Source organism: Streptomyces sp. 7R007 (genome assembly GCF_054850255.1).
On record NZ_JBTWMV010000012.1, the window covers coordinates 113,353 to 227,384 of the forward strand.

General features: G+C 72.2%; 100 protein-coding genes, 2 tRNA genes and 1 riboswitch (1 of these 103 running past the window's edge). Of the genes, 39 read left to right on the plus strand and 63 right to left on the minus strand.

What is annotated here, in order from left to right; genetic code table 11:
- The 12 genes from eno to ACYF6T_RS18170 form a co-directional block, all read right to left on the minus strand.
- Positions 1-589 carry the beginning of a phosphopyruvate hydratase gene (gene eno / locus ACYF6T_RS18115; RefSeq protein ID WP_461697635.1) on the minus strand. 698 nt of this gene lie to the left of the window's left edge, so the window shows 589 of its 1,287 coding nt (coding positions 1-589); the start codon lies at positions 587-589; its stop codon lies off the left edge, out of view.
- A 315-nt stretch (positions 590-904) separates the two neighbouring features.
- On the minus strand, positions 905-1,597 hold the full coding sequence (locus tag ACYF6T_RS18120) for a transglycosylase family protein (RefSeq protein WP_461697636.1): 693 nt from the start codon (positions 1,595-1,597) through the stop codon (positions 905-907).
- A 4-nt stretch (positions 1,598-1,601) separates the two neighbouring features.
- A riboswitch (cyclic di-AMP (ydaO/yuaA leader) is annotated at positions 1,602-1,772 on the minus strand.
- Between the two features lie 220 nt (positions 1,773-1,992).
- A complete protein-coding gene (locus ACYF6T_RS18125) occupies positions 1,993-2,988 on the minus strand; it encodes a transglycosylase family protein (protein ID WP_461697637.1) in 996 nt (331 codons plus the stop codon).
- Between the two features lie 125 nt (positions 2,989-3,113).
- On the minus strand, positions 3,114-4,424 hold the full coding sequence (locus ACYF6T_RS18130; protein WP_461697638.1) for a cytochrome P450 family protein: 1,311 nt from the start codon (positions 4,422-4,424) through the stop codon (positions 3,114-3,116).
- Entirely contained in the window at positions 4,421-6,106 is a 1,686-nt protein-coding gene (locus tag ACYF6T_RS18135; protein ID WP_461697640.1) for a hypothetical protein, read from the minus strand. Before ACYF6T_RS18135 ends, ACYF6T_RS18130 begins: the two co-directional genes overlap by 4 nt.
- Positions 6,107-6,186: 80 nt before the next feature.
- Positions 6,187-7,176 carry a nucleoside triphosphate pyrophosphohydrolase gene (locus ACYF6T_RS18140; protein ID WP_461697641.1) on the minus strand — a complete coding sequence of 330 codons (990 nt, stop codon included), beginning with the start codon at positions 7,174-7,176 and terminating at the stop codon, positions 6,187-6,189.
- Between the two features lie 282 nt (positions 7,177-7,458).
- Complete coding sequence (locus tag ACYF6T_RS18145; protein WP_461697642.1) at positions 7,459-8,097, minus strand: SurA N-terminal domain-containing protein; 639 nt, start codon at positions 8,095-8,097, stop codon at positions 7,459-7,461.
- Between the two features lie 153 nt (positions 8,098-8,250).
- The gene (locus ACYF6T_RS18150) at positions 8,251-9,078 is read right to left on the minus strand and encodes a glycoside hydrolase domain-containing protein (RefSeq protein WP_461697644.1); all 828 of its coding nucleotides are present in this window, start codon (positions 9,076-9,078) and stop codon (positions 8,251-8,253) included.
- A 179-nt stretch (positions 9,079-9,257) separates the two neighbouring features.
- A complete protein-coding gene (locus tag ACYF6T_RS18155; RefSeq protein WP_461697813.1) occupies positions 9,258-10,754 on the minus strand; it encodes a protein kinase domain-containing protein in 1,497 nt (498 codons plus the stop codon).
- A 38-nt stretch (positions 10,755-10,792) separates the two neighbouring features.
- Complete coding sequence (locus ACYF6T_RS18160) at positions 10,793-11,401, minus strand: hypothetical protein (RefSeq protein ID WP_461697646.1); 609 nt, start codon at positions 11,399-11,401, stop codon at positions 10,793-10,795.
- A gap of 240 nt (positions 11,402-11,641) precedes the next feature.
- On the minus strand, positions 11,642-12,385 hold the full coding sequence (locus ACYF6T_RS18165; RefSeq protein WP_461697647.1) for an N-acetyltransferase: 744 nt from the start codon (positions 12,383-12,385) through the stop codon (positions 11,642-11,644).
- A 67-nt stretch (positions 12,386-12,452) separates the two neighbouring features.
- Positions 12,453-13,169 (minus strand): HNH endonuclease family protein, encoded by a 717-nt coding sequence (locus ACYF6T_RS18170; protein ID WP_461697649.1) that lies wholly within the window; start codon positions 13,167-13,169, stop codon positions 12,453-12,455.
- A gap of 189 nt (positions 13,170-13,358) precedes the next feature.
- On the opposite strand from ACYF6T_RS18170, the gene ACYF6T_RS18175 reads away from it, so the two are divergent.
- The gene (locus tag ACYF6T_RS18175) at positions 13,359-13,544 is read left to right on the plus strand and encodes an antitoxin (protein WP_461697650.1); all 186 of its coding nucleotides are present in this window, start codon (positions 13,359-13,361) and stop codon (positions 13,542-13,544) included.
- A 135-nt stretch (positions 13,545-13,679) separates the two neighbouring features.
- On the opposite strand, the gene ACYF6T_RS18180 is transcribed toward ACYF6T_RS18175, so the two are convergent.
- Entirely contained in the window at positions 13,680-14,585 is a 906-nt protein-coding gene (locus ACYF6T_RS18180) for an SCO6745 family protein (RefSeq protein WP_461697652.1), read from the minus strand.
- 108 nt (positions 14,586-14,693) lie between these two features.
- On the opposite strand from ACYF6T_RS18180, the gene ACYF6T_RS18185 reads away from it, so the two are divergent.
- Positions 14,694-15,296, plus strand: coding sequence for a TetR/AcrR family transcriptional regulator (locus tag ACYF6T_RS18185; RefSeq protein ID WP_461697653.1), 603 nt, complete (start codon positions 14,694-14,696; stop codon positions 15,294-15,296).
- A gap of 33 nt (positions 15,297-15,329) precedes the next feature.
- Here the strand turns inward: ACYF6T_RS18185 and mfd are convergent, their stop codons facing one another.
- From mfd to ACYF6T_RS18200, 3 genes are all read right to left on the minus strand, one after another.
- A complete protein-coding gene (gene mfd, locus ACYF6T_RS18190) occupies positions 15,330-18,860 on the minus strand; it encodes a transcription-repair coupling factor (protein WP_461697655.1) in 3,531 nt (1,176 codons plus the stop codon).
- Positions 18,861-19,107: 247 nt separating this feature from the next.
- Complete coding sequence (locus tag ACYF6T_RS18195) at positions 19,108-21,687, minus strand: ABC transporter permease (RefSeq protein WP_461697657.1); 2,580 nt, start codon at positions 21,685-21,687, stop codon at positions 19,108-19,110.
- A complete protein-coding gene (locus ACYF6T_RS18200) occupies positions 21,684-22,472 on the minus strand; it encodes an ABC transporter ATP-binding protein (RefSeq protein WP_461697659.1) in 789 nt (262 codons plus the stop codon). Before ACYF6T_RS18200 ends, ACYF6T_RS18195 begins: the two co-directional genes overlap by 4 nt.
- A gap of 411 nt (positions 22,473-22,883) precedes the next feature.
- Here ACYF6T_RS18200 and ACYF6T_RS18205 point away from each other — a divergent pair, with 411 nt between their 5' ends.
- The 3 genes from ACYF6T_RS18205 to ACYF6T_RS18215 are packed head-to-tail and all read left to right on the plus strand — an operon-like array spanning position 22,884 to position 26,514.
- Positions 22,884-24,392, plus strand: coding sequence for an MFS transporter (locus tag ACYF6T_RS18205; protein WP_461697661.1), 1,509 nt, complete (start codon positions 22,884-22,886; stop codon positions 24,390-24,392).
- Entirely contained in the window at positions 24,389-24,904 is a 516-nt protein-coding gene (locus ACYF6T_RS18210) for a DUF485 domain-containing protein (protein WP_461697662.1), read from the plus strand. The genes ACYF6T_RS18205 and ACYF6T_RS18210 overlap by 4 nt, the downstream gene beginning before the upstream one ends.
- On the plus strand, positions 24,901-26,514 hold the full coding sequence (locus tag ACYF6T_RS18215) for a sodium/solute symporter (protein WP_461697664.1): 1,614 nt from the start codon (positions 24,901-24,903) through the stop codon (positions 26,512-26,514). The genes ACYF6T_RS18210 and ACYF6T_RS18215 overlap by 4 nt, the downstream gene beginning before the upstream one ends.
- Before the next feature lie 31 nt (positions 26,515-26,545).
- On the opposite strand, the gene ACYF6T_RS18220 is transcribed toward ACYF6T_RS18215, so the two are convergent.
- The 3 genes from ACYF6T_RS18220 to ACYF6T_RS18230 all read right to left on the minus strand — a co-directional run bounded on the left by ACYF6T_RS18220 (position 26,546) and on the right by ACYF6T_RS18230 (position 31,883).
- Positions 26,546-27,433, minus strand: coding sequence for a cellulose-binding protein (locus ACYF6T_RS18220; protein WP_461697665.1), 888 nt, complete (start codon positions 27,431-27,433; stop codon positions 26,546-26,548).
- 227 nt (positions 27,434-27,660) lie between these two features.
- The gene (locus tag ACYF6T_RS18225) at positions 27,661-30,849 is read right to left on the minus strand and encodes an SUKH-4 family immunity protein (protein WP_461697667.1); all 3,189 of its coding nucleotides are present in this window, start codon (positions 30,847-30,849) and stop codon (positions 27,661-27,663) included.
- 8 nt (positions 30,850-30,857) lie between these two features.
- The gene (locus ACYF6T_RS18230; RefSeq protein ID WP_461697668.1) at positions 30,858-31,883 is read right to left on the minus strand and encodes an SMI1/KNR4 family protein; all 1,026 of its coding nucleotides are present in this window, start codon (positions 31,881-31,883) and stop codon (positions 30,858-30,860) included.
- Positions 31,884-32,179: 296 nt separating this feature from the next.
- Here ACYF6T_RS18230 and ACYF6T_RS18235 point away from each other — a divergent pair, with 296 nt between their 5' ends.
- Together ACYF6T_RS18235 and ACYF6T_RS18240 are read left to right on the plus strand one after the other, a co-directional pair.
- Positions 32,180-32,713, plus strand: coding sequence for a YwqJ-related putative deaminase (locus ACYF6T_RS18235; RefSeq protein WP_461697670.1), 534 nt, complete (start codon positions 32,180-32,182; stop codon positions 32,711-32,713).
- Between the two features lie 47 nt (positions 32,714-32,760).
- Positions 32,761-33,255, plus strand: a complete 495-nt coding sequence (locus ACYF6T_RS18240) for an SUKH-3 domain-containing protein (RefSeq protein WP_461697672.1) — start codon at positions 32,761-32,763, stop codon at positions 33,253-33,255.
- A 607-nt stretch (positions 33,256-33,862) separates the two neighbouring features.
- Here the strand turns inward: ACYF6T_RS18240 and ACYF6T_RS18245 are convergent.
- Positions 33,863-35,164: a sensor histidine kinase gene (locus tag ACYF6T_RS18245; RefSeq protein WP_461697674.1), complete on the minus strand. Its 1,302-nt coding sequence runs from the start codon at positions 35,162-35,164 to the stop codon at positions 33,863-33,865.
- 225 nt (positions 35,165-35,389) lie between these two features.
- Here ACYF6T_RS18245 and ACYF6T_RS18250 point away from each other — a divergent pair.
- From ACYF6T_RS18250 to ACYF6T_RS18280, 7 genes are all read left to right on the plus strand, one after another.
- Positions 35,390-35,460: transfer RNA gene (locus ACYF6T_RS18250), tRNA-Gln, on the plus strand.
- A 113-nt stretch (positions 35,461-35,573) separates the two neighbouring features.
- Positions 35,574-37,019 carry a bifunctional UDP-N-acetylglucosamine diphosphorylase/glucosamine-1-phosphate N-acetyltransferase GlmU gene (gene glmU, locus ACYF6T_RS18255; protein ID WP_461697676.1) on the plus strand — a complete coding sequence of 482 codons (1,446 nt, stop codon included), beginning with the start codon at positions 35,574-35,576 and terminating at the stop codon, positions 37,017-37,019.
- Positions 37,020-37,106: 87 nt separating this feature from the next.
- On the plus strand, positions 37,107-38,087 hold the full coding sequence (locus tag ACYF6T_RS18260; protein ID WP_461697678.1) for a ribose-phosphate diphosphokinase: 981 nt from the start codon (positions 37,107-37,109) through the stop codon (positions 38,085-38,087).
- A 168-nt stretch (positions 38,088-38,255) separates the two neighbouring features.
- On the plus strand, positions 38,256-38,852 hold the full coding sequence (locus tag ACYF6T_RS18265; protein ID WP_461697680.1) for a 50S ribosomal protein L25/general stress protein Ctc: 597 nt from the start codon (positions 38,256-38,258) through the stop codon (positions 38,850-38,852).
- A gap of 77 nt (positions 38,853-38,929) precedes the next feature.
- A complete protein-coding gene (gene pth, locus ACYF6T_RS18270; RefSeq protein ID WP_461697682.1) occupies positions 38,930-39,526 on the plus strand; it encodes an aminoacyl-tRNA hydrolase in 597 nt (198 codons plus the stop codon).
- A 52-nt stretch (positions 39,527-39,578) separates the two neighbouring features.
- Positions 39,579-40,082 (plus strand): hypothetical protein, encoded by a 504-nt coding sequence (locus ACYF6T_RS18275; protein WP_461697815.1) that lies wholly within the window; start codon positions 39,579-39,581, stop codon positions 40,080-40,082.
- A 135-nt stretch (positions 40,083-40,217) separates the two neighbouring features.
- Entirely contained in the window at positions 40,218-40,910 is a 693-nt protein-coding gene (locus ACYF6T_RS18280) for an LPXTG cell wall anchor domain-containing protein (RefSeq protein ID WP_461697683.1), read from the plus strand.
- A 76-nt stretch (positions 40,911-40,986) separates the two neighbouring features.
- Here ACYF6T_RS18280 and ppc read toward each other — a convergent pair whose 3' ends face one another.
- Positions 40,987-43,719 (minus strand): phosphoenolpyruvate carboxylase, encoded by a 2,733-nt coding sequence (gene ppc / locus ACYF6T_RS18285; protein ID WP_461697685.1) that lies wholly within the window; start codon positions 43,717-43,719, stop codon positions 40,987-40,989.
- A gap of 285 nt (positions 43,720-44,004) precedes the next feature.
- On the opposite strand from ppc, the gene ACYF6T_RS18290 reads away from it, so the two are divergent.
- Both ACYF6T_RS18290 and ACYF6T_RS18295 read left to right on the plus strand, forming a co-directional pair.
- Entirely contained in the window at positions 44,005-45,015 is a 1,011-nt protein-coding gene (locus ACYF6T_RS18290) for an acyl-CoA desaturase (protein WP_461697686.1), read from the plus strand.
- Positions 45,012-45,689, plus strand: coding sequence for a TetR family transcriptional regulator (locus tag ACYF6T_RS18295; RefSeq protein ID WP_461697687.1), 678 nt, complete (start codon positions 45,012-45,014; stop codon positions 45,687-45,689). Before ACYF6T_RS18290 ends, ACYF6T_RS18295 begins: the two co-directional genes overlap by 4 nt.
- Before the next feature lie 36 nt (positions 45,690-45,725).
- Here ACYF6T_RS18295 and ACYF6T_RS18300 read toward each other — a convergent pair whose 3' ends face one another.
- Genes ACYF6T_RS18300 through ACYF6T_RS18310 form a run of 3 tightly spaced genes read right to left on the minus strand, consistent with a single transcriptional unit; the run spans position 45,726 to position 47,169 of the window.
- Positions 45,726-45,899, minus strand: a complete 174-nt coding sequence (locus ACYF6T_RS18300) for a CsbD family protein (RefSeq protein WP_461697689.1) — start codon at positions 45,897-45,899, stop codon at positions 45,726-45,728.
- A gap of 53 nt (positions 45,900-45,952) precedes the next feature.
- Positions 45,953-46,333 (minus strand): VOC family protein, encoded by a 381-nt coding sequence (locus ACYF6T_RS18305; RefSeq protein WP_461697690.1) that lies wholly within the window; start codon positions 46,331-46,333, stop codon positions 45,953-45,955.
- Complete coding sequence (locus ACYF6T_RS18310) at positions 46,333-47,169, minus strand: trans-aconitate 2-methyltransferase (RefSeq protein ID WP_461697692.1); 837 nt, start codon at positions 47,167-47,169, stop codon at positions 46,333-46,335. Before ACYF6T_RS18310 ends, ACYF6T_RS18305 begins: the two co-directional genes overlap by 1 nt.
- Positions 47,170-47,234: 65 nt before the next feature.
- Between ACYF6T_RS18310 and tamR the strand changes: the two genes are divergently transcribed.
- A complete protein-coding gene (gene tamR / locus ACYF6T_RS18315; RefSeq protein WP_461697694.1) occupies positions 47,235-47,732 on the plus strand; it encodes a MarR family transcriptional regulator TamR in 498 nt (165 codons plus the stop codon).
- On the opposite strand, the gene ACYF6T_RS18320 is transcribed toward tamR, so the two are convergent.
- On the minus strand, positions 47,691-48,458 hold the full coding sequence (locus ACYF6T_RS18320) for a LuxR C-terminal-related transcriptional regulator (RefSeq protein WP_461697696.1): 768 nt from the start codon (positions 48,456-48,458) through the stop codon (positions 47,691-47,693). The genes tamR and ACYF6T_RS18320 overlap by 42 nt on opposite strands.
- Before the next feature lie 259 nt (positions 48,459-48,717).
- Between ACYF6T_RS18320 and ACYF6T_RS18325 the strand changes: the two genes are divergently transcribed.
- Positions 48,718-49,173, plus strand: a complete 456-nt coding sequence (locus ACYF6T_RS18325) for a GNAT family N-acetyltransferase (RefSeq protein WP_461697817.1) — start codon at positions 48,718-48,720, stop codon at positions 49,171-49,173.
- Here the strand turns inward: ACYF6T_RS18325 and galK are convergent.
- Genes galK through galT form a run of 3 tightly spaced genes read right to left on the minus strand, consistent with a single transcriptional unit; the run spans position 49,166 to position 52,340 of the window.
- Positions 49,166-50,320, minus strand: a complete 1,155-nt coding sequence (gene galK / locus ACYF6T_RS18330; RefSeq protein ID WP_461697697.1) for a galactokinase — start codon at positions 50,318-50,320, stop codon at positions 49,166-49,168. The two genes, ACYF6T_RS18325 and galK, sit on opposite strands and share 8 nt — an antisense overlap.
- A complete protein-coding gene (gene galE, locus ACYF6T_RS18335; RefSeq protein ID WP_461697698.1) occupies positions 50,320-51,282 on the minus strand; it encodes a UDP-glucose 4-epimerase GalE in 963 nt (320 codons plus the stop codon). Before galE ends, galK begins: the two co-directional genes overlap by 1 nt.
- Complete coding sequence (gene galT / locus ACYF6T_RS18340; RefSeq protein WP_461697699.1) at positions 51,279-52,340, minus strand: galactose-1-phosphate uridylyltransferase; 1,062 nt, start codon at positions 52,338-52,340, stop codon at positions 51,279-51,281. The genes galE and galT overlap by 4 nt, the downstream gene beginning before the upstream one ends.
- Before the next feature lie 178 nt (positions 52,341-52,518).
- Between galT and ACYF6T_RS18345 the strand changes: the two genes are divergently transcribed.
- Together ACYF6T_RS18345 and ACYF6T_RS18350 are read left to right on the plus strand one after the other, a co-directional pair.
- Positions 52,519-54,210 (plus strand): sodium:solute symporter family protein, encoded by a 1,692-nt coding sequence (locus ACYF6T_RS18345; RefSeq protein WP_461697700.1) that lies wholly within the window; start codon positions 52,519-52,521, stop codon positions 54,208-54,210.
- Between the two features lie 29 nt (positions 54,211-54,239).
- The gene (locus ACYF6T_RS18350) at positions 54,240-54,584 is read left to right on the plus strand and encodes a hypothetical protein (RefSeq protein ID WP_461697701.1); all 345 of its coding nucleotides are present in this window, start codon (positions 54,240-54,242) and stop codon (positions 54,582-54,584) included.
- 74 nt (positions 54,585-54,658) lie between these two features.
- On the opposite strand, the gene ACYF6T_RS18355 is transcribed toward ACYF6T_RS18350, so the two are convergent.
- The 11 genes from ACYF6T_RS18355 to rsmI all read right to left on the minus strand — a co-directional run bounded on the left by ACYF6T_RS18355 (position 54,659) and on the right by rsmI (position 68,623).
- The gene (locus tag ACYF6T_RS18355; protein WP_461697703.1) at positions 54,659-55,369 is read right to left on the minus strand and encodes a helix-turn-helix transcriptional regulator; all 711 of its coding nucleotides are present in this window, start codon (positions 55,367-55,369) and stop codon (positions 54,659-54,661) included.
- Positions 55,370-55,585: 216 nt separating this feature from the next.
- Positions 55,586-57,412, minus strand: a complete 1,827-nt coding sequence (locus ACYF6T_RS18360) for an outer membrane protein assembly factor BamB family protein (RefSeq protein WP_461697705.1) — start codon at positions 57,410-57,412, stop codon at positions 55,586-55,588.
- Between the two features lie 55 nt (positions 57,413-57,467).
- On the minus strand, positions 57,468-59,294 hold the full coding sequence (locus tag ACYF6T_RS18365; RefSeq protein WP_461697707.1) for an outer membrane protein assembly factor BamB family protein: 1,827 nt from the start codon (positions 59,292-59,294) through the stop codon (positions 57,468-57,470).
- 194 nt (positions 59,295-59,488) lie between these two features.
- Positions 59,489-61,306, minus strand: a complete 1,818-nt coding sequence (locus tag ACYF6T_RS18370; RefSeq protein WP_461697708.1) for an ABC-F family ATP-binding cassette domain-containing protein — start codon at positions 61,304-61,306, stop codon at positions 59,489-59,491.
- Positions 61,307-61,380: 74 nt separating this feature from the next.
- Positions 61,381-62,475: a peptidoglycan recognition protein family protein gene (locus ACYF6T_RS18375; protein WP_461697710.1), complete on the minus strand. Its 1,095-nt coding sequence runs from the start codon at positions 62,473-62,475 to the stop codon at positions 61,381-61,383.
- A 210-nt stretch (positions 62,476-62,685) separates the two neighbouring features.
- Positions 62,686-63,585, minus strand: coding sequence for a 4-(cytidine 5'-diphospho)-2-C-methyl-D-erythritol kinase (locus ACYF6T_RS18380; RefSeq protein WP_461697711.1), 900 nt, complete (start codon positions 63,583-63,585; stop codon positions 62,686-62,688).
- Positions 63,582-64,532: a 16S rRNA (adenine(1518)-N(6)/adenine(1519)-N(6))-dimethyltransferase RsmA gene (gene rsmA, locus ACYF6T_RS18385; RefSeq protein WP_461697713.1), complete on the minus strand. Its 951-nt coding sequence runs from the start codon at positions 64,530-64,532 to the stop codon at positions 63,582-63,584. The genes ACYF6T_RS18380 and rsmA overlap by 4 nt, the downstream gene beginning before the upstream one ends.
- A 39-nt stretch (positions 64,533-64,571) precedes the next feature.
- Positions 64,572-66,032 carry a ubiquitin-like domain-containing protein gene (locus ACYF6T_RS18390; RefSeq protein WP_461697714.1) on the minus strand — a complete coding sequence of 487 codons (1,461 nt, stop codon included), beginning with the start codon at positions 66,030-66,032 and terminating at the stop codon, positions 64,572-64,574.
- A gap of 110 nt (positions 66,033-66,142) precedes the next feature.
- Positions 66,143-67,030: a TatD family hydrolase gene (locus tag ACYF6T_RS18395; RefSeq protein WP_461697716.1), complete on the minus strand. Its 888-nt coding sequence runs from the start codon at positions 67,028-67,030 to the stop codon at positions 66,143-66,145.
- A gap of 73 nt (positions 67,031-67,103) precedes the next feature.
- Positions 67,104-67,517: a hypothetical protein gene (locus ACYF6T_RS18400; RefSeq protein WP_461697717.1), complete on the minus strand. Its 414-nt coding sequence runs from the start codon at positions 67,515-67,517 to the stop codon at positions 67,104-67,106.
- A gap of 245 nt (positions 67,518-67,762) precedes the next feature.
- A complete protein-coding gene (rsmI, locus tag ACYF6T_RS18405) occupies positions 67,763-68,623 on the minus strand; it encodes a 16S rRNA (cytidine(1402)-2'-O)-methyltransferase (RefSeq protein WP_461697718.1) in 861 nt (286 codons plus the stop codon).
- Positions 68,624-68,709: 86 nt separating this feature from the next.
- Here rsmI and ACYF6T_RS18410 point away from each other — a divergent pair, with 86 nt between their 5' ends.
- From ACYF6T_RS18410 to ACYF6T_RS18420, 3 genes are all read left to right on the plus strand, one after another.
- Positions 68,710-70,455, plus strand: coding sequence for a dolichyl-phosphate-mannose--protein mannosyltransferase (locus ACYF6T_RS18410; protein WP_461697720.1), 1,746 nt, complete (start codon positions 68,710-68,712; stop codon positions 70,453-70,455).
- Positions 70,456-70,559: 104 nt separating this feature from the next.
- Entirely contained in the window at positions 70,560-72,185 is a 1,626-nt protein-coding gene (locus tag ACYF6T_RS18415) for a penicillin-binding transpeptidase domain-containing protein (protein WP_461697722.1), read from the plus strand.
- Positions 72,186-72,280: 95 nt separating this feature from the next.
- On the plus strand, positions 72,281-73,954 hold the full coding sequence (locus ACYF6T_RS18420; protein WP_461697724.1) for a penicillin-binding transpeptidase domain-containing protein: 1,674 nt from the start codon (positions 72,281-72,283) through the stop codon (positions 73,952-73,954).
- Here ACYF6T_RS18420 and ACYF6T_RS18425 read toward each other — a convergent pair whose 3' ends face one another.
- On the minus strand, positions 73,955-74,302 hold the full coding sequence (locus ACYF6T_RS18425) for an SsgA family sporulation/cell division regulator (protein WP_461697725.1): 348 nt from the start codon (positions 74,300-74,302) through the stop codon (positions 73,955-73,957).
- 178 nt (positions 74,303-74,480) lie between these two features.
- On the opposite strand from ACYF6T_RS18425, the gene ACYF6T_RS18430 reads away from it, so the two are divergent.
- From ACYF6T_RS18430 to ACYF6T_RS18455, 6 genes are all read left to right on the plus strand, one after another.
- Positions 74,481-75,536: an energy-coupling factor ABC transporter permease gene (locus tag ACYF6T_RS18430; protein ID WP_461697726.1), complete on the plus strand. Its 1,056-nt coding sequence runs from the start codon at positions 74,481-74,483 to the stop codon at positions 75,534-75,536.
- 1 nt (position 75,537) lies between these two features.
- Positions 75,538-76,299 (plus strand): cobalt ECF transporter T component CbiQ, encoded by a 762-nt coding sequence (cbiQ, locus tag ACYF6T_RS18435; RefSeq protein WP_461697728.1) that lies wholly within the window; start codon positions 75,538-75,540, stop codon positions 76,297-76,299.
- Positions 76,287-77,045, plus strand: coding sequence for an energy-coupling factor ABC transporter ATP-binding protein (locus tag ACYF6T_RS18440; protein WP_461697730.1), 759 nt, complete (start codon positions 76,287-76,289; stop codon positions 77,043-77,045). Before cbiQ ends, ACYF6T_RS18440 begins: the two co-directional genes overlap by 13 nt.
- The gene (locus tag ACYF6T_RS18445; RefSeq protein ID WP_461697731.1) at positions 77,042-77,506 is read left to right on the plus strand and encodes a MarR family winged helix-turn-helix transcriptional regulator; all 465 of its coding nucleotides are present in this window, start codon (positions 77,042-77,044) and stop codon (positions 77,504-77,506) included. The genes ACYF6T_RS18440 and ACYF6T_RS18445 overlap by 4 nt, the downstream gene beginning before the upstream one ends.
- Before the next feature lie 215 nt (positions 77,507-77,721).
- Positions 77,722-78,168 carry an organic hydroperoxide resistance protein gene (locus ACYF6T_RS18450; RefSeq protein WP_461697733.1) on the plus strand — a complete coding sequence of 149 codons (447 nt, stop codon included), beginning with the start codon at positions 77,722-77,724 and terminating at the stop codon, positions 78,166-78,168.
- Positions 78,169-78,199: 31 nt separating this feature from the next.
- Positions 78,200-79,363, plus strand: a complete 1,164-nt coding sequence (locus ACYF6T_RS18455) for a serine hydrolase domain-containing protein (protein ID WP_461697734.1) — start codon at positions 78,200-78,202, stop codon at positions 79,361-79,363.
- 46 nt (positions 79,364-79,409) lie between these two features.
- Here ACYF6T_RS18455 and ACYF6T_RS18460 read toward each other — a convergent pair whose 3' ends face one another.
- Positions 79,410-79,685 carry a DUF1876 domain-containing protein gene (locus tag ACYF6T_RS18460; RefSeq protein WP_461697736.1) on the minus strand — a complete coding sequence of 92 codons (276 nt, stop codon included), beginning with the start codon at positions 79,683-79,685 and terminating at the stop codon, positions 79,410-79,412.
- Between the two features lie 132 nt (positions 79,686-79,817).
- Between ACYF6T_RS18460 and ACYF6T_RS18465 the strand changes: the two genes are divergently transcribed.
- Entirely contained in the window at positions 79,818-81,284 is a 1,467-nt protein-coding gene (locus tag ACYF6T_RS18465; protein WP_461697737.1) for a purple acid phosphatase family protein, read from the plus strand.
- 68 nt (positions 81,285-81,352) lie between these two features.
- Here ACYF6T_RS18465 and ACYF6T_RS18470 read toward each other — a convergent pair whose 3' ends face one another.
- Genes ACYF6T_RS18470 through ACYF6T_RS18480 form a run of 3 tightly spaced genes read right to left on the minus strand, consistent with a single transcriptional unit; the run spans position 81,353 to position 86,416 of the window.
- Positions 81,353-84,109 carry an alkaline phosphatase family protein gene (locus tag ACYF6T_RS18470; RefSeq protein ID WP_461697738.1) on the minus strand — a complete coding sequence of 919 codons (2,757 nt, stop codon included), beginning with the start codon at positions 84,107-84,109 and terminating at the stop codon, positions 81,353-81,355.
- A 4-nt stretch (positions 84,110-84,113) separates the two neighbouring features.
- Complete coding sequence (locus ACYF6T_RS18475; protein WP_461697740.1) at positions 84,114-85,472, minus strand: ABC transporter permease; 1,359 nt, start codon at positions 85,470-85,472, stop codon at positions 84,114-84,116.
- The gene (locus ACYF6T_RS18480) at positions 85,469-86,416 is read right to left on the minus strand and encodes an ABC transporter ATP-binding protein (protein WP_461697741.1); all 948 of its coding nucleotides are present in this window, start codon (positions 86,414-86,416) and stop codon (positions 85,469-85,471) included. The genes ACYF6T_RS18475 and ACYF6T_RS18480 overlap by 4 nt, the downstream gene beginning before the upstream one ends.
- 331 nt (positions 86,417-86,747) lie before the next feature.
- Between ACYF6T_RS18480 and ACYF6T_RS18485 the strand changes: the two genes are divergently transcribed.
- Complete coding sequence (locus ACYF6T_RS18485; RefSeq protein ID WP_461697742.1) at positions 86,748-87,296, plus strand: DUF1062 domain-containing protein; 549 nt, start codon at positions 86,748-86,750, stop codon at positions 87,294-87,296.
- Between the two features lie 20 nt (positions 87,297-87,316).
- On the opposite strand, the gene ACYF6T_RS18490 is transcribed toward ACYF6T_RS18485, so the two are convergent.
- The 5 genes from ACYF6T_RS18490 to ACYF6T_RS18510 form a co-directional block, all read right to left on the minus strand.
- On the minus strand, positions 87,317-88,162 hold the full coding sequence (locus tag ACYF6T_RS18490; RefSeq protein WP_461697744.1) for an EamA family transporter: 846 nt from the start codon (positions 88,160-88,162) through the stop codon (positions 87,317-87,319).
- Positions 88,159-88,653 carry a YbaK/EbsC family protein gene (locus tag ACYF6T_RS18495; protein WP_461697745.1) on the minus strand — a complete coding sequence of 165 codons (495 nt, stop codon included), beginning with the start codon at positions 88,651-88,653 and terminating at the stop codon, positions 88,159-88,161. Before ACYF6T_RS18495 ends, ACYF6T_RS18490 begins: the two co-directional genes overlap by 4 nt.
- Entirely contained in the window at positions 88,650-89,102 is a 453-nt protein-coding gene (locus ACYF6T_RS18500; protein WP_461697746.1) for a hypothetical protein, read from the minus strand. Before ACYF6T_RS18500 ends, ACYF6T_RS18495 begins: the two co-directional genes overlap by 4 nt.
- Positions 89,103-89,216: 114 nt before the next feature.
- Positions 89,217-91,436: an MMPL family transporter gene (locus ACYF6T_RS18505; protein WP_461697747.1), complete on the minus strand. Its 2,220-nt coding sequence runs from the start codon at positions 91,434-91,436 to the stop codon at positions 89,217-89,219.
- 128 nt (positions 91,437-91,564) lie between these two features.
- Complete coding sequence (locus ACYF6T_RS18510) at positions 91,565-92,152, minus strand: TetR/AcrR family transcriptional regulator (RefSeq protein WP_461697749.1); 588 nt, start codon at positions 92,150-92,152, stop codon at positions 91,565-91,567.
- A 193-nt stretch (positions 92,153-92,345) separates the two neighbouring features.
- Between ACYF6T_RS18510 and ACYF6T_RS18515 the strand changes: the two genes are divergently transcribed.
- Positions 92,346-95,585, plus strand: coding sequence for a S41 family peptidase (locus ACYF6T_RS18515; protein ID WP_461697750.1), 3,240 nt, complete (start codon positions 92,346-92,348; stop codon positions 95,583-95,585).
- A 99-nt stretch (positions 95,586-95,684) separates the two neighbouring features.
- Here the strand turns inward: ACYF6T_RS18515 and ACYF6T_RS18520 are convergent, their stop codons facing one another.
- The 4 genes from ACYF6T_RS18520 to ACYF6T_RS18535 all read right to left on the minus strand — a co-directional run bounded on the left by ACYF6T_RS18520 (position 95,685) and on the right by ACYF6T_RS18535 (position 99,268).
- Positions 95,685-95,879 (minus strand): hypothetical protein, encoded by a 195-nt coding sequence (locus ACYF6T_RS18520; RefSeq protein ID WP_461697751.1) that lies wholly within the window; start codon positions 95,877-95,879, stop codon positions 95,685-95,687.
- Positions 95,880-95,967: 88 nt separating this feature from the next.
- Positions 95,968-96,852 (minus strand): SDR family oxidoreductase, encoded by an 885-nt coding sequence (locus ACYF6T_RS18525; RefSeq protein ID WP_461697752.1) that lies wholly within the window; start codon positions 96,850-96,852, stop codon positions 95,968-95,970.
- Positions 96,849-97,766: an alpha/beta fold hydrolase gene (locus ACYF6T_RS18530; protein WP_461697754.1), complete on the minus strand. Its 918-nt coding sequence runs from the start codon at positions 97,764-97,766 to the stop codon at positions 96,849-96,851. The genes ACYF6T_RS18525 and ACYF6T_RS18530 overlap by 4 nt, the downstream gene beginning before the upstream one ends.
- On the minus strand, positions 97,763-99,268 hold the full coding sequence (locus tag ACYF6T_RS18535; RefSeq protein WP_461697756.1) for a flavin-containing monooxygenase: 1,506 nt from the start codon (positions 99,266-99,268) through the stop codon (positions 97,763-97,765). The genes ACYF6T_RS18530 and ACYF6T_RS18535 overlap by 4 nt, the downstream gene beginning before the upstream one ends.
- 127 nt (positions 99,269-99,395) lie before the next feature.
- On the opposite strand from ACYF6T_RS18535, the gene ACYF6T_RS18540 reads away from it, so the two are divergent.
- Positions 99,396-100,061: a MerR family transcriptional regulator gene (locus ACYF6T_RS18540; RefSeq protein WP_461697757.1), complete on the plus strand. Its 666-nt coding sequence runs from the start codon at positions 99,396-99,398 to the stop codon at positions 100,059-100,061.
- On the opposite strand, the gene ACYF6T_RS18545 is transcribed toward ACYF6T_RS18540, so the two are convergent.
- On the minus strand, positions 100,043-100,843 hold the full coding sequence (locus ACYF6T_RS18545) for an exodeoxyribonuclease III (protein WP_461697819.1): 801 nt from the start codon (positions 100,841-100,843) through the stop codon (positions 100,043-100,045). The genes ACYF6T_RS18540 and ACYF6T_RS18545 overlap by 19 nt on opposite strands.
- Positions 100,844-100,930: 87 nt before the next feature.
- Between ACYF6T_RS18545 and ACYF6T_RS18550 the strand changes: the two genes are divergently transcribed.
- Positions 100,931-101,413, plus strand: coding sequence for a GNAT family N-acetyltransferase (locus ACYF6T_RS18550; RefSeq protein ID WP_461697759.1), 483 nt, complete (start codon positions 100,931-100,933; stop codon positions 101,411-101,413).
- Between the two features lie 33 nt (positions 101,414-101,446).
- On the opposite strand, the gene ACYF6T_RS18555 is transcribed toward ACYF6T_RS18550, so the two are convergent.
- Positions 101,447-102,112 carry a response regulator gene (locus tag ACYF6T_RS18555; RefSeq protein ID WP_461697760.1) on the minus strand — a complete coding sequence of 222 codons (666 nt, stop codon included), beginning with the start codon at positions 102,110-102,112 and terminating at the stop codon, positions 101,447-101,449.
- Positions 102,079-103,362 carry a sensor histidine kinase gene (locus tag ACYF6T_RS18560; protein ID WP_461697761.1) on the minus strand — a complete coding sequence of 428 codons (1,284 nt, stop codon included), beginning with the start codon at positions 103,360-103,362 and terminating at the stop codon, positions 102,079-102,081. Before ACYF6T_RS18560 ends, ACYF6T_RS18555 begins: the two co-directional genes overlap by 34 nt.
- Before the next feature lie 482 nt (positions 103,363-103,844).
- On the opposite strand from ACYF6T_RS18560, the gene ACYF6T_RS18565 reads away from it, so the two are divergent.
- The 5 genes from ACYF6T_RS18565 (at position 103,845) to ACYF6T_RS18585 (ending at position 108,220) form a co-directional block, all read left to right on the plus strand.
- Positions 103,845-104,579 carry an ABC transporter ATP-binding protein gene (locus tag ACYF6T_RS18565; protein ID WP_461697763.1) on the plus strand — a complete coding sequence of 245 codons (735 nt, stop codon included), beginning with the start codon at positions 103,845-103,847 and terminating at the stop codon, positions 104,577-104,579.
- A complete protein-coding gene (locus tag ACYF6T_RS18570) occupies positions 104,570-106,984 on the plus strand; it encodes an FtsX-like permease family protein (protein ID WP_461697765.1) in 2,415 nt (804 codons plus the stop codon). Before ACYF6T_RS18565 ends, ACYF6T_RS18570 begins: the two co-directional genes overlap by 10 nt.
- Before the next feature lie 176 nt (positions 106,985-107,160).
- Positions 107,161-107,412 carry an alpha-hydroxy-acid oxidizing protein gene (locus tag ACYF6T_RS18575; RefSeq protein ID WP_461697766.1) on the plus strand — a complete coding sequence of 84 codons (252 nt, stop codon included), beginning with the start codon at positions 107,161-107,163 and terminating at the stop codon, positions 107,410-107,412.
- A complete protein-coding gene (locus tag ACYF6T_RS18580) occupies positions 107,363-107,761 on the plus strand; it encodes an alpha-hydroxy-acid oxidizing protein (protein WP_461697768.1) in 399 nt (132 codons plus the stop codon). The genes ACYF6T_RS18575 and ACYF6T_RS18580 overlap by 50 nt, the downstream gene beginning before the upstream one ends.
- A 24-nt stretch (positions 107,762-107,785) precedes the next feature.
- Positions 107,786-108,220, plus strand: coding sequence for an alpha-hydroxy-acid oxidizing protein (locus ACYF6T_RS18585; protein ID WP_461697769.1), 435 nt, complete (start codon positions 107,786-107,788; stop codon positions 108,218-108,220).
- Positions 108,221-108,298: 78 nt separating this feature from the next.
- On the opposite strand, the gene ACYF6T_RS18590 is transcribed toward ACYF6T_RS18585, so the two are convergent.
- The 7 genes from ACYF6T_RS18590 to galU all read right to left on the minus strand — a co-directional run bounded on the left by ACYF6T_RS18590 (position 108,299) and on the right by galU (position 114,009).
- Positions 108,299-108,372, minus strand: a tRNA-Ala gene (locus ACYF6T_RS18590).
- Between the two features lie 123 nt (positions 108,373-108,495).
- Positions 108,496-109,764: a divisome protein SepX/GlpR gene (gene sepX, locus ACYF6T_RS18595; protein WP_461697771.1), complete on the minus strand. Its 1,269-nt coding sequence runs from the start codon at positions 109,762-109,764 to the stop codon at positions 108,496-108,498.
- A gap of 196 nt (positions 109,765-109,960) precedes the next feature.
- Positions 109,961-110,617, minus strand: a complete 657-nt coding sequence (locus ACYF6T_RS18600) for a GNAT family N-acetyltransferase (protein ID WP_461697773.1) — start codon at positions 110,615-110,617, stop codon at positions 109,961-109,963.
- 20 nt (positions 110,618-110,637) lie between these two features.
- Positions 110,638-111,174: a MogA/MoaB family molybdenum cofactor biosynthesis protein gene (locus tag ACYF6T_RS18605; RefSeq protein WP_461697774.1), complete on the minus strand. Its 537-nt coding sequence runs from the start codon at positions 111,172-111,174 to the stop codon at positions 110,638-110,640.
- Positions 111,171-111,650, minus strand: coding sequence for a cyclic pyranopterin monophosphate synthase MoaC (gene moaC, locus ACYF6T_RS18610; protein ID WP_461697776.1), 480 nt, complete (start codon positions 111,648-111,650; stop codon positions 111,171-111,173). Before moaC ends, ACYF6T_RS18605 begins: the two co-directional genes overlap by 4 nt.
- 129 nt (positions 111,651-111,779) lie before the next feature.
- Complete coding sequence (glp, locus tag ACYF6T_RS18615) at positions 111,780-113,102, minus strand: molybdotransferase-like divisome protein Glp (protein WP_461697778.1); 1,323 nt, start codon at positions 113,100-113,102, stop codon at positions 111,780-111,782.
- Positions 113,103-113,106: 4 nt separating this feature from the next.
- Positions 113,107-114,009: a UTP--glucose-1-phosphate uridylyltransferase GalU gene (gene galU / locus ACYF6T_RS18620; protein ID WP_461697780.1), complete on the minus strand. Its 903-nt coding sequence runs from the start codon at positions 114,007-114,009 to the stop codon at positions 113,107-113,109.
- Positions 114,010-114,032 lie beyond the last annotated feature (23 nt).

The following is a 114,032-nucleotide window of genomic DNA, read 5'->3' on the forward strand; positions in this document are numbered from 1 at the left end:
ACTTCAGGACGGACTTGAGGGTGTGGTAGACCTCGGCGCCCCAGCGCAGGGCCTCGGAGAAGGACTCCGCGCCGATCGGGGCGATCATGAACTCCTGGATGTCCACGTTGGAGTCGGCGTGCGAGCCGCCGTTCAGGATGTTCATCATCGGCACCGGCAGCAGGTGCGCGTTCGGGCCGCCCAGGTAGCGGAAGAGCGGCAGGTCGCTGGCCTCGGAGGCGGCGTGGGCGACGGCGAGGGAGACGCCGAGGATGGCGTTGGCGCCGAGGGAGCCCTTGTTGTCGGTGGCGTCCAGGTCGAACATGGCCTGGTCGATCAGGCGCTGCTCGGTGGCGTCGTAGCCGACCAGCTCGGGGCCGATCTGCTCGATGACGGCGAGGACGGCCTTCTCGACGCCCTTGCCCTGGTAGCGGTTCTGGTCCCCGTCGCGCAGCTCGATGGCCTCGAAGGCGCCGGTGGAGGCGCCGGACGGGACGGCGGCACGACCCGTGCTGCCGTCGTCGAGGCCGACCTCGACCTCGACCGTGGGATTGCCTCGGGAGTCCAGGATTTCCCGGGCTACGACGACGTCGATGGACGGCACGAGCATCTCCTTCTTCAATGTGACGCGGCTACGCAGTGCCGCAGTGGCTCTGCGAGACGAGCCTAACCGTCTTGCGCCGATCGGCCACGCCGCCGACCGCCTCTTGGGCAGAACCGAGAGTAAATTGTTTCTGAACGGAACAAAGAAGGGTGTGCAACGGCGGCCCGCGCCTGTGCGGTGGCGCGCCGCGCAGGAAAAAGCCCCGCCCCGGTGCGTACGGGGGAACACGCACCGGAGCGGGGAGCCCGTGAGGGCGGGGGGAGGCCCTCACGTGCCCCCCATACTGGGGGACACGGCTGTGAGGGCGCTGTGGTTCAGCTGTTACTTCAGGTGCAGCTGCTGACCCGGGTAGATCAGGTTGGCGTCCTCGACGATGTCCTTGTTCAGCTCGAACAGCTTCTTCCAGCCGCCCTTGACGCCGTGCTTCTCGGCGATCGAGCTGAGGGTGTCGCCCTTGACGACCTTGTACTCGCCGTCGCCCTTCTTGACCTTCTTGCCGGTCGGGGTGGTGACGGTCTTGGCCGACTTCTGCACCGTCGAGCGCTCGGAGGAGCGGGAGGCGCTCTGCTGCTCGGTCGAGCGGGTGGTGGTGCCGCTGCTGCTCGACGAGGAGCCGGTGGACGCGCTGGAGCCGTTGTAGGCGGCGCTGGACAGGCCCGTGCCGCACACCGGCCAGGCGCCCTTGCCCTGGGAGGCGAGGACCTTCTCGGCGACGGCTATCTGCTGCGCCTTGGTGGCCTGGTTGGCCTGCGGGGCGTAGGCGGTGCCGCCGTACGCGGCCCAGGTCGAGGCGGAGAACTGCAGGCCGCCGTAGTAGCCGTTGCCGGTGTTGATGGACCAGTTGCCGCCGGACTCGCACTGGGCGACGGCGTCCCACTCGGAGGCGGTGGCGGCGGAGGCGTTGCCGGCCGCCATCAGCGGGGCGGCGATGGCGACGCCGGTGACACCGGCGAGCGCGGCGGCGCGGGTGGCCTTGGACGGACGACGGTGCTTGCCCTTGCCGGAAAACAGCATGGATGGATCCCCTCACCGACGCCTGCGAGGTGAGCTGTCGGGTTCGGGCCGGTTGAGTTGCCCGGCCGCGTCCTCGCTTCCGCGAGACGCGGCTTCACCCCAAGCCGCCACCGTCGACTACCCGGTGGGGCGCTTACCTTGGGTCCCCCGCTCCTGCCTACGGCGCTTGACGCGACGACTGTTCCCGGACGGCCGCTGGCAGGATTCGGCGTTGCGGCAGCCGGGGCTCGGGTTGCCGAGCGGTCATGACCGTAGACACGGAATCGGCGAGATTTCAAAGACGATCAGGGCTTCTGAGACTCATCCCACACTTTCACCGAAACGGACATTCCGCAGCGAATGCGGAGCGAACGCGGGGTGGAACCGGGCGTCAACTCCCGTCGCCTTTCGCCCCTTTAGGACCCGACAAGCAGGGTCTGACCGGGAACGATGCGACTCGGGTCGGCGCCGATCGCCTTCTCGTTGAGGGCGTAGAGCGCGCGCCACCCGCCTTGGAGGTCAAGCGAGTCGGCGATGGAGGCGAGCGTGTCGCCGGCGCGGACGGTGTACGAGTCGCCGGTGCGTGAGGCGTGACGGCCGGAGGAGGAGGCGGAGTCGGCGTCCGTCGCGGACTCCTCGGCGCTGCCGCCGCGGTGCCGGCCGGAGCCGACGGAGCCGGTGTCGACGAGGTGCCAGGAGCCGACGCTCTGCTCCGGGTTGTCGGTGCCGGCCGGTTCCGTGGGCGAACCGTCCGCGCTCTGCGAGGGCGACGGGGAGGCGGAGGTGTCCGACTTGGCGGAGTTGTCCTGACTTGCGGAAGGGCTGGGCGAGGCGGAGGAGTCGGAGGAGCCGCCCGACGAAGAGGACGTATCGGACGAACCGTCGGAGGAGCCGGAGGTGCCGGAGAGTCCGAGGCCGTCGGAGAGACCGGACCCGCCGGACTCGCCCGAGCCGTCGGACGTATCCGATGAACCCGACGAACCGGCCGAATCCGACGAGTTGTTCCCCACACCGGTGTCGATGTCGTCGGAGACGTCGTCCTGGCTCAGCCCGGAGGTCAGCCCGCAGGTGTGGAAGGCGCCCACGCCTTCGGCGGCGAGCAGCTTCTCGGCGACGGCTATCTGCTGGTTGCGGCTGGCGAGGTCGGCGCTCGGGGCGTAGTCGAGACCGCCGTACTTCTCCCAGTCCTCCTGGGAGAGCCGGAGTCCGCCGTAGAAGCCGTTGCCGCTGTTCTCGCTCCAGGAGCCGCCCGTCTCGCAGTTCGCCACCTTGTCCCACGTGGAGCCGTCGGCGGCGTTCGCGCTCGCCGCGCCGAGGAGCGGGATCGCGATGGCGGAACCGGTCACGCCGGCCGCGACGAGGAGCGCCGGGGCCTGGCGGGGGCGACGGTGTCGACCGTTCCCGGAGAGCATGCGGGGACCTTTCCCGAGACGACAGGGACCGGCGGCGCGCGGAACCCGGGCGCCGTCGTTGACCCGTGAACGTATCGGCAGTCGATCACTTGTCACAAGTTAATGCCGCGTAGATCACGTGAAGATCACAGACTTGAGCGCGTGTCATGTTTGCTCGCGCGTGTGCCGTGTTCGGCGGTGAACTCGACGGGAAGGGTGCGCAGTCCGCGCATGATGAGTCCGCCGCGCCATCTCAACTCCGCCGGATCCACGGCCAGTCGCAGGTCCGGGAGGCGGGTGAGGAGGGTGGCGAGCGCGGTCTGGCCCTCCAGGCGGGCGAGGGGCGCGCCGAGGCAGTAGTGGATGCCGTGGCCGTATCCGAGGTGCTGGTTGTCACGCCGGGACAGGTCGAGGGTGTCCGGATCGGCGAACCGCTGCGGATCGCGGTCGGCGGCGGCGAGGACGACGAGGACGGGGTCGCCGGGGGCGATGCGCTGCCCGCCGATGGTGAGCGGCTCGGTGGCGAAGCGCCAGGTGGCGAGCTCTACGGGGCCGTCGTAGCGCAGGAGTTCCTCGACGCCGGTCTCCAGCAGGGCGCGGTCCTGTGCCGCCAGTGACGTCTGGAGCCGTGCCTTCTGCTCGGGGTGGGTGAGGAGGGCGTAGGTACCGTTGCCGATGAGGTTGACGGTGGTCTCGAAGCCGGCGAACAGGAGGATGAACGCCATGGCCGCGGCCTCGTTCTCGGTGAGGTGCTCGCCGTGGTCGGAGGCGCGGATGAGGCCGGAGATGAGGTCCTCGCCGGGCACGGGGGCGGCGGGGAGCGCGGCACGCTTCTTGTGGATGAGTTCGGCGAGGTAGCCGCGCATCTTCTTGACCGACCGCGCCACTCCGCCGCGCGGGCCCCCGCCGTGACGGATCATCATGCCGGCCCAGTCCCGGAAGTCGTCCTGGTCCTCGCGGGGGACGCCGAGCAGGTCGCAGATGGCGTAGATGGGGAGGGGGAAGGCGAACTCGTGGATGAGGTCCGCCTCGCCCTTCGCCGCGAACCGGTCGATGAGCTGGTCGGTGAGCTCCTGAACGCGGGGGGCGAACTCGGCCACGCGACGCGGGGTGAAGGCCTTGCTCACCAGGCGGCGCAGGCGGGTGTGGTCGGGCGGGTCGATGTTGAGCAGATGCGTCATCAGCTCCGCCTTCCGCTCCCCCGGAATCCCGGTCTTCCCCCTGGCGTGCGCGGGCTCGTCGTGGTGCGCCGGGTTCTTGGACAGACGGGGGTCGGCGAGCGTCTGCTTCGCGTCGGCGTACCGGGTGACCAACCATGCCTCGACGCCGCTGGGCAGCGTGGTCCGGTGCACGGGGGCGTGCTCGCGCAGCCAGGCGTAGGCGGGGTAGGGGTCGGTGGCGAACTCCCAGGTGAAGAGGTCGGGGAGGGGGCTGGGGGGCGGGGGCTGGTGGGTCACTCCTTGACGGTATCCGTGTTCGGCTTCGCGCGGTCGCGCCAGTACCGGGCCCGGGCTTCGTAGATCCCCGCCAAGGTGCCCGCCACGGCCGTCTCCCCGTGCTCGGCGGCCACCGTCAGGTACGGAATCGCCCTCTCCTGGTCACCGCGTCGCAGCAGCAGTTCGCCCAGTCTGCCGGCCGCCCATGTGTCGCCGAGGTCCGCGGCCCTCTGGAACCACGCCTCCCGCTCCGCTCCGTCGGTGCACAGGGCGAACTGGACGATGACCGCGGTGTCACCGGCCTCGATACGCGAGCGCATCGCCGCCCGGGCCGCGTCCAGCACGGCCGCACGGTCGACCCGCCGGTTGCGGAGCAGCACCCACCACACGTCGTCAGGTACGGGCGGCAGCTTCCCCGACCCCAGCGCCTCCGCGACCAGCGCCCCGTAGACCCGCCACGTACCGCCCTTGTCGCCCTCCACGAGAAGGCCCGAGATGCCGAAGGACGGTGCGGTGGCCCAGGCCATTCCCTGCTCGAAGCTCTCACGATCCGTCGGCGGTGCGCCGTACAGCGTCGAGATCCGCCGCAGGAAATCCACCGGGACGGGCTCGGTGACCCCGCACCGGGCGAGATCGACGACTGCTCGGACGAGTAACTGCCCCATGGGATGCTCCGCTTGGGTGCCCCCACGCTGCCACTCGTCGTACAGCACGTGCCCGATGGCGAAGTACGAGGCCGCGCCCTCCCGGCCGCTCCACATGTACGCGGGATACGCGCGCGGGTCGTCCGTGTGCCGGGCCAGCCGCGCCAGTTCCCGCTCGCTCCACTCACGCGGCAGCTCGACCCTGCGTGCCAGGGCCAGCACCGCCTCGCCCGGTCCGGTTCCGGCGCGCCGCCGGTAGTACTCCTCGGGTGTCATCGTCCCCAGTACGACCACACCGAGGCTGGTCAGGCGTCCCAGCAGCCGTCGGTCCAGTCCTCCGGGACCGAGGTGATCACCCAGCTCGTCGAGCCACAGCACGTACCGCCCACGACTGCCCTTCAGGCCACCGAGGAGGCCGAGCAGGTCCGCACCTGGATCAGGGGCGTGCAGCAGGTACCCCCGCTCCACCAACGACCGCACGGCGTTCCAGGCGGTGTACGACTTGCCCGCGTACGGTTCGCCAAGGATCAGGACCAGTCCGCCGCCCTGTTCCAGCAGGTCACGCAGCTCTCTGTCACAGTCCCGCAGGACGTACGGCGGTACGTCCGCAAGCCCGGGCACGTGCCGGGTCGGACGCACGCCGAACTCCAGCGGGTCGATGTCGTGTGCGGCGCTCCACTCGACGGGCGCGGCCGGCTCACGCCCGTAGTGGTGATGCTGTACGCCGACGACCTGGCCGTGAAAGGTGGCGTCACGGAAGTCAAGGTGATCGGCGACCGGCGTCGATGCGGGTGCGGGCGTTTCGCGGGCGGGAGATGGGGAGATGTCCCTGAACCCCTGGAACCAGTCGGGCCGGCGAGAGAAGAGCCGATGCGCGCCATCGTCAGCCGGCCCGCTCGACGTGCCCAGCTCGTCAACGAGCTGCTGGTAGGTCTCGGGGCTGTGGGACCGCAGGGCGATCAGATGGCTGCGCAGCGAGTCACGGCTGCGGTACCCGGGGAAACGGGAGAGCCGCTCCCCGTCCGGCAGTGCGAGGAGCACCTCCAAGAGCGATTCCAACTCCTGCTCCATGCAAGCCCCCACGCAGTACAGCCACCCGTGTGAGCAACGGTACTAGCGCCTGCTCCAGGGGGTGGCCCCTAAGCGTCGACCCCTTCGGCCTGCCGCACGGCGTCCCGATAAGCCCGCGCCGCCGCCCGCAGCGCCGCCTCCGGGTCCACGCCCTCCGCTTCCGCCCGTGCCGCCAGTGCCAGCAGGTCGTAGCCGATGCCCTCGCCCGTCGGCAGGGGGACCTGGAGGCCGGCTGTGCGGACCCGGGACGCCAGCTTGGACGCGAGGGCCAGGCCCGGCTGGCCCAGGGGTATGCCGTCGGTCACCGACTCCCGCCGCTTCTCGACGGCCTTGGTGCGCAGCCAGTGTTCCTTGACCTCCTCCGGGGTCGTGGCCGTCTCGTCGCCGAAGACGTGGGGGTGGCGGTGGATGAGCTTGGCGACGATGCCGCCGGCCACGTCGTCGATGGAGAAGGGCTCGTCCGGGTCCTCCTCGGCGATGCGGGCGTGGAAGACGACCTGGAGGAGGACGTCGCCCAGTTCCTCGCGCAGTTCGTCGCGGTCGCCCTCCTCGATCGCCTCGACGAGTTCGTACGCCTCCTCGATGCCGTACTTCGCCAGCCCCTTGTGGGTCTGCTGGGAGAACCAGGGGCATTCGGCGCGGATGCGGTCCATGACCTGGACGAGGTCGAGGAGGCGCGCGCCGGGGAGATCGTAGGAGGCGGGCAGGAGCTCCAGCTCGGGCATCGACACGCGGCCGGAGCCCGCCAAGCGGGCCAGTCCGTCGGTGAGGGCCGGCTCACCCTCACCGCCTGCGACGACGACCACCGTGCGGCCGCCCGCGCAGGCGGCGACCAGGTCCTCGGCGGTCGGGGACGCCTGCTCCACGGCTACCCCCGCCTCCCGCAGATACGGCAACTGCGGGTGCGCGCCGTCCGCGCACAGCACACGGTCGGCGGCGTGCAGCGTCTGCCAGGCGGGCCAGGACAGCAGGCCGGGCGCCACGCGGTGGCTGGTGGTGAGCAGGACGATGCGGCCGGGGGTGGCGGCCGGGGCGGGGGCGGGGCTGGTTGCGGTCACGATTCGAAGCTAACCCACGTCACCGACAGCCCCACGAGTTATCCACAGGCCGGGACCGGCGAGGAAGGCCCGCTTGTGCCACAGGACGGGACCGGCGAGCAAAGCACGCTCAGGCACAGGGCGGACCGGCGAGGAAAGCCCGCTTGTGCACAGGACGGACCCGGCGAGGGCAGCACGCTCAGGCACAGGGCGGACCCGGCGAGGAAGACCCGCTCAGGCACAGGGCGGACCCGGCGAAGAAAGCACGCTCAGGCACAAGGCGGACCGGCGAGGGAAGCGCGCTCAGGCCGTCTGCTGGGGCGCCGTGACCTCCCGGACCCACGGCGTCTTGGCGTCCACGCGGCTGCTCTTCTGGACGTCCCAGATGCCGTAGCGGGGGTTGAGGTCGACGTGCAGCTCCTTGGACGCCTTGGACAGGGCGTTCCAGAAGGGCTGCTTGCTGGTGTCGGTGCCGAGGGCCGTGGCGAGTTTCTGGGCCTCCAGCTGGAGGCGGAGGTTGTCGTCGAGGCGCTGCGGGGCGATGCCGTACTGCTGCAGCCAGGTCATCTGGAGCGCCTTGGCGCCGCCGACCTGTTGTTCGAGGCCGGCGCGCATCTGCTGGATCTCGCGGCGGCTCACGGTCACGCCCGCGTCCTCGGCGGCGCGGTGCAGCACCTTGTCGAGGATCATGCCGTGCAGGGTGTCGCGGGTGAGGCTGCCGCTCTGCGCGACGGCCTGCCGGTACTGCGCGTCGCTCGTGACGGCCGCACGCTGTGCCGCGCGCACCTCGTTCACCCGGTTCTCCAGCTGCGAGACGGTGATCCGCCGGCCGCCGACGACGGCTGCCGCGCCCGGATGCGCGTCGCTTCCGCAGGCGGTCAGCAGGGGAGCCGCGGCGATCGCGGCGGAGAGCAGGAGCGCGGTGCGACGGCGGCGGTGCAAGGAAGCCTCCCGAGGAGATTGTGCGACGGTGCACAAAGTCTTGCGGTGATCGATGGTAGGCAGTGGGACGGCTGGGGCCAACCCATTCGACCAACGATTCACCGGCGCTTCGGGCACCGCCGCGCCCCTCGGGGCCGCGGAACCAGCCCGGGATCAGCCCGTGATCGCCACCGGGGCGTCCCACGCGTCGCGGTCCACGGTGATCGTGTAGCCGTTGCGGGTCTCCTTGCTGTTGACCAGGTACTGGTGGCCACGGCTGTGGTTCGTGTACTGGGTCGACCCGAACGGCCAGTCCGTCGTCGTGGTGTTCTGCTTGTCCCACAGGGCGTACCAGAGGTTGCCCGGCAGGTCCGTCTTGTCGGTGGCGTTGGCGATCGCCTTGGCGCTGGAGCTGGTGAAGCCGTAGTAGCCCGCGCGGTACACCTTGGCGCGCAGCTCCTTGTCGAAGGCGCGCACATAGGTGAGCACGGCGTTGTTGCACGACGTGTTCGTGATGTCGTACGACTCCATGTCCAGGTAGATCGGGCTGCCGGCCTTCATGCCGAGGGCCGAGGCCTTGGCCACGGCGTCGTCCGCGTCCGTCTTGCCGAGGGAGGCGGCCGTGGTGGCGGTGAGCTTCTCGGGGTTGGAGCCGGACTGGCAGGGCGGCTGGGCGCCGACGTAGATCGGGATCAGCTTCCAGCCGACGCCGCTGACCGACTTCACCCAGGAGGCGGTGAGGTTGGGCTGGGAGCAGCCGCGGTTCCTGCCGCCCACGTAGACGGCGGCGGCGCCGTAGAAGCCGGTGTGCCAGGCCTTCATCGCGGCCAGGGAGGGCGCGGCGCAGGTGTCGAAGGCGCGGCCGGTGTACGTCTTCTGCGCGGGCCAGGTGGTGGCGGCCATGGAGGTCTGCGCGGCGATGCCGGCTCCGGCGACGACGGCGGCGCCCGCGACGGCCCACGTCGTGTATCTGCGCTTCTTGGACTGCCGATGGCCGGCCATGAATACCCCACCCCTGGTTGATGCGTTGCTGTGTGCCGTGTCGCCGTGTCGCCGTGTCGCTTGGCGAAAACGCACCGCAACCTATCCGGCGCCGTTCATGCGTTCGGAAAACCTAAGCCCCGTAGGTTTACAAGATTCCCTCAGGACACTGCAAAATCGTGCGCCCCCCTACGCTCGCGTCAGCCGCGTACCTGCCCGAGCCACTGCAGCGTGCGGCGGATCTCGGCTGCCAGGGGGTGCGCGGGGCCGCGCAGCCGCTCGACGTCCATGAGCAGGCGCGCGAGCGTGTCGTGCGCGCCGGGGCGGTCGCCGAGGGCGAGCAGGAGGAGGCCGATGCGGCGGCGGACGTCGTGGGAGAGTTCGGGGTCGCCCGCGGAGACGTACTGGTTCTCGTAGTGCGGCAGCAGCGCGCGGTACTCGGCGAGCGCCGCCGCCGGTTCGCCGAGCGCCTCCAGGCACTGGGCGATGTCGTAGCGGAAGCGCAGCGCCTGGGGGTCGGCCTGGCCGGCCTCGGCGGCGCGTTCGTCGGCGAGACGGCGCAGTTCGGGCAGCGCGCGCCGGTACTGGCCGTCGTCCATCAGCGTGGCGGCGTACTGCTTGCGCAGGGTGCGCACGACCGGGGAGTGCGCGCCGTGCTCTTCGGCGGCGACCGGGAGGATCGCGCCGAGGATGTCGACGGTCTGGGTGATGCGGCCCTCCCCCAGGAGGCGCTTGACCTCGTCTACGGCGCGGGCGACGTCCGGTTTCTCGGCCTTCTCGGGGGCCGGCGCGACGGGGGCGGGCTGGGGCGCGGGAGTGAGCGCGCGATCCGGCCAGGGGGCGTGCGGGCGCAGGAAGGGGCGCGTGGGATCGAGAGGCGCCCCGGTGGGCGTCCCGCGCGCCGGCAGAAGGGGCGCGAGGTGCTCGTACACCTCCTGCGCGGAGGCGGGGCGGTGCTGCGGGTCCTTGGCGAGCAGCCGCAGGACGAGCACTTCGAGCGCCTCGGGCACCTCGGGGCGCAGCCGGCGCACGGGCACCGGGGGCTCGTACAGGTGCCGGTGCAGCACGCCGAGGGCCGTGGAGCCGGCGAACGGCACGTCGCCGCTGAGCAGTTCGTGCAGGAGTACGCCGAGTGCGTACAGGTCGGTGTACGGGCCGACCGCGCCGCCCATCGCCTGCTCGGGGGCCATGTAGGCGGGCGAGCCGATGGGCGAACCGGTGTGGGTGAGGCGGGTGGTGTCCGTGTCCATGACCGACGCCACGCCGAGGTCGAGGACGGTGACCATGCCGTCCTGCTTCACCATCACGTTGCGCGGCTTGAGGTCGCGGTGGACGATCGGCACGGCGTGCACGGCGCTGAGCACGGCGCACAGTTGCGCGGCGACCGCGACGGCCCACGTCCAGGGGTACGGCGTGCGCTTGGCGAGGTGGTCGGAGAGGTCGGCGCCGTCGACGTACTGCATGACGAGGAACAGCTCCTCGCCCTCGCTGCCCGCGTCGTGCACCGTGACCAGGCCGGGGTGGTCGACCTGCGCGGTCACCCGGCATTCGCGCAGGAAGCGGCGGCGCAGCTCGTCCGCCTCGGCGCCCGCCACCTTGTCGGGGCGCAGCAGCTTCACCGCCACGCGCCGGTCGAGCCGTTGGTCGTACGCCGTCCAGACCTGTCCCATGCCGCCCTGCCCGATGAGCGCGGACAGTTCGTAGCGGCCGGCGATGAGACGTCCCGCCGCCGCGGTCACCTTCCGCCCTCGTGGTTGCCCTCGTGCCGGCGCAGGTAGTCGCTGAGCTCGTCCAGTTCGGCACGCACCTGGTCGATGCGGGCGGGGGCGGGGCGCTGCGGCGGGGGCGGCGGGACGGGGCCGTGGGACACGGGCGGGCCGGGTATCGGCGTCTGGGGCAGCGGCGGCTGCGGCGCGGGCTGCATGGGGGGCAGGGGCTGGACGGGACCGGGCTGCGGGTAGCCGTAGCCCACGGACGGGACGGTCGGGGCCTGGGGCGGGGCGTAACCCGGAGGCCGCCGCCGTTCGTTGGCCACACGGATGTCGGTGATCACGAAGTACGTGGCGGCGAGCGCGCCCAGGACCAGGACCACGGACATGGCGATGTCCCCCCGGACGTCGCTCTCCCGCACCGAGCCGACCACCGCGAAGCACACGATGGACACCGGCAGGCTCGCCCAGGCCGCCGCCCAGTCGAGCCGCCGGCCGCGCAGGAAGGCGACCCGGAACAGCGGCACGCACGCGAGGACGCCGCACGAGAGGAAACCGACGGCGGCGATCAGCACGCGCAGGCCGATGACGGTGCTCGCGCTGCGGGTGGGCGCCGGCGCGCCGTGGCCGTACATGACTGCTCCTGGACCGGGTGATGCCGATGGGGACGAGTGGAGACGATACGAAGGTGATACGAGGCTGACGTTACGGACGTGAGGGTACGGGTGTGCGAGTGACGGGTCGTTGTGGGGGTTCGAGCGTATAGGCCGACACCGGCAACCGGTCCCCGGTTGCGTCGAACCGTTGCCGTACCGATCACTGCCCTTGTCGTGCCGAGCCCCGCGCGCCGCAGCGGGCGGCCACACGCCTGCGCGTCAAAGGGCGTGCCGCATCCACACGTTGGGCTCGACGTACACCGCGTACCCCCGCTCCGGCTCGCACCGCACCGGCACGAGCGCGCCGGGCACCTCGACGTCGCCGCGGGTGTCGAAGGGCAGCCCGGTCCAGGCCCGCCACTCCTCCAGGGAGGCGGCGACGGTCATCGACGCCGGTGCGACGCGCTCGATGGTCGCCCCCGCGCGGGCGTGCACGCGCAGCCACGGGTCGTGCGGCAGCCCGTCCTCGCGCACCCGGCGCGCGTACTCCCCGATCGGCGTGTGCGGTTCGAGGTGCTTGGCGCTGGGCCGGACCGGCGCGACGACCTCGGTGAAACCGTGGGCGCGGGCGTTGTCGCGCATCGCCTCCAGCATCCGGGCGGACAGGCCGAGGCCCTGGGCGTGCGGGGCGACGACGATCGAGATCGCGCTGACCGTGTCGGGACGCACACCGCGGCGCAGGTCGGCGAAGGCCCACACCAGGACCTGGTCCCAGCCCCGGTCGGGCAGTTCGCCCCGCCCGGGCGCGTGCAGCCGGAAGGGCACGCTGTAGGCGTGGGCGAGGACCTCGCCGCGCTCGGTCTCGGCGAAGAGCACGTACTCGGGCAGTTCGGTGGGGATGCGCCCGTAGTGGGAGTTGCCCACGGGGTCCTCGGTCGTGAACACCGCCCAGCTGTCGGGCATGTCGAGCACCGGCCCCAGCATCTCGGGGCGGGCGGCGAGACTCGACACCTTCAGCTCCATGGGCCCACCGTAGGCGCGGCCCGCACGCCCGCACACCACGTTTTTCGAGCCGCCGACCGCCGAGACGTCAGTCCGCGTGGAAGCGTGCCGGAGCCTCCGTCGGGTTGCCCCCGGAGGGCAGCTTCTGGCCCGGGCACCCCTTGAGCACCTTCTCCATCGCGGCCTTCTCCGCGGCGGTCACCCACAGTTCGTACTTCTTCTTCACCGCGACCTGAGTGGCCACGTAACTGCACCGGTACCCCTTGTTGGGCGGCAGCCAGGTCGCCGCGTCGCCGTCTCCCTTGGATCGGTTGGTGCTGGCGTCGACCGCGATGAGGTTGAGCGGGTCGTTGGCGAGGGCTATCCGCTTGCTCGCGTCCCAGTACTTGGCGCCCTTCTGCCAGGCGTCGGAGAGCGGCACGACGTGGTCGATGTCGACGAGGCTGCGGCCACGCCGGTAGGTCACCTCCTTGCCGGAGTAGGGGTCGGACTGCAGTACGCCGTACGACACCTTGCAGGTGCCGTCGGTGAACTTCACGTCCTCCAGATCGCGTTTGAGGATGTCGTCACGGGTGTCGCAGTCGTTGGAGTCGGTGTCCGCCCACGCCGTGCCGAACCGGTCCCGGTCGTAACCGGTCTTCGGCGCCCGCCCCTTGACGGTCAGCGCCTCGGCGGCGGTGAGGGCGGCCCCGCCGCCCCCGGTCTCCTGCGGGCCACCGGACCCCGTGGTCGTCTCCGCCTTGCATCCGGCCACGGCGAACAACAGCACGACGGCGGCCGTGGCCCCGCCCCTCAGACGCACCACGATGCGTCCCTCCCCTGGTAACCCGGTCCGACCCCGCAGGGTGCGCCTTCCCGTGAACGGCGTCGCGCACACCGTAGCGAGCGGGCGCACGGGGTCAGTCAGGGGGTCGACCGGCCGGACACTCGGGTGGGCATCACGGGCAAAACGGTCGTATCGTCGTTCGTGAGTCACCTCCGGAAGGAGCTCTGGATGGGCATCTTCGACAGGTTCAAGAGCAACCGCCAGATGCAGGACAAGGCCAAGAACATGTCCGACATGGCGGAACGGAAGGCCAACGAGAGAACCGGCAACAAGTACGAGAGCCAGGTCGACGAGGCCCAGCAGCGGATCGAGGGCCAGCTCGGCATGGACCGCGACCGGCCCGACCAGCCGTGAGGCCACGGGCTGTCGAACGGCCGTGAGGCCACAGGCTGTCGAACGGCCGTAGGGCCGGAGACTCACGAGCCATCAGCCAACGCCGCCCGCGCAGCACCCCCTCCGCGGGCGGCTTGGTGCTGCCCGGCCCCCCGCTCAGACCTTTCCGATCCCCAGCGTGGTCTCCGACGGAAGCAGTCCCGAGGACAGCACCGCCACCCAGAACTCGCCGAGCAGGTCGGCCAGGCGGCCGGTGCCGGCCGCACCGAGGGACCGCCACGGCGCCGCGGCGAGCCGGTCGGTGTGCTCCTCGACGCGGCGGCGCAGGTCACGTCCCGCCTCCGTGGCCACGCCGGTGTCGTCGACCAGCCCGCGAGCCGTCAGTCGTTCGCGTGCGGACGCCCATTCCGAGGCGCTCCAGCCCCGGCTCTCGAAGCGCTCCACGGAGGCGGCGCCTATCGCGGCGAAGGAGACCAGTGACTCGACGGGGTCGAGGCCGGCCACGAGCAGGGCCGCTATGTGGCCGTCACCGCGGTGTTCGCGCAGGATCGTCGCCGCCTGCCACAGCTGTAGGTGAGGGGGTTCGGGCCAGGCGAGGGCGGCGTTGGCCGCGGCGAGGGGTCGGCCCGCCGTGTTCGCCGCCTCGGCGGCCCGCCGGGCGAGGGCGGCGGCCTCCGCCAGCTCCGGGCTGTCGACGCGGTCGCCGAATATCGCGCGGTACGCCCGGTCGATCCCGCGCAGTCTCGCCGCGAGCACCGCCTCGGGGGTCGCCTTCGTCCAGGCCGGGCCGACGTGCTCGGCGACCATGCGGGGACTGAAGCTGTAGAAGGCCGCGGCCACTTGTCCGGCGCCCACCGGGCCGAGGGGCGCGGCGCGGTAGGGGAAGTAGCTCGGCCAGCGCTCCTTGGTGTCGTAGCCGAGGGCCGCCGCCTCCTCGAAGACCTCCGGCGCGTAGTACAGCACCGCGTGCAGCGGCTCCAGCAGATGCCAGAGCTGCCGTACCCGGCTCCCCTCGACCTCGGCCTCGGCCGTGGCCCCGGCCTCGTCACCGTCCTGCGGCATGGCATGTCCCCCATCGCGTCCACGTACCCGACTTCGAACTTGACACTGGCTAGATTGCCCCACTCCGCCGAACTTGTCAATGGCTAGATTCGGCGTACGCTGCTGACCATGGCACCTGCGGAGACAGACGACGCGAAGACGACGAAGCCGTCGAACCGGCCCTACCACCACGGCGACCTGCGCCGCGCCGTTCTCAGCGCCGCGCTGGAGGTGATCGCCGCCGAGGGGCCGGGCGCGCTGAGCCTGCGGGATCTCGCCCGCCGGGCGGGGGTCTCGCACGCCGCTCCGGCCCACCACTTCAAGGACCGCACCGGGCTGCTCACCGCGATCGCCGCCGAGGGCTTCGGGCTGCTCGCGGCCACCCTCGCCGAGGCCGCGGACCTCAAGGACGCCGGCGTGCGTTACGTCCGCTTCGCCCGCGCGCACCCGGCCCACTTCCAGGTGATGTTCACCCCGGGGCTCCTGCGCGCCGACGACCTCGAACTCACCACGGCCCGCGCCCTCGCCGCCGACGCCCTGCGCCACGCGGTGTCCGCCGTGCGGGCCGAGGACTTCGGCATCGACTCCCGCCTCGCGGGCGTCGCCGCCTGGTCCCTGGCCCACGGCTTCGCCACGCTGCTGCTGGGCAGCAACCTGGAGGGCTCGGTGGGCGACAGGGACCCAGAGGAGGTGTTCCGCGCGCTGACGGCCACGCTGTTCCGGCCGGCGTAGACGCGCAGGCGACGGCGCTCGGACAGCTCCCGGCTACGACCCCAGGATCGACGCCAGGAACTCCCCGACCCACCCCAGCAACTCCCGCCCGACCAGCGGCTTCCCGCCCACCTTCGCCGTCTTCGGGCGGGGGACGAGGACCTGGTGGACGGCCGGCTTGATGACCGTTCCGGGGTAGAGGCGCTTGACCCGCAGCTCCTGCGACTCCCGCAACTCCACCGGTGCGAAGCGGATGTTGTTGCCCTGGAGCACGATCTCGCCGACGCCGCAGGAGCGGGCGAGCATGCGCAGTCCGGCCACCAGCAGCAGGTTCTCCACCGGTTCGGGCAACTTGCCGTAGCGGTCGACGAGTTCCTCCCGTACGGCCTTGATGTCCTCCTCGGAGTTGGCGGAGGCGATGGACCGGTAGGCCTGCAGGCGCAGCCGCTCGCCGGGGGCGTAGTCGTGCGGGACGTGCGCGTCGACCGGGAGCTCGATCTTGACCTCCAGCGGCGGCTCCTCCTCCACCCCGCCCTCCAGGGACGCGCGGTAGTCCGCGACCGCCTCGCCGACCATGCGGACGTACAGGTCGAAGCCGACGCCCGCGATGTGCCCGGACTGCTCGCCGCCGAGCAGGTTGCCCGCGCCGCGGATCTCCAGGTCCTTCATGGCGACGTACATGCCCGCGCCCATCTCGGTGTGCTGGGCGATGGTGGCGAGCCGCTCGTGCGCGGTCTCCGTCAGCGGCTTCTCCGGCGGGTACAGGAAGTACGCGTACCCCCGCTCGCGGCCCCGGCCGACCCGGCCGCGCAGCTGGTGCAGCTGCGAGAGGCCGAAGTTGTCGCCGCGCTCGACGATCAGCGTGTTGGCGTTGGAGATGTCGATGCCGGACTCGACGATCGTCGTCGAGACCAGCACGTCGAACTTCTTCTCCCAGAAGTCGACCACGACCTGTTCCAGGGCCGACTCCGACATCTGTCCGTGGGCGGTGGCGATCCGCGCCTCGGGGACGATCTCCCTGAGTCTCGCCGCGGCCCGGTCGATGGACTCGACGCGGTTGTGGATGTAGAAGACCTGGCCCTCGCGCAGCAGTTCACGGCGGATCGCGGCGCCGATCTGCTTCTCCTCGTAGGGGCCGACGAAGGTCAGGACGGGGTGGCGTTCCTCCGGGGGCGTGGTGATCGTCGACATCTCGCGGATGCCGGTGACCGCCATCTCCAGGGTGCGCGGGATCGGGGTCGCGGACATCGTCAGGACGTCGACGTTCGCGCGCAGCTTCTTCAGCTGCTCCTTGTGCTCGACGCCGAAGCGCTGCTCCTCGTCGACGATGACCAGGCCCAGGTCCTTGAACTTGGTCTCCGAGGAGAACAGGCGGTGCGTGCCGATGACGATGTCCACGGAGCCGTCGCGCAGGCCCTCCAGGACCGCCTTCGCCTCCGCGTCCGTCTGGAAGCGGGACAGCGCGCGCACGTTGACCGGGAACTGGGCGTAGCGCTCGGAGAACGTCCCGAAGTGCTGCTGCACCAGCAGCGTGGTGGGGACCAGGACGGCGACCTGCTTGCCGTCCTGCACCGCCTTGAAGGCCGCGCGGACCGCGATCTCCGTCTTGCCGTAGCCGACGTCGCCGCAGATCAGGCGGTCCATCGGGACCGACTTCTCCATGTCCTCCTTGACCTCGGCGATGGTGGTCAGCTGGTCGGGGGTCTCCGCGTACGGGAAGGCGTCCTCCAGTTCGCGCTGCCAGGGGGTGTCCGGGCCGAAGGCGTGGCCGGGCGCGGCCATGCGCGCGCTGTACAGCTTGATCAGGTCCGCCGCGATCTCCTTGACGGCCTTCTTCGCACGGGCCTTGGTCTTCGTCCAGTCGGCGCCGCCCAGGCGGTGCAGCGTGGGCGCCTCGCCGCCGACGTACTTGGTGATCTGCTCCAGCTGGTCGGTGGGGATGTACAGGCGGTCGCCGGGCTGGCCTCGCTTGGCGGGGGCGTACTCGACGACGAGGTACTCGCGCGTGGCGCCCTGGACGGTCCGCTGCACCATCTCGATGTAGCGGCCGACGCCGTGCTGTTCGTGGACGATGTAGTCGCCCGTCTCCAGGGTGAGCGGGTCGATGGTCTTCCTGCGGCGGGCCGGCATCCGCGCGCCGTCCCGGCCGGCCGTCTTCTGGCCGGAGAGGTCGGTCTCCGTGAGCACGGCGAGCTTCAGCTTCGGGTCGACGAAGCCGTACTCGATCGAGCCGCACGCCACGTGCACCACGGACGGGGAGATCTCGCCGAGGTCGGTGTCCAGGCGGGCGGCGACGCCCTCGCCGCCGAGGACCTCGACGGTACGGGCGGCCGGGCCGTGGCCCTCGGTGACGAACACCGTGCGCCAGCCGTCGGCGAGCCAGCCCTTGGTGTCGGCGAGGGCCTTCGCGGTGTCGCCGCGGTAGGACTCCGGGGCGTGCATCGCCAGCTTCAGGGTATCCGCGTCGAGTTCGTCGTCGGCGGCGAACGGCGACACCGACCACCACATCATGTCCAGCTCGCGCGCGTGGTCGCGGACGTCGGCGATGGACCACAGGGAGGCGGCGCCGACGTCGATGGGGGCCTCGCCGCCGCCGGCGGTCGCGGCCCAGGACGCCTGGAGGAACTCCTGGGAGGTCGCCACGAGGTCGGCGGCACGCGTGCGTACCCGTTCCGGGTCGCACACGACGGCCATCGCGCCCTTGGGCAGGACGTCGAGCAGGAGCTCCATGTCGTCGACGAGCACCGGGGCGAGGGACTCCATGCCCTCCACGGCGATCCCCTCGGCGATCTTGCCGAGCAGTTCGCCGAGCTCCGGGTGCTGTTCGGCGAGGGCACGCGCGCGTGCGCGCACGTCTTCGGTCAGCAGGAGTTCACGGCACGGGGGCGCCCACAGGCCGTGCTCGGCGACCTCCAGGGAGCGCTGGTCGGCGACCTTGAAGTAGCGGATCTCCTCGACGTCGTCGCCCCAGAACTCGATGCGCAGGGGGTGTTCCTCGGTCGGCGGGAACACGTCCAGGATGCCGCCTCGTACGGCGAACTCCCCGCGCTTCTCGACGAGCTCCACGCGCGCGTACGCGGCGGCGGCGAGGGCGTCGACGACCTGGTTCAGATCGGCGTTCTGGCCGGTCCTCAGGGCGACCGGTTCCAGGTCGCCGAGGCCCTTGACCTGGGGCTGGAGGACGGAGCGTACGGGCGCGACGACGACGGAGACCGGGCCGGTCTCGGGGTCGTCGGGGCTGGGGTGGGCCAGGCGGCGCAGGACGGCGAGGCGGCGGCCGACGGTGTCGCTGCGCGGGCTGAGACGCTCGTGCGGGAGCGTCTCCCAGGAGGGGTACTCCACGACGCCGTCGGGCGGGAGGAGGGACCTCAGGGCCGCGGCCAGGTCCTCGGCCTCGCGGCCCGTCGCGGTCACCGCGAGGACGGGGCGGCCGGTGTCCCGGGCCAGGGCGGCGACCGCGAAGGCGCGGGCGGCCGGGGGGCCGACGAGGTCGACGTGCGTGCGGTTGCCGTCCGCGGCGGCCTTGATCGCTTCGGCGAGGGCGGTGTCCTTGACGACGGCGTCGAGCAGACCGTGCAGACTCATGAAGGGGGCGCTTCCGTCCGGGGTGGGCAACACGAAGGGCCCGACGCTTGGGGCGGCCGGGGGGTCTCCAGCGTACGTCGGTGTTCGCGCCGGTGTCGGGGGCTGTGGACAACGGCGGAGCCCGGAGCCCGTCCCGCCCGGAGGGCCTCGTCCTCGAACGCCGGACGCGCCGAGGACGCGAACCGGCGCCGAGAAGTCCCCCGTGGCTTCTCGGCGCCGGTCTCCCCCGTGCTTCCCCCTGCCCTGGCTACTCCGTCGCGATCGCGTTCAGGACGTTCATCCGGCCTGCCCTGAACGCCGGGATCAGGGCCGCGATCAGGCCCACCAGGGCCGAGCCGAGGAAGACCGTGGTCAGGGTCGGCCAGGGGATTTCCAGGACCTTCAGGCCCTGGAGGGCGAGGAGCTTCTGGGCGGTCGCGCCCCAGCCCATGCCCAGGCCGAGGCCGAGGAGGGCGCCGAAGAGCGCGATGACGACCGACTCCATGCGGATCATGCGGCGCAGCTGGCGGCGGGAGAGGCCGATCGCGCGCATCAGGCCGATCTCGCGGGTCCGCTCGACCACGGAGAGGGCCAGCGTGTTGACCACGCCCAGGATCGCCACGATGATCGCCAGCGCCAGCAGGCCGTAGATCATGTTCAGGAGCTGGCCGATCTGGTCCTTCAGCGCCTGCTTGTAGTCGGTCTGGTCGCGCACCTTGTACTGCGGGTAGTCGTGCATCCTGGACTTCAGCGCCTTGTACGCCGTGTCCTGCTGCCCGTCCCCGGCCGTCGCGAAGACGAGCTGGTCGAGCGGCATCTTGTCGGCCGGCACGTACTTGGCCAGCGTGGCGATGGACGTGTACTTCGAACCCGCGTCGATGAGCTGGTCACTGCTGGTGATGGCGCGGACCGTGAGGTTCGCCGTGGCGCCGTTCTTGAACGCCACCTTGATCTTCGACCCGAGGTGGATGCCGTGGGCCTTGGCGAAGTTCTCGTGCACCGACATGGAGTCCGGCAGGTACGCGTCCTTGAGGTTCCCGGCGACCGTCTTGGTGCGCAGGTCGGTCGCGTACGTCGGGTCGGCCGCCGTGATGTCGGTGTCCTTGAGCGTCTTGCCGTCGGGCGTCGTGTAGTCACCCTCCGTGATCTTGTACTCGGTGACCCGCTCCAGTCCCGGCGTCGACTTCACCGCCTTCACCGCCTGCGGTGTGATCAGCTGACCGCTGTCGGACTGGATGATGAAGTCCGTGCCGACCGTCTTGTCGAGCTGGTCCGTCGCCGAGGCGACCATCGACGAGCCGACCACCGACAGGCACGCCACCAGGGCGAGCCCGATCATCAGCGCCGCCCCCGTGGCGCCGGTACGGCGCGGGTTGCGCAGGGCGTTGCGCTCGGCCATGCGGCCGACGGGACCGAAGACCCGCAGGACCACCGCGCCCAGGACGCGCACCACGCCGCCCGCGAGGAGCGGGCCGATCACCACGAAGCCGATGAGGGTGAGCACCACGCCCAGGCCCAGCCAGAGCGAGCCGGCCTTGGCCTTGTCCGCCTCGGCGGCCAGGTAGAGGGCGTAGGCGCCCGCGCCGGTCAGGACGGTGCCCAGCAGGGCCCGTACCCGACCCGCCCGCGCGTCGGCCGGAGCGCCCGCGTCGCGCAGCGCCGCCATCGGGGAGACCTTGCCCGCCCGGCGGGCCGGCAGATAGGCGGCGAGGACGGTCACGACCACGCCCAGCAGCAGGCCGACCACCGGGGTCGTCCAGGCCACCGTCAGGTCGTCCGTGGACAGGTGCATGCCCATCTTGCCCATGAGCTTCATCAGCCCGACCGCGAGCCCGACGCCCGCGCCGACGCCCAGGACGGACCCGAAGACGCCCAGCAGCAGCGCCTCGGCCAGCACCGACCGGTTGACCTGCTTGCGGCTGGACCCGATGGCCCGCATCAGGCCGATCTCCCGCGTCCGCTGCGCGACCAGCATGGAGAAGGTGTTGATGATCAGGAAGATGCCGACGAGGAAGGCGATCCCGGCGAAGCCGAGCATCGCGTACTTCATGACGTTCATGAAGCCCTCGACGTCCTTCTGGTTGGCGTCGGCGGTCTCCTTGGCGGTCTGCACCTTGTAGCCGGTGCCGAGCGCGGCGACCACGCTCTGCTTCAGCCGGGCGTCCGTCACGCCGGAGGCGGCGGTGACGTTAACGTTCGTGTAGACACCGGTCTTCCCGACGAGCGTCTGCTGGGCCGTCCGGGTGTCCAGGTAGAAGATCGCCGCCCCGGGGTTGGTCACCTGGAAGTCGGCGATGCCGGAGATGTGCGCCGTGTGCGTGCCGACCGCGCTGATCACGCCGAGCTCGTCGCCCAGCTTGAGGTGGTGCTTGTCGGCGGTGTCGGCGTCCACCATCACCTGGTCGGGGCCCTTGGGCGCCGTACCGGAGGTGATCTTCATGGTGCGGGCGTCGTTGCCGTTCCAGCTGCCGACGATGGTCGGCGCGCCGCTGGAGGGGGACAGGTTGTCCTTGTCGGCGTCCACGACGGTCACCGAGGTGGAGAAGACGGTCCCCTCCGCCGTCTGCACGCCCTGCGCGGCGCGCACCTTGGCGACCACCGAGGCGGGCATGACCGGCGGCCTGCCGTTGTCGGAGGTCGTCTCGCCGCTGTCGGAGGCGCCCTTGGCGCTCACCGTGACGTCCGAGGAGGTGGCCTGGAACAGCTTGTCGAAGGTGGTGTTCATGGTGTCGGTGAACACCAGCGTCCCGCAGACGAAGGCCACCGACAGCAGCACGGCGACGGCCGAGAGGGCCATGCGCCCCTTGTGCGCGAAGAAGTTGCGCATCGAGGTCTTCAGGACGGTCATGACGTACGCCCCCGCGCGTCGAAGTCCTTCATGCGGTCCAGGACGGCCTCGGCGGTCGGCTTGTACATCTCGTCGACGATCCGGCCGTCGGCGAGGTAGAGCACGCGGTCCGCGTACGAGGCGGCCACCGGGTCGTGGGTGACCATGACGATGGTCTGGCCGAGCTCGTCGACGGACCTGCGCAGGAAGCCCAGCACCTCGGCACCCGCGCGGGAGTCGAGGTTTCCGGTCGGCTCGTCCCCGAAGATGATCTCCGGGCGGGCCGCCAGCGCGCGGGCCACGGCGACGCGCTGCTGCTGGCCGCCGGAGAGCTGGGTCGGCCGGTGCTTGAGTCGGTCCGAAAGTCCAACCGTGTCCACCACGCGCGCGAGCCACTGCTTGTCGGGCTTGCGGCCGGCGATGTCCATCGGCAGCGTGATGTTCTCGATCGCGTTCAGCGTCGGCAGCAAGTTGAATGCCTGGAAGATGAAGCCGATCCGGTCCCGGCGCAGCTGGGTGAGCTTCTTGTCCTTCAGGCCGGTGATCTCGGTCTCGTCCAGGTAGATCTGCCCGGAGGTGACGGTGTCGAGCCCGGCCAGGCAGTGCATCAGGGTGGACTTGCCGGACCCCGAGGGGCCCATGATCGCGGTGAACTGGCCGCGGGCAATGTCCACGTCGACGTGGTCGAGGGCGACGACGCGGGTCTCCCCGGCCCCGTACGCCTTGACGACCTGTCGCGCTCGCGCGGCAACGGCCGTACGCCCTCCAGTGCCCCCGTGCCTGGGAATGGTCACGGCCGAAGTCATGGTTTGTCTCCTATGTCGGTCAACAGGTGCATCGCGTCAACTGGTACTGAGTCACGCCAACTGGTACGTGGATGAGTCTGGTTCCGCGGAGGGGTGCCGCACGATGGTGCTCGGCACCGTCTTCTACGGGGGAAAACCCCACCCCCGCCGGTTCGGTCCACCGCCCCTCCAGCACCCCCCGGGCGGCGTAAAGCCAGGTTAAGGACGCCCCCGGCCCCCTCTCGTCCTCCGGCGGGACGAACCCACCCCGAGCCCTGGTACGGAGGTCCCCCTAAGGGATCTCCACCGCCGGGTGGAGCCGGGTGTAGGGGGCGCGTCCACCCCCCGGCCCACTCACCCTCCACCCTCCCGCGACGTCAGGGTCAAGTGGGAAGCTGTGGGCGGCGGATAGATGCAAGGGGAAGGGATCTCGTGGACGAGGCGGGGGAGACCGGGACACGGCAGACCGCGGCGCAGGACCGGCCCGAGGACGCCACCCGGCGGCGGGGGGCCGTCGTCGCCGCGCTGATGCTCGCGATGGCGCTCGCGGCCCTCGACTCCACCGTCGTCTCCACGGCCGTCCCGCAGATCGTCGGCGACCTCGGCGGCTTCTCGGTCTTCTCCTGGCTGTTCTCCGGCTACCTGCTCGCGGTCACCGTCACCCTGCCCGTGTACGGCAAGCTCTCGGACACCTTCGGCCGCAAGCCGGTCCTGGTCGCCGGCGCCGCCGTCTTCCTGTTCGGCTCGCTGCTGTGCGCGGCGGCCTGGAACATGGCCGCGCTGATCGCCTTCCGCATCCTCCAGGGCCTCGGCGGCGGCGCCCTCCAGGGCACGGTGCAGACGCTCGCCGCCGACCTCTACCCGCTCCGGGACCGCCCCAAGATCCAGTCCAAGCTCTCCACGGTGTGGGCCGTGTCCGCGGTCGCGGGCCCGGGCGTGGGCGGCATCCTCGCCGCGTACGCGGACTGGCGCTGGATCTTCCTCGTCAACCTGCCCATCGGCGCGGTGGCGTTGTGGCTGATCGTCCGTCACCTCCACGAACCCGCCCGCAAACCGGCCGGGCGCCCGCGCGTCGACTGGGCGGGCGCGCTGGCGGTGTTCGCCTGCGGAGGCGTGCTGCTGACGGCGCTGGTACAGGGCGGGGTGGCCTGGCCGTGGCTGTCGGGTCCGTCACTGGGGCTGTTCGGCGCGGGGCTCGCCCTGGTCGCGGTCGTCGTGTGGACGGAGCGGCGGGCGGCCGAACCGATCATCCCGGGGTGGGTGTGGCGCCGCCGCACGATCGCCGCGGTGAACCTCGCCCTCGGCGCGCTGGGGCTGCTGATGGTGGCACCGAGCGTGTTCCTCCCGACGTACGCGCAGGCGGTGCTGGGCCTCGCGCCCGTGGCCGCCGGCTTCGTGCTCTCCGTGTGGACCCTGACCTGGCCGATCTCCGCGGCCCTCAGCCAGCACGTGTACCGGCGGATCGGCTTCCGCCACACGGCGATGCTGGGCATCGGGACGGCGGCGCTGCTCCTCTTCGCCTTCCCTCTCCTGCCCTACCCCGGGCGGGCCTGGCAGCCGACGCTGCTCATGCTGCTGCTCGGCGCCGCGCTCGGTCTCTTCCAGCTCCCCCTCATCGTCGGCGTCCAGTCGACCGTCGGCTGGTCGGAGCGCGGCACCACGACCGCGTCCGTGCTCTTCTGCCGCCAGACCGGCCAGACCGTCGGCGCGGCGGTCTTCGGCGCGGTCGCCAACAGCGTCCTCGCCGCCCGGCTCGGCGGGGCGAGCGACCTCGACTCCGTGACGCGGGGCCTGGATTCGGGCACGGTCCCGGAAGCGACGCGGCGGGCGATCGCCGACGCGGTGCACGCCGTGTACACGGGGGCGGGGTGCGCCGCCGTGGTGGCGTTCGCGGTCCTGCTGTTCCTGGCGCCGCGACGGTTTCCCGTACTGAAGGAATGACGGTCGCACGACGTCAAAAGTATGAGTTAACGCAGGTAACACCCGAGTTAACACCGCAGGTCAGCCCAGTAAGCGCATACCGACCGGCCAGTTTGCCGAAAAGCCCCCACACACCGGAACCGGCGAGTAACGTGCGTGCCTCCGCCCACCCCCCGGACCCGAGCCGCGCAAGGAGCACCGGGATGTCCTACGAGCACCACCACGCCCTCGGCCACCACAGCGACCTGCGCATCCTGCGCAGCGCCTACCGCTGGCAACGGCGTACCGCCACCCTCACCGCCCTCGGCTACTTCACCCTCTTCCTTCTGCTGTCCGCCTTCGCGCCGTCGTTCATGACGAGCACCGTGACGGACGGACTGCCGACGGGACTGCTGCTCGCGCTGGCCCAGATCCCCGTGACCTGGCTGGCGATCGTGCTGTACGAGCGCACCGCGCGCCGTTACGTCGACCCGATCGCCGACCGCATCCGCCGGGAGTCGGAGCTGGACGCGCGGCGGAGGGCGGCGCGATGACCACCGACTTCAGCGGAAACGCCCAGGCGATGTCCCTCGTCGCCTTCACCGCCGTCGCCACCATCACGCTGCTGCTGTGCGTGATGACCGGCCCCGACCGCGACGACCTCGACGAGTTCTACACCGGCTACGGCTCCCTGTCCCCGATCCGCAACGGCCTCGCGATCGCCGGCGACTACATCTCCGCGGCGAGCGTGCTGGGCACGGGCGGCGTGATCGCGCTGTGCGGGTACGACGGGATCGTCCTGGCCCTGAGTTCGGCGCTGTCGTTGATGCTGCTGATGTTCCTGCTGGCCGAACCCCTGCGCAACGCGGGCCGGTTCACCATGGGCGACGCGCTGGCGCGCCGGATGCCGGGCCGGGGCGTACGGATGGTCGCGTGCCTGGTGACCATCGCGGCGCTGCTGCCGCTGATGCTGGTGCAACTCGCCGGCACGGGACAGCTGCTGGCGTTCATCCTCGGCTTCTCCGGCGACGCGCTGAAGACGGGCTGCATCATCGGGCTGGGCGCGCTGATGATCAGCTACGCGGCCATCGGCGGGATGAAGGGCACGGCGCTCATCCAGATCCTGAAGATGGTGATGCTGCTCGGCTCGGGCGCCGTGATCGCCGTCCTGATGCTGAAACGGTTCGACTGGGACCCGGGGAACCTCTTCCACGCCGCCGCCGCGCAGAGCGGGGTCGGATCGGCCTTCCTGCACTCGGGCGTGGAGTTCGCCGGCAGCCCCAACCCCCGGCTTGACATGATCACTTCGCAGCTGACGGTCGTCCTGGGCGCCGCCTGCCTGCCGCACGTCACCATGCGCATGTACACCGCCGGCAGCGCCCGGCAGGTGCGGCGGTCGATGTCGTGGGCGGTGTCGTCGGTGGTGGTGTTCGTGCTCATCGTCACCGTCGTCGGGTTCGGCGCCACGGCCCTGCTCGGGCGGGAGCTGATCGCGCAGGCGGACCCGCAGGGCAACACGGCGTACCTGCTGGGCTCGCGGGCCGTCTTCGGCGCCGACGTCTCGGCCGCGGAGACGTTTCTGTTCACGACGGTCACCACGGCCCTCTTCCTCACCCTGCTCGCCTCCGTGGCCGGCATGATCCTCGCCTGCGCCAACTCCCTCGCCCACGACGTCTTCGCCGCGCGCGTACGGGAGATGACGGGCCGCCGGGAGATGGCGCTGGCCCGGCTGTCGGCACTGGCGGTGGGCGTCCCGACGATCCTGCTGGCCACCCTCGTCCAGCACCACAGCCTGCAGCCCCTGGTGACCCTCTCCTTCTGCCTGGGCGCCTCCGCCATCGCCCCGGCCCTGGTCTACAGCCTGTTCTGGCGCCGGTACACGAAGACCGGCCTGCTGTGCACCCTGATCGGCGGCACCCTCGCGGTGCTGGTCCTGATGCCGGGCACGAACCTCGTCTCCGGCTCACCCGTCTCCGCCTTCCCCCACGCCGACTTCAACTGGTTCCCGTTCACCACCACCGGCCTGGTCTCCATCCCCCTCGGCTTCGCCTTCGGCTGGCTGGGCACGGTGGTCTCCGGCCGCCGCGGCGCCCAGGAGCAGCGGCGGCAGTACGAGGCGGTGGAGGGCTGGATCCTGGCGGGGGCGGTACGACGGGGGGACTGACCGTACGGCGGTGCGGGCGCCGGCGGCGGTATCACTCCGCCGGCGCCGAACCCGTCAACGCGGTCAGGCTGTTGCGTACGTAGTCCATCTGCGCCTGTACGTCGTCCCAGCGCTCCCCGTGCTCGCGCAGCACCCGCTCCGTCTCGCGGGCGATCTGCTCCTCCCGCAGCCGCGCCTCGGCGAGGATCTCGGCGGCACGCGCGCGTGCGTCCTCCTGGTGTCTGCGCGCGGACTCCTCCGCCTCGGCGAACGCCAGCTTCGCCTCCGACAGCGCGGCCTCCGCGCGCGCCACCCGTTCGGCCTCCCGCGCGTCGAGGACGGCGGCCCGCTCGGCCGCCTCCCGCTCGGCCCGCTCCCAGCGTTCGGCGAGCTCCTTGGCCTGCTCGGCGAGCATCCCGGTCGTGCGCTGGCGCATCTCGCGCAGTGCGGCCAGCGCCTCGCTCCGGCTCTCCTTGACCTCGCGCCGGGCGGTGATCCGGATCTCGTCGGCCTCGGCGCGGGCCGCGAGGAGGCGCTGCCGGGCGCGTTCCTCGGCGTCGGCGCGTACGGCATCTGCGTGCGCCCGGGCCGCGTCGCGCACGCCGTGCGCGCGCGCCTGCGCCGCCTCCACCAGGCGCTGCGCCTCCTGCCGCGCGCCCTCCCGCACGCCGGCGGCCTCCTCCTGCGCGAGCTGGAACAGGCGCCGTGCGCGCTCCCCGAGCGCTTCGTAGTCCTGCGGCGCGAGCCCCGCGACCGTCTCCCTGAGCCGGGCGGCCTCCGCCTCCATGTCCCTGGCCAGCACGGTGAGCCGGGCCGCGCGCTCCCAGGCGGTGTCGCGGTCGCGGGAGAGGGCGGCGGCGTACGCGTCGACCTGTTCGGGACGGTAGCCGCGCCCCCGTACGCCCACGAAGCCGTGGAACGAGACCGTTGCGCTGCTCATCCTGGAACCCCTCTCCGCCGAACGGATGCGACATGATGATTTCGCGCACATCTTGATGTATCGGACGGAAGTGTTCATAACGCGACACTCCGCGCACAGGTCACGGTCATACGTGCGCAGGGCGCGGACGAAAAGGGGCCGGGCCCGGTCACTCCGACCGGGCCCGGCCCCTTTCAGGAACTCAGCAGGAACTGAGCAGAAAACAGCAGGAACTCAGGACGACGACGTCACAGCAGGCCGTCCCACATCTGCTCCAGCAGGACCGACCACCAGCTCTCCGGCGAACCGAGGGCCGCCGGGTCGAGGGAGGCCAACTGGGCCTGGAAGTCGACGGTCCAGCGGCCCGCCTGCTCCTGGTTGAGGCCGAACCTCAGCCGCCACATCCGGCCCAGCAGGGCCAGGCAGCGCTGGAACTCGGGCAGCCCCGTGTTCACGAACTGCGGCGGCACCGGCGCCCCTCCGGGGCCGGCCTCCACCGGGACGGCCACGATGTTCGCCGTGCCGTACTGCACGCAGAGCGCCTTGCCGAAGTCGCTGCCCATCACCAGGTACGAGCCCGCGTCCGCGGCCGGCTGCACGCCGCGCTCCTGCGCCAGTTCGGCGAGCGTCGGCACGGGGCGGCCCGGCTGGGCCTGTGCCCAGAAGAACGGCCCCATGTCCATCGGCAGGCCCGCCGCCACCAGGGAGTGCGCGACGATCGGCGGCACGCCCTGCCGGGACACGGCCGCCTGCTCGAACCGGAAGATCCCCGGCCCGAACGCCCCCGCCAGCTCCTGCGCGACGCCCTCCGGCGGAACCGGCGGCGCGGCGTGCACCGGCGGCAACGGCGCGCGCACCGGCGCCGGGCGCGCGGGTCCGTCCGCCACCTGGTGCAACTCGCCCTGGTGGGCCAGGAGTTGCTGCATGCCCTGCTGGCGGCTCGCATGGTCCGTGCCGTAGGGCGCGATGCTCGTGATGCGCGCCTGCGGCCACTGCTCACGGATCATCCGCGCACAGTACGCACCCGGCAGCTCGCACGACTCCAACTCCGTGTGCAGTTCCAGCACCTGGTCCGGCGGCACGTTCATCGCCCGCAGCTCGTGGAAGATCTGCCACTCCGGGTGCGGCGTGCCCGGCGCGGACCGCCGGATCACCTGCTGCTCGGAACCGTCCTGCGCGCGGTACCGCAACACGGCCTGGTAACCGGGCCCGACGGTGGGCTGACCGGGCGGCTGCTGCGGGTAGCCGTAGGCGGGAGCGGGGGGCTGCTGGCCGGGCATGGGCTGACCGGGCATCGCGTGACCGGGCATGGGCTGGCCGGGCATGGGCTGGCCCGGGGGTGGGACGGTGCCGGGGTGTGCCGCGCCAGGGGGTGCCTGCATCGCGCCGGGGGGCGGGGGCATCGCTCCGGGAGGCGGGGGCATCGCTCCGGGAGGGGGCGGTGTCGCTCCGGGGGCGTGCGGCATGGCGCCGGGCGCCGGGGGCGCCGGAGATTGGGGAGCGCCTGGAGCCTGCGGGGCGCCGGGCGCGCCAGGAGGCATGCCGGGGGCGCCCGGGGCTCCGGGTGCGCCGGGGGCTTGCGGTGGCGGGGGTGCGCCGGGGCCCGCGATCGGGGGCGCGGCCAGCACGGTCTCCGCGTGGTGAACGGCGCCTTGCGCGCCCCCTGCAGAGCCTTGCGCGCCGGGGGCACCGGGTACGCCGGGGGCGCCCGGGTGTTGCGGTGCGCCGGGCGGGTTCGGTGCGCTGGGGGCGCCTGGAGGCTGCGGGGCGCCGGGCGCGCCAGGTATGCCCGGGGCTCGCGGGGGCTGCGGTGCGCCCGGGGCGCCGAGTGCACCCGGGGCGCTCGGGGTGCTTTGCGCGCCCGGCGCGTTCGGTGTGCCCGGGGCGCCAGGAACAGGGTGCGCGCCGGGCGCGCCCGGCATGCCCGGGGCGCTCGGGGGTTGTGGCGCGCCCGGAGGTTGCGGCGCACCACTCCCCGTACCCATACGGCCGGGGTCGGCGAGCATCGTGGCGACCTGGTGGACGCCGCCGGGGGGCGTGCCGCCGGGCGGGTTCGGCGCACCCGGAGGATGAGGGGCGCCCGGAGCCTGCGGGGCGCCGGGGCCCTCAGGACCCTCGGGGCCGAGTGCCGACACCATCTGCGTCGGGACGTAGCCGCCCGCCGGGGCGCCCGGAGTGCCGGGCGTGCCAGGTGCGGGCGGCGGCGGAGGCGTACCTCCCGGTCGCGCACCAGGGGCACCCGGGGTGCCCGGGGCGCTCGGCGGAGGCGGCGGGTTCGCGCCACCCCGCGCACGACGCGACGGAGGCGCCGCCTTGCTCGTCGCGGCGTCGGCGATGTCCTCGGCGTTCGGCGCGCCCGGGACGGCGGGCCCCTGCGGAGAGCCGTAAGCCGGAGGGGGCGGCGGCGTGCCCTGCGGGCCACCCTGGGGGTAGCCGTACGAGGCGCCGGCCGGCGCAGGCGGAGGCGTGCTGCTCTGCGGCGCGCCCGGACCGGCGGCGCCCCCACCCTGTGGATAGCCGTACGTCTGCGCGGGCGGAGGCGCGGCACCCGGCGTGCTCTGCGCACCGCCCGCACTCTGCGCGCCGCCCGCGACCTGTGCGCCGGGCGCGTTCGGGTCGTCGAGCGCCGGTGCCACCGCCGTCGGCGGAAGCCGGCTCCCGCCCGACATCAGCGCGGTCTTCGCGTCGGCCGGCGTGTCCTCGTCGGACCGGCTGAGCGGCGGCGCGAACACGGTCGCCGGCAACGGCACGGAACGGTCCTCGCCGGCATCGGCGTTGGTGTCGGTCCCGGCCCACGGAGTCGCCCCCGCAGGCGCCTCGGGCGCACCGGCACCCGCAGCGGAAGCCGCCGCCCCAGCCCCGACTCCGACGCCCGCACCGGCACCGGCACCGGCACCGGCACCACTCTGCGGCCCGACCCCAGCCCCACTCCCGTCAGCAGCACCAGACCCGACCGCACCAGCCCCAGCCGAACCAGACCCGACCGAACCAGCCCCAGCGGCCCCAGCCCCAGCCGCACCGGCCCCGGCGCCGGCACCGGCCCCCCGCCGATCCGGAATCCCCAGCTTGTCCGCCGCCTCCTGCAACCACTCGGGCGGGCTCAGCAGGAACGACGTCTGGTTCAGGTCCACCCGGGCGGGAGCCGACGCCGCCGGCGGCGACGGTTCCGCGTCCTCCGGGCGGCCGTACTCCTCCTCGTAGCGGCGGATCACCTCGCCCACCGGCAACGCGGGCCACAGCGTCGCCTCGCCGCTGTCGCGGGCGATGACCAGCCGCTGGCCGCCGCCGTCGGACCGCGGTCCGTCCGCGCGGTCCTCGGCCCACACCACGAAGCCGAGCTCGAACTCCCGTACCCGCACCTCACGGTGCTGGTAGGACGGCACGTCGCCGTTGATCCACTCTTCCGCGCGCTCCTGCGCCTGTGCGAACGTCACCATCGCGAAACTCACTCCCCCGCAGCCGCAGCGGCAACCGGCACGGCCCGTGCGAAGCCGCCGTCCACCATCAGGTTCGCCACCGTCTCCAACTCCGGCGGAGAACCGGCCAGTCGGGACAGAAACGCGTCGAAGTCCTCACCGCACGGCAGCAACAGCCGCTCCACCCGTTCCGCGGGCGCCCACGCGGGGTCGACGTCCCGCGCGTCGTCGTAGGCGCAGAACCACACCGAACCGACCCGCTCGCCCTTCACCTTCACGGCGAGCAGACCGCCCTGGACGAAGCCGACGCCCAGGTAGTCCTTGGTCAGATGGTCGCGCAGGCACTTGTTGACGTACACGAGGTCGTTGACCGCGGCCTCGTCCCGGACCGTGAAGAAGGGCTGGTCGATCAGCAGGCCCAGCTCCGCGTCCAGGGCCGTGCCGACCGGCGCGCAGCCGCCCGCCGCCTTCAGGAAGGAGCGGTACGGGCCCGGCAGCCGGTAGCCGAGGTCCTCCTCGACGCCCTGCACCTGCGCCTCCGTCACCGCCACCCCCGACTTCGGCAGCCCGAAGTGCGCGGGCCGGGTCTCCTGGAGCGGACGCGTGCCCCGCTTGTCCTGGTCCACGGCCGCCGTCGCGATGCCGCCGTGGTGCCGCAGCAGCGCCTTCACCTCGACCGGCACCAGCTCCAGCCGCCGCGAGCCGACGACGTGGTGCCACGTCCAGCCGTGCGGGGTGGCCACCGAGGGCACCGTGTCCCACAGGTCGTGGCCGGAGGCGGCGAGCGCCGCGTTCGCCGACACGTAGTCCGTCAGGCGCAGTTCGTCGACCCCGAAGCCCTCCGGCGGCTCGGCGATCTCCGCGGCCGCACGGGCGTAGGGCGAGAAGTCGGGGTAGCCGCGCTCGTCCACCCGCACCCCTCTCGGGTGACGGGCCGCCCGGACGGGGTCCGGGAAGTGCACGATCTGCCCGGCGTAGGCCGCGTTCGGCGGCGCGGCGTGTCCCCCGGCCTGGCGGCTGGGCGGTGCCCCCAGCCCGAGCCGACCTGTCGTCATGGCGGTTGCCCCCTGCGGCGTTCGGTACGGGCCGTGCCGGCCGGTTTCGGCCGGTGCGCCCCGTATCTCCTGTACGGCCCTCTCCACACGTCGGCCGCGTGGATCGCGGTGCCGACAGCCTATGCGGTACGCCCGCACCGGTCACCGGGCGCCGGTCAGCCGCCCTCCGCTTCCGTGACCAGCCGTCACGGCACCGTGACTGCCCGCCCAAACCCGGGCGTGTCGCGCCGCCCCAGCTTCCGCACCAGCCACGCGATTTGGCACTCTGTGTCGTCCGGGGGGATGCTCGGGAGGGGATGATGATCATGAACGGGACGCAGACGGGACCACACGCGGCACCGCACGCCGCCGCCTCCGGCGACCCCCGCGTCGGCTGGAGCGCCGCCGAGACCGCGGCCGCGCCCGTCCTGCGCCACCGCCGCGACGGCATACTCCCCACCGTCGCCGCCGCCCTCTCCGTCCGCGGCGCCACCCTCACCGGCACCGCCGCGCGGGGTGACCAGGCGCCCGAACTGCACCCGCTGGTCCAGGACTTCCTGGACACCCTCACCAGCGCCCAGCGCGACCGCTACACCGGCCGCTGCGCCGAGACCATCCTCATCTCCCGGCACATCGCCGCGGCCGACGCCGCCCGTTCCAAGCGGGCCGCCCGCAAGCCGATGACCAACGGCGAGGCCCGCAGGGCCCTCAAGCAGGCCAAGCTCACCGCCCGTCGCATCCGCGAAGACGGCGATCCCCTGCACGGCAGCTTCGCCGCGCCGTGCCGTGCCTGCGCCGCCCTCAGCGCCCACTTCGGCGTCCGCGTCGTCGACCCGGCGGCGGAGGGCTGATCCCACCCCCCACGCACGACACCGGTTCCTCTACGAACGAAGGGCAGATGCACCCCGACCGCACCTCGACCACGCGCTTTCCCGTACCCGTCGACGCCGCGTTGCGCGCCGCCGGCTGGCAGCCCGGGCGCTGGGACATAAAGCAGGCCGAGTACTGGGCCGACACGCTGCGCGACCACGTGTCCCCGGCGGGCCACCGGCACGCCGTCTTCCCGGCCGCCGTGGAGGCCTGGGCGGAGTTCGGCGGACTGCACCTCACGCCGACCGGGCCGGGCCGGCAGGTCGCGCCCACCGCGGTGCACCTCGACCCGTTGCACGGCCTGCACATGGCCCGCACCCTCGGCGATCTCGGCCGCGCCCTGGGCACCGAGGTCTGCCCGCTCGGCGCCGAGACCGACAGCCAGGCGCTACTGGCCATCGACACCGAGGGCCGCGTCTACGTCCTCGACCACACCGGCGACTGGTACCTGGGCCCGGACATCGACCAGGCCCTGTCCGGCCTCGTCTCAGGCATCGAACCGGTCCGGCTCACGGCAGGCTGACCCCCCGAAACCCGCCACGAACCCCGGCGACTCAACCGCCACGATCCCCGGCGGCCGAACCCTCGCGCACCCCGGCGACTCAACCCGCCGCGGGCCCCAGCGGCCAAACCCTCGCGGACCGACCCCAGTCACCAAACCGCTGCAGACGCCAACCGCCAAAACCTCGCAAACCCCGGCAGCTCAACCGCCGCGCACCCAGCCGCCGAACGCACGACCGAGCCCGGCCGCCAAACCGCCGCAGATCCCGGCCACCAAGCCCTCGCGCACCCCGGCGACTCAACCGCCGCACACCCCAGCCACCAAGCCCTCGCGGACCGACCCCAGTCACCAAACCGCCGCAGATCCCAGCGCCCAAACCGCGCCGCACATCCCGCCGCCAAACCGCCGCACACCCCAGCCGCCAAACTCACGACCGAGCCCAGCCGCCAAACCGCGCCGCACACCCCAGCGACCAAACCGAGCCGCACACCCCAGCAACCACACCGCGCCGCAGACCCCAGCGCCCAAACCGCACCGCACACCCCAGCGACCAAACCGAGCCGCACACCCCAGCAACCGCACCGCGCCGCACACCCCAGCGGTCGCACCCCGTCGCAGACCCCCGGTGCTAAGCCGCCGGGATTACCGCCGACACCCGGAATCCCCCCGCGTCCGTCGGGCCCGAGACGAACACGCCGCCCAGGGCCACGACGCGCTCCTTCATGCCGAGCAGGCCGTTGCCGCCGGACGGGAGGCGGGCCGAGGACGCCGAGGACAGTTCCGGTGGCGGCTCGTTCTCGACCTGCATGGCGATCTCGGAGACCCGGTGGGCGAGGCGTACGTGCGTCTTCGCACCGGCCGCGTGCTTGTGGACGTTGGTCAGCGCCTCCTGCACGACGCGGTAGGCGGTCTGCTCGATCTCGGCGGCGTACCCCCGGGTCTCGCCCTCGACCGACAGGTCGACGACCATGCCCGCGGCGGCCGACTGGCCGATCAGCTCCTCCAGTTCGGACAGGCAGGGCCCGTCCCCCTCGTCGGCGGCCTTCTCGGCGGCGACGGCCGCGGCCACCCCCACCGAGACCAGCGGCAGCGCGTGCTCGCGCCGTGCCCCGCCCCCGCTGCGCAGGACGCCGAGCATCTCGCGCAGCTCGGTCAGCGCCTGCCGGCCCATGTCCCCCACGAGCGCCGCGTTCCTGACGGCCTTCTCGGGGTCCTTGCGGGCGACCGCCTGCAGCGCGGCGGCGTGCACGACCATCAGGCTCACCCGGTGGGCGACCACGTCGTGCATCTCGCGCGCGATCCGGGTCCGTTCCTCGTTCCTCGCCCACTCGGCGCGCTCCTCGGCGCGTTCGGCGAGCAGCTGCAACTCCCGTTCCAGGCTGTCCGCGCGCTCGCGCAGGCTCTCCATCAGGCGGCGCCGGGCGCCCACGTACAGGCCGAGCAGCAGCGGCGGCGCGGTCATCCCGATCGCGGTCGTGATCGCCGCGAACGGCACGAACCAGTCGCCGAGTTTCCAGTCGCCGTGCGCCATGTCCTGCCGGACCCGCACGAACATCACGATGAGCATGCCGACCAGCGACATCCCGGCCAGCGAGCCGATGATCCGGCGCGGCAGCTCGGAGGCGGCCAGCGTGTAGAGACCGACGATGCCCATCAGGTAGCCCATCTGGGCCGGGGTGATGGCGATGGAGACGAGGACGACGGCTATCGGCCATTTACGGCGGAACAGCAGCGCCGACCCGGCGAGGACGCCGAAAATGATGCCCGCGGCCACCGGGACCCCCGCGTCCCGCGCGAACCGGATCCCCTCGAACGCACACTCCAGCGCCGACGCCGTCGCCAGTGCGACGTCGAGCACGGCACTGCGCCACCTCGCCCACCACCACGGCCCGCCCAGGGCCGCGGCGTGGTCTTCCCCCGTCGTGGTCATGCCTCCAGCCTACGGGCGCCCGGGCCGACTTTTCCGGCGAGTTTCCGCGACTGGCCTACACCACACTCCGTAACCGAACAGAAGCGAAACCGCCCGATATGACCCAAGGGGCCACAACCCCGGACCGGTTGCCCACCGGCACCGTCGCATCGAGGGCGTCCGGTACGGCATAGTGGAGTCCGCGCGCGGGGCCGATCAACGACGCCGAGCGCGGTACAGGAGCCATCCCGGATCGTCTAAGGGCAGGACAAACGGTTTTGGTCCGTTGAATGAGGGTTCGAATCCTTCTCCGGGAGCGCGCACGGGGTGGGCCCTGACAGTTCTGTCAGGGCCCACTCCCATGTCCCTCACGAAACGCCCCGGTATCCTGCGGTTGTCCCCAACCCGTCCACAGCCGAAGGGCAACCCCGTGAGCGCCATTCGCCCGGCAGCCGTCGTCGTTCTCGCAGCGGGTGAGGGCACCCGTATGAAGTCGGCCACACCCAAGGTCCTGCACCGGATCTGCGGCCGCAGCCTGGTGGGCCATGTGCTCGCCGCCGCCCGTGAGTTGGAGCCCGAGAACCTCGTCGTGGTCGTCGGGCACGCGCGCGAGAAGGTCACCGCGCACCTGGGCGAGATCGACCCGGCCGTGCGCACGGCGGTGCAGGCCGAGCAGAACGGCACCGGGCACGCCGTACGCATCGCCCTGGACGAGCTCGGCGGTCTTGTCGACGGCACCGTGGTCGTCGTCTGCGGCGACACCCCCCTGCTGACCGGCGACACCCTGCGCGCCCTGGCCGCCACCCACGCCTCGGACGGCAACGCCGTCACCGTGCTGACCGCCGAGGTGCCGGACGCGACCGGCTACGGGCGGATCGTGCGGGACGACAGCGGCGCGGTCACGGAGATCGTCGAGCACAAGGACGCGAGCGAGACGCAGCGCGCGATCCGGGAGATCAACTCGGGTGTCTTCGCCTTCGACGGGCAGCTGCTCGCCGACGCGCTGAAGAAGGTGCGCACGGACAACAGCCAGGGCGAGGAGTACCTCACCGACGTGCTCGGCATCCTGCGCGAGGCCGGGCACCGGGTCGGCGCCTCGGTCGCCGGCGACCACCGCGAGATCGCCGGGATCAACAACCGCGTCCAGCTCTCCGAGGCCCGCCGGATCCTCAACGACCGCCTGCTGACCCGGGCCATGCTCGCCGGCGTGACCGTCGTGGACCCGGCCACCACCTGGGTCGACGTCACCGTCACCTTCGAGCAGGACGTCACCGTCCACCCCGGCACCGAGCTGCACGGCGCCACGCACCTCGCGGAGGGCGCCGAGGTCGGCCCCAACAGCCGGCTGACCGACACCCGGGTCGGCGCGGGCGCCCGGGTCGACAACACCGTCTCCGACAGCGCCGAGATCGGCCCGCAGGCCACCGTCGGCCCCTACGCCTACCTGCGCCCCGGCACCCGCCTGGGCGCCAAGGGCAAGATCGGCACGTACGTCGAGACCAAGAACGCCTCGATCGGCGAGGGCACCAAGGTGCCGCACCTGTCCTACGTCGGCGACGCGACCATCGGCGAGTACACCAACATCGGCGCCGCCAGCGTGTTCGTGAACTACGACGGGCAGGACAAGCACCACACCACCGTCGGGTCGCACTGCCGGACCGGGTCGGACAATATGTTTGTGGCGCCTGTCACGGTCGGGGACGGCGCGTACACCGCGGCGGGCTCGGTGATCACCAAGGACGTGCCGCCCGGTTCCCTCGCCGTGGCCCGTGGTCAGCAGCGGAATATCGAGGGTTGGGTGGCCCGCAAGCGTCCCGGCAGCGCCGCGGCGAAGGCGGCCGAGGCGGCCTCCCGCCAGGAGGAAGGCGAGGGCTGACCGGAAACGGGCGCGTCAAACAGGGCGTACCGTGATAAGCGCGCATGCGCAGCCCCACCAGCTGAGACACCTCTGAGGAGACAGTCTGTGACCGGGATCAAGACGACCGGCGAGAAGAAGCTGATGTTCTTCTCCGGCCGCGCCCACCCCGAGCTTGCCGAGGAGGTCGCCCAGCAGCTGGGTGTCGGGGTCGTCCCGACGAAGGCCTTCGACTTCGCCAACGGCGAGATCTACGTCCGCTACCAGGAGTCGGCGCGCGGCGCGGACTGCTTCGTGATCCAGAGCCACACGGCTCCGATCAACCAGTGGATCATGGAGCAGCTGATCATGATCGACGCCCTGAAGCGCGCGTCTGCCCGCTCCATCACGGTCATCGTGCCCTTCTACGGTTACGCGCGGCAGGACAAGAAGCACCGCGGCCGTGAACCGATCTCGGCGCGCCTGATCGCCGACCTGATGAAGACGGCGGGCGCGGACCGGCTGCTCACCGTCGACCTGCACACGGACCAGATCCAGGGCTTCTTCGACGGCCCGGTGGACCACCTCTTCGCCCTCCCCCTGCTCGCGGACTACGTCGGCGAGAAGATCGACCGCGACAAGCTGACCGTCGTCTCCCCGGACGCCGGCCGGGTGCGCGTGGCCGACCGCTGGTGCGACCGGCTGGGCGCGCCGCTGGCCATCGTGCACAAGCGGCGCGACAAGGACGTGGCGAACCAGGTGACCGTCCACGAGGTCGTGGGCGAGGTCAAGGGCCGGGTGTGCGTGCTGGTCGACGACATGATCGACACCGGCGGCACCATCTGCGCCGCCGCGGACGCGCTGTTCGCGCACGGCGCGGAGGACGTCATCGTCACCGCCACGCACGGTGTGCTCTCCGGCCCCGCCGCGGACCGGCTGAAGAACTCCCCCGTCAGCGAGTTCGTCTTCACCAACACGCTGCCGACGCCGGGCGAGCTCAGCCGCGACCTGGACAAGATCAAGGTCCTGTCGATCGCCCCGACGATCGCGAGCGCGGTGCGCGAGGTGTTCGAGGACGGCTCGGTGACGAGCCTGTTCGACGAGCAGTAGAGATCGTTTTGGGTACGGCCTCCCTCTCCGAGTAAACTGCCCGAGTTGCTCGGCGAGGGAGGCCGTACCCGTTTCGGGAGTACGGCGGTCCGTAATCGACGCGCTCTTCGTAGCAGGCCGTTCGTGGCCGGGTGACCACGTCCGTATCCACCTCTACGAGGAGTGATCATGTCCGAGGTGAAGCTCACCGCCGAGACGCGCACCGAGTTCGGCAAGGGTGCCGCCCGCCGTATCCGCCGTGACAACAAGGTCCCCGGTGTCCTGTACGGCCACGGTTCCGACCCGCTGCACCTGACCCTCCCGGGCCACGACCTGCTGCTCGCGCTGCGCACGCCGAACGTCCTGATCTCCCTGGACATCGACGGCAAGTCGACCGAGCTGGCGATCCCGAAGGCCGTTCAGCGCGACGCCATCAAGGGCTTCCTGGAGCACGTCGACCTGCTGCTGGTCAAGCGCGGCGAGAAGGTCACGGTCGAGATCCCGGTCCACACCGAGGGCGAGCTGGCCCCGGGCGGCAACCTGCTGGAGCACGTCCTGAACGCGCTGCCGGTCGAGGCCGAGGCCACCCACATCCCCGAGTCCGTCACCGTCTCCGTCGAGGGCCTGGAGGCCGGCGCCTCCGTCCTGGCGAAGGACATCACCCTGCCGTCCGGCACCACGCTGGCCGTCGAGGAGGACGCCGTCGTCCTGCAGGTCCTGGCCGCGCAGGCCGAGGAGGGCGCCGAGGGCGAGGAGTCCGAGGGCGAAGAGGCCGCCGAGGCCTGATCGCGCCTGGCGGTATAGCCTTCAGCCGCCGCTTCCCCCTGGGGAGCGGCGGCTGTTGCACGTGAGGAGAGACCGACGTGACCACCCCCGCGAACGCCCCCTGGCTGATCGTCGGCCTCGGCAATCCCGGACCCGAGTACGCCATGAACCGGCACAACGTCGGGTTCATGGTGGCCGACCTGCTGGCCGACCGGATCGGCGGCAGGTTCAAGCGGGCCGGCAAGGCGCAGGCGCAGGTCGTGGAGGGGCGGATCGGGCCGCCCGGGCCGCTGAACCGGCGGGTGATCCTGGCCAAGCCGATGTCGTACATGAACCTGTCCGGCGGGCCGGTGAACGCGCTCAAGGACTTCTACAAGGTGCCGGTGGCGCACATCGTCGCGGTCCACGACGAGCTGGACATCGACTACGGCACCCTGCGGCTGAAGCTCGGTGGCGGCGACAACGGCCACAACGGGCTGAAGTCGATGACGAAGGCGTTCGGCGCCGACTACCACCGGGTGCGCTTCGGCATCGGGCGGCCTCCGGGCCGTATGCAGGTCGCCGACTTCGTTCTGAAGGACTTCTCCTCCGCCGAGCGCAAGGAGCTGGACTACTTCGTCGACCGGGCCGCGGACGCGGTGGAGTGCCTGGTGATCGAGGGCCTGGAGCGGGCGCAAAGCACGTACAACTCCTGACTTGTCGCCCGCCGGACTCCGGCCGAGTTGACCCCGCGTGCAGGCATGGCCAATGATCCCGGCCATGCCTGCCTCCGCCCTCTCCTCCCGTCGCGCCCCGGCCGCCGTGCTGCGGTTCGGGCGGCTGGCGGCGATGGGGACGGTCGCCGCGCTGATCCTGATCGCGGGCGTGTGGGCGTCCTGGGGAACGGCCCCGTACGTGATGCTCACCAAGGGGCGCGAGCGCGGCACGGTCACGGTGACGCGCTGCGGCGACGACACCTGCACCGGCCCCTACACGCCGGTCTCGGCGGGGTCGCAGAGGCGTGCGCGGGTCGTCCTCGACGAGACGGTCGGCGTGCGCGAGGGCCACTCGTACGCGGTGATCGTGCGGCCGGGCACGGACGAGGTGGTGCGGTCGGGGCCGGCGGGGGTGCTGTACGCGTGGGCGCCGCTGGCCGGGGCGCTGCTGCTGGCCTCGGTGGTGGTGGCCGGCGGGCTGCGGCGGACGCGGCCGGCGTGGGCCATGGCGGGGCTGGGACTGGTGTTGCTGACGGCTGCGAGTGTGACGCTCTGAGCCTCCCGTGCGTTGTTCGTAGTGTGGAGGTTTCCGAGTGTTGCCTGTTCGTGATTGACCTTTGGTCAGTCCCGGCTGGATGCTGAGCCGCCCCCTCCACATCTTCCCGCCCGTAACTCGAAGATGGACTTGCCCATGCGTACCCTCTCCCGCGCCGGCGCCCTGTCCGCCGTCGCCGCGGCCGCGGTGCTCTGCGTCCCCGCCGCCGCCCACGCCACGGCCCCCGGTGACAACGGGACCGTGAAGATCCACGACGCCACGACCGGCCAGGAGCTGCGTCGCAACGAGCCGCACGTGTGCAGCTTCTACCTGGACGCCTTCGGCTTCGACGGCCTCCAGGAGGTCGACTGGCACATCGAGGCCTGGGCCCCCACGGCCGACACCAAGGGCGAGACGGTGAAGTCCGGCGCCATCACCCTCGACGGCTCCGGCGACGGCCGTACCGAGGCCATGACGCTGCCCGACGGCCACTACAAGCTGTTCTGGAACTTCGACGGCGAGAAGGGCGCGGCCAAGCACAAGGTGTTCTGGACCGACTGCGAGAGCTCGGCCGGGGGCGGCTCCACGCCGTCGTCGTCCGCGTCCGCCTCCGCGTCCGCCTCGGCGTCCTCCTCCGCCTCGCCGTCGGCCGGCTCCTCCGCCGCGCCGAGCGCGTCCTCCTCCGAGGGCGGCGCCGTCTCCGCGTCCTCCTCGCCGTCCGCCCAGGGCGGCAGCACGGGCGACCTCGCCGAGACGGGCAACAGCGCGCCGGTCGGTCTGCTCGGCGGCCTCGCGGCGGCGCTGGTCGCGGCCGGCGGCTACCTGGTGGCCCGGCGGCGCCGGGCCTGACGCGGCCCCGGAAGCACCCGGGAAACAGCGGTGCCCCCGAGCCTCGGGCTCGGGGGCACCGTCGTGTGCGGTGGCGTCAGCCGGTGTTGCGCAGGCCCGCGGCCACGCCGTTGACCGTCAGCAGCAGGGCGCGGGAGAGCAGCGGGTCGGGCTCCTCGCCGGCGGCCACGGCGTCGCGCTGGCGCTTGAGCAGGGCGACCTGGAGGTAGGAGATCGGGTCGAGGTAGGCGTCGCGGATGCTGAACGTCTGCTTCAGCACCGGCTGCGCGTCGAGCAGTTCCTTCTCGCCGGTCACCCGCAGCACCTCGCGCACCGTCAGCTCGTGCTCGGCGCGGATGGTGTCGAAGACGTGCTTGAGCTCGTCCGGCACGAGCGTGTCGACGTAGTGCGCGGCGATGCGCAGGTCGGTCTTGGCGAGCGTCATCTCGACGTTGGAGATGAAGTTGCGGAAGAAGTGCCACTGCTCGTGCATCTCGTCGAGCACGGTGTCCAGGCCCGCCTCGCGCAGCGCCTTCAGGCCGGAGCCGACGCCGAACCAGCCGGGGACGATCTGCCGGGACTGGGTCCAGCCGAAGACCCACGGGATGGCGCGCAGGCCGTCGAGCGAGACGCCGGAGCCGGGGCGGCGGGAGGGCCGGGAGCCCAGGTGCAGCTCGGCGAGCTGGTCCACCGGCGTCGACGCGAGGAAGTACGTCGGCAGGTCCGGGTCCTCGACGAGGGCGCGGTAGGCGGCGTGCGCGGCGTCGGAGACGACGTCCATGGCGGCGTCCCAGCGGGCGAGGGCCTCGTCGGACTGGCGGGGGGCGGTGTGCAGGGCGGATGCCTGCAGGGTGGCCGCGACCGTCAGCTCCAGGTTCTCCCTGGCCAGCGAGGGGATGAGGTACTTGTCGGAGATGACCTCGCCCTGCTCGGTGACCTTGATCTCGCCCTCCAGGGTGCCCCAGGGCTGGGCGAGGATCGCGTCGTGCGAGGGGCCGCCGCCCCGGCCGACGGTGCCGCCGCGGCCGTGAAAGAGGCGCAGGCGTACGCCGTAGCGGTGGGCGACGTCGCGCAGCCGGCGCTGCGCGCGGTGGATCTCCCACTGCGAGGTGGTGATGCCGCCGAACTTGGAGGAGTCGGAGTAGCCGAGCATGACCTCCTGGACGTCCCCGCGCAGCGCCACCAGGCGGCGGTAGGACGGGTCGGAGAGCATGTCCTCCAGGATGGTGTCGGCGGCCTTGAGCTCGTCGGTGGTCTCCAGCAGCGGCACGATGCCGATCTTCGCCCACCCGGCGTGCAGGTCGATGAGGCCGGCCTCGCGGGCGAGGACGGCGGCGGCGAAGACGTCGTCGGCGCCCTGGCACATGGAGATGATGTACGACTCGACGACCTCGGGCCCGAAGACCTCCAGGGCCCGCTTGACCGTCTCGAACACGCCGAGGGTCTTCGCGCCGGCCGCGTCCACCGGGGCCGGGGTCGGGGCGAGCGGGCGGCGGGACCTGAGCTCCTTGGCGAGCAGTCTGGCCCGGTACTCGCGGGGCATGTCGGCGTAGCGCCAGGACTCCTCGCCCAGGCGGTCGAAGAGCTGGCCGAGGGCGTGGTGGTGGGCGTCCGCGTGCTCGCGTACGTCCATGGTGGCCAGCTGCAGGCCGAAGGCGGCCAGCGTGCGGATGGTGCGGTTCATCCGGCCGTCGGCGAACAGCGCGCCGCGGTGCTCGCGCAGGGAGGTCTGGATGAGGGTGAGGTCCTTCAGCAGCTCGCTGGTGCCGAGGTAGTCGCGGCCGTCCTCGTGCGGGGTGCCCTTGGCCAGGCGCTGCTTGGTGTTCTCCAGCTTCTGCCGGATGCAGGTGGCCTTGAGCCGGTAGGGCTCCTCGGCGTTGAGGCGCTTGTAGCGGGGGCTGATCTCGGGCAGCCGGTCCAGGTCGGCCTGGAGCGAGTCGAGGAGCTCCTGGGTGGCACCCGTGTAGCGGATGGAGTTGGACAAGAAGCCTCTGAGCTCGTCGATCATCTCCAGCGCGTCGTTGATGCCGTGCTCGTGCTGGAGGATCAGGACGTCCCAGGTGACCTGCGGGGTGACGTTCGGGTTGCCGTCGCGGTCGCCGCCGATCCAGGTGCCGAAGGTGACCGGGCGGGTGTCGTCGGGGAGCCGGACGCCGACGCGCTCCAGCTCGGCCGTCAGGTCCTCCAGGACGTCGCCGACGGCGCCGGCGTGCAGTTCGTCCAGGTAGTAGATGGCGTTGCGGGCCTCGTCGGCGGGCTCGGGGCGGACCACGCGCAGCTCGTCGGTCTGCCAGACCAGGTCGATGTTCTCCGCCAGCCGGGTGTCGTGGCGGCGCCGGTCCGCCTCGATGACCGGGGTCTCCAGCAGCTCGGCGATCCGGCGCAGCTTGTTGAGCACCGAGCGGCGCGCGGCCTCGGTCGGGTGCGCGGTGAAGACCGGGCGGACGTTGAGGTTGGCGACCGTCTGGCGCAGGTGCTCGGGGTCGGCGTCCTTGAGCCGGTCGGCGGTGCGGGCCAGCAGACCGCCCTCGGCGGCGCGCCGGGCGCGCAGCTCGCGGCCGCGGTGCACCTGCTCGGTGACGTTGGCGAGGTGGAAGTAGGTGGAGAAGGCGCGCACCAGCTTGGCCGCCGTCTGCAGCTCGGTGCCGCGCAGCAGTTCGGCGGCGGCCTCTCCGTCCTCGCGGGTCAGCCGGCGGACCCTCTCGACGAGTTCGAGCAGCTCGGGTCCCTCCTGCCTCACGAGAGTCTCACCGAGCAGGTCACCGAGTCGCCGGATGTCGGCGCGCAGCTCGCTGCTGGTCGTCGTGGTCTGGTCGTCGGCACTGCTCACAGGTGCGGCTCCTTGCAGTGTTGAAGCTCATCTGGAGGGAACCCGGACGGCGGTCGGGCGGCTGGGCCGCATACGGGCCGGTCATCCGGGAAGAAAACAGAGCGGACCGCGCTGTCCGACCAAGACAAGGATAGGTGTCCGCCCGGACGCGCAGGCTGTGGGGCTCTTGCCGCCGAGCCGCGCACTGCCATACTTACGATGCCGTAGGTTACGGAACCGTAGGAAGCACGCCACGGCTTCCGTTCCGCGGCATCTCCTGAATCCAAGACCCCACAGGGGACACGCATGACCTCAAGCTCCGACGTGATCGAGGATCCTTCGAAAACGACCGTCGCCGCTCTCCCGCCCTCCGCGACCCTGGGCGGCGAGAAGAAGCGCTCCATCGAGCAGATCGCGCTCCTGCTCTTCATCGTCGTCCCGTTCCTGGCGCTCGTGGCCGCGGTTCCGCTGGCCTGGGGGTGGGGCGTGAGCTGGCTCGACCTCGGCCTGCTGGTGTTCTTCTACTACCTGGGCTGCCACGGCATCACGATCGGCTTCCACCGCTACTTCACCCACGGCTCCTTCAAGGCCAAACGGCCCCTCAGGATCGCCCTGGCGATCGCCGGCTCGATGGCCGTCGAGGGCCCGATCGTGCGGTGGGTCGCCGACCACCGCAAGCACCACAAGTTCTCGGACGCGGAGGGCGACCCGCACTCTCCGTGGCGTTTCGGCGAGACGCTCCCGGCCCTGATGAAGGGCCTGTGGTGGGCGCACATCGGCTGGATGTTCGACGAGGAGCAGACACCGCAGGACAAGTACGCGCCGGATTTGATCAAGGACCCGGCGATCCGCCGGATCTCCCGGCAGTTCGTCTACTGGACGATCCTGTCGCTGGCCCTGCCCGCCGTGATCGGCGGTCTGGTCACCATGTCCTGGTGGGGTGCGTTCACCGGGTTCTTCTGGGGGTCCCTCGTCCGGGTGGCTCTGCTGCACCACGTGACCTGGTCGATCAACTCGATCTGCCACGCGGTGGGCAAGCGTCCCTTCAAGTCGCGGGACCGCTCGGGCAACGTGTGGTGGCTGGCGGTGCTCTCCTGCGGTGAGTCCTGGCACAACCTGCACCACGCCGACCCGACCTCCGCGCGGCACGGTGTGGAGCGCTGGCAGGTCGACTCCAGCGCCCGCCTGATCCGCTGGTTCGAGGCGTTCGGCTGGGCGTACGACGTGCGCTGGCCGTCACGCTCGCGTATCGATTCGCGCCGGAACACCGGGGAAGACGGCTCTCGGCGCCGGAAGGAGACCGCCGAGGCGGCATGATTGACGCCGTGGCGACCGACTCCAGCAGCACCCCAGGCCCAGACAAGCAGCGGCGAGCGCGTCGCCCCCGGATGACCGGTGCCGAGCGCCGCCAGCAGCTGCTGGAGATCGGTCGCACCCTCTTCGCCGCGAAGGGCTTCGAGGGCACGTCGGTGGAGGAGATCGCGGCGAAGGCCGGGGTGTCCAAGCCGGTGGTCTACGAGCACTTCGGCGGCAAGGAGGGCCTGTACGCGGTGGTGGTGGACCGCGAGATGCGGCGGCTGCTGGACATGGTGACCGGCTCGCTGACCGCCGGTCACCCGCGCGAGCTGTGCGAGCAGGCCGCGTTCGCGCTGCTGGACTACATCGAGGAGTACACGGACGGCTTCCGCATCCTGGTCCGTGACTCGCCCATCCCGCAGTCGACGGGGTCCTTCGCCTCGCTGATCTCGGACATCGCCACCCAGGTGGAGGACATCCTGGGCCGCGAGTTCAAGAGCCGCGGCTTCGACCCCAAGCTCGCCCCGCTGTACGCGCAGGCGCTGGTCGGCATGGTGGCGCTGACCGGGCAGTGGTGGCTGGATGTGCGCCGCCCGAGGAAGGCGGAGGTCGCCGCCCACCTGGTGAACCTGGCCTGGCACGGGCTGGACGGGCTGGAGGCGAAGCCGCACCTGATAGGGCGCCGCAAGAGCTGACTCCCGCGGCGCCCCACAGACGTTCTTCCGGGCCGTTCAGTGCTTGAAGGCGTCCTTGGCCTTCTCCTTGGCCTGGCGGGCGTCGCCCTTGGACTGCTGGAGCCGGCCCTCGGCCTCCATGCTCTCGTTGCCGACAGCGCGGCCCACCGTCTCCTTGGCCTTGCCCTTGGCCTGTTCCTTCTTGCCCTTGGCCTTCTGTTCGCCTGCCATCAGAGATCACTCCCAGTAACACGGCACTTCGCTGTCGCCACGGCGGGTAACCCTCAGGGCCCGGGGCAAACGCCGTCCACCGGTTCCAGGAACTCCAGACGGTTGCCCACCGGGTCCTCGGAGTAGAAGCGCCGGTGGCCCGGGAGCTCCTCGTCCCAGACGACCTTCGCGCCCCGCGCCCGCAGCCGGTCGGCGTACGCCTCGATGCCGGTGACCCGCAGCCCCGGGTGCGCCTTCCGCGCGGGCCGGAAGTCCTGTTCGATGCCGAGGTGCAGCCGCACGGCCCCCGCCTGGAACCAGCACCCGCCGCGCGCCGCGAGCACCGGCGGCTTCGGCGTCTCGGTCATGCCGAGCACGTCGACGTAGTAGGCGCGCAGCACTTCCTCGGAGCCGGCCGGGGCGGCGAGCTGGACGTGGTCGACGGCGGCGAGCATCAGCCCTCCTTGCGGGCGACGGCGAAGATGCGGCGGAAGGGGAAGGGCGTGCCGTGGGCGGTGGCCGGATAGGCCGCGCGCAGGGCCGCCCGGTACGCGGCGACGAACTCCTCCCGCGCCTCGGGATCGTCGGCGAGGGCGGTCAGGACCGGCCGCAGCCCGGTGCCCTTGACCCAGTCCAGCACCGGGTCCTCACCGGTGAGGAGATGGATGTACGTGGTCTCCCAGACGTCCGCCGTGCAGCCGAGGCCGGCCAGCCGCTCCAGGTAGGCCTCCGGCGCGAGCACGGCGTCGTCGTGGCGGAGGGTGTCGGCGAGGCGGTCGCGCCAGCGGGGGGAGGCGGCGAGCTCGCGCATCAGGACGTGGCTGGGGGAGGAGAAGTTGCCGGGGACCTGGAAGGCGAGGACCCCGCCGGGCACGAGTCCCGCGATCCACTCCCCGAACCGGTCGGCGTGCCCCGGCACCCACTGGAGGGTGGCGTTGCTGACGATCAGGTCGTACGGCTGCGGGGGCGTCCAGGTGCCGACGTCGGCGTAGGAGAAGTCGATGCGTCCGCCGCCGGGCGTGGCGCCCTCGTACTCCGCGAGCGCCTTGTCGAGCATCTCGGGCGAGTTGTCGTAGCCGGTGATCCGGGCGGTGGGCCAGCGGTCGGCGAGCAGGGCGGTGACGTTGCCGGGACCGCAGCCGAGGTCGGCGACGGCCGGGGCGGCGGAGGGGAGGTCGGGGACGCGGGCGAGCAGGTCGGTGAAGGGCCGGGCGCGGTGGCCGGCGTGGCGGAGGTATTGGGCGGGGTCCCAGGCAGGAGTGCTCATGCCCGTTACTTTCCCGCGCCGCATCTCTCGACGTCAAGAGACTTGATATCAAGAGACTTCACGTCGACACAACCACTACACTGATCGCCATGGAGGACGAGGTCGATCGGCTGGTCGCAGCGTGGCGCCGGGAGCGCCCGGACCTCGACGTGGAGCCGCTGGAGGTGCTCAGCCGGGTGAGCAGGCTGGCCCGGCACCTGGACCGGGCCCGCCGGCTGGCCTTCGCCGAGCACAGCCTGGAGCCCTGGGAGTTCGACGTGCTGACCGCGCTGCGGCGCGCGGGGACGCCGTACCAGCTCTCCCCCGGTCAGCTCCTGACGCAGACCCTGGTCACCTCGGGCACGATGACCAACCGCATCGACCGCCTGGCGAAGAAGGGCCTGGTGGAGCGGCTGCCCGACCCGAGCGACCGGCGCGGGGTGCTGGTGCGGCTGACCGACGAGGGCCGGGACCGCGCGGACCAGGCCCTGGCGGGGCTGCTGGAGCAGGAGCGCGCGATCCTCGCGGAGCTCTCCCGCGCCCAGCGCGGTGAACTGGCGGGGTTGCTACGCCAGCTGACCGCCCCGTTCGACAACATCCCCGGCTAGGTCGACGGGACCGACGCCGGCCCGGCGGGCGAGCGCGACGGCGGCCAGGGTGCTGTGCACACCGAGCTTGCCGAGGACGTTCTGCATGTGCGTGCGCACGGTGTGCGGCGACAGGAACAGCCGCTCGGCGACGGCCTTGCGGCCGAGCCCGGCGACCATGCAGCGCAGCACCTCCCGCTCCCTCGGCGTGAGGGACTCCACCAGCCGCTCGCTCTCCGTGCGGTGCTTGCGCGCGGCCGTGAGCTCGCGCAGGACGCCGGTGAGCAGGGCGGGCGGAAGGTGGGTCTCGTCGCGCAGCACGCCCCGGATCACCGTGAGCAGCCGGGACAGCGAGCAGTCCTTGGCGACCCACCCGGAGGCGCCGGCCTGCAGGGCGAGCGCGGCCCGCCGGGGATCGTCCTTCTCGGCGAGGACGACGATGCGTACCCCGGGCTGCGCCGTGCGCACCCCGGCCACCAGCGAGATCCCGTCGACGAGGCCGTCCTCGCCGCTGTCGTGCAGCGGCACGGCGGGCCGTACGCCGGGCAGGTTGCCGCCCAGGTCGGCGTCGACGAGCAGCACGTCGAAGCGGCGCCCCTCGGCCGCCGCGCGCTCCAGGCTGCGCAGCGCGGCGGGACCGCTGCCCGCGGCGGAGACGTCGACGTCGGGCTCGGCGGCCAGGGCGGCGGCGAGCGACTCGGCGAAGATGCGATGGTCGTCGACGACCAGGACTCGGATGCGAACCACGAAACCCCCTTCCCCAAGCTCTCTCGAAGAGCAGGGGATTCATCGTCGGGAGACGACACGGGCGCAGGTACGGCGCCCGAAGCGCGACGGCCGCACGTCCGCCGCCGTGCGTGCCAGAACTGTTACCCCCACTTCGGGCGTCGTACCCGACTTGTCTCGCCCCCTGATCAGCACCGGCCCCCACCGGCGCTGTTCATCAGGGTACGGCCGGGCGCCGGGAGCGGAAGGTTATTTGCAGAACTGGCCGTCCGACGCGTTTATCGTGAGCCGCATGTTCCGTCTGGAGACAGAAGTCGACAAAGCCCGGCGCGATCTTCTCCGAACCCGGCTGCTGGAGACCAACACGGCGGCCTCGCCGGTGCTGCGCGCGCTGCGCGGCACCCCGGATGAACGCGAACTTCCGCTGCACGTGTGGGCGTTGGACGAGCGGGGCGAACTGGCCGGGGGGCTGGTGGGCCACACCTGGGCGACCTGGCTGCACGTCACCTATCTGTGGGTGGACGCCCGCCACCGGGGCACGGGCCTGGGCACGGGAATCCTCGCGGAGGCGGAACGCCTGGCGCGCGAGGAACGCGGCTGCGCGGCGGCACGTCTGGAGACCTGGGACTTCCAGGCGCCGGACTTCTACCGCAAGCAGGGCTACGAGGCGGTGTGCGTGATCCCCGGCTACCCGCCGGGGATCACGGAGTACACGATGATGAAGCGGTTCAGCTGAGCCGGCGCGCGCCCGCCGCCGGCACCGCCTCGAACACGCGCGGCGCGGTGAAGCCCGCGCTCGCGAAGGCCTCCTCGACCGCCTTGGTGAGGGTGTCCACGTCGGACGCCTCGGCCAGCACGATCGCCGAGCCGCCGAAGCCGCCGCCGGTCATCCGCGCGCCGAGGGCGCCGGCGGCCAGGGCCGTGTCGACGACCAGGTCCAGCTCGGGGCAGGAGATGCGGAAGTCGTCGCGCAGGGAGGCGTGGCCGGCCACCAGCACCGGGCCGATCGCCCGGGTGTCGCCCGCCTGAAGCAGGGAGACGACCCGCTCCACCCGCTCGTCCTCGGTGACGACGTGCCGCACCAGGCGTACGGCCTCCTCGTCGTCGCCGAGCCGGGCGAGGGCCTCCTCCAGCTCGCCGTACGGCACGTCCCGCAGCGCGTCGACGCCCAGCAGGGCGGCGCCCCGCTCGCAGCCCGCGCGGCGCTTGCCGTACTCGCCGTCGCTGTGGGCGTGCTTGACCCGGGTGTCGACCACCAGCAGGCGCATGCCCTCGGCGGCCAGGTCGAAGGGGATCTGCTGCTGGGAGAGGTCCCGGGTGTCCAGGAAGAGGGCGTGGCCCTCCTCGCAGCACGCGGAGGCCGTCTGGTCCATGATGCCGGTGGGGGCGCCCACGTAGACGTTCTCGGCGCGCTGGCACAGGCGGGCCAGCTGCCAGCGCTGCAGGCCCAGCTCGTACAGGTCGTTGAGCGCCAGCGCGATCACGACCTCCAGCGCGGCCGAGGAGGACAGGCCCGCGCCGGAGGGCACCGTCGAGGCGAGGTGGACGTCGGCGCCGGTGACCGGGTGGCCGGCCTCCCGCAGGGCCCAGACCACGCCCGCCGGGTACGCCGTCCAGTTCCGGTCGGTCTCCGGGGCCAGGTCGTCCAGGCGCAGCTCCGCGACCCCGCCCTCGACGTCCGCCGAGTGCAGGCGCAGCACGCCGTCCGTGCGGCGCGAGACGGCCGCCACCGCGGTGTGCGGCAGCGCGAAGGGCATCACGAAGCCGTCGTTGTAGTCGGTGTGCTCGCCGATCAGGTTGACGCGGCCCGGCGCCGACCAGACACCCTCGGGCTCGGTCCCGTACAGCTCCACGAAACCGGCCCGCACCTGCTGAGAGGCCACTACTGCTCCCTTGCGATGTTCTGCGCGAACTCCCACGCGTCCGCGACGATCCCCGCGAGGTCCGCGCGGGACGGGTTCCAGCCCAGCTTCTCGCGGGCGGTGGCCGCCGACGCCACCAGGGTCGCCGGGTCGCCGCCCCGGCGCGGGGCCACGACCTCGGGGATGGGGTGGCCGGTGACCCGGCGGACGGTCTCGATGACCTCGCGCACCGAGAAGCCGTTGCCGTTGCCGAGGTTGCAGATCAGGTGCTCGCCGGGGACGGCGGCCCGCAGGGCCAGCAGATGGGCCTCGGCCAGGTCGGCGACGTGGATGTAGTCGCGCACGCAGGTGCCGTCCGGCGTCGGGTAGTCGTCGCCGTAGACGGAGATCGCCTCGCGCCGGCCCTGGGCGACCTGGAGGACGAGGGGGATCAGGTGCGACTCGGGGTCGTGCCGCTCGCCGCAGGCGCCGTACGCGCCGGCCACGTTGAAGTAGCGCAGGGAGACCGCGCCCAGGCCGTGGGCCGCCGCCTCGCCGGTGATCATGTGGTCGACGGCGAGCTTGGAGGCGCCGTAGGGGTTGGTCGGCCGGGTGGGGGCGGTCTCGACGATCGGGACCTGCTCCGGCTCGCCGTAGGTGGCCGCGGTGGAGGAGAAGACGAGCTTGCGGACGCCGGCCTCGCGCATCGCCGCGAGCAGCGCCATGGTGCCGCCGACGTTGTTGTCCCAGTACTTCTCGGGCTTGGCGACCGACTCGCCGACCTGGGAGAAGGCGGCGAAGTGCAGGACGGCGTCGAAGGAGGAGTCCAGCCACTTGGCGGCGTCGCGGATGTCGCCCTCGACGAAGGCGGCGCCGGACGGGACGCCCTCCCGGAAGCCGGTGGAGAGGTTGTCGAGGACGACGACCTCGTGGTCCGCCTCCAGCAGATGCTGGGCCACGACGCTGCCGACGTAACCCGCGCCGCCCGTCACCAGGTACTTCATGAACTCGCTACCTCTCGCAGTCGCTCGGCCGCGCGCTCCGGCGGCACGTCGTTGATGAACACGCTCATGCCGGACTCGGAACCCGCGAGGAACTTCAGCTTGCCGGAGGTCCGGCGGATGGTGAAAAGCTCGAGGTGGAGCGCGAAGTCGTCGCGGTTGACGCCGTCGAACTCCTCCAGCGCGCCGAACGGGGCCTGGTGCCAGGCCGCGATGTACGGCGTCGGAGGCTCACCCTCCCCGAAGATCCGGTCGAAGCGCCTCAACAGTTCCAGATAGACCTGGGGAAACTCTGTGCGCGCCGCCTCGTCGAGGCCCAGCAGGTCGGGCACGCGACGCTTGGGGTAGAGGTGGACCTCGTACGGCCAGTGCGCGGCGTAGGGCACGAAGGCCACCCAGTGTTCACCCTCCAGGACGACCCGCTCGTCGGCCAGTTCCCGCTCCAGGACGGCGTCGAAGAGGTTCTCCCCGCCGGTCGCCTCCTTGTGCTGGGCCAGTTGGCGCAGCATCAGCGCGGTGCGAGGGGTGGTGAAGGGGTAGGCGTAGATCTGGCCGTGCGGATGTCCGAGCGTCACACCGATCTCCGCGCCGCGGTTCTCGAAGCAGAACACCTGCTCCACGGAGGGGAGATGGGACAGCTCCGACGTCCGGTCCGTCCATGCCTCGAGGACCAGGGCGGCCTGCTCCTCGGTGAGGTCGGCGAAGGACGCGTTGTGGTCGGAGGTGAAGCAGACGACCTCGCACCGGCCCGAGTCGCCGGCCAGGGAGGGGAAACGGTTCTCGAAGACCACGACGTCGTACGACGAGTCCGGGATCTCGCTGAGCCGCCCGTCCCGCGAGGGGCACAGCGGGCACTCGTCGGCCGGCGGGTGGTAGGTGCGCCCCTGGCGGTGCGAGGCGACGGCGATCGAGTCGCCGAGCAGCGGGTCGCGCCGGATCTCGGAGGTGGTGACGGTCCGCTCCAGCGGGCGCTTGTCCACCGCGTCCCGCACGTTGTCGTCGCGCAGGTCGTAGTAGATCAACTCGCGACCGTCGGCCAGCCGGGTCGAGGTCTTCTTCACTGCGGACTCCCTATCCGAGCCACGTCATGCATCAAACAGAACCAAACACATTGGAACACAACCCCCCACAGTCGTCAACATCACAATCCAACAAAGAGCACCAACTGAAGTGTTCAATTGCTGAACACAGAGGCGTAGGTTCCGCTCTGGATCAGTTCACGCAACGAAGCGAGTACTCATGCAGACCCCCACAGATCTGGTCATCCCCCTCGCCGCCGAGCTTCGACTCCCCACGAACGGGCTCGACTACACGATCCTCGGCATCTACTTCGCCGTCGTCCTGGGCATCGGCTTCGCCGCCCGCCGCTCGGTGAAGACAAGCCTCGACTTCTTCCTCTCGGGACGCTCGCTGCCCGCCTGGATCACCGGCCTCGCCTTCATCTCGGCCAACCTGGCCGCCACCGAGATCCTCGGCATGGCCGCCAACAGCGCGCAGTACGGCGCGTACACCGTCCACTGGTACTGGATCGGCGCCATCCCGGCCATGGTCTTCCTCGGGCTGGTGATGATGCCCTTCTACTACGGCAGCAGGGTCCGCTCGGTCCCGGAGATGCTGCTGCTGCGCTTCGACAAGTGGGCGCACCTGCTCAGCTCCATCCTGTTCGCCGTGGCGGCCATCCTGATCGCCGGGGTCAACCTCTACGCTCTCGCGATCGTGGTCGAGGCCCTGCTGGGCTGGCCGAAGTGGGTGGCGATCGTGGTCGCCGGCGCCTTCGTGCTGGCGTACATCACGCTCGGCGGTCTGTCGTCCGCGATCTACAACGAGGTGCTGCAGTTCTTCGTGATCCTCGCGGCCCTGATCCCGATCGTCGTGCTGGGCCTGAAGAAGGTCGGCGGCTGGGGCGGTCTGACCGACAAGCTCACCGCGACCCACGGCTCGAACTTCACCACGGCCTGGGGCGGAACCGGCATCGGCAGCGCCAACCCACTGGGCGCCAACTGGCTGACCATCGTGCTCGGTCTGGGCTTCGTGCTGTCCTTCGGTTACTGGACCACCAACTTCGCCGAGGTGCAGCGCGCCCTGTCGGCGAAGAACCTCTCGGCGGGCCAGCGCACGCCGCTGATCGCCGCCTACCCGAAGATCTTCATCGTCTTCCTGGTGATGATCCCGGGGCTGGTGGCGGAGGCCCTGGTTCCGAAGATCGGCACGTCCGGCTACTACCTCCAGTACAACCACGCGATCCCGTACCTGATGAAGACGCTGCTGCCCAACGGTGTCCTCGGCATCGCGGTCACCGGTCTGCTCGCCGCGTTCATGGCGGGCATGGCCGCCAACGTCTCGTCCTTCAACACGGTGTTCACGAACGACATCTGGGGGCGGTACGTGGTCAAGGGCCGCGAGGACGAGTACTACGTCCGCTTCGGCCGGCTCATCACGGTGATCGGCGTGCTCGCCTCGATCGGCACGGCGTTCCTGGCGTCCACGTTCTCCAACATCATGAGCTACCTCCAGACGCTGTTCTCCTTCTTCAACGTGCCGATGTTCGTCGTCTTCATCATCGGCATGTTCTGGCGGCGGGCGTCCGCCAGGTCCGGCTTCTGGGGGCTGCTCGCCGGCACCGTGGCCGCGATGGTGAACTACTTCTGGATCTACAAGCAGGGCATCGTCGACATCCCCTCCGACCAGGGCGCCAACTTCGTCTCGGCGATGGTCGGCTTCGCCGCGGGCGCGGTGGTGATGGTCGCGGTCTCGCTGTTCACGGCGCCGAAGCCGGCCGCGGAACTCCAGGGCCTGGTCTACGGCACCCGCTCCCCCGGCATGTCCGAGCCGCCCGCGCCGGGCGACGAGGCGTGGTACCGCAGGCCGGCCCTGCTGGGCTGGGGCGCGGTGATCATCGCGGCCGCCTGCTACATCCCGTTCTCGTTCTAGCGGCATCCTGACAGGGAGTTTGGAAGACCATGAGTGAGCAGTCCGGATACTCCGGTTACTCCGAGAAGGACGTCCAGCGCGAGGTCGCCGAGCTGGAGGCCAAGTCCGCCACCGCGGCCCGCATCTTCGACCTGCGGCGCATCATCGGCGGCCTGTTCGTGCTCTACGGGCTCATCGTCGGGATCACCGGCCTGGTCGACGACCAGTCCGCGATCGACAAGGCGCAGGGCGTGAACATCAACCTGTGGACGGGGATCGGCATGCTGATCCTGGGCGTGTTCTTCCTCGTCTGGCTCTATCTGCGCCCCACTCCCCCGCCGACCCCCCACGTGGTCCCGGGGCCGGAGGGCGAGCCGGTCGTGCCGGAGGAGTGACGACAGCGGACGGGCGGGGCCGGGGGCTGCGAGGCTCCCGGCCCCGGGCCGTCGGCCGGTCCCGTGGGCCGGGGCTAGGCGGTCTCCGGGCCCGGGAGGTGGTCGGGGGGCGAGTGGGGGACCGGGCCCGCTCTGTCCAGCAGGCCCGTGCGGGCGGCGAGGGCGGCGGCCTCCAGGCGGGAGCCGACGCCCAGCTTCATCAGGACGCGCTGGACGTGGGTGCGGGCGGTGGAGGGCGCTATGCCCATGCCGGCGGCGATGAGGCGGGTGTCCTCACCGTCGGCGACCCGGACCAGGACCTCGACCTCGCGCGGAGTCAGCATCTGGAGCAGGCGCTGGCCCTCGTCGTCGGGCTGGGCGGCGGGGTTGAGGAGTTCACTGAAGGCCCCCTGGAGGAGCTGCGGGGCGACCGCGGCCTCGCCCGCCCGCGCCTTCATGATCGCCCGCTCGACCCCCTCGATGCGCTCGTCGTGCCGCACATAGCCGGAGGCTCCCGCGGCGAACGCCGCCGCGATGCCCCGCGGGCTCGGCACCGGTCCCAGCACCAGCACCGCCACCTGCGGACGCTCCCGCTTGATCTTCACCACCGGGTCGAATATGCCCGGCTCGGCCGGGGAGGCCGTCCCCAGCAGGCACACCTCGGGCGCACGCGTGATCACCAGCTCCGCCGCACCGGCGGCCGGTGCCGCCGCGGCCAGCACCCGGTGCCCCCGCAGCTTCAGCGCCGAGGCCAGCGCCTCGGCGAGCAGTCGGTGGTCGTCGACCACCATGAGCCGCACTCCCATCGAGCAACCCCCCAGTCCCCCCAGTGGATTCCCATGGATGCCGCACTATGGATGCCCACTGGTCCGCGCGGACAGGAGCCCCCTCCCGGCTCCCCCGCTCTTCATGCCCCCGGAAGCTACACGCTTGTTCGACGTTGCGCTCCCCCTACCGGTGAGATGTGCCCCGGATCGACGGAAATTCTGGCTTTCCGTGTTTTTCACCGGTTGTGAAGGCGTTTATTCGGTTCCGAACGCGATCGCCAGGTACTCCTTGTCGCTCGACGACGACGGCTTGTCCGCGTAGACCCCCGACATGTACAGGTGGCCCTGCGCGTAGAGGATCTCCGAGTAGTCCGGCGACATGCTGGACTCGGCGTCGCGCACGGACTCCGTCGACGGGTTCTCCAGCAGCTTGGTCTCCTTGAAGGAACCGCCGTCGATGCTGACGATCTGTCCGCCCTTGTCGTACGGCGGCCGCTTGTACGCGATCACGTTGCCGCCGTCCATCCGCAGCGGGGTGATGGTGTAGCCGTCGCCCGCGTCGGCCCGCTGGCCGGTCTGCTTGCCGGTGGCCAGGTCGAAGGCGACGACCTCGTTGGTCCGGCTGTACTCGGCGGTGCCGGAGTGCTCCTCGGTCGGCAGGTAGAGCCGGCCGTTGCCGACCGCGAGACCCGTGCAGTTCTCGATCCGGGAGATGTCGTCGCAGCGGGCCGCGTACTGCTTGCCCGGCGCCGAGATGCGGGTGAGCAGCTTGCCGGTCTTGTTGTCGATGGAGAAGAAGTCCGAGATGCCGCTGCCGTCGCCCGCGCTGTCGCCGACGTCGGCCGCCACGACCAGGGGGTTCGTCGAGACCACGGCCGCGTAGTCGATGCCCTGGGCCATCTTGTACTCCGAGATCACCTTGCCCGAGGCCGGGTCGATGGTCTGGATGTGCAGCTGGGGCGACTCGTAGGAGCCGCACTTGCGCACCGCGACCAGCTTCTCGCCGCCGCCGTACCCGGCGTCGTAGCAGGTGTCGGTCGACTTCGGGGCCCACAGCGACTTGCCGGTGAGGTCCCAGGCGGCGCCACCGCTGGTGCCGCCCGCGGCGACGGTGCTGCCGCTGACGGTGACGTTGTCGAAACTGATCGGCTGGTCACCGGACTTGACCGTCTTGGTCCACAGCTTCTTCCCGGCGGCCAGGTCGAGCGCGGCGACCTGGCTGCAGCCTGCAGAGCTGTTCTTCGGCGGCATCTTGGGCTGGAAGACGACGGCGGCCTTCTCGTCGTCGGTCATGGACTTGCTGACCGTGCACACCGGGCCCGGCAGGGAGATCGTCCAGAGCTTGGTGCCCTTGTCGGGGTCGTAGCCGTTGATCTCGGCGACGCCGCTCTTCACGTACGCCTTGTCGGTGATCCACGAACCGGAGACGACCGTGGTGTCGTCGACCTTGGGCTCCGGGATCTGGAAGAGCACCTTGGAGCTGGTGTCGGCGGGCACCTTCTCCTCGCCCTTGGTGGCGCTGCCGCCGGTGTCGCCCTTGTCATCCCCGCCGCCGGTGGGGCCGGCGGAGCTGAGCTCGGGGTCGTCCTTGCCGCCGTCCTTGCCGGAGGAGGCGTACCAGATGCCGCCGCCGACGATCAGCGCGATCGCCACGACGGCCGCCGTGATGATGAGCACCGGCGCGTTCACCTTGCGCCCGCCGGCGGGTGCGCCGGCCTGCGGGTGCAGGGGCATGGTGGCCTGCGGGTAGCCGTAGCCGGGCTGCTGGCCGTACGGAGGCGTCGGCTGGCCGTAGGGCGCGGGCTGCTGGCCGTACGGGGGTGTCGGCTGGGCGTAGGGGTTGGGCTGCTGGCCCGGGTAGCCGTAGCCGGGCGGGGTCTGCGGGGCCTGCGCGGGCGGAGGCGGCGGGGTCTGCGGGGGCTGGGGTGCCTGGGGTGCCTGGGGGTAGCCGTAGCCGGGCTGCTGGGGCGCGCCGAAGCCCGGCTGCTGGGGCGGCTGGTCCTGGGGCGGCGGTCCCTGGGGCGCGCCGAAGCCCGGCTGCTGCGGGGGCTGGTGGGGCGGTGGGGGCGGGGGCTGGGTCATGGAGTGGATACCTCGGGGCGTAGGCGAGCGGGAGGGAGAAGGACGCGGTGCCGGGTCACTTGCCGTAGGCGAGCATCAACTTCTCCTTCGCGTCGTCGTTGCCGGTCAGCCGGGTCGAGGACAGGTAGAAGCGGCCGTCGACCCAGTCGAAGTCCTTGGAGTAGAAGCCGGCCTCGATCTCGGCGGTGCCCTGCGGCAGTTGCAGCAGCTTGGCCGGCTTGTGGTCGGTACCGCTCGTCGCGATCGACACGACCTGGCCGCCCGCGTCGTACGACGGCTGGACGTAGGCGACGAGCTTGCCGCCCTCGACCTTCATCGGCAGCATCGACTCGTCGGCCGGCGACTTCACCCGCCACTTCTCCTTGCCGTTGGCGAGGTTGATCGCCACGATCTCGTTCGGTCCCGTGGTCGCCTCGGTCGGCAGGTACAGCGTGCTGCCGTCCGCCGCCACGCCCTGGCAGCCCTGCAGGTCACGCTGGAGGATGGCCCAGCCGCACTGGGGGGCGAAGTCCTCGTCGAAGCCGACCTGGGAGCGGAACTTGCCGTTCGCGTCGAAGGTCGAGATGTTCCAGGCCTTCTTGTCCTCGTTCGTGCTATAGACGACGAGGGGGTCGAGGGAGTACGTCCGCGCGACCCGCCAGCCCTTGTCGAACTTCTGCGTCCACTTCACCTTGCCGGTCGCCGGGTCGAGCAGCTGCATCTCGTCGTGCTCGTTCGACCCGCCGGCGTCACAGGAGGCGACCTGGACCAGTCTGCTGCCGCCCGCGAAGGCGGTCGGGAAGCAGTCGCTGTGGTAGTTCGTCTTCTCGTACAGCTTCTTGCCGGTCTCGACGTCGTACGCCACCCCGGACTGCGAGCGGCCCACCATCAGCGTCTTGCCGGTGACGGACATGCTGATGGTGATCGCGCTGTCGAACAGGGCGCCGTCGGCGATCTTGGCGGTCCAGCCCTTCTTGCCGGTGTTCAGGTCGAGTTGCTGGAGCTGGTTGCACTTGGCGCGGTCGCTGGTGCCGCTCTCGTAGGCGATCACGACCTTGTCGTCCGCGGTCTGCTGCGGGGTGACCGCGCAGATCTTCTGGGGGAACGTGATCGTGTCCCAGGTGGGGTTGCCGTCGCCGACGTCGTAGGCGGAGACCTGCTTGTACGCCGCCTTCACCGCCGTCTTGCCGGTGATCCACATGCCGGGCGCGTCGGCGCCCGAACCGGGGGCGTCCGGGGCCTCCTTGTACCAGAGCACCTTGGCCTCGCCGGCCTGGCGGCCCTCGTTGAGGTTCTCCGGGTCCGCGCCGCCGTCGCCGCTGCCGTCACCGGGGTTGGCCGGCGCGGAGGCCGAGGCCTTGGGGTCGTCGCTGTGCTGGGCGACCGGCTTCTTGCCGCCGCCGTCGTCGCCGCCGCTCGTGACGGCGTAGACGACGCCGCCGATGACGGCGAGCGCGGCCACGGCCGCGACGACCGCCAGGGCGGGCTTGCCCTTGAAGGGGTTGCGGGAGCCGGAGGGCGGCGGCGGAGCGGCCGGGTACTGGGGCTGCGGGTAGCCGTAACCGGGCTGGGCTCCGTACGGGCCGGGCTGCTGGGTCTGGCCGTACGGGCCGGGCTGCGGTGGCTGTCCGTAGGGGCCCGGCTGGGCGTAGGGGCCGCTCGGCTGGCCGTACGGGCCGGGCTGGGCGTACGGGCCCGGCTGCGGGGGCGTCTGGGGTGCCGGGGGTGTCTGCGGCGCCTGGGGCGCCTGGGGGTAGCCGTAACCGGGCTGCGGAGGCGTGGGCGGGGGCGCGCCGAAGCCACCCTGCGGCTGCGGTGCCGCCGGCTGCGGCGGTTGCTGTGGCGGCTGCCCCTGTGGCGCTCCGTAACCGCCCTGTGGCGGCTGGTTGGGCGGCTGGGTCATCAGCGCTTTCCCCCGTTCGATCACTGATTTCTAGCCACGCCCTGAGCTGCGTGACGCACCCGGAGTCGTACTCAGAAAGTTCTCAGGCGGCCCTTTCTATCACCCGCCACTGACAACGCAACGGGCCGGTTCATCCCCTGTTCCCAAGGGAGGACCGGCCCGTGATGCCCCCGTTACGCGCCTTCACGCGCCCTTCACGCCTCCTCGGCGAGTTCCAGCCAGCGCAGCTCCAGCTCCTCCCGCTGACCGGCCAACTCCCGCAGCTCGGCGTCCAGTTCGGCCACCTTCGCGAAGTCCGTGGCGTTCTCGGCGAGCCGGGCGTGCAGCGTGGTCTCGCGCTCGGAGATCTTGTCCAACTGCCGCTCGATCTTCTGCAGTTCCTTCTTCGCGGCACGCTGGTCGGCGGCGCTCTTCTGCGGGGCGCCGTCGTCGGCCACGGGCTTCACGGCGACCGGCGCCGCCGCCGCGGCCGCCTCCTCCATCCGCTGCCGCCGCTCCAGGTACTCGTCGATCCCCCGCGGCAGCATCCGCAGGGTGGCGTCGCCGAGCAGGGCGAAGACCCGGTCGGTGGTGCGCTCGACGAAGAACCGGTCGTGGGAGATGACGATCATCGAGCCGGGCCAGCCGTCGAGGACGTCCTCGAGCTGGGTGAGGGTCTCGATGTCGAGGTCGTTGGTGGGCTCGTCGAGGAAGAGGACGTTGGGCTCGTCCATGAGCAGGCGCAGCAGCTGGAGCCGGCGGCGCTCACCACCGGAGAGGTCGCCGACCGGCGTCCACTGCTTCTCCTTGTTGAAGCCGAACGTCTCGCACAGCTGCCCGGCGGTCATCTCGCGCCCCTTGCCGAGGTCGACGCGCTCGCGCACCCGCTGCACCGCTTCCAGGACCCGCCAGCTCGGGTCGAGTTCGGCGACCTCCTGGGAGAGGTAGGCGAGCTTGACGGTCCTGCCGACGGCGATGCGCCCGCCGGCGGGCTGCTGCTCGCCGTCGCTGCGGGCCGCGTCGGCCATGGCCCGGAGCAGGGAGGTCTTGCCCGCGCCGTTGACGCCGACCAGGCCGATGCGGTCGCCGGGGCCCAGCTGCCAGGTGACGTGCTTGAGCAGCACCTTGGGGCCGGCCTGGACGGTGACGTCCTCCAGGTCGAAGACGGTCTTGCCGAGCCGCGAGGAGGCGAACTTCATCAGCTCGCTGCTGTCCCGGGGCGGCGGTACGTCCTTGATGAGCTCGTTGGCGGCCTCGACGCGGAAGCGGGGCTTGGAGGTGCGGGCGGGGGCGCCGCGCCGCAGCCAGGCGAGCTCCTTGCGGACGAGGTTCTGCCGCTTGGTCTCCTCGGTGGCGGCGATGCGTTCGCGCTCGGCGCGCGCGAAGACGTAGTCGGAGTAGCCGCCCTCGTACTCGTAGACCGCGCCGCGCTGCACGTCCCACATGCGCGTGCAGACCTGGTCGAGGAACCAGCGGTCGTGGGTCACGCACACGAGCGCCGAGCGGCGCTCGCGCAGGTGCCGGGCGAGCCAGGCGATGCCCTCGACGTCGAGGTGGTTGGTCGGCTCGTCCAGGACGATCAGGTCCTGTTCGTCGATGAGCAGCTTGGCGAGCGCGATACGGCGCCGCTCGCCGCCGGAGAGCGGACCGATGACGGTGTCCAGGCCCTGCGGGAAGCCGGGCAGGTCGAGCCCGCCGAACAGTCCCGTCAGCACGTCCCGGATCTTGGCGTTGCCCGCCCACTCGTGGTCGGCCAGGTCCCGGATCACCTCGTGCCGGACGGTCGCCTCCGGGTCGAGGGAGTCGTGCTGGGTGAGCACGCCGAGGCGCAGTCCGCCGGAGTGCGTGACGCGCCCGGTGTCGGCCTCCTCCAGCTTGGCCAGCATCCGGATCAGGGTCGTCTTGCCGTCGCCGTTGCGTCCGACGACACCGATGCGATCGCCCTCGGACACGCCGAGGGAGACGCCGTCCAGGAGGGCACGAGTGCCGTACACCTTGCTGACGTTCTCGACATTGACCAGGTTGACGGCCATTTCTCTCCTGCCCAGGGGGATCGATCAGCCTCCCAGCGTAATGCGCGCCGGTCGCTGCCCGATCCCCCCGCAGGTCAGCGGGCGGCGGCCGTGCGGACCTCGTCGAGGAGGGCGTACATGGTCTGGCCGGGGCACTCCGTCTCCAGCCAGTCGCGGTGGCCGCCGACGGTCGTGACGTCCTTGGTGACGCCGTTGACGGGGTTGGTGTAGGTGATCTTCGCCTGCGGGTCGAGGCCCTTGAAGCGGGCGATCACCTTGATCAGGCGGGTCAGCGCGGCCTTGGCCGCGTCCGTGGGGCCCTGGTCGGTCAGGGTGCCGAGGAGGGCGATGCCGAGGTTGCCGGAGTTGTAGCCGGCGGTGTGGAAGGCGGTGACCACGTCGCCGGCCGGGTCGAAGGCGGGGACGCCGTCGTCGCCGGAGTAGCGGCCCTCGTAGACGGTGCCGGCCTCGTCGATCAGGAAGTGGTAGCCGATGTCGCCCCAGTCGAGGGTGACCGCGTGGTACTCGTAGATCGCGCGGACGGTCGCCGCCGGGTCCGGGTCGTCGTTCGGCGTGTCGGTGTGGTGGACCGTGATCGCCTGCAACGGGTAGTACTTCTCGGGCGAGTTGACCTGGCCGTCCTTGTAGCGCTTGGACTCGTCGGCGCCCCAGGCGGGCCGCGACAGATAGCGCACGCCACGCACGCGTGTCGGCTCCGCCGGCACCTTGAAGGCCTGCTTCGGCCCGTCGGTGGTGTCGATCGCCAGCGAGCGCACGTCCGTGGCTCCGTCCGGCGCCTTCACGTCGTACGACGTGGCGGCGCTCGCGGCGGCCACCAGCGCCGTTCCGCCGCCGTCGACGGTCGCGCAGCCGCCGGTCAGGGGCTGCCAGGCGCCGCCCGGGAAGCGGATTCCGGCGCCGTCGGCCGCGCCGGTCCAGCGGACGCCGACATAGGAGGCGGCGAAGGAGGTCATGGCCGTGCCGGTGCCGGTGGCGCCGGCGGAGCGGGTCTCCGGGAAGGTCTCCGAGGTCGTGTCGGAGGCGGCGGACCCGGTGCCGCCGGAGTCGGTGGCCGCGAAGACGGCCGGGGTCAGGGCGGCGCCGCCGGCGACGGCCGCGGCGGCCCCGATCACGCCACGGCGGGACAGCGGCCGCTTCCTGCGGTGGGCGGGGGTGGGGGGTTCGGACACAGGTGGATCCTTCGGCTGTGCGGCGGACGGCGTCGCGGGGCGCGGGGGCGCCGCGCAGTCAACACACGCGCCACAGCGGTCACTTGAAATGCCATTGACCCTACCCACCCCAACGGCCCCGCCAGTACCGCAGTTGCCGAACATCCGTGTGGAGATCGAGCGAAGATCGGGGACGCGCCGGTCACCGGAGAGGCGGCGGAGGGAGTCTCGTCAGGTGGTGGTCACCGTCGCGCCGGGGGCCGGTGCCTGTGCCGTGCGTACGGTGCGGCAGGTGCCGGACGTGCGCAGCGCCTCCGCCACCTTCGCGGCCGACTCCGGGTCCCGGACGAGGAAGGCCGTGGTCGGGCCGGAGCCGGAGACCAGGGCGGCCAGGGCGCCGGCGGTGCGGCCGGCGGCGAGGGTGTCGGCGAGTCCGGGGAAGAGGGAGAGCGCCGCGGGCTGGAGGTCGTTGGAGACGGCGGCGGCGAGCGCGTCGGCGTCGCCCTTGGCGAGCGCGTCGAGGAGTTCCTGCGCGGCGACGGGCTCGGGGACGTCGGTGCCCTCGGTGAGCCGGTCGAACTCGCGGAACACCGCCGGCGTCGACAGCCCGCGCTCGGCCATCGCGAACACCCAGTGGAAGCTCCCGCCGACGTCGAGCATCCTCAGCCGCTCGCCCCGCCCGGTGCCCAGCGCCGCCCCGCCGACCAGGCTGAACGGCACGTCACTGCCCAGCTCGGCGCAGATCGCGAGCAGTTCGGCCCGGGACGCGCCCGCGCCCCACAGCGTGTTGCAGGCCAGCAGGGCGCCCGCGCCGTCCGCGCTGCCGCCCGCCATGCCGCCGGCCACCGGGATGTCCTTGGCGATGTGGATGTGCACGGCCGGCTCGATGCCCCGCCGCCCGGCGAGCGCGATCGCCGCCCGCGCCGCGAGGTTCGTGGCGTCCAGCGGCACCTGGTCGGCGTCGGGCCCCTCGCAGGTGACGCGCAGTTCGCCGGCCGGGGTCACGGTCACCTCGTCGTAGAGGCCGACCGCGAGGAAGACGTTGGCCAGGTCGTGGAACCCGTCGGACCGGGCGGCGCCCACCGCGAGCTGGACGTTGACCTTGGCGGGAACGCGGACGGTGACGCTCACTGGGGACGGGACTCCTCGTTGTCGTGACCGGTGTCGGCGACGGGATCGGCTCCGGTGCCGCCGGCGGCGCTGCCGCCGCTGTGGGCGTGCCTGTGCTCGGCGATGCGGGCGAACTCCTCGACCGTGAGGGACTCGCCGCGGGCCTGGGGGGAGACGCCGGCCGCGACCAGGGCCGCCTCCGCCGCGGCCGCCGAACCGGCCCACCCGGCGAGCGCGGCCCGCAGCGTCTTGCGGCGCTGGGCGAAGGCCGCGTCGACGACGGCGAAGACCTCGCCCTTGGCGGCGGTGGTCTTGATCGGCTCGGTGCGGCGGGTGAGGGCGACCAGACCGCTGTCGACGTTCGGCGCCGGCCAGAAGACGTTGCGGCCGATCGCACCGGCCCGTCTGACCTCGGCGTACCAGTTGGCCTTCACCGACGGGACGCCGTACACCTTGGAGCCGGGCGCGGCGGCGAGCCGGTCGGCGACCTCGGCCTGGACCATGACGAGGGTGCGCTCGATGCTCGGGAAGGTGTCGAGCATGTGGAGCAGGACGGGCACGGCGACGTTGTACGGGAGGTTCGCGACCAGCGCGGTCGGGGCGGGGCCCGGCAGCCCGGTCACCTGCATCGCGTCGGAGTGGACCAGCGCGAAACGGCCGGCGCGCTCCGGCATGCGGGCGGCGACCGTGGCGGGCAGCGCGGCGGCCAGGACGTCGTCGATCTCGACGGCGGTGACGCGGTCGGCGACCTCCAGCAGCGCGAGGGTGAGCGAGCCGAGCCCCGGGCCGACCTCCACCACCACGTCGTCGGGGCGGACCTCCGCGGTGCGCACGATACGGCGGACCGTGTTCGCGTCGATCACGAAGTTCTGACCGCGCTGCTTGGTGGGCCGCACACCGAGGGCCGCGGCGAGTTCACGGACGTCGGCGGGACCGAGGAGGGCGTCTGGGGTGGGGCTGCTGCTCACGGGACAAGACTACGGGCGTGGCCGGGGCTGCCCGGACGCTCACCCGTGCAGCCGCGCCCCGCAGTGCGGCCAGGGGGTCGCCCCCCGCCGTACGTACAGCTTCTTCGCGCGGAACGTCTGTTCCGCCGCCGGCGCGTCCTGCGGCCGGCCGCTGCCGCCGAGGCTGTGCCAGGTGCGGGTGTCGAACTGGTACAGCCCGCCGTACGTCCCCGAGGGGTCCACCGCGTTCGGCCGCCCGCCCGACTCGCAGGCGGCCAGGCCCCGCCAGTTCAGCCCGTCGGCGCCGTGCACGGACGCCGGCAGCGGCTTCGTCCCCACCCGCACCACCTGTCTGCGCGGCTTCCGCACCACCTGGGAGTCGGTCCTGCGCGGCTTCTGCCGCACCCCGTTGACCGTGCGCAGGGCGTACGTGACCCGTCGCAGGCCCGCCTGTCCCGTCTGCTCGACGACCTCGGTCCCCTTGAACAGCGACGGATCGTCCCGGCGCTCCACCTCGAACGGGATCGGCTCCTCGCGGACCTCCTTGGTGCCCCTGATCCGCAGCACGGTGACGGTCTGCCCGTCACGCGGGAAGCTCTCCGGCGGTACGGACGTCTCGTCCTCGCCGTGCAGGGTGATCCCGGCCTCCTCGACGACCTCGCGCACGGTCGCCGCGTTCGTGCGGACCGTGCGGGAGCGGCCGTCGGCCATGACCGTCACCGCGCGCTCGGTGCGCACGTCGAGCGCGAGCCCGGCGCGTCCGATGGGCTGGGAGCGCGAAGTGGACACGTACGCCCCCTCCGCGCGCACCCCCAGCTGCTTGAGCGCCCCCTCCACCGTGCGCGCCGTCGTCCACACCTCGCGCCGGTGCCCGTCCAGCGTGAGCCGTACGGGGCGGCCGTAGCGCACCGCGACCTCGTCGCCGCTGGCGAGCTCCGTGCCGGGGGCGGGCGCGACCATGTCGTGCGCCCCCACGTCGACGCCCTCCTGCGCGAGCAGTTCCGTCACGTCGTCCGCGAAGGTGTGCAGGGTGCGCGGCTTGCCGTCGACGCTCAGCTCGATCGCCTTGTCCTTGGCGACGAAGGCGGTCGTGCCGCCGGCGAGGAAGGCAACGACCAGCGCCTGCGGCAGCAGACGGCGCACGGGGCTGTCCTGGCGCTCGGCGTACCGGGTGCGGCGCCGGCGCTCGGCCCGCCGCTCACCACCGGCGCGCGCAACGGGCGCGGGCGCCCCCGCATCCACTTCACCACCCTGCGCACCACGGGCGCCCCACGCCGCGCCCGCACCACCGCCCTGGCGCGGAAGCGCCGTCTCGGGCGCCGCGTACCCCCCGTGCGCCGCGTACATCCCAGGCGCCTCGTACGCCGGCTGGTAGGTGTCGTAGGCCGCCGCCACCCCGTGCCCCAGCGTCTCCGCGCTGTGCACGTCGCCGAGCGGCGCGTCGAAGCCGCCGTACGCCGGTGGCGCGTACGCCCCGCCCGGGCCGTACGCCTCATACGTCTCGTACTGCGAGTTGCTCACGCCGACACGCTCCAGGGAGCCAGAGGGGTCCGATCGGGCCCCCAGAACCTAGCGGAGCGACCGTCACTCTCCAAAGCGACGCGGCTACGGAGGGTCGCGTGTGTTATGGGTCAGTAACCGAAGGCGCGCGCCGTGTTGGCGCCCAGCGCGGTGGCCAGCTCGTCCTCCCCGATGCCGCGCACGGCGGCCATCGCGCGCACCGTGACCGGAACGAGATAGGGCGCGTTGGGCCGTCCGCGGTAGGGCACCGGCGTCAGGAAGGGGGCGTCGGTCTCCACCAGGAGCAGCTCCAGCGGGGCCACGGCGACGGCGTCCCGGAGGTTCTGCGCGTTCTTGAAGGTGACGTTGCCGGCGAAGGACATGAAGTAGCCGGCGCGGGCGCAGACCTCCGCCATCTCGGCGTCGCCGGAGTAGCAGTGGAAGACGGTGCGCTCGGGGGCGCCCTCCTCCTTGAGCACGCGCAGCACGTCGGCGTGGGCGTCGCGGTCGTGGATGACCAGGGTCTTGCCGTGCCGCTTGGCGATCTCTATGTGGGCGCGGAAGGAGGACTCCTGCGCCTCCTTGCCCTCGGGCCCGGTGCGGAAGTAGTCCAGGCCGGTCTCGCCGACGCCCTTGACCTGCGCAAGCGCGGCCAGGCGGTCGATCTCGGCGAGCGCCTCGTCGAGCGCCGCCACGCCCCCGGCCTCGCGGGCGCCCTGCCTGGACCAGCCGTCGGGGTCGCCGTGGACGATGCGCGGTGCCTCGTTCGGGTGCAGGGCGACGGTCGCGTGGACGGCGTCGTGCGCCGCCGCCGTCTCGGCCGCCCAGCGCGAACCGGCGAGGTCGCAGCCGACCTGCACGACGGTCGTCACGCCCACCGACGCGGCCTTGGCGAGCGCCTCCTCCACCGTGCCGGACTGCATGTCGAGGTGGGTGTGGGAGTCGGCGACGGGCACCCGGAGGGGCTCCGGGAGCGGCGGCGCCGCGTTCTTGTCGCCACGGGAGTCGGAGGAAGGCATGCCCCGATCCTACGAAAGGGGCACGCCGTCCCGGCTCGGGGTGCGTCCGGCCGGCCTCGCGGCGGCGGCGCGCTCAGCCGGCCTTGCGGTGGAAGGGGTGCAGCAGGTCGGACAGGTGCCAGTGGTGACGCTCGCCCGCCTGCTCGCCCTCGGCGGCCGGCTCCGGTGCCTCGACGGGCCCGGCCTGCGGCGTGCGGTGCTGGTGGCGGTGGGCCGCCTCGCGCACCGAGGAGACCTGGCCCGGCCGCATGATCCGTACGACATGGCTGTCGCACTGCTGACACGTGGGCCTGCTCAGCGGTGACGGCACGATCCTGCCGTTCGCCACGTACATGACGAACTCCTGGCCCTCGCCGTCCACGTGGTGCTCTATCTCGTACGACTGCTCCCAGCCGTGCCCGCAGCGCATGCAGGCGAAGGAATAGGACTCGTGGACGACTGCGGTCGCCCCACCGCGGAGGCCGGTCTGCCCTGCGATCTCACTCATTCCAGCTCCTCTGGTCCGCTGGACCGTCGGGACGGTGCGTCCCTTCAACCAGTGGACGCTTCTGCCGGCGTGAATGCACCAGGCCTGTCGACTGTTGGATCCGATTTGGACTTTCCTTGCCAAAACGGCCCCGCCCGGCGCCCTGGGGCTTTGCCTTCCACGAGAGTCCTTTGCCTGCCCGTGGGGCGCGTGCTCAGGAGAGATGCGCCCTGCTCAGAGGGGGTGTGAGCCACTTCACGGACGTCTCAGGAGGCACTCCCCGACGCGGCGTTCTTCGCAGCCACAACGGCGTCGAAGACCTCCCTCTTGGGCAGCCCGGCCTCGGCCGCGACGGCCGCGATCGCCTCCTTGCGGCGCTCTCCGGCCTCCTCGCGCACGCGCACACGGCGCACGAGCTCCTCGGCGCTCACGTCCTGCGCGCCCCGCTCGGGCGCCCCCTCCACGACCACCGTGATCTCGCCGCGCACCCCCTGCGCCGCCCACGCCGCGAGCTCCCCCAGTCCGCCGCGCCTGACCTCCTCGTACGTCTTGGTCAGCTCCCGGCACACGGCCGCCCGCCGCTCGGCGCCGAACACCTCGGCCATGGCGGCGAGGGTGTCGTCGAGCCGGTGCGGGGCCTCGAAGTAGACGAGGGTGCGCCGCTCCCCGGCGACCTCCCGCAGGCGCGACAGCCGCTCCCCGGCCTTGCGCGGCAGGAACCCCTCGAAGCAGAACCGGTCCACGGGCAGCCCGGACAGCGCGAGGGCGGTCAGCACGGCGGACGGCCCCGGCACCGCGGTGACCCGGACGTCCCGCTCGACAGCCGCCGCGACCAGCCGGTAGCCCGGGTCGGACACCGACGGCATCCCGGCGTCCGTGACGAGCAGCACGCGCGCGCCGGCGACGAGTTCCTCGACCAGTTCGGGCGTGCGGGCGGACTCGTTGCCCTCGAAGTACGAGACCACGCGGCCCTTGGGGGTGACGCCCAGCGCCTGGGTCAGCCGCCGCAGTCGCCGGGTGTCCTCGGCGGCGACGACGTCCGCGCCGGCCAGTTCCTCCGCCAGCCGGGGCGGGGCGTCCGCGATGTCGCCGATGGGGGTGCCTGCGAGGACAAGGGTTCCAGTCACGCCCGTCATCCTCCCAGCAACGCCTCGAAGCGGACGCATCCGCCCATGCACGGGACTCACACAGCCCTGTTCCCTACGATGGCGCGGTGACCAGTACCGCGTCCTCACCGGACATCCGCCAGGACCAGGCCCCGCAGGACCAGCGGCCGTCGTGGCAGCAGCGGCTGCGCCGTTTCGGCTACACGGCGGGGGCCAGAGACAGCGACGTGCGCGAACGGCTGGTGCCGCCGTACGTCGAGCCCAGCCCGCGCCTGTGGCAGGTCCTCGGCGTGCCGCCGGCGCTCGCGCAGCGGATCACGCGCTGGTCGGGCTGGGGCGGCCCGCTGCTGGTCACGCTGATGGCGGGCGTCATGCGCTTCTACCACCTGGGCAGCCCCAAGGCGGTGATATTCGACGAGACGTACTACGCCAAGGACGCCTGGGCGCTCGTGCACCGCGGCTTCGAGGTCAACTGGGACAAGAACGCCAACGACCTGATCCTGTCGTCGCACGGCCACGTCACCATTCCGGCGGACGCGGCCTACGTGGTCCATCCGCCGGTCGGCAAGTACGTCATCGGGCTGGGCGAGCTGATCTTCGGGTTCAACCCGTTCGGCTGGCGGTTCATGACCGCGCTGCTCGGCACGCTGTCGGTGCTGATGCTGTGCCGGATCGGCCGCCGGCTGTTCCGCTCGACGTTCCTCGGCTGTCTGGCCGGGGCGCTGCTGGCGGTGGACGGGCTGGCGTTCGTGATGAGCCGGACCTCGCTGCTCGACGGCGTGCTGATGTTCTTCGTGCTGGCCGCGTTCGGCTGTCTGCTGATCGACCGCGACCGGGCGCGCGCGAAACTCGCCGCCGCGCTTCCGGAGGGCCCCGACGGCCGGGTCCGCCCGCATCCGGAGACCGCCGAGAACACCAGCATGCTGTGGCGGCCGTGGCGCTGGCTGGCCGGTCTGATGCTGGGCCTGGCCATCGGCACGAAGTGGAACGGCCTGTACGTCATGGCCGCGTTCCTGGTGATGACCGTGCTGTGGGACGTCGGCTCCCGGAAGGTGGCGGGCGCCCGGCACCCGTACACGGCCGTCCTCAAGCACGACGTGGGCCTCGCCTTCCTGGCCACCGTCCCGGTCGCGATCGTCACCTACCTGGCCTCCTGGACCGGCTGGATCCTCTCCCCCACCGACGGCTCCGGCGGCTACTTCCGCAACTGGGCCGCCACCGACGGCAAGGGCGGCAGCTGGACCTGGCTGTTCCCGGACTGGTGGCGCAGCCTGTGGCACTACGAGCACGAGGTGTACGAGTTCCACGTCGGGCTCTCCTCGCCGCACACGTACATGTCCAACCCGTGGAGCTGGCTCGTCGACGGCCGCCCGGTGTCGTACTTCTACGAGTCGCCCTCCCCCGGCACCGACGGCTGCCCCGTCGACGCCGGCCAGAAGTGCGCCCGCGAGGTGCTCGCCATCGGCACGCCGCTGCTGTGGTGGGCGGCCTGCTTCGCGGTCCTGTACGTCCTGTGGCGCTGGCTGTTCCGGCGCGACTGGCGGGCCGGCGCGATCGCCTGCGGCGTCGCGGCCGGCTACCTGCCCTGGTTCATGTACCAGGAGCGCACGATCTTCTTCTTCTACGCCGTCGTCTTCGTCCCGTTCCTGTGCCTGGCCGTGGCCATGCTCCTCGGCGCGATCATCGGCCCCCCGGGTTCGACCGACACCCGCCGCGTGGCCGGCGCGACGGGCGCGGGGGTCCTGGTCCTGCTGATCGCCTGGAACTTCATCTACTTCTGGCCCCTGTACACCGGAACCGCGATCCCGATCGACGACTGGCGTTCACGTATGTGGCTGGACACCTGGGTGTAGCGCGTCTCACCCGGTCTCTTCGGCAACAAACGGAAACTCTCCTCACAGTCCCCCCTCAGGCCGCTTACAGTGCCAAGGACCGAGAACGGGGAACGGGGAGGGTCATGGGCAAGGGGGTCAAGGCGACCGTCATAGGCGGGGTGTTCGCCGTGATGGTGGGCGGGGCCGGGTACGGCGCCTACAACATCGTGTCCGCGGTGAGCGGCGACGGCTCGGGGGCGAGCGGGCCCGCGCCCGTGAAGACCGGGCCGCCCGACGCCGGCGAGGTCAAGGCGACGACGGCGAAGTTCTTCGCGGCCTGGGAGAAGGGCGAGGCGGCCGAGGCGGCCACGTACACGAACAACGACGCGGCGGCCGAACCGCTGCTGACGGCCTACGCCCAGGACGCGCACATCACCGGCGTCCGGATCACCCCGGGCACGCGGACCGGCGCGACCGTGCCGTTCACGGTGAAGGCAACGGTGTCGTACGAGGGGAAGTCCAAGCCCCTGACGTACAAGAGCGAGCTGACGGTGGTGCGCGGGAGGACCACCGGGCGCGCCCTGGTCGACTGGCAGCCGTCGGTGGTCCACCCGCAGCTGAAGACGGGCGACACGCTCGTCACCGGCGAGTCGGCGGACCCGCCCATCGAGGCGGTGGACCGCAACGGCGCCGTCCTGACCAAGGACAAGTACCCCTCGCTCGGGCCCATCCTGGACGAGCTGCGCGCCAAGTACGGCGACCAGGCCGGCGGCAGCCCCGGCGTCGAGCTGGCCATCCGGCACCAGGCCGAGGGCGCGGCCGACACCTCGCTGCTGACGCTGGCCGAGGGCAGACCGGGCAAGCTGCGCACCACGCTCAGCGCGAGCGCGCAGGCGGCGGCGGAGACGGCCGTGAAGAAGTACGCCGAGTCCTCCGTGGTGGCCGTGCGGCCCAGCACCGGCGAGGTCCTGGCGGTCGCCAACCACCGCCAGGACGCCTTCAACGCCGCCTTCCTCGGCAAGCTGGCGCCCGGCTCCACGATGAAGATCATCAGCGCGGCCACGTTCATCGACAACGGGATCACCACCATAAACGGTCCCGCTCCCTGTCCGCCCAGCGCGGTGTGGCAGAGCCAGACCTTCACCAACCTCAAGGGTCTGAAGCCGAACGAGAACGCGACCCTCTCCGACAGCTTCGCCGTCTCCTGCAACACCGCCTTCGTGAAGTACGCCGACGAGGTGAAGGTCGACTCCCTGACCCGGGAGGCCGAGGACCGCTTCGGGCTCGGGCGGGACGACTGGAAGACCGGCATCCCCTCCTTCGACGGCTCCGTCCCCGCCTCCGGCGGCCCGGACACGGCGGCCAACCTGATCGGTCAGGGCCAGGTGCAGATGAGCCCGCTGAACATGGCGTCGGTGACGGCGACCGCGATGACGGGCGTCTTCCGGCAGCCGGTGATCGTCTCCCCGAAGCTCGACGACCGCCGGATCGCCACCGCCCGGGGCCTGTCCGCCGGTACGGTCGCCCAGCTGCGCGCGATGATGAACCGCACCGCCACCAGCGGCACCGCGGCCGGCGTGATGGCGGGCCTGAGCGGCAGCATCGGCGCGAAGACCGGCTCCGCGGAGGTCGACGGCCAGGCCGAGTCCAACAGCTGGTTCACCGGCTACCGCAACGACATCGCCGCCGCGGCCATGGCACAGGACGGTGGCCACGGAGTGGACGCCGCGGGTCCGATTGTCGCAGCTGTGCTACGGAGTGGTGCCTGACATCACCCGTACAGGACGGGACTCTAGGCTGGTGCCGTCGTTGAGGTGCATGAGGGCAACGGGGACCCTGGGGAATTCGTAAAGGAATATGAACTGTGGGCAAGAGAAGGCGCGTCGCCGAGCGGCGGAAGACCAGGCCCGCCGTGATCGGCGGGATGATCGCCGTGGTCGTCGGCGGCGCAGGCTTCGGCGTCTACGCGCTGTACGGCGGCGGCGCGGCGGCCGACGACCGGACGGCCACGACCGCCGACCACAAGGAGGTCAAGGTCAAGACCGGGCCGCTGTCGGCGACCGAGGTCCAGACGACCGCCACGGCCTTCCTCACGGACTGGCAGCAGGGCAAGGCGGCCCAGGCCGCCGCCGTCACGGACGACGCCTCCGCGGCCACCGCCCTGCTCACCGGCTACACCAAGGACGCCCACATCAAGGACGTCACCCTCACCGCGGGCACCCGCACCGGCGCCACCGTGCCCTTCTCCGTGAAGGGCACGGTGGCGTACAAGGGCGTCAGCAAGCCGCTCGCGTACACCAGCTCGCTCACCGTCGTGCGCGACAAGACGACCGGCAAGCCCGTGGTCGACTGGAGTTCCGCCGTCGTCCACCCCGATCTCAGGGACGGCGACACCCTGGTCACCGGCGAGTCCGGCACCCCGCCGGTCAAGGCCTACGACCGCGACGGCGGTGAGCTGACCACCGCCAAGTACCCCTCGCTGGGCCCGGTCCTGGACGGCCTGCGGGAGAAGTACGGCAAGATCGCCGGCGGCAAGGCGGGCGTCGAGCTGAGGGTGGTGCGCGGCAAGGCGTCCCAGAAGGCCAAGTACTCCGACAAGACGCTGCTGACGCTGAGCAAGGGCACGCCGGGCTCGGTGAAGACGACGCTCAGCCCCGCCTTCCAGGCGGCGGCCGAGCAGCAGGTGGCCAAGAAGGCCCGGGCGTCGGTCGTCGTGCTGCGTCCGTCCACCGGCGAGATCCTGGCCGTCGCCAACACCTCGCACGGCTTCAACACCGCCTTCCAGGGCTCGCTGGCGCCGGGCTCCACGATGAAGATCGTGACGTCGACGATGCTGTTCGAGAAGGGGCTGGTCAGCCCGGACGAGTCGCATCCGTGCCCCAAGACCTACAAGCTGGCGGGCTGGACGTTCCACAACGACGACAACTCCGAGATCAAGCAGGGCACCTTCAAGCTGGCCTTCGGGGCGTCCTGCAACAACGCCTTCATCAACTTCGCGCCGAAGCTGTCCAACAGCGACCTGACGAAGGAGGCCCAGCAGGTCTACGGCCTCGGCATGAACAACTGGGCCATCGGTGTGCCCACCTTCGACGGTTCGGTCCCGGTGCAGAGCGGCGCGCAGATGGGCGCCTCGCTGATCGGGCAGGGCGGGGTGCGCATGAACCCGCTGAACATGGCCTCGGTGTCGGCGACGGTGGCGTCGGGCACCTTCCACCAGCCGTACCTGGTCTCACCCTCGGTGGACCACCGCACGCTGGCGACGGCCTCGCGCACGATGTCGGCGAAGACGCAGGCCGAGCTGAAGGAGGTCATGTCGTACACCGCCGGGTACGGCACGGCGGCCAAGGCGATGGCGGGCCTGGGCGGGAACTGCGGCGCCAAGACGGGCTCGGCGGAGGTCGACGGCCAGGAGAAGCCGAACGGGTGGTTCACCGCGTACTGCGGCGACCTCGCCTCCGCGGGCGTCGTCCAGGCGGGTGGCCACGGCGGCGACACGGCGGGGCCGATCGTGGCGGCGCTGCTGAAGATGGGCGGCTGATCAGCCGCTGACCGGCGAGGTCGCGAGGTAGGTGCGGCGCAGGAACCGCATGAGCGTCTTGGTCTCGAACTGGACGACCGAGACGCCCTGCGCCGAGTGCAGTTCGACGACGGCCTGCACCCGTCCGCACGGCCACACGCGGACCTGGTCGCTGCCGACCGGGGCGCGCAGCCCCTGTTCGAGGAGCGAGCGCGAGAACGTCCACTCGTGCGTGCCGGGAAGCCCCACCCGTACCGAACGGGGGTCGGACTCGGGGTCGTAGCGCAGGACCACGGGGACCGCCTCGCCCTCGGGTATGTCGGCGTCCGTGACGATGTGGGCTCGTGCGTACTGTTCGACTACGGACATCGTCACGGACCTCTCACGCTGGGTGACCTGTGCGGAAGCTGTGCGTCCACCCCCTTCCCAATGTCCCATATTCTGCGGATCGCGCCCCCTGACGGCAGGAAATCTCACACACGACGAAGTCGCTCTTGCGTCGACCCGCTCTTGCAAAGAGTTCGCAACAAGCGACTATCATCGAACGGTGCATGTGCCTGACGGATTCATCGACGCCCCCATGTCCGCCGCCACCGGTGTCGTCGCGGCGGGCGCCGTCGCGGTGAGCCTGCGCGGCGCGCGCCGCGAGCTCGACGAGCGCACCGCGCCGCTGGCCGGACTCGTCGCCGCGTTCATCTTCGCGGTGCAGATGCTCAACTTCCCCGTGGCCGCCGGCACCAGCGGCCATCTGCTCGGCGGCGCGCTGGCCGCGATCCTCGTCGGGCCCTTCACCGGGGTGCTGTGCGTGTCCGTCGTCCTGCTGATGCAGGGGATCCTGTTCGCGGACGGCGGGCTGACCGCGCTCGGCGTGAACATCACCGACATGGCGATCGTCACCACGGTGGTGGCCTACGCCGTCTTCCGGGTCCTGGTACGGGTGCTGCCGCGGCGCCGGCGCTCGGTCACCGTCGCCTCCTTCGTCGCCGCGCTCGTCTCGGTGCCGGCGGCGGCGGTGGCGTTCACCTTCATCTACGCCCTCGGCGGCACGACGGACGTCGCGATCGGCAAGGTCGCCACCGCGATGATCGGCGTGCACGTCCTGATCGGCATCGGCGAGGCGGCGATCACGGCGCTGACGGTGGGCGCGGTGATCGCCGTGCGCCCGGATCTCGTGTACGGCGCGCGCGGCCTGCACCAGCGCCTGAAGCTGCGCGTGAACGGCGTGCTCGTGGACGCGCCGCCCCCGGTGGGGGCGCGCACGGCGCCCGGCACGGCGCGCACCTCCCGTCGCGCGCTGTGGCTCACCGGTCTCGCCACCTCCCTGGTCCTCGCCGGCTTCGTCAGCTTCTACGCCTCCGCCAGCCCCGACGGCCTGGAGAAGGTCGCCCACGACCAGGGCATCGACAAGAAGGCGCACAAGCACGCGAGCGACGGCTCCCCGCTCGCCGGCTACGGCGTGAGGGACATCGCCGACGCCCGGCTCTCCGGCGGCCTGGCGGGCGTGATCGGCGTCGGCGCGACCGTCGTCGCGGGCAGCACCGTCTTCTGGGTGGTGCGCCGCCGGCGCAGCGCCGACACCTCGCCCGTGAGCACGGGGGTCTGACATGGGCGCCGGGCACGCGCACAGGCTCTACCGGCACGGGCACTCCCCCGTGCACGCCCTGCCGCCGCACACCAAGCTGGCCGCCGCGTTCGCCTTCGTGGTGGTCGTGGTGTCGACCCCGCGCGAGGCGATGTGGGCGTTCGCCCTGTACGCGGTGCTGCTCGCGGTCGTCGCGCGGCACGCGCGCGTGCCCGCCGGTTTCCTGCTCAAACGCCTGCTGATCGAGGTGCCGTTCGTCGCCTTCGCGGTGCTGATGCCGTTCGTGGCCGAGGGCGAGCGGGTGGACGTGCTGGGCCTGTCCCTGAGCGTGAACGGCCTGTGGGGCGCCTGGAACGTGCTCGCCAAGGGCACGCTCGGCGTGGCCGCGTCGGTGCTGCTCGCGGCCACCACGGAGCTGCGCGAACTGCTGCTGGGCCTGCAGCGGCTGAAGCTGCCGCCGCTGCTCGTGCAGATCGCGTCCTTCATGATCCGCTACGGCGACGTCATCACGGACGAGATGCGGCGCATGCGGATCGCGCGCGAGTCCCGGGGTTTCGAGGCGCGGGGCGTGCGGCACTGGGGTGTGCTCGCGAAGTCGGCCGGCGCCCTGTTCATCCGCTCCTACGAGCGCGGCGAGCGCGTGCACCTGGCCATGGTCAGCCGCGGCTACGCCGGTTCGATGCCGGTCATCGACGAGGTGACCGCCTCCCCCGCCGAGTGGTCCCGCGCCCTCGTGCTCCCCTCCGCCGCTCTCGTCGTCTGCCTGCTGGGATGGATGCTGTGACCGCTTCCCTCGAGGTCCGTGGCCTCGCCTTCGCCTACCCCGACGGCCACCAGGCCCTGTTCGGGGTGGACTTCTCCATCGAGCGCGGCGAACGGGTCGCGCTGCTCGGCCCGAACGGCGCCGGCAAGACCACCCTCGTGCTCCACCTCAACGGCATCCTGACCGCCGGCGCGGGCTCGGTGACGGTCGCCGGACTGCCCGTCGGCAAACGGCACATGGCCGAGATCCGGCGCCGGGTCGGCATCGTCTTCCAGGACCCGGACGACCAGCTGTTCATGCCGACGGTGCGCGAGGACGTGGCGTTCGGGCCGGCGGCGGCCGGGCTGAAGGGCGCCGAGCTGGAGGCGCGGGTCGACCGGGCGCTGGCGCGGGTCGGCATGGCGGAGTTCAGGGACCGCCCGCCGCACCACCTCTCCTTCGGCCAGCGCCGCCGGGTGGCCGTCGCCACCGTCCTGGCCATGGAGCCGGAGATCCTCGTCCTGGACGAGCCGTCCTCCAACCTCGACCCGGCCTCCCGCCGCGAACTCGCCGACATCCTGCGCTCCCTGGACGTCACCGTCCTGATGGTCACGCACGACCTGCCCTACGCCCTGGAGCTGTGCCCGCGCTCCCTCGTGCTGAGCGAGGGCGTGATCGCCGCGGACGGCCCCACCGGCGAACTCCTCTCCGACGACGCCCTGATGCGCGCCCACCGCCTGGAGTTGCCCTTCGGCTTCGATCCGCGGTCCGTGACAATGGGCGCGTGACGAACGACGAGGACGAGACCGAGCGGGCGCCGCTGCTCGACGAGCAGTTGTGCTTCGCGCTCTACGCGGCCCAGCGCGCCGTGACGGCCGCGTACCGGCCGCTCCTGGAGGACCTCGGCCTCACCTACCCGCAGTACCTCGTGCTGCTCGTGCTGTGGGAGCGCGGGGAGACGACCGTGAAGGAGCTGGCGGCGGCGCTGCGGCTCGACTACGGCACGGTCTCGCCGTTGCTCAAGCGGCTGGAGAGCGCGGGGGTCGTGCGCCGGGAGCGAGCGGTGAGCGACGAGCGCTCGGTGCTCGTCGCGTGCACCGGGCGCGGGGAGCAGCTGAGGGAGCGCGCGGCGCGCGTCCCCGGCGCGCTGCTCTCCGCGACGGGGCTCGGCGCCGAGGAGGTCGCGAGGTTGCGCGAGGAGTTGTGGCGGCTCACGGAAAGAGCGCACGCGGCAGCCGAGCGCCCCTGAACACGACCGAGCGCCTTTGAGCATGGCGCCACGCCCCGCCGACTGAGCATGCCCCCACGCCCCGCCGACTGAGCATGCCCCTGCGCCCGCCGACCGCTCCCGCGCCCCGGCCTCCTGTTACCCCCGGTTGCCACCCCCCGGTCCTCCACCCCGAACCTACTGGCCGGTACCTTGTGCGCGATGTATTTGCGCGCACTCGTTTGGGGGGTCCAGCCATGAGTGACGACACCACCGTCGACACCCGCCCGACAAAGATCGTGTACGTCGCCGAGGCCACCGCCCACGGCGGCCGGGACGGCTATGTCACGAGCCAGGACGGGCAGCTCGACCTGAAGGTCGCGATGCCGCCGGCGCTCGGCGGCGACGGCAGCGGCACCAACCCGGAGCAGCTCTTCGCCGCCGGCTACAGCTCCTGCTTCCACAACGCGCTGATCCTCGTCGGCAACCGTGAGGGCTACGACCTGACCGGCTCCACCGTCGCCGCGAAGGTCGGCATCGGCCCCAACAAGCACCGCGGCTACGGCCTCGCGGTCGCCCTCAGCGTCTCGCTCCCGGTGCTGGACCAGGACCTCGCGGCGAAGCTGGTGGACGCCGCGCACGAGGTGTGCCCGTACTCGAACGCGACCCGCGGGAACATCGACGTGACGATTCTGCTTGGGTGAGAGGGGACCCGAGAGCAGGAGGAGCACGGACGTGGACGTGAACGGCACGGTCGAGGAGGGCTACGAGCCGGTCAGGGAAGCGTTCGTCAGGAACTTCGAGGTGCTCGGGGACCGGGGCGCGGCCGTCGCCGTCTACCGGGACGGGCACCGGGTGGTCGACCTGTGGGCCGGCACCAGGGACGTCGACGGCACCGAGCCGTGGCAGCGCGGCACCGCGCAGATCGTGCGCTCGGCGACCAAGGGCGTCGCCGCCGCCGTACTCCTGCTGCTGCACCAGCGCGGGGAGCTGGACCTGGACGCGCCGGTGGGCGCGTACTGGCCGGAGTTCAAGGCGGCCGGCAAGGAGCGGACACGGGTGTGGCACCTGCTCGCCCACCGGGCCGGCGTGCCCGTCCTGGACACCCCGCTGACCCCCGCCCAGGCCGCGGACCCCGACCGCGGCGCCGAGGCGGTCGCGGCGCAGGCGCCGGTGTGGGAACCGGGCACGGACCACGGCTACCACGCGCAGACCTACAGCTGGCTGACCGGCGAGCTGGTGCGGCGGATCACGGGCCGCGGCATCGGCGCGTGGATCGCGGACGAGATCGCCGGGCCGGTCGGCGCCGACCTGTGGCTGGGGCTGCCGGAGGGCGAGCGGGCGCGCGTCGGCCGGGTGGCGCAGCTCGACCCGGCGGCCGACCCCCGCGGACTGCGCACCCGCCCCAAGCCCGCCGTCAGCGCCGCCTACGCCGACCCCGGCTCCCTCACCCGCCGCGCCTTCGCCGCGATCACCCCGCTGCCCGACGAGAACGACCCGGCCTACCGCGCCGCCGCCCTGCCCGCCTCCAACGGCATCGCGACGGCCGACGGGCTGGCCCGCTTCTACGCCTCGCTGATCGGCGACGTGGACGGCGGCACCCGGCTGTTCACGCCGGAGACGGCGGAGCTGGCGCGCGCCGAGCGCAGCGCCGGGGCGGACCGGGTGCTGGTGGTCACCACCCGGTTCGGCCTCGGCTACATGCTGCACGGCACGGCCTCGCCGCTCCTGACGCCCTCCTCCTTCGGTCACCCGGGCCGCGGCGGCGCCCTCGGCTTCGCCGACCCCGACACCGGCATCGCCCTCGGCTACGTCACCAACGGCTTCCGCAAGAGCGTGACGGCGGACCCGCGGGCGCAGGCGCTGGTGCGGGCGGTACGGGACGTCGTGACGGCCTAGCCCACGGCCCGGTCGTGGCGGCCCGGCGCGGTCGTGACGGCCCGGCTCAGACGTGGATGGGGTGGGACGTCCGTCCCGACGCCGAGTCGATCTCGTCGTGTGCCTTGGTCAGCAGCCGCATCGCGAGTTCGTTCAGCGCCCGCGCGCCGGCGATCTCCTCGCCGACCCGCGGCTGGTGGGAGTCGGTGCGGTGGCGGCTGGCGTGGCCGTGCGCGCGTACCTCGGTGCCGTCGGGCAGGCGCACCAGCGCGGCCGCCCGCGTGTGCGTGTCGTCCTCCTGGAACTCCAGCTCGACGTGCCATCCCACAGCGGTGTGCATCATGACGATCACCTCCAAAACACCTGATTCCAGGGTGCTCCTCACCGGGGTGTGTTGTCGCGCTTGCCCCATTGGACCGGTGGGCGTGCCGCACATCACTCCCGCCGTTCACTCTCGCAGGGCACACACTCAGGTATGCGCTGCTGCATCCCCGCTCCCCTGACCGCCGCCCTCGCCGCCCTCCCCAGCCCCCTCGACGTCCTGCGCTCCGGGGCCCTGCTCACCCCCGCCCTGCTGCGCTCCCAGCGCGCGCGGCACTCGGGCGACCTGGCCGCCGTCCACCTGGAACTGGTCACTCTCACCGAGGACAGCGCCGTCGTCACCTGGTACACCGGCGTCCCCGGCACCGACGACGGCCTGGGCCACATGCTGCCCGCGGTCACGGAGGGCGAGGTGGTCTACGGCACCCATCCGGGACGGCTGAACCGCACCGCGGCCGAGGACCGGCCGACCGCCTACCACCAGGTGGAGCTCACCGGCCTGGAGCCGGGGCAGACGTACTACTACCAGGCGCGCTCCCGGGGCGTGGCCGCCGTGCCGACGCCGCTGCACCTGGTGCGCGGCAACGCGGTCGGCACCTCGCCGCACGGGCTCGGCGCCAAGGGCGGCCCGTACTCCTTCACCACGCCCCAGCCGCCGCCCGGCCGGCACCTGCTGTCCCTCGCCCTCTGCAACGACCTGCACCTCGGCGAGACCACCTCGGGCCTGATGGCGGGCATGCCGATGATCCGCGGGGTGTCGCAGGCGCCGGGGCTCGCGCCGTATCCGGAGCTGATGGCGCGGGCCGTGGTCGAGGAGGCCCGGCGGCGCGGGGCGCAGGTGCTGCTGGCGGCCGGGGACATCACGGCCGAGGGCGGGGCGCGGGACGTGGCGCAGGCGCGGCGGATCCTGGACGGTTTCGGGGACCAGGGGCGGGACTACTTCGTCGTACGGGGAAACCACGACCGCGCGCGCCGCGGCCGGCCGGACGCCTTCCGGGCCGCCTTCCCCGGCGACGGTGCCAACGGGCCCGGCTACTTCGCCCGTGACCTGGGCGGCCTGCGGATCATCGGCCTCGACACCTACGAAAAGGACGGCAACGGCGGCGACGCGGGCGGGCTCGGGGCCGAGCAGCTGGCGTGGTTCCGGGCGAGGCTGCGGGAGCAGCCGGAGCAGCCGACGCTGGTCTTCGGCCACCACCCGCTGGCCGTACGGGACTCGGTGTTCCCGGTGAGCCGGGGACAGCGGCTGGGCCGCAAACAGGCGCGCGCGATCCTCGACGCCTACGCCCAGGCGCCGGGCGTCTTCCTGCACCACGCCGGCCACACCCACCGCAACAAGCGCACGGTCCTGCCGCAGGCGCCGCACGTCACCCACCAGGAGGTGACCGCCGCCAAGGACTACCCCGGCGGCTTCTGCCTGCTGCGGATCCACTCGGGGGGCTTCGCCCTCAACCACTACAAGGCCGCGGGCGCCGCCGCCCGGGAGTGGGCCGAGCGAGCCCGCCGGGTGGCCGCGGGCCTGTGGCCGCACCACGCCTTCGGCCGCTCCACGAGCGACCGCAACAGCGTCCGCGCCCACGACCTGTCGGGGGTGTCGGCCTTCTCACCCGCGCTTGCCTAGCATCGGGCCGAACGAGCCCCGGGCCGGCACGGAGGCCGGCTCGGGGTCCCCGGACACGCCGGGTCGCGTCAGCCGTCGGAGTCCGACGACGGGATGTAGGCGCCGGGCACGTCGTCCGGTGCGTAGACCTTGCCGTCACCGGGGTACGGCTTGCTGAAGTTGTGCGTCTGGTACCAGGTGTAACGGTTCATCTGCTCGGGGTTGGCGTAGTCGGGCACCGCGTGCGTGCCGGTCAGCCGCTGGTGCGAGGCCCACGTCTTCCACTCCGCCGCGATCTTCTGCTCGGCCTGCGGCACCGCCGTGGTGGTCGGCGCGGGCGCCGCGGCGGCGTTCTGGGCCGCCGGGGTGTCCGAACCGCAGGGCGGCTGGGGGCTCACGCCGAGGGTCAGCGAGGTGCGGTTGGGCACGGCCGTGTACGGCGTGGTGTCCGGCTTCAGGCTGAACGCCCCGTACATCGGGGTGGCCGCGCTGTCGAGCTGGTTCATCGGGTGGATGCCGAGGATCTGCTCGATGGTGCGGATCATCGTGATCTGCGAGTAGTAGTGGCTGTCGACGGTGCCGTGCCTGGCCCAGGGACTGATGATCTGGACCGGCGCGCGGTGGCCGTCGACGTGGTCGAGTCCGTTCTGGGAGTCGTCCTCGACGACGAAGATCGCCGAGTCCTTCCAGTACTTGCTGTGCGAGATCTCGTCGACCATCCGCCCGACGGCGAGGTCGTTGTCGGCGACCTCGGCGGCGGCGTTGGCCGGGCCGCCGGTGTGGTCGTTGGAGAACCAGAACATGTTCAGGTTCGCCGGGCCGTTCTTCTCGAAGTCCTGCTTCCAGATCTGCTCTTTGTAGATGTCCGGCACGTCGAGGTCGAACATCGGGAAGCCCTGCACCGACACCTTGTTCAGCGAGGGGATCGCCGAGCCGGTCTGGATGGGGTACTGGGTCTGCGCGCCGGTCGCCTCCATCGTCTTGGCGTCGCAGTACAGGTTCTGCCAGGTCGCCCCGGCCGGCTTGGACTCGAACGACTGGAACTCGCCGAAGTCCTTCACCGTCTTGCCGGCCGCCTGCGCGCCGGTCCAGATGAAGCCGGTCTTCTGGTGGCCGAGCGCGTCGTTCTCGGTGTCGTAACTGCGCTGGTACTCGCCGGCGGAGGACTCGGTGTACTCCGGGTTGTCCGACTGCATCAGCCAGTTGTGGCCCTCGGCGGAGTTGGTGCCGACGTCGTAGAAGTTGTCGTAGAGCCCGAACTGCCCGGCCAGGGCGTGCTGGTTGGGCGTCACGTTCTCGCCGAAGGTGGTGACCGAGGGGTCGCCGTCGCCCTGCGGCAGGTCGCCGTAGACCTGGTCGTAGGTGCGGTTCTCCTTGACCAGCAGGAAGACGTGCTTGATCGTCGAGGGGTCGCCGAGGCGTACGGGCACCGGCAGCGCCTTGGCACCGCTCCTGCCCTTGGTCGTGAGGACCGAGCCGGCCGTCCAGCCGTTCTGCTTGAAGACCCTGGCCGTCTGGGCGCGCACCACGCTGTCGTCGGGCAGCGTGAACCGCGTCAGGCTCGACGTGGTGTCGTGGGTGCCGTGACCGGCGGCGGTGGTGGGCCGGCGGGCGTCGATGCCGCGGGTGTTGGAGACGACCACCTCCTTGCCGACGGTGGCGATCTGGGAGGGGAAGTAGTCCGTGGGCAGCAGGCCGACGTAGCGTGCGGGCTGCTGCGCGGAGGTGTAGCGGTAGACGGCGACGGCGTTGGCACGGCCGAGGGTGACCAGCAGGCGGTTGTCGTCGGTGAGCGTGACGGCGTTGGGCTCGTAGCCGACCTTCGCCTCCGGCCAGGGCTGGGTGGCGATGGTCTGGACGACCTTGTCCTTGCGGCTGTCGATGACGGAGACGCTGTTGTCGGCGGTGTTGGTGACGAACACCGCGCCCTTGGCGGCGTACACCGCGGTCGGGTGCAGCCCCACGTCGATGCTGCCGACGGCGGCGGACGGGTCGGCGGTGTCGATGACGCTGACCGTGCCGGTGGTGGTGGCGCCGGTGTCCGGGTCGGCCGGGACCTGGGTGCCGTAGGAGTTGATGGTGGTGTCGCCGTCCCGGGCCGGGCGCCCGCCCTCGTTGCCGACGTAGAGCTTGCCGCCGACCAGGGCGAGTCCGCGCGGGGCGTTGCCGACCGCCCAGCTCTGCTCGATGGCGCCGGTGGCCGCGTCGAGGGCGACGACCCGGTTCTGGCCGTTGACCGCCGCGTAGACGGTGGAGCCGTCGGCCGAGAAGACCGCGGCGCCCACGAGCGCGTGCTTGGTGCCGTCGGCCGGGATGGTGACGGCGACCGGGTTGGACAGGGTGCCGTCGGCGGCGACGGTGAACCTGGTGAAGCCGTCGGTCTGGCCGAGCCACAGCTGGGTGCCGTCGGGCGAGTAGGTGGGGCCTTCCTGGCCGACGGCGCCGCTCTTGATGCGCAGGTCGTCGGCCGCGTTGGTGCCGACCTTCTGCTTGATCCGACCGGTGCTCAGGTCCATGACCACCAGCGCCGCGTCGCCGTCGGCGACGGAGGCGGCGAGGTGGCTGCCGTCCGGGCTGACCGTCGACGACATGATCTTGCCGTCGTTGATCACGGTCCGGCTGCCGTAGGGGTTGAGGTACTGGTCGCTGGAGATGACCTGCCCGTTGGGTGTGGTCTGGGCGACCTGCTGGGTGCCGAACTGCCACGTCGAGGCGACCGCGGTGCCGGTGACGCCGAGGGCGACCGCGATGCCGGCCGTGACCAGGGTGGTGCGGCGGCCGACGCGTCTGCCGAAGAGGTTGATCCGCTCCTTCTCGTCAACCCGGCGCTGCCGTGTTACCTGCATGGAGTCATCCCTTCGAGGTGGTGTCGAGCAGCTCGACGTTGCCGTCGAACTGCCACAGCGGGTTCGGCGCGTCTCCGGTGGAGGTCCGCACCAGGAAGTAGCCGTTCACTTCCTTCGGTCCGTCGCCGTCCGCGACGAACCGCCCGTTCGACTCGACGTCGAGCTGGTAGACGGCCTGGCCGGCCACCGCGACGTCGGGGAGGTGCCAGGTGACGACGCAACGCCAGTCGTTGCCCGCCCCCTCTTGCGCGCCCCGGCCGTCGCTCTTGGTGCACGCCGCGGTGGCCCGCAGCTGTGCCTCGGTGACGGCGGGGCGGTGGAGCTGCTCGGTCTGCAGCCGGTACAGGTGCGCGAAGGCCGTGGCCACCGACCGCTGGACCTTCGGCTGGGTGATGCCGGAGCCGGTCGACGGGGTCGCGACGGCGACGGCCGCGATGGTGAGCGCGGTCAGCCCGGCCAGGGGCAGCAGGCCCACGGTGAGCGCGCGGCGGCCGGCGCCGTCGTAGGCGGCGTTGGTGAAGTCCCGCCGGACGAAGAGCCAATACGCCAGCGCGGTCGCCAGCACGGCCCACACCAGGCTGACCGCCACGCCGACGAGCAGCGGGGTGAGCTGTTCGGGCGTGGTGAACAGGCCGTTCCAGGAGATGAAGGCGTAACCGGGCAGGGCGAGGCGTACGGCGACGGGCAGCGGCAGCATCTGCGCGACCTGCATGGCCAGCGCGACGACCGGGGGCAGCAGCAGGCCCATCGGGGACCGGCCGAGGGCGACCGAGCCGAGGAAGCCGATCGCGGCCAGGGCCAGTGTCGGGGCGAGGGCGCACAGCCAGGCGAGCAGCACCCGGCCGGCCGTGTCCCCGGGGGCCAGCAGACGTCCGTCGAGGCCGACCAGGGGGTGGTCGCCGACCGCCAGCAGGCCGCCGGCCGTGCTGGAACAGGCCGGCCCGGCCACCAGCACCAGGATGACGGTGAGGCTGGCCAGCGCCTTCGCCGCGAAGATCCGCCGCGGCGACCGCACGGCGACCAGCAGGTGCCGCCAGGTGCCGAGCCGGTCCTCGGCGGCGAACACGTCACCGGCGACCACCGACGTCAGCAGCGGAAGCGCCCAGGTCCCGGCGAAGCCGAGCATGACCAGCGGCCCGGCCCAGCCGGTCGCGAGCATCCACCGGCCGAAGAGCGTGTCGCTCGGCAGGGTGCTCTGCCGGCTCACCCCGGCGACGAACACCCCGGGCACGATCCAGCAGGCGGCCACCAGCAGCCTGATGCGCCACTGCGACACCAACTTGACCAATTCGAACCGGTATCCCCGGGAGACCGGGACGGAACGGGCGCCGACCGCCTGGCCGGGGGTGAGGGTGCTGGTCACCGGCCCGCCTCCTGCGGCAGCCCGGTCTCGGTCAGGGCGAGGAACGCTGCCTCCAACGGGGAGAGCACGGGGGCGAGTTCGCGTACCGCGATGCCGGCGCGGACGAGGGTGGCGACCAGGTCGTCGAGGGCGGGCACCAGGGCGCTCACGACGAGGAGTTCGCCGTCCTGGGGTACGGCGTCGTCGATGACGCGGACGCCGGGCGCCCGGGCGGCCAGGCGGCGCGCGGCGCGCGGGTCGGAGGTGCGGAGGCGGTAGTCGAGTTCGCGGTTCTCGGCGGCGAGCTTGGCCGGCGGGCCGGAGAAGACGACCCGCCCGGTGGCGAGGATGGTGACCTCGGAGCACAACGCCTCGACGTCGTCCATGCGGTGGCTGGAGAGCACGACGCCGGTGCCGTCCGCCGCGAGCCGGGTCAGCACCCGGTGGACGTGTCTCTTGCCCGCCGGGTCGAGCCCGTTGGACGGCTCGTCCAGCACCAGCAGCCGGGGGCGGGTGAGCAGCGCCGCCGCCAGTCCGAGCCGCTGGCGCATGCCGAGGGAGAAGCCGCGGGTCCTGTCGTCGGCGACGTCGGTGAGGCCGACCTGGGCGAGCGCGTCGTCGATGCCCGCCGCGCCCGCGTCCAGGCCGCGCAGCCGGGCCAGCGCGAGGAGGTTCTGCCGGGCGGTCAGCGACGGGTAGAGACCGGGACCGTCCACGAAGCCGGCCACGCCGTCGGGGACGGCGAGCGCCCGCTCGACCGGCGTCCCCAGGATCTCCAGGCGGCCGCCGTCGGGGACGGCCAGGCCCAGCAGCAGACCCAGCAGGGTCGTCTTGCCGGCGCCGTTCGGCCCGACCAGGCCGTGGATCCGGCCCTGCGTCACATCCAGGTCCACGCCGTCGAGTGCGACGACGTCGCCGAAACACTTGGTGATCCCGCGAGCCCGGACCGCTTGGAGTACGTCCATCAGCCCCAGTCCCTTCATTCGAAATCCGCAGGGACCATAAGGACGACACACAACCGAGGCACAGTCGACGGGCTGAACACAGAGGGAACGGATCGTCAAGTCCTCGACAAGTCACGCCGACCGGCGGCCGCCGGCACCCCGCGCGAAAACCGGTGGAACGGCACCGATGCGGGCCCTTACCGTGCTGGCGGACCGAGTCGCCCCGTCAAGGACGTGCCGTTGTACACCGTGTGAGACCTCCCGAGCGCTGATTCGTCGCGCGTCGCGCAGCCGTGTCTGCGTGCCGCGCTGCTTTTTGCTGCGGACTTCTCACTGAAACCGGTGTACTTCTGTGCTCACCACCTGGGTGGTCATGCCCACCTGCCTGCCCGTTGTCCTGCGCCGCTGCCACGCCTGCCCGTCCGAGCGCTTCCGGGCGAACGGCAGGTTCCGGGTCAACGCCCACCACAAGCTCCTCGACGTCTGGCTCCTCGTGCTGTGCGTCCGCTGCGGCGCGACGGCGAAACTCACGGTCCTGGAGCGGGTCAACGTGCGCTCCGTGCGCCCGGAGTTGCTGGACCGGCTGCACGACAACGACCCCGCCCTGGCCGCCGAGCTGCTCCATGACCCGCTCGTGCGGCGCCGCAACCGGGTCGCCCTCGACTGGACGGGCGCCTGGCGCCTGGACACCGGCGGCCCGGACCGTCCGGACGGTGAGGTGATCGACGTGTCGGTCCGCTTCGCCGCCCCGATTCCGGTCCGGCCGGTGCGGCTGGTCGCGGAGGGCTGCGGCCTTGCGCAGGCCGAGGTCGAACGGCTGGCCGCGGCGGGCAGGCTGGTCTCGGCGGTCCGCCTGACCGGCAGGCTCTGCGGCGACTTCACCTTCACGCTCAAGCGCTGAGCCCCGGCCCGGCGTACCCGTCAACCGGCGTGCAGCATCAGCCCGATGCCCGCCACCAGCAGCCCCGCGGCCACCAGCCGCGGGGCCCCGAACCGCTCCTTGAAGAAGACGGCTCCGATGCCCGCGCCCACGATGATGGACGACTCCCGCAGCGCCGCGATCGGGGCCAGTTCCGCCCTCGTCTGGGCCCACAGCACGAGCGCGTACGCCGTGACCGACAGGGCGGCGCCGAGGAGGCCGAGGGCGGCGAAGGGGCGCAGGAGTTCCGCGGTCCGCGCGCGCCACCGGGTGAGCGCGTACGCGGGCAGGACGACGCCCTGGATCGCCATCAGCCAGGCGATGTAGCCGAGGGAGGTGCCGGAGGCGCGGACGCCCAGGCCGTCGACGACCGTGTACGCCGCGATCGTCAGCCCGGTCGCCAGCGCGGCGCCGATCGCCGCCCAGTCGGGCCGGCGTCCGCGCAGCCCCCACAGGGCGACGCCGGTCAGGCCCGCGCAGGACAGGGCGACACCGGCGGCGGCCCAGCCGTCGGGGACCTCGTGGGCGAAGAGGGCGGCGAGCAGGGTGACGACGAGCGGGGCGGTGCCGCGCGCGATGGGGTAGGCCTGCCCGAAGTCGCCGAGCCGGAACGACCGCATCAGCAGCGCGTAGTACGCGATGTGGACGGCGGCGGAGGAGAGCAGGTACGGCCACGCGCCGGCCGCCGGGACCGCCGTGAACGGCATCAGGGCCAGCCCGATGACCGCTCCGCCGCCCGCGATCAGGGTGAATCCGACGAGCTTGTCGGTGATGCGGTGGGCGATGGCGTTCCAGCTCGCGTGGGTCACCGCGGCCAGCAGGACGGCGGCGGCGACCAGCGGTGTCACGGGGTGCGCTCGCGCACGTCCGCGAGGGTGGCGCCGGCGTGCGCGACGAGGTCCCCGGGCGCGATGGGGAAGACGGTGTGCGGGGTGCCGGCCGCGGCCCACACCACGTCGTGCGCGAGCAGCGAGCGGTCCGCGAGGACCCGCGTCTTCGTACGGTGCCCGAAGGGCGGTACGCCGCCGATGGCGTACCCGGTCGTCTCCCGTACGACGTCCGCCTTGGCCCGGGTGACCTGGGTGGCGCCGAGTTCCTTGCGCACCAGGTCGACGTCGACCCGGGACGCCCCGTCCATCAGCACCAGCACCGGCACCCCGTCGGCCGCGAACACCAGCGACTTGCAGATCTGGCTCAGCTCGCAGCCGATCGCCGCGGCGGCCTCGGCCGCGGTGCGGGTGGCGTCGGGGAAGCGGCGGACGCGGTCCCGCAGCTCGGCGAGGCCGAGTTCCTGGAGCGCCGTGGCGAAACGGGGGTGGGCGGTCTCCGAAGTCGTCATGAACGGCACGCTAGCGGTAGGTGTACCGACCAGGCGACCGGGTTACGGCTCCCCTGTCCCCTGCTCCGCACGGGCGCCGCCCACTTCAGGGCCAGGGCCTCGCGGGTGGTCCCGGCGGAGCGGGAGCCGAGCGGGGTGCGCATGGCGCGCTCGTTCTCGAAGAGCACGAGCGTGTTCTCGCGGACCGGCTCGTCCGAGCCCCCGGCGAGGACGCCCTTGGCTCCGTCCGGGGCGGCGTTCAGGGCGACGGCGGACACGCCGTCGAAGGGGAAGAGGAGCCACCGGGTGCCGAGGCGGCCCAGGAACGCCTTGGTCTTCGGCTTCTTCGCGAAGCGCGAGCCCGTGAGGAGGGCGACGGCCCCGGCCCCCGCACCGGCGACGGGGCCGCCGGCGAGGGGAGGACAGGACGGCGAAGGCCTTTCGGAAGGGATCGGGCTGATGTGATCCACGATCCCGGTCGGCGCCGCGCGTCACGAGGGAGCGGCCTCCCGGACCCGGGGTGGAGCGCACTGCACCACCGGGGCCCGGAAGGCCGCGTCGGCGAGCCCGGACGGCCGGACCGCTCAGGCCCGCACCAGCTCCCGGTCCTCGTCGGGGTCCGCGTCCTTGCCGGTGGCCGCGTCGGCCGGGGTGCGCAGCCCCTCGCCCTCGACGTCCACGTTGGGCAGCGCCCGGTCCAGCCACCGCGGCAGCCACCAGGCCCGCCGCCCGAGCAGCGCCAGCACCGCCGGCACGATCGCCATCCGCACCACGAACGCGTCGAAGAAGACGGCGATCGCGAGACCGAACCCGATCATCTTGATCATGGACTCGCTGGAGGTGATGAAACCGCCGAAGACGGCGATCATGATGATCGCGGCGGCGGCCACCACCCGGGCGCTGTGCCGGAAGCCGGTGACCACGGCCTGGCCCGGCGTCTCGCCGTGCACGTACGCCTCGCGCATGCGGGTCACGAGGAACACCTCGTAGTCCATCGCCAGGCCGAAGACCACGCCCACCATGAAGATCGGCATCATCGACATGATCGGCCCGGTCTGCTCGACGCCGAGCAGACCGCCGAGCCAGCCCCACTGGAAGACCGCGACCACCGCGCCGAGCGCGGCCAGCACGCTGAGCAGGAAGCCCAGGGCCGCCTTCAGCGGCACCAGGATGGAGCGGAACACCGCGATCAGCAGGAGGAAGGCGAGTCCGACCACCAGGCCGAGGTACGGGATCAGCGCGTCGTTGAGCTTCTGCGAGAAGTCGATGTTCATCGCCGTGGTGCCGGTGACCAGCACCTTCGCGTCCGTGTCGGCGCGGACGCCGGCGCCCTTGGCGCGGATGGCGTGCACCAGGTCCTCGGTCTCGGCCGAGGACGGCTTGGAGCCCGGGACGACGGTGATCATCGCGGTGTCGCCGGCCTTGTTGAAGACCGCCGGGGTCACCGCGGTGACGTCCTTCATCCCCTTGATGCCGTCGGCGACGGTGCCGGCCGCCGCCTTGGGGTCGGCGCTGTCCTTGGCGTCGACGACGATCATGAGGGGGCCGTTGAAGCCGGGCCCGAAGCCCTCGGAGAGCAGGTCGTAGGCGCGGCGCTGGGTGGTGGACGTCGGCTGGGAGCCGTCGTCGGGCAGCCCGAGCTCCAGCTGGGTGGCCGGCAGGGCGACCGCCCCGAGGCCGACCACGCCGAGCAGCAGCACGGCGGCCGGGCGGCGGACGACGAAGCTCGCCCAGCGCTCGCCCAGGCCGGGCCTGCCCTGCGCACTCCCCGTGTTCTTGCGGCGCTTCTCGCCCGCCGCCCTGACCTTGCGGCCCGCGTAGCCGAGCAGCGCCGGGATCATGGTCAGCGCGATGAGGACGGCGACCAGGACCGTGCCGGCCGCGGCGAGGCCCATCTTGGTCAGCATCGGCACGCCGACGACCGACAGGCCGGCCAGCGCGATCACGACCGTGAGGCCGGCGAAGACGACGGCCGAGCCGGAGGTGCCCAGGGCGCGGCCGACCGCCTCCTCGCGGTCCCGGCCCTCGGCCAGCTCGCCGCGGTAGCGGGAGACGATGAACAGGGCGTAGTCGATGCCGACCGCGAGGCCGATCATCAGGGCGAGGGTGGAGGTGGTGTCGCCGAGGTCGAGGGTCTTGGCCAGCGCGGTGATGGTGGAGACGCCGATGCCGACGCCGACGATCGCGGTCAGCAGCGGCAGTCCGGCCGCGACCAGCGAGCCCAGGGTGATGACCAGGACGACGGCGGCGATGGCGAGGCCGACGACCTCGCCGGCCGCCCCCGCCTCGGCCCCGGCCTGCAGCGCGTCACCGCCGACCTCGACGGTCAGCCCGGCGTCCCGCGCCTGCTGGGCGGTGTCCTCCAGGGCGTCGCGGGAGGCGTCCTTGAGCTCCATCCCGGACTTGTCGTAGCGCACGGAGGCGTAGGCGACGGTGCCGTCCTTGCTGACGGCGTTCGCCTTGTACGGGTCGGCGACGGAGGCGACCTCGGAGCCGTCGGCCAGCTCCCGCACCGTCTTCTCGACGGTCGCCTTGTTGCCGGCGTCGGTCATCTTCTCGCCGGCCGGTGCCTTGAAGACGACGCGGGCGGTGGCCCCGTCGGAGCTGGAGCCGGGGAAGCGCTGGTCGAGCAGGTCGAAGGCCTTCTGCGCTTCGGTGCCGGGGATCGAGAAGGAGGTGGAGCCGGCGGCGGGCGCGGAGGCCGCGGCGACCCCGACGAGGGTCAGCAGGGCCACCCAGAACAGGGCGACGAAGTGCCGTCGCCTGAAGGCGAACCGGCCGAGTCGATAGAGGAACGTGGCCACGAGGGGCGTACTCCCGGTCAGGTCGTTGATGGTGCGGGCAGGGGTGATCAGCCCGGCGGGGAGGCAGGGGTGATCGTCCCGACGACTTGAGCGGTGACGTCAGGTGGGCGGGGAGGTGCGGGGAGGGGTCAGGCGCCGAGGGCGGGGAGGACCACGGCGTCGATGTACGACAGGAGGAATTCCTGGGTCGGCGGCTGCTCGTCGATCATCGTGCGGGCGGCGAACCCGCCGATCATCATGTGCATCACGTAGTCGATCGCGGGGTTGTCGGGGCGGACCTCGCCCCGGTCGACCGCCCGTCGAAGCACACGGCGGAACTCCGCCACCTCGGGCTCGATGAGGTGGTCGCGGAACGCCCTCAGCAGGTCCGGGTTGCCGTGGATCGCCATGGCCAGGCCCCGCATCAGCGCGGAGTTCTGCTCCATCTCGCAGTCGTCCGAGGCCAGGATCAGGGCGTGCAGGTCTCCTCGGAGGGAACCGGTGTCGACCTTCTCGACGGCGGGCTTGTTGTGCCGCACCGCCTTGGCCACCAGCTCGGCCTTGCCGCCCCACTGGCGGTAGAGCGTCGCCTTGCTGGACCGGGTGCGCGCGGCCACGGCGTCCATGGTGAGGGCGTCGTAGCCGACTTCCCGGAGCAGGTCGAGCACGGCCTCGTACAGCTCGGCCTCGCGCTCGGGCGTGATCCGACTGCGACGCGCCGTTGCGACCTCAGTCATGCCACTCACCTTCCGGCTCCGGATTGCGCTGCTTCGTACGCTCCTGAAGATACCCTGAAGTCGTGCGAAACGAAACCGTTTCGTACGTGTGCTGGCTCACGAAGGTAAGAGGTACGTAAGCGTGGGGAACCGTCCGCCGCGCGACCCGCCCGGTTGAGTTGCCCGCCCCCCGGTGGCGGAAAAGCATGGGGAGGTGAGCTATCTGCGCCTTCCGCATCTGAGCGGCGACCTGTTGTGCTTCGTGGCCGAGGACGACCTCTGGCTGGCCCCTCTCGACGGCCCGGGCCGCGCCTGGCGGCTGACCGTGGACCGCACCAAGGCCGGCCACCCCCGCTTCTCCCCCGACGGCCGCCTGATCGCGTACACGAGCTGGCGCAGTCTGGCCCCCGAGATCCACGTGGTGCCGGTGGACGGCGGGCCGAGCCGGCAGCTGACGTACTGGGGGTCCCCCGACACGCAGGTCTGCGGCTGGACCGGCAACGGCACCATCCTCGCCGTCGGCTCGCACGGCGAGCCCTTCTCCTACTTCACCTGGGCCTACAAGGTCTCCCCCGACGGCGACCCCGGCCGCAAGCTGCCCTGGGGCCCGGTCTCCGACATCCAGGTCGCCGAGATCGACGGCGAGCGCAGGACCCTGCTGCTCACCGGCACCCCACCGCACGAACCGGCCGCCTGGAAGCGCTACCGGGGCGGCGCCACCGGCAGGCTGTGGCTGCACGGCGAACAGCTGCTGGCCGACCTCGACGGCCATCTGCACTCCCCCATGTTCGTCGGCGGCCGGATCGCCTTCCTCTCCGACCACGAGGGCATCGGCAACCTCTACTCCTGCGCCTACGACGGCTCCGACCTGCGCCGCCACACCGACCACGACGCCTTCTACGCCCGGCACGCCTCCAGCGACGGCACCCGGGTGGTCTACCAGTGCGCGGGCGACCTGTGGATCGTCGACGACCTCTCCGCCGAGCCGCGCCGGCTCGATGTCCGGCTGAGCGGGCCGCGCGCGGGGCGCCGTCCCTACCAGGTGCCGGCCGGCCGGCACGTGGACGGCATCTCCGTGGACGAGACGGGCCGCGCGAGCGCCGTCGTCGTCCGCGGCAGCCTGTACTGGCTGACCCACCGCGACGGCCCGGCCCGTACGATCACCGACACGCCCGGCGTACGGGTCCGGCTGCCGGAGATGCTCGGCTCGGCCGGCCAGGTCGCGTACGTGACCGACGCCGAGGGCGAGGACGCGGTCGAGATCGCCTATCTGCCGCGCGCGACCGGCGACCGCGAGCCGCGCCGGCTGGCCTCCGGCGAACTGGGCCGGGTCCTGGAGATGGTCTCCGACCCCCGGGGCGAGCGCCTCGCGATCGCCGCGCACGACGGGCGGCTGCTGCTGCTCGACGTGACGGAGGATTCCAACGGCGAGGTCACCGAGCTGATCCGGTCCGCCAACGGCCCCGTGCGCGACCTCGCGTTCTCGCCGGACGGGGGGTGGCTGACGTGGTCGCACCCGGGCATCGGCCGCTCCCTGCGCCAGATCAAGATGGCCCGGATCTCCCCGAAGGCAGGCGGGGACCGCCTGGTCGTCGACGTGACCAACGGCCGCTTCGAGGACGAGAACCCGGTGTTCACGCGGGACGGCCGCTACTTGGCGTTCCTGTCCTGGCGCGGCTTCGACCCGGTGTACGACGTCCACACCGGGGACCTGTCCTTCCCGCTCGGCTGCCGTCCCTACCTCGTGCCGCTGAACTCGGCCACCCCCTCCCCCTTCGCCCTGAACCCCGAGGGGCGGCCCGCAGCCGGGGGGCTGGACCCCGTGGAGGAGGACGAGGGCGACGGCGCGGTGACCGTCGAGGTCGAGGGGCTGGAGAGCCGGGTCACCCCCTTCCCGGTCGCCGCCTCCAAGTACTCGGCGCTGTACCCGGTGGCGGGCGGCGGGCTGGTGTGGCTGCGCTGGCCCATCTCGGGCGCGCTGGGCGAGACCTTCGCCAACCCGGACGACACCACGGGCCGGCCGACGCTGGAGTACTTCACCATCGGCAAGGCGAAGAAGTCCGAACTCGTCGACCACCTCGACTGGTTCGCGGTCAGCGGCGACGGCACCCGGCTGGTGGTGGTCGACGAGGGCGACCTGCGCGCGGTCCCCTCGACCGAGTCCGGCGACGGCGACACCACGGTCTGGATCGACCTGCGCCGCATCCTGCACGAGGTCGACCCGGCCGCCGAGTGGCGCCAGGCGTACGCGGAGGCGGGCCGGCTGATCCGGGCGTACTTCTGGGACCCGGGGATGTGCGGCATCGACTGGGACGCCGTCCTCGACCAGTACCGTCCGCTGGTCGAACGGGTGGCCTCCCCCGACGAGTTCGCCGACCTGCTGCGCGAGGTCCTCGGCGAGCTGGGCACCTCCCACGCCTACGTCAGCGCGGCCCGCCGCAACGAGGGCCCGCCGCACTACCAGCGCCCGCAGGGCCTGCTCGGCGCCAACTTCGTGTGCCGGGACGAGGGCTGGGTGGTCAAGCGGATCCTGCCCGGCGACTCCTCCGACTCCAAGGCCCGCTCGCCGCTGGCCGGCACCGGCATCCGGGAGGGCGCGGTCCTCACCCACGTCGACGGCCGCCCGGTGGACCCGGTGACCGGCCCCTACCCGCTGCTCGCCGGGGCGGGCGGCACGACCGTGGAGCTCACCTTCACCCCGGCGGAGGGCGAGGCGGGCCGCTCCCGGCGGGTGGCGGTCGTCCCGCTGACCGACGAGCGGCCCCTGCGCTACCAGGACTGGGTGGCCAAACGCCGGGCGGTGGTACGGGAGTTGAGCGGCGGCCGGTGCGGCTATCTGCACATCCCCGACATGGGCGGCTCGGGCTGGGCCCAGTTCAACCGGGACCTGCGCATGGAGATGTCCCGGCCCGCCCTGATCGTGGACGTGCGCGGCAACGCGGGCGGCCACATCAGCGAACTGGTCGTGGAGAAGCTGACCCGCACGATCCTGGGCTGGGACCTGACGCGCAACGCCCAGCCGGTGTCGTACGCCTCCAACGCCCCCCGCGGACCCGTCGTGGCCCTCGCCGACGAGGCGACCTCCTCCGACGGCGACATGATCACGGCGGCCTTCAAGCTCCTGAAGCTGGGCCCCGTCGTCGGCCAGCGCACCTGGGGCGGAGTCGTCGGCATGACCGGCCGGCACGAACTGGGCGACGGCACGGTGATCACCGTACCGATGAACGCGGCCTGGTTCGACGCGTACGGCTGGGGCGTGGAGAACAAGGGCGTCACCCCGGACCTGGAGATCCTGCGCACGCCCCTGGACTGGGCGGAGGGCCGCCACGCCCAACTGGACGACGCCGTACAACTCGCCCTGGACCTGCTGAAGTCGAACCCGCCGGCCAGTCCCCCGGACTACTCCGGCGTACCGGACCGCTCACGGCCGAAGCTGCCACCGCGCCGTACGTGAAGAAGGCCGCACCTGAAGAAGGGCGTCCGTGAAGGGGTACGTGAAGAAGGGCACCCCCTGCACGGGGGCGCCCTTCTCAGTCAGTGCAGGATGCCGACGTCAGACGTCGAAGTCCTGGTCGAGACGGTCCTGCTCCTCGGAGAGGCGCTCCGTCTCCTCGTCACGCATGCGGTCGCGGTCCTGACCGCCCTGCCGTCCGCGCTGCTGGGCCTGCTCCCGGCCCTGCTGGGCCTTCTGCTTGGCCTGCTGCTGCCACTGCTCGGACTTGTCCTGGAACTGGTCCTTCATACCCATGTGGGTTCACTCCCGTGGGGGTGAGGGGAAGAGCCCCTGGCCGGGGCCTCGACCAGATTCACACGCCCGGACACGCTCCGCATGTCGATCAGTCACGCTGCGTAGCGCGCGCCTCCTCGTCCGCCGCCCCACCTGCGCCGACGAGCCCGTTGCGCATCCCCGCCAGCCGGGGCGCGAACCGCTTCATCTCCCGCTGGCCGACCGTGCCGATGATCCCCGGCAGGTACCCGCGCACCCCCTGCATCCCGCGCAGCCACCACTGCCCGTAGACATGACTCGCGCGCCGCTCGATGCCGGCCACGAGCCGGTCGACGGCCGGGCCCAGCGGATACGTCTTGTTGGACGGCCACGGCAGCCGCTGCCGCAACTCCCGCATGACCTCGTCCTGGTCGGCGCCGCGCACCATGTCGGTGTCGGTCCACGACAGGTACCCGACCCCGACCCGCACCCCCCGGTAGCCGACCTCGGCCCGCAGACTGTGCGCGAACGCCTCCACACCGGACTTGGAGGCGCAGTACGCGGTCATCATCGGCGCCGGGGTGATCGCGGCGAGGGAGGCGATCTGCAGCAGGTACCCCCGGCTCTCCGTCAGCACCGGCAGGAAGGCCCGGGCCGTCACCGCCGACCCGACGAGGTTGACCTCGATCACCCGCCGCCAGGACTCCGGATCGGAGTCGACGAAGGGCCCGCCGGTCGCGACACCGGCGTTGGCGACCACGATGTCGACCTTCCCGAACCGCTCCTTGACCTCCCGCGCCACCCGCGCCATCGCCTCGTGGTCGGTCACGTCGGCGTACCAGTGGTCGCTGTCGGTGTGCAGCCGCTCCGCGACCTGCTTGAGGGCGTCCGGCTCCAGCCCCACCAGCGCCACCTTGACCCCGCGCGCGGACAGTTTGCGCGCGAGCAGCTCACCGACCCCGCGTGCGGCGCCCGTGACGACCGCGACCTGGCCCTCCAGACTCACCCTGCTCATGCACCCTCCTTGATCGTCGCGTACGTCGTCACGAGCTCCCGGATCCGGGCCGTGACCAGCTCCGGCGCCTCCACCGGCGTCATGTGGCCGAGCCCCGGCAGCTCGGTCAGGCCCACGCAGTTCGGCAGCGCCTCGGCCAGCGCCCGGGCCTGCACCGGCGGGGTGAGCCGGTCGGCGGTGCCCACGACGACCGCCGTCGGCACCCTCAACTCCCGTACCGCGTGGTCGAGGTCGAGCAGGTCCAGCACCTGCGACCAGGCGTGGCGCACCGTGCGCGGGCAGGCGTGCACGATCCGCGCGCACGCCTCCACCATGTGCGGCGCCGAACCGGGCCCCATCGTGCCGTACTTGAGGATCCGCCGCGCGAGGGGCGTGACCGGCCCGAGCGGTGCTCGCGAGCCGAGGATGTGCTTGGTCAGCCAGGTCCGCAGCGGGCCCGCCCCGATCGGTACGACGGTCGACTCGGCGACCAGCCGCGAGGAGCCGGTGCTGCACAGCAGGACGGCGGCGGCGTGCTCCCGCAGGCCCGGCCGGGTGGCGGCCGCCATCACCGTCATGCCGCCCATGGAGTGCCCGGCGATCACCGCCTTCTCGCCGGGTTTCAGGGTGGCGTGCAGGACGGCTTCGAGGTCGTCCGCGAGCGCCTCCGTGCTGCACGCCGGGCTGGCCGGGCTGCGGCCGTGGCCGCGCTGGTCGTAGGCGATGACCCGGTGGTCGGCGGACAGGTCGCGGATCTGCGCCGCCCAGAAGGCGGTGGAGCAGGTCCAGCCGTGGGCGAGGACGACGGCGGGCGCGCCCTCGGGTCCGTGCACCTCGACGTGCAGGCGGGCTCCGTCGGCGGAGGTGACGGTGAGTTCGCGGTCGGGGGCGGGCGGGGCGTAGGGGCCGGAGGCGACGTGCAGCAGGCGGCTCACGCGGACACCTCCGCCCGGGTGCTCCGGCCGGCCGGCACGCGCAGGACCTCGTACTCCGCGAGGTCCACCCGCCGTGTCGCCCGCCGGAACTCGGTGGTCGTGCCGGGCCAGATGGTGGTGTTGCGGCCGTTCGCGTCGAGGTACCAGCTGGTGCAGCCGCCGGTGTTCCACACCGTCCGCTTCATCCGGTCCTGCACCCGGCGGTTCCAGGCGGCGACGGCGCTCGGGCGGGCGTCCAGGGCCACCCGGCCGCCGAGCACGTCCAACTGCCGTACGTAGTCCGCCAGGTAGTTGAGCTGGGACTCGATCATCAGGATCATCGAGGAGTTCCCGAGGCCGGTGTTGGGCCCGATGATCGTCATCCAGTTGGGGAAGCCGGCCGCGGAGGCGCCGCGCAGGGCCTCCATGCCGTCCTTCCACACCTCGGCGAGGGTCCTGCCCTCCGCGCCCACCACGCGCTCGGCGATCGGCATGTCCGTGACGTGGAAGCCCGTACCGAAGACGATCGCGTCGACCTCGGCCTCGCTGCCGTCGGCGGCCACGACGGTGGACCCGCGCACCTCGCTCAGTCCGCTGGCGACGACGTCCACGTTGGGCTGGGCGAGCGCCGGGTAGTACGTGCTGCTGAGCAGGATCCGCTTGCAGCCGATGCGGTAGTCGGGGGTGAGCTTGGCGCGCAGGGCGGGGTCCTTGATGGCCCGCGCCATGTTGCGCTTGGCCAACTGCTCCACGAAACCGAGCTCGTCGGGGTGCTTGGTGAACGCCTGCACCTGCAACTCCCGGATGCCCCACAGCAGTCCGCGGCGGGCCTGGGTGGTGAAGGGCAGCGCCCGGTGCAGGGCCCGCTCGACGCCGCTGATGGCGCGGTCGACGCGGGGCATGACCCACGGCGGGGTGCGCTGGAAGAGGGTCAGCCGGGAGACCTGCGGCTGGATGCTCGGCACGATCTGGATGGCCGACGCGCCGGTGCCGACCATGGCGACGCGCTTGCCGCGCAGGTCGTAGTCGTGGTCCCAGCGCGCGGAGTGGAAGACCTTGCCGGGGAAGGAGTCGAGCCCCGGGATGTCCGGGATCTTCGGGTCGGACAGCGGCCCGGTGGCGGACACGACGAGGTCCGCGGAGAGGTTGCCGCTGGTGGTCTCGATGTCCCAGCACAGCCGCTCGGCGTCCCAGGTCATCATCTTCACCTCGGAGTCGAGGCGGATGTGCGGCCGCAGCCGGAAGACGTCCGCGACGTGCTCCAGGTAGGCGCGGATGTGCTCCTGCCCGGAGAAGGTGCGCGGCCAGTCCGGGTTGGGCGCGAAGGAGAACGAGTACAGGTGGGAGGGGACGTCGCAGGCGCACCCGGGATAGCTGTTGTCCCGCCAGGTGCCGCCCACGCTTGCGGCCCGCTCCAGCACCACGAAGTCGGTGACGCCCTCGCGTCGCAGCCGTACGGCGGCCCCCAGCCCGCCGAACCCGGACCCGATCACCGCCACCCGCACATGCTCGTGTTCCGCCATGCCGTTGCCCTTCACTCTGCAACTCTGCCAGTGAACACTGGCGCAATGGGGAGAGTAGAGCAGCTTCGTACTGATGGGTAGGGGTGCGGCCGAGGAAGTTACCGGGGGTACGGCATAGGGTGCCGTCGTGACCGAGAAGCGCGAGTACCGCATGGAGGAACTGGCCCGCCTGGCCGGCATCACGGTGCGCACCCTGCGGTTCTACCGCGAACGCAAGCTGATCCCGCCGCCCCGCCGCGAGGGCCGCATCGCCTGGTACGACGACCACCACCTGGCCCGCCTGCGCACCATCGCGGCACTGCTGGAGCGCGGCCACACCCTCACCGGCATCGCGGAACTGGCGGAGGCCCTGGACCACGGGCGCGACGTGGCCGACGTGCTGGGCGTCACGCCCACCGAGGAGGAGCCGGTCCGCCTCACCCCCGAGGAACTCGCCGCGCGCTTCGAGGGCCAGGTCACCCCCGAGAACCTCGCCGCCGCCCTGGACCTCGGCTACCTCGGCACCGACGGCGACGAGATCGTCCACATCAGCCGCCGCCTGCTGGACGTCTCCTCCGCCCTGGTCCGCGAGGGCATCCCCCTCGCCGAGGTCCTGGCGGCGGGCGCCCGCGTCCGCGAACACGTCGACGAACTCGCGGAGATGTTCGCGACCCTGGTCCTGCGCCACGGCACGGAATCCGACCTCCACCGCCTGCGCCCCCTCGCGCGGAGCGTGGTGGAGGCGGAACTGTCACTGGCCCTGGACCGGCGGTTGCGCAAGCGGGACGAGGAGTCCTACACCCCCAGGTCGTAGACCACGGTCACGGGCGCGTGGTCCGACCAGCGTTCGGCGTGCGTCGCCGCGCGCTCCACGTAGGCCTTCGCGGCCTTCGCGGCCAGGCCCGGCGTCGTGACCTGGTAGTCGATGCGCCAGCCGGTGTCGTTGTCGAACGCCCGTCCCCGGTACGACCACCAGGTGTACGGCCCCTCCACCTCCGGATGCAGGGCCCGTACGACGTCGACGTACCCCCCGTCCTCCGGGTCGAAGACCTGCGTCAGCCACGCCCGTTCCTCCGGCAGGAAGCCGGAGTTCCTGGTGTTGCCGCGCCAGTTCCTGAGGTCGGCCTGCCGGTGGGCGATGTTCCAGTCGCCGCAGACGACCACCTCGCGCCCGTCGGCGGCGGCGCGCTCGCGCAGGGACTTGAGGTACACGAGGAACTCGGCCATGAAGCGGACCTTCTCGTCCTGCCGCTCGGTGCCGACCTCGCCGGAGGGGAGGTAGAGGGAGGCGACCGTGACGCCGGGCAGGTCGGCCTCGACGTAGCGCCCGGCGCTGTCGAACTCCGTCGAGCCGAAGCCGACCTGGACGCGGTCGGGCTCGCGGCGGGTGTAGAGGGAGACGCCGGCGCGGCCCTTGGCGGCGGCGGGGGCGTGCAGCACGTGCCAGCCGTCGGGCGCGCCGGCCGCCTCGGGCAGCTGGTGCGGCTCGGCGCGGACCTCCTGGAGGCACAGCACATCGGCGGAGGTGTCGGCGAGCCATTCCACGAAGCCCTTCTTCGCGGCGGCGCGCAGGCCATTGACGTTGACGGAGGTCACAGTGAGCACGCGGGAACGATACCGGCACACTGGATCGGGTCCAGATTCCCGTCAGCCCTCTCTACGCATAGGTGTACGGTCTCCAGCATGAACATACGTCGCGTCCCCTTCGACCACCCGGACGCCGTCAAGCTCAACGACGAGGTCCAGGCCGAATACCACGTCCGCTACGGCGACGGTGGAGACGCCACTCCCCTCGACCCCGCGGACTTCGAGCCGCCGAACGGCGTGTACCTCATCGCCTACGACGCGCTCGGCAGCCCCGTCGCCACCGGCGGCTGGCGCGCCCAGGACGCCAACGGCGAGGGCAACCGCGACGGGGACGCCGAGCTCAAGCGCATGTTCGTGGTGGAGTCCATGCGGGGCCGCGGTCTCGCCCGGCGCGTCCTGGCCGCCCTGGAGGAGGACGCGCGGGCGGCCGGGCGGGTGCGGATGGTCCTGGAGACCGGCACGAAGCAGCCGGAGGCCATCGCGCTGTACACGTCCAGCGGGTACGAGCCGTGCGAGAAGTTCGGGTACTACCGGTTCCACGAGGCGAGCCGGTGTTTCGCCAAGGATCTGAGGGCCTGACCCCGAGGCTCTGGAGATCTTCGGCCGAGGCTCTCAGGATCTGAGGTAGGCGAGGACCGCCAGTACCCGCCGGTGGGTGTCGTCCGCCGGCGGCAGGTCCAGCTTGGTGAGGATGGAGCCGATGTGCTTGCCGACGGCCGCCTCGGACACCACCAGCGCCCGCGCGATCGCGCTGTTCGACCGGCCCTCGGCGACCAGCGCGAGCACCTCCCGCTCCCGCGGGGTGAGCCGCGCGAGCGGATCGCGGCGCCTGCGCAGCAGTTGCCGTACGACCTCGGGATCGACCACCGTGCCGCCGGCCGCGACCTCGCGCAGGGCGTCGACGAACTCCTCGACCTGGCCCACCCGGTCCTTGAGCAGATAGCCGACGCCCGTGCCGTCGCCGGAGTCGAGCAGTTCTGCGGCGTACGCCCGCTGCACGTACTGGCTGAGCACCAGCACCGGCAGCCCGGGCCGCTCCGCGCGCATCCGTACGGCCGCGTGCAGGCCCTCGTCCTGGAAGCCGGGCGGCATGCGGACGTCCGTCACGACGACGTCCGGCGCGTGCCCGGCGACGGCGGCCAGCAGGGCGTCCGCGTCGCCGACCGCCGCCACGACCTCGTGCCCGAAACGGCCGAGCAGTCCGGCGATCCCCTCGCGCAGCAGCACGCTGTCCTCGGCGAGGACTATCCGCAGGGGTCGGTCGGTGTCGGCCGGCAAGGGAACTCCGCTCGCAGCAGGGTCGGTCCGCCCGGCGGGCTGGACAGGGAGAGTCTGCCATCGAGCACCGACACCCGGTCGGCGAGCCCGGTCAGGCCGGTGCCGGCGTCCGGGTCCGCTCCCCCGCGCCCGTCGTCGCGGACGCACAGCACCAGCCGTCGGCCATCGTGCCCTGCGCGCACCTCGGCGCGGCTCGCCCCGCTGTGCTTGGCGATGTTCGCCAGCGCCTCGCAGACGACGAAGTAGGCGGCGGCCTCGACGGCCCCGGGCAGGCGCGCGGGGAGGTCGACGCGCAGGTCCACGGGGACGGCGCTGCGGTCGGCCGCGTCGGCCACGGCCGCTGCGAGGCCGTAGTCGGTGAGCACCTTGGGGTGGATGCCGTGGACGGTCTCGCGCAGCGCCGCGAGAGCCTGGCCGGCCTGCTCGTGCGCCTTGGCCAGCTGGTCGGCGAGGGCGCCCGGCGGGGCGTCGAGGCGGGCGAGGCCGAGGGTCATGGTGAGGGCGACGAGCCGTTGTTGTGCGCCGTCGTGCAGGTCGCGCTCGATGCGCCGGCGCTCGGCTTCGAAGGCGTCGACGAGGCGTACGCGGGAGCGCGCGAGCTCGATGACGCGCGCGCTGTCGCCCGCGGGCGCCGGGGGCGCGATCATGAGGCGCGCGAGCTCGGCGCGCGCTCCCGCGAACACGCCCAGGGCGTACGCCCCTGTCACGAGCAACACCACTCCGGCGCACGCCACCATGAACGCGCCGGGCAGCGTGCTCACGCACCCCCCCTTCACCACCTTCGCCTCGCCGGAGACGCCGACCAGCACCGGCGTGGCGATCATGGACAGCGGGACGCCGGCCGCGAGGGCGACGGCGAGCGCGTCGAGCGGCCACAGCACGGCGCCGGTCAGCAGCGCGTACGCGAGCTCGCGCCAGGTCGCCGCCTCCCTCAGCCGGAGTGCGAGCCACGCGCGCAACCCCGGCGCGTCCGGCACCCTATGCGCCCCCACCGGCACGGCTCGCGCCCCCATCAGCCGCAGCCGCCACCGCTCCACGGCCGCCACGGGTATCCCGGCCAGCGCGGTGAGCGCCAGCAGCGCCAGCCCGACGAGGACGACGGCCAGCGCGCTCCCGGCGACGGCGCCGCCAACGACCGCCACGAGGACGGCCGCCCCGAGCGGTACCCCGCTCACCAGGAACGCCAGCGCCCGCCAGGGCCAGGCCGACCGCAGGTACCGGCGCCCGCCCAGCGCCTGCCAGATGTCCATGGCGATCACCGTAGGAGGGGGCCGGGCCCGTCGGCCATACGCCCTGGGCGAGGAAGGGGGGTATGCCTGGCCCTACCTCAAGTCTCGCCCCTGGCTGACTGCTTGGACCCCCGGTCCCAGGGTTTCGTGTCCTCACACCTCCGGACCCGCCGAACCCTCCGGCCCCCTGGTCGCCAAGGCCCTTCTGACCTGCGGGGCCGTCGGGGCCTCGGGCCTGCGGGCCTACGGGGCCTCGGAGCCTACGGGCCTACGGGGCCTCGGGGCCTGCGGGCCTACGGGCCTACGGGCCTACGGGCCTCGGAGCCTACGGGCCTACGGGGCCTCGGAGCCTGCGGGGCCTACTTGAGCTGCACTACCTGCCTGGTCTGCCCGGTCCTGTGCGGCCTGTGCGGCCTGTGCGGCCTGTGCGGCTGCCCAGCCTGGTGGGCCTGCCCGGCCTGTTCGGCCCCTGACGACTGTTGCGACGACTGAGGACGTGGGACATGAACGCCATCGAACTACGAGCGGTGACCCGGAAGTTCACGACCGGCGACGCGCGCCTGACCGCTCTCGACGACGTCTCGCTCGCCTTCCCGCGAGGCACGTTCACCGCCGTCATGGGCCCGTCCGGCTCGGGCAAGTCGACGCTGCTGCAGTGCGCGGCCGGCCTCGACCGGCCCACCTCGGGCTCGGTGCGGCTCGGCAGCACGGAACTGACGGAGCTCTCCGAACGCCGGCTGACCCTGCTGCGCCGCGAGCGCATCGGCTTCGTCTTCCAGTCCTTCAACCTGCTGCCCGCCCTGACCGCCGAGCAGAACGTCGCCCTCCCCCTGCGCCTGGCCGGCCGCCGCACACCGCGCGCCCGCGTGCGTGAGGCGCTGGAACGGGTCGGCCTGGGCGACCGCGTCCGGCACCGGCCCTCCCAGCTCTCCGGCGGCCAGCAGCAACGCGTCGCGCTCGCCCGCGCCCTGGTCACCCGGCCCGAGGTGCTGTTCGGCGACGAACCGACGGGCGCGCTGGACTCCCGTACCGGCCGCGAGGTCCTCGGACTGCTGCGCGGCATGGTCGACGCCGAGGGGCGGACGATCGTGATGGTCACCCACGATCCGGTGGCCGCGTCCTGGGCCGACCGGGTGCTGTTCCTGGTGGACGGCAGGCTGAACGGCGAGCTGGCAGGCGCGTCCGCCGCCGGCATCGCCGCCCGCATGACCTCGCTGGAGGCCGCGCCGTGCTGCTGATCGCCGTACGCACCCTGCGGACCCGTTGGGTCTCCTTCGTCGGCGGTTTCGTCGCGCTCGCGCTCGGCGTGGGGCTGGTCACCGTCATGGGCCTCGCGCTCGCCGCCGCGTCGGACACGCCGGAGCGGCATCCGGAACGGTTCGCGGCGGCCGGCGTCGTGGTGCGGGGGCAGGACACGCTGCGCGTGGGGGCGCAGGTCCGGGACCTGCCCGCCCCGCGCCCGGTTCCGGCCTCGACGGTCGCCGCTCTCAGGCGGCTGGGCGAGGTCACCGAGGACCGCTCCTTCGCCGTACGCGTGCAGGGCGGGCCGCGCGGGCTGGTGGGTCACCCGTGGTCGACGGCGGCGTTCGCGCCGTACGGACTGCGCGCGGGGCGGGCGCCCAGGGCGGCGGACGAGGTGGTGGCCACGGGCGCGTGGACGCGGCCGGGCCGGCTCCTGCGGACGGACTCGGGCACGGTGAGGGTGGTCGGCACGGTCCGCGCCCTGCCCTTCGAGCAGGCGCTGTTCTACACCGACGCGCGCGCCGCCCGGCTGTCTCCGGTGAGCACGCAGCTCGTCGTGCGCGCCGACGCGGCGGCGGTACGGCGGGTGGTGGGTAAGGCCGCCGAGGTGCTCACCGGTGACGCGCGGCGCCGCGCGGACGCCGACCCCGACCGCGACCGGGAGGCGGTCACGGCGTTGAACGCCCTCTTCGGCACGGCGGGCGGGGTGGCGGCCTTCGTGTCGGTGTTCGTGGTGGCGTCCACCTTCGCGTACACGGTGACCGCTCGGCGCCGGGAGTTCGGCCTGCTGCGCGCCACGGGCGCCACGCCGGGCCAGGTCCGCCGGAGCGTCTGCGCGGAGGCCCTGCTGGTCGGCGCGCTCGCCTCGGCGACGGGCTGCGCGCTGGGCGGATACGCGGCCCCCTGTCTGGCGGCGCGGGTGGTGGACGGCGGTCTGGCGCCGGCCTGGTTCGCGATCGGCGACCACGCCTGGCCGTACCACCTGGCGTTCTGGACCGGTCTGCTGGTCGCGCTGGGCGGCGCGCTGACCGCGTCCTGGCGCGCCGGCCGTACGGCTCCGACGGAGGCGTTGCGCGAGGCGTCGGCCGCCACCAGGCCGCTCGCCCCCGCCCGCCTCGTCACGGCCCCGGCCCTCCTCGTCACGGCGGCCGTGACCCTCGCCCTCACCCTGCTGACCGACCCGTCCGATCTGCTGCACCGCAAGACGTACGTCAGCCGCCCGCTGCTCCTGATCACCGGCGTGGCCCTGCTCTCCCCGGCCCTGATCCGCCCCTCGGTCCGTCTTCTGGCGCGCCTTCCCGGCGCCGTCGGCATGCTGGTCCGCGAGAACGCCGCCACCGCCGTCCACCGCACCGCGGCCGTGGCGGCCCCCGTCCTGGTCACGGTCGCCCTGACGGGCTCCCTCCTGGGCGCGACCGCGACCGTGACGGAGGCGAAGGCCACGGAGGCCCGCGCCCGCACCACCGCCGACTACGTCCTCACGACGCCGGACGCCTCCACCCCCTTCGTCCCCTCCACACTCCGCCGCCTGCGCGCCATCCCCGGCGCCGTGGTCTCCCCCACGGCGTCGACCGCCCTCTACGTCGTCGAGGACGGCGTGGCCCTGGTCAGGTCCGAGGCCCGCGCGGTGACGCCCCGCGCGCTCGCCGCGACGACTCATGTGCCCCTGGCCGCCGGCCGGCTCACCGCCCTGGACGACGAATCGATCGTCGTCAACGAGGAGTGGGCCACCCACACCGTCGGCCACCGGGTGACGGTCCGGCTCGCCGACGGCAGCCGCAGGTCCCTGCGCATCGCCGCGGTGATGCCGACGGGCACGGGCGACAACGGCGCGTACGTCACCCCGGCCAACGCGCCGGGCGCCCGCACCGACCGGGTGGACGTGACGGTGCGACCGGGCGCGGACGCGCGGGCGGTGGGAAGAGCGCTGCGGGCGGCGACGGCGGGCACGCCGGCCGAGGTGCTCCCCCGGCAACGCTGGCTGTCCGCCCATCACCCCGCGTCTCCCCGCACCACACGTCTGGGCCTCCTCCTCACCCTGGGGCTGGCGCTCCTCTACACGGCCGTCTCCCTTGCCAACACGGTCCTCATGACCACGACCGACCGCCGCGCCGAGCTGACGGCCCTCCGCCTGGCCGGGGCCACCCCCTCGCAGGTCCTGCGTCTGACCACCACGGAATCCCTGACAGCGGTGACGATCGGCGCCCTGCTGGGTCTGCTGATCACCACCGTCGACCTCCTGGGCATGCACACCGCCCTGACCCTGTTGTCGGCCCCCACCCCGTTCCACATGCCCTGGCTCCCCCTCGCCGCGGCCACGGCGGCCTGCGCGTCCCTGGCCGTCGCGACGGTGCTGCCGTCGACGGCCCTCACACTCCGCCATGGAAGCACGCGCCACTGACATTCACTCCCGCACGCGATTCGCACTCGATCACTCGATCGCACTCGATCGCGCTCGATCACTTCACCCGTCGTGGGTTGATCGTTTCCCGGCGGCTGTCGCGCAATGGACGCGTGGGCCCTCGTGGGTGCCGGTGCGTGTGGGGAGGTACGACGGCGACGGAGATCGGTCGTTGGATGGACGGTCTGGAGCAACGGGCGGCGCGATCCCTGCCCCCGGAGATCCACGGCTACTTCCGTCGGGGCGCCGGCGCGGGCCTGAGCGCGGCCGAGGCGAGCACTGCCTGGGACGGCTTCCGCCTGCGCCCGCGCGTCCTGCGTGACGTCTCCGCCTGTGACACGTCGACCACGGTGCTGGGCACCCCCGGTCGCGACGCCCGTGCTCGTCGCCCCGAGCACGTTGCAGCGCGCGGCGCATCCGGAGGGTGAGGCCGCCACCGCGCGCGGGGCCGTCGGCGCCGGTTCACTGCCGGCGGTGACGTCGAACACGGCGATCCCGTTCTCGGCGCTGCCGGCGAGCGGGGCGCCGTGGTGGGTGCAGGTCTACGTGGCCCGGGACCGTTCGCTGACGGTGGAGGTGCTGCGCCGGGCCGGGGCCGCGGGAGCGAGGGCGGTCGTCGTGCCCGCGGACACCCCGGTGATCGGTTCTCACGGCAAACCGGGCGCGCACGTGGCGGACTTCGTCGGTCCGGAGGACCTGTACGGCAACATGCCCGGCACGCCGTCCCGGGAGGCGGCCGCACACGCCCCGGACCTCACGCCGTCCGTCATCGCCTAACTCCGCGAGCAGACAGGTCTGCCCGTGGTCGTCAAGGGTGTCCTACGGGCCGACAACGCCCGCGAGTTCGCGGCGGCCGGCGCCTCGGGCCTGCTGGTCTCCAACCACGGCGGCCGCCAACTGGACGGCCTGGTCCCCACCGCCTGGGCCCTCCCGGAGGTCGTCGACGCGGTGGCCGGCGCCGGCACGGAGGTCTACGTCGACGGCGGCCTGCGCCGCGGCACCCACATCCTTGCCGCCCTCGCCCTCGGCGCCCGCGCGGTCTTCATCGGACGCCCGGTCCTGTGGGCCCTGGCTGTTGCCGGCGAGGCGGGAGTGACCCGCCTGCTGACCGACCTCACCGAGGAACTCACCGAGGCCATGCGCCTGACCGGCACGACCTGCCTGCCCGACGCACGACGCGACTTGCTCTGGCACCAGCTTCCCCCGCCCAACCCCCTGGCACCGCACACCCTTTGAGCCACCCCGCTCACGGCACCGTGTCCGGACGCCAAAGAACCCCCGCCGGGTTTCCCCGGCGGGGGTTCTGAGCTGCGGTGGACCTGAGGGGATTTGAACCCCTGGCCCCCTCGATGCGAACGAGGTGCGCTACCGGACTGCGCCACAGGCCCTTGCAACGAGTGAAACTCTAGCACCCCGATCCGTGTGCTTGGAAATCCGTTCCCGCGCCGCCGGGCGAGGGCCCGTGCAGGTGGGGATGGGCGCCGGGGGGTGGGGTGAGGCGGTCGGGCGATCTACTCGTTGGCGGCGCGCGGGCGCTCGCCGTCCTCGTACTGGTCGAACAGCGGCGTACGTCCCCGTTCCCGCGCCCGCCGAGCCGAGGCGGCCCGGCGGGCGTCACTGCGCCCGTCGTCGTCCGCCTCCTCCTCGGCGTGCTCCGTCTCCGCGGGTACGTCCGCGGCGACCGGCACCTCCTGCTCCCGGCCGACGGCACTCGACCGTGCCGAGCTCCACGCGTCCGGCGCGCCGAGATCGACGTCCGCGGTGGCCCGCGGCGCGACCGGCGCGGTCACGTACGTCGGCAACGGCACCGGAACCGGATCCCAGCTGTCCCCGTGCCCAGGCAGCCGCTGCCGCTCACGCTGCTGGTCGACCCACTCGGCGTGGTCGGTTTGCTCGACGAGCGCCCGCCGGTCGGCCGCGAGGGCGGAGAGGCCGGGGTCGATCTCCGGCTCGGGTCCCTCGTCGGGTTCGTCGGCGTCCGCCTCGACGGTCGCCCGCCGGCGCGGCTGACGCTGCTGGTGTTCGCGCAGCCGCTGGGCGGCGGCCTCGGCGCGGCGGCGGTCCATCTGGTAGGCGAAGCGGCGGCGCTCCTGGGAACGCAGGTGCGCGATGTACGCGCTGAGCAGCACGGCGGGCACGCCGGGCGCCCACAGGAACGCGAGCCCGCCGACGGCCGCGACGATCGCGCCCAGCGTGAAGGCGAGGAAGAGCATCACGGTGGTGCGCCGGCGGCGCGCGAGGACCTTCGTGCGCCGGGCGCGCGCTGCGGCCGCCTGCGCCGACGGCGCCAGGGGCGCGCGCCGGGCGTCCGGCACGCGCTTGCGCGCCGGAGCGGATTTCGACGCGGGCGCCGGCGCGGGGCCGGATGCTCGCGCGGGCGCGACATCGGACACGCGCGCCGGAGTGGAATCGGACGCGCGCGCCTGGATGGGGTCGGACGCGCGTGCCAGGGTGGGGTCGGATGCCGACGCCGGCGCCTTCACCTCCGCGCGCGCCTGCGGGCGCGTCGGAGGCATGGCGAAGGCCCGGACGTCCACCGAGTCGGTGACGGCGTCCGGAGCGTCGGCGCTGGGCTCCCCCTCCTCGGCGGAACGCGCGCGCAGGTCCCTGGCGTACCGGCGCTCCATCCCCGCCCGTCCGGACAGCAACCGGATGGCTGTGCTGAAGCGTTCCGTCGGACGGGCCTCGTTCAGCTCGTCCTGCCTACGGAGCCACATCGGCACCAAGTAGGCGGCCCAGGCCCCGACAATGACTGCGTAGATGAGGCCGCTGCTGCTCACGCCTCACACGGTAGAGGGGTTTGCGTGAGGCCATCTGCCAATTGCGCCGGTGTGTCGCACGATCTGGCTGATATTTCGAACTTTTTTTGTGACCGATGCGATCAGCAGCCCGTCGGTCACGCGAATTTAATGCCTTGAGATGGTCACAGGACGATCAATTTCGAACACGTATTCAATTTACCGGGCTATGCGGCGGCTATCCGGGATTCCCCGGAGTGCTCTGCGGGTCGCGCGGGGTGTTGTGCGAGGTGCCCGGCGACGTCTGCTGGGATCGTGCCCGGCGCCAGCGGCTGAGCAACCCGTCGGGCACCTCTTCCGCCGTGAGCGCGAAGACGAGATGGTCGCGCCACGCCCCGTCGATGTGGAGATAACGGGGCCGCAACCCCTCCTCACGGAATCCGAGTTTCTCCACGACCCGGCGGCTGGGCGCGTTCTCGGGGCGAATGCAGACCTCGATGCGGTGCAGACCAACGGTGCGGAAACAGTGGTCCACGACGAGCGCGACCGAAGTCGGCATCACGCCTTGGCCGGCCACCGCCTCGTCGACCCAGTAGCCGATGTGCCCGGAACACATCGAGCCCCAGGTGATGCCGGCGACCGTCAACTGCCCGACGAGCCGCCCCTGGTATTCGATGACGAACGGCAGCATCCGGCCGGCGTTCGCCTCCGAGCGCAGATGACGGACCATCTGACGGTAGGTCGGCCGGTGCGCGATCGGGCCGGTGGGCGTGGGCGGCGGAATCGTCGCCTCCCAGGGGCGCAGCCAGTCCCGGTTGCGCCGGTTGACTTCGCGCCACGCCCGCTGGTCGCGCAGCTTTATCGGCCGGAGGACGATGTCGCCGTCCGCCAGCACGACGGGCCAGGATGGGCTGTTCAGCTCGCACCCCCACTGGTGGCGCCGGATCTGAGGTGGTCGCCGCCGCGGATCTGGTCGACGGCGTGCGCCAGCAGGGGCTCCAGGACGGCCAGCCCGTCCTTCACCCCGCCGGTGGAACCCGGCAGGTTGACGATCAGTGTCCGCCCCGCGACTCCGGCCAGTCCCCGGGAGAGCGCGGCGGTCGGCACCTTCTCCCGTCCGAACGCCCTGATGGCCTCCGCGATGCCCGGCACCTCGTAGTCGATCACACCGCGGGTCGCCTCGGGTGTGCGGTCGGTCGGCGAGATGCCCGTGCCGCCAGTGGTGACGACGACGTCGTACCCGGCGTCCACGGCGGCGCGCAGAGCGGCCTCCACGGGGTCCCCGTCGGGAACGACCTGCGGCCCCTCGACGGCGAAGCCGAAGCCTTCGAGGCCGGCGGCGATCAAGGGGCCGCCCTTGTCCTCGTAGACACCGGCGGCGGCGCGGTTGGACGCGGTCACGACCAGCGCGCGGTACGGCGCACGCTCGTCGTCGCGCGCCACGGCGCTCACGCCCGGCTCCAGTCGCCCGACTTGCCGCCCGTCTTCTCCTCCACGCGTACGTCCGTGATGACCGCTCCCTTGTCGACCGCCTTGACCATGTCGATCACGGTGAGCGCGGCGACGGAGACCGCCGTGAGGGCCTCCATCTCGACGCCCGTGCGGTCCGTCGTCTTCACCGTGGCCACGATCTCCACGGCGTCGTCCGCGACCGACAGATCCAGTTTCACACCGGACACCGACAACGGGTGACAGAGCGGGATGAGGTCCGGGGTGCGTTTGGCGCCCATGATGCCCGCGATGCGCGCGGTGGCGAGTGCGTCGCCCTTGGGGACCCCCTCACCGCGCAGGAGCTCGACCACGCGCGGCGAGACCAGGACCCGGCCGCTGGCGCGGGCGGTGCGCGCGGTCACGTCCTTGTCGGATACGTCGACCATACGGGCGGCGCCCGCGTCGTCGATGTGCGTCAGTCGGTCCTGCGTACTCATGGTGTGTGGCGCTCCCGGTCCGAGCCCCTCGCGGTGCGGCGCGTGGGCCTGTTGTGCGCGACACGGTACCCCCAAGTCGGCGCAAACAACTGACCAGGACCGCCCCATGGCCGCCCCCGCGCCCGTGGCTCAGCCGAGCAGGACGACCTCGACGTCCGTGCCGGGCTCGACGGACTCCACGTCCTCGGGGACGACGATCAGCGCGTCGGCGTGCGCCAGGGCCGCGACCAGGTGTGATCCGGCCCCGCCGACCGGCGTCACGGAGCCGTCGGCGTACGTGCCCCGCAGGAACTGCCGGCGCCCCTTCGGCGAGGTCAGCGCCTTGCTCGCGGTCAGGGTCGCCCGGGTCCTGGGCCGGTGGACGTCGTGCAGGCCCATGAGGCTGCGGATGGCGGGGCGGACGAACAGCTCGAAGGAGACGTACGACGACACCGGGTTGCCCGGCAGGGCGAGCAGCGGGGTGTGGTCGGGGCCGATGGAGCCGAAGCCCTGAGGCTTTCCGGGCTGCATGGCGAGCTTGCGGAACTCGATGCCGCTGCCGGCCTCGTCCTCGTCGCCGACGTACGACAGCGCCTCCTTCACGACGTCGTACGCCCCCACGCTCACCCCGCCGGTGGTGACCATGAGGTCGGCACGGACGAGCTGGTCCTCGACGGTGGCACGGAGGGTCTCGGCGTCGTCGGCGACGGCGCCCACGCGGTAGGCGATGGCGCCGGCGTCGCGGGCGGCGGCGGTGAGGGCGAAGCTGTTGGAGTCGTAGATCTGACCGCTGCCCAGTTCCTCGTCGGGCTGGACGAGCTCGCTGCCCGTGGAGATGACGACCACGCGCGGGCGCGGGCGCACGCGTACCGTGCCGCGTCCGATCGCGGCGAGCAGGGCGATCTGCGGCGGCCCGAGAACCGTACCGGCCTCCAGCGCGCGGTCCCCGGCCCTCACGTCGCTGCCCATCGCGCGTACGTGCGCGCGTGCCTCGGCGGGCCGGTACACGTGCACGTGCCCCGCGGCGCCCTCGGGGGCCAGGCTGCGGGCGCGCATGCCGGTCACCGGGCCCTCGCCGAGGCCCCCGTCGGTCCACTCGACGGGGACGACGGTCTCGGCGCCGGGCGGCAGCGGGGCGCCGGTCATGATGCGGGCGGCCTGGCCGGGGCCCACGTGCAGCAGTTCGGCCTGGCCCGCCGCCACGTCCCCCACGACGTCCAGGACGGCCGGGAACTCCTCGCTCGCGCCCGCGACATCCGCGACCCGTACCGCGTACCCGTCCATGGAGCTGTTGTCGAACGGCGGCAGCGACACCGGCACCGTGACGTCCTCGACCAGGACGCAGCCCTGCGCGTCCAGGAGGTTCAGCTCGATGGGATCCAGGGGGCGGACGGTGGCGAGGATGTCCTCCAGGTGTTCGTCCACCGACCACAGGTGGTCCGGGCCGGTGGTGCGGGTCGCGGCGCTGCTCAAATCGCTACATCTCCTCGGCTACGTAACTGCGAAGCCAGGCCCTGAAGTCCGGGCCCAGGTCTTCACGTTCGCACGCGAGTCTGACAATGGCACGCAGATAGTCGCCGCGGTCGCCGGTGTCATAGCGGCGGCCCTTGAAGACGACGCCGTGCACCGGGCCGCCGACCTTCTCGTCCTGCGCGAGCTGCTGAAGGGCGTCGGTGAGCTGGATCTCGCCGCCGCGGCCCGGCTCGGTCTTGCGCAGTATGTCGAAGATGTGCGGGTCGAGGACGTAGCGGCCGATGACGGCGTAGTTCGACGGGGCGTCGGACGCGTCGGGCTTCTCGACCAGGCCGGTCACCTTCACGACGTCGCTCTCCCCGGTCGGGTCCACCGCCGCGCACCCGTAGAGGTGGATCTGCTCGGGCGCGACTTCCAGGAGGGCGACGACGCTGCCGCCGTGCTGCTCCTGGACCTCGACCATGCGCGCGAGCAACGGGTCGCGCGGGTCGATCAGGTCGTCGCCGAGCAGGACGGCGAAGGGCTCGTGACCGACGTGCGGAGCGGCGCACAGCACGGCGTGGCCGAGCCCCTTGGGGTCCCCCTGGCGCACGTAGTGCATGGTCGCGAGGTCGCTGGACTCCTGGACCTTGGCGAGCCGGTTGGCGTCGCCCTTCTTCTCCAGGGCGGACTCAAGTTCGTAGTTGCGGTCGAAGTGGTCCTCGAGGGGGCGCTTGTTGCGGCCCGTGACCATGAGGACGTCGTCGAGGCCCGCGGCCACGGCTTCCTCGACCACGTACTGGATCGCCGGCTTGTCGACGACGGGCAGCATCTCCTTGGGAGTGGCTTTGGTGGCCGGCAGGAACCGGGTGCCGAGGCCGGCTGCGGGGATGACAGCCTTGCTGATCCTGGGGTGCGACTGAGTCATGCCCGCAACCTTATCCGGTGCCT

Coding starts and splice junctions, on each gene's coding strand:
- ACYF6T_RS18120 (WP_461697636.1), bottom strand. CDS start 1,597: ATGCTGTTTTCCGGCAAGGGCAAGCACCGTCGTCCGTCCAAGGCCACC.
- ACYF6T_RS18125 (WP_461697637.1), bottom strand. CDS start 2,988: ATGCTCTCCGGGAACGGTCGACACCGTCGCCCCCGCCAGGCCCCGGCG.
- ACYF6T_RS18150 (WP_461697644.1), bottom strand. CDS start 9,078: ATGGCCGGCCATCGGCAGTCCAAGAAGCGCAGATACACGACGTGGGCC.
- ACYF6T_RS18160 (WP_461697646.1), bottom strand. CDS start 11,401: ATGTACGGCCACGGCGCGCCGGCGCCCACCCGCAGCGCGAGCACCGTC.
- ACYF6T_RS18165 (WP_461697647.1), bottom strand. CDS start 12,385: ATGGAGCTGAAGGTGTCGAGTCTCGCCGCCCGCCCCGAGATGCTGGGG.
- ACYF6T_RS18175 (WP_461697650.1), top strand. CDS start 13,359: ATGGGCATCTTCGACAGGTTCAAGAGCAACCGCCAGATGCAGGACAAG.
- ACYF6T_RS18180 (WP_461697652.1), bottom strand. CDS start 14,585: ATGCCGCAGGACGGTGACGAGGCCGGGGCCACGGCCGAGGCCGAGGTC.
- ACYF6T_RS18185 (WP_461697653.1), top strand. CDS start 14,694: ATGGCACCTGCGGAGACAGACGACGCGAAGACGACGAAGCCGTCGAAC.
- mfd (WP_461697655.1), bottom strand. CDS start 18,860: ATGAGTCTGCACGGTCTGCTCGACGCCGTCGTCAAGGACACCGCCCTC.
- ACYF6T_RS18195 (WP_461697657.1), bottom strand. CDS start 21,687: ATGACCGTCCTGAAGACCTCGATGCGCAACTTCTTCGCGCACAAGGGG.
- ACYF6T_RS18200 (WP_461697659.1), bottom strand. CDS start 22,472: ATGACTTCGGCCGTGACCATTCCCAGGCACGGGGGCACTGGAGGGCGT.
- ACYF6T_RS18210 (WP_461697662.1), top strand. CDS start 24,389: ATGACGGTCGCACGACGTCAAAAGTATGAGTTAACGCAGGTAACACCC.
- ACYF6T_RS18215 (WP_461697664.1), top strand. CDS start 24,901: ATGACCACCGACTTCAGCGGAAACGCCCAGGCGATGTCCCTCGTCGCC.
- ACYF6T_RS18220 (WP_461697665.1), bottom strand. CDS start 27,433: ATGAGCAGCGCAACGGTCTCGTTCCACGGCTTCGTGGGCGTACGGGGG.
- ACYF6T_RS18225 (WP_461697667.1), bottom strand. CDS start 30,849: ATGGTGACGTTCGCACAGGCGCAGGAGCGCGCGGAAGAGTGGATCAAC.
- ACYF6T_RS18230 (WP_461697668.1), bottom strand. CDS start 31,883: ATGACGACAGGTCGGCTCGGGCTGGGGGCACCGCCCAGCCGCCAGGCC.
- ACYF6T_RS18235 (WP_461697670.1), top strand. CDS start 32,180: ATGATGATCATGAACGGGACGCAGACGGGACCACACGCGGCACCGCAC.
- ACYF6T_RS18240 (WP_461697672.1), top strand. CDS start 32,761: ATGCACCCCGACCGCACCTCGACCACGCGCTTTCCCGTACCCGTCGAC.
- ACYF6T_RS18245 (WP_461697674.1), bottom strand. CDS start 35,164: ATGACCACGACGGGGGAAGACCACGCCGCGGCCCTGGGCGGGCCGTGG.
- ACYF6T_RS18265 (WP_461697680.1), top strand. CDS start 38,256: ATGTCCGAGGTGAAGCTCACCGCCGAGACGCGCACCGAGTTCGGCAAG.
- ACYF6T_RS18275 (WP_461697815.1), top strand. CDS start 39,579: ATGATCCCGGCCATGCCTGCCTCCGCCCTCTCCTCCCGTCGCGCCCCG.
- ACYF6T_RS18280 (WP_461697683.1), top strand. CDS start 40,218: ATGCGTACCCTCTCCCGCGCCGGCGCCCTGTCCGCCGTCGCCGCGGCC.
- ACYF6T_RS18290 (WP_461697686.1), top strand. CDS start 44,005: ATGACCTCAAGCTCCGACGTGATCGAGGATCCTTCGAAAACGACCGTC.
- ACYF6T_RS18295 (WP_461697687.1), top strand. CDS start 45,012: ATGATTGACGCCGTGGCGACCGACTCCAGCAGCACCCCAGGCCCAGAC.
- ACYF6T_RS18300 (WP_461697689.1), bottom strand. CDS start 45,899: ATGGCAGGCGAACAGAAGGCCAAGGGCAAGAAGGAACAGGCCAAGGGC.
- ACYF6T_RS18305 (WP_461697690.1), bottom strand. CDS start 46,333: ATGCTCGCCGCCGTCGACCACGTCCAGCTCGCCGCCCCGGCCGGCTCC.
- ACYF6T_RS18310 (WP_461697692.1), bottom strand. CDS start 47,169: ATGCGGCGCGGGAAAGTAACGGGCATGAGCACTCCTGCCTGGGACCCC.
- tamR (WP_461697694.1), top strand. CDS start 47,235: ATGGAGGACGAGGTCGATCGGCTGGTCGCAGCGTGGCGCCGGGAGCGC.
- galE (WP_461697698.1), bottom strand. CDS start 51,282: ATGAAGTACCTGGTGACGGGCGGCGCGGGTTACGTCGGCAGCGTCGTG.
- ACYF6T_RS18345 (WP_461697700.1), top strand. CDS start 52,519: ATGCAGACCCCCACAGATCTGGTCATCCCCCTCGCCGCCGAGCTTCGA.
- ACYF6T_RS18350 (WP_461697701.1), top strand. CDS start 54,240: ATGAGTGAGCAGTCCGGATACTCCGGTTACTCCGAGAAGGACGTCCAG.
- ACYF6T_RS18355 (WP_461697703.1), bottom strand. CDS start 55,369: ATGGGAGTGCGGCTCATGGTGGTCGACGACCACCGACTGCTCGCCGAG.
- ACYF6T_RS18360 (WP_461697705.1), bottom strand. CDS start 57,412: ATGACCCAGCCCCCGCCCCCACCGCCCCACCAGCCCCCGCAGCAGCCG.
- ACYF6T_RS18365 (WP_461697707.1), bottom strand. CDS start 59,294: ATGACCCAGCCGCCCAACCAGCCGCCACAGGGCGGTTACGGAGCGCCA.
- ACYF6T_RS18370 (WP_461697708.1), bottom strand. CDS start 61,306: ATGGCCGTCAACCTGGTCAATGTCGAGAACGTCAGCAAGGTGTACGGC.
- ACYF6T_RS18395 (WP_461697716.1), bottom strand. CDS start 67,030: ATGCCTTCCTCCGACTCCCGTGGCGACAAGAACGCGGCGCCGCCGCTC.
- ACYF6T_RS18400 (WP_461697717.1), bottom strand. CDS start 67,517: ATGAGTGAGATCGCAGGGCAGACCGGCCTCCGCGGTGGGGCGACCGCA.
- ACYF6T_RS18415 (WP_461697722.1), top strand. CDS start 70,560: ATGGGCAAGGGGGTCAAGGCGACCGTCATAGGCGGGGTGTTCGCCGTG.
- ACYF6T_RS18425 (WP_461697725.1), bottom strand. CDS start 74,302: ATGTCCGTAGTCGAACAGTACGCACGAGCCCACATCGTCACGGACGCC.
- cbiQ (WP_461697728.1), top strand. CDS start 75,538: ATGGGCGCCGGGCACGCGCACAGGCTCTACCGGCACGGGCACTCCCCC.
- ACYF6T_RS18440 (WP_461697730.1), top strand. CDS start 76,287: ATGGATGCTGTGACCGCTTCCCTCGAGGTCCGTGGCCTCGCCTTCGCC.
- ACYF6T_RS18450 (WP_461697733.1), top strand. CDS start 77,722: ATGAGTGACGACACCACCGTCGACACCCGCCCGACAAAGATCGTGTAC.
- ACYF6T_RS18460 (WP_461697736.1), bottom strand. CDS start 79,685: ATGATGCACACCGCTGTGGGATGGCACGTCGAGCTGGAGTTCCAGGAG.
- ACYF6T_RS18465 (WP_461697737.1), top strand. CDS start 79,818: ATGCGCTGCTGCATCCCCGCTCCCCTGACCGCCGCCCTCGCCGCCCTC.
- ACYF6T_RS18470 (WP_461697738.1), bottom strand. CDS start 84,109: ATGCAGGTAACACGGCAGCGCCGGGTTGACGAGAAGGAGCGGATCAAC.
- ACYF6T_RS18480 (WP_461697741.1), bottom strand. CDS start 86,416: ATGGACGTACTCCAAGCGGTCCGGGCTCGCGGGATCACCAAGTGTTTC.
- ACYF6T_RS18495 (WP_461697745.1), bottom strand. CDS start 88,653: ATGACGACTTCGGAGACCGCCCACCCCCGTTTCGCCACGGCGCTCCAG.
- ACYF6T_RS18510 (WP_461697749.1), bottom strand. CDS start 92,152: ATGACTGAGGTCGCAACGGCGCGTCGCAGTCGGATCACGCCCGAGCGC.
- ACYF6T_RS18520 (WP_461697751.1), bottom strand. CDS start 95,879: ATGGGTATGAAGGACCAGTTCCAGGACAAGTCCGAGCAGTGGCAGCAG.
- ACYF6T_RS18525 (WP_461697752.1), bottom strand. CDS start 96,852: ATGAGCAGGGTGAGTCTGGAGGGCCAGGTCGCGGTCGTCACGGGCGCC.
- ACYF6T_RS18535 (WP_461697756.1), bottom strand. CDS start 99,268: ATGGCGGAACACGAGCATGTGCGGGTGGCGGTGATCGGGTCCGGGTTC.
- ACYF6T_RS18550 (WP_461697759.1), top strand. CDS start 100,931: ATGAACATACGTCGCGTCCCCTTCGACCACCCGGACGCCGTCAAGCTC.
- ACYF6T_RS18560 (WP_461697761.1), bottom strand. CDS start 103,362: ATGGACATCTGGCAGGCGCTGGGCGGGCGCCGGTACCTGCGGTCGGCC.
- ACYF6T_RS18565 (WP_461697763.1), top strand. CDS start 103,845: ATGAACGCCATCGAACTACGAGCGGTGACCCGGAAGTTCACGACCGGC.
- ACYF6T_RS18575 (WP_461697766.1), top strand. CDS start 107,161: ATGGACGGTCTGGAGCAACGGGCGGCGCGATCCCTGCCCCCGGAGATC.
- moaC (WP_461697776.1), bottom strand. CDS start 111,650: ATGAGTACGCAGGACCGACTGACGCACATCGACGACGCGGGCGCCGCC.
- galU (WP_461697780.1), bottom strand. CDS start 114,009: ATGACTCAGTCGCACCCCAGGATCAGCAAGGCTGTCATCCCCGCAGCC.